General features: G+C 75.1%; 100 protein-coding genes, 1 pseudogene and 4 riboswitches (2 of these 105 only partly in view). Of the genes and pseudogenes, 64 read left to right on the top strand and 37 right to left on the bottom strand.

All coding sequences use genetic code 11. The annotated features are described in order from the left end of the window. The 5 genes from GWJ10_RS19990 to GWJ10_RS06555 all read right to left on the bottom strand — a co-directional run. Positions 1 to 684, bottom strand: the 5' portion of a protein-coding gene (locus tag GWJ10_RS19990; RefSeq protein WP_277394941.1) for a DUF4190 domain-containing protein. 153 nt of this gene lie to the left of the window's left edge; only the first 684 of its 837 coding nucleotides appear in the window; the start codon lies at positions 682 to 684; its stop codon lies beyond the left edge, outside the window. Further along, positions 681 to 1,331: a DUF4190 domain-containing protein gene (locus GWJ10_RS06570; protein WP_061267150.1), complete on the bottom strand. Its 651-nt coding sequence runs from the start codon at positions 1,329 to 1,331 to the stop codon at positions 681 to 683. Before GWJ10_RS06570 ends, GWJ10_RS19990 begins: the two co-directional genes overlap by 4 nt. Before the next feature lie 90 nt (positions 1,332 to 1,421). Continuing rightward, positions 1,422 to 2,207, bottom strand: a complete 786-nt coding sequence (locus GWJ10_RS06565) for an exodeoxyribonuclease III (protein ID WP_076403651.1) — start codon at positions 2,205 to 2,207, stop codon at positions 1,422 to 1,424. A gap of 59 nt (positions 2,208 to 2,266) precedes the next feature. Continuing rightward, positions 2,267 to 3,007 carry a response regulator gene (locus tag GWJ10_RS06560; RefSeq protein WP_240696636.1) on the bottom strand — a complete coding sequence of 247 codons (741 nt, stop codon included), beginning with the start codon at positions 3,005 to 3,007 and terminating at the stop codon, positions 2,267 to 2,269. Further along, complete coding sequence (locus GWJ10_RS06555) at positions 3,004 to 4,698, bottom strand: sensor histidine kinase (protein WP_241005689.1); 1,695 nt, start codon at positions 4,696 to 4,698, stop codon at positions 3,004 to 3,006. Before GWJ10_RS06555 ends, GWJ10_RS06560 begins: the two co-directional genes overlap by 4 nt. 183 nt (positions 4,699 to 4,881) lie before the next feature. Between GWJ10_RS06555 and GWJ10_RS06550 the strand changes: the two genes are divergently transcribed. The 7 genes from GWJ10_RS06550 to GWJ10_RS06520 all read left to right on the top strand — a co-directional run bounded on the left by GWJ10_RS06550 (position 4,882) and on the right by GWJ10_RS06520 (position 14,679). Continuing rightward, positions 4,882 to 5,952, top strand: a complete 1,071-nt coding sequence (locus GWJ10_RS06550) for a tripartite tricarboxylate transporter substrate-binding protein (RefSeq protein WP_163186258.1) — start codon at positions 4,882 to 4,884, stop codon at positions 5,950 to 5,952. Then, positions 5,949 to 6,662 (top strand): tripartite tricarboxylate transporter TctB family protein, encoded by a 714-nt coding sequence (locus GWJ10_RS19585; RefSeq protein ID WP_206158353.1) that lies wholly within the window; start codon positions 5,949 to 5,951, stop codon positions 6,660 to 6,662. Before GWJ10_RS06550 ends, GWJ10_RS19585 begins: the two co-directional genes overlap by 4 nt. Further along, positions 6,655 to 8,214, top strand: a complete 1,560-nt coding sequence (locus GWJ10_RS06540) for a tripartite tricarboxylate transporter permease (protein WP_043653871.1) — start codon at positions 6,655 to 6,657, stop codon at positions 8,212 to 8,214. Before GWJ10_RS19585 ends, GWJ10_RS06540 begins: the two co-directional genes overlap by 8 nt. After that, a complete protein-coding gene (locus GWJ10_RS06535; protein ID WP_061267146.1) occupies positions 8,214 to 8,612 on the top strand; it encodes a universal stress protein in 399 nt (132 codons plus the stop codon). Before GWJ10_RS06540 ends, GWJ10_RS06535 begins: the two co-directional genes overlap by 1 nt. A gap of 58 nt (positions 8,613 to 8,670) precedes the next feature. Continuing rightward, entirely contained in the window at positions 8,671 to 9,435 is a 765-nt protein-coding gene (locus GWJ10_RS06530; protein ID WP_061267145.1) for an SDR family NAD(P)-dependent oxidoreductase, read from the top strand. Positions 9,436 to 9,465: 30 nt separating this feature from the next. Beyond that, complete coding sequence (gene pyrE, locus GWJ10_RS06525; RefSeq protein ID WP_021483023.1) at positions 9,466 to 10,053, top strand: orotate phosphoribosyltransferase; 588 nt, start codon at positions 9,466 to 9,468, stop codon at positions 10,051 to 10,053. Between the two features lie 231 nt (positions 10,054 to 10,284). After that, positions 10,285 to 14,679, top strand: a complete 4,395-nt coding sequence (locus GWJ10_RS06520; protein WP_163186256.1) for an HtaA domain-containing protein — start codon at positions 10,285 to 10,287, stop codon at positions 14,677 to 14,679. A gap of 108 nt (positions 14,680 to 14,787) precedes the next feature. Here the strand turns inward: GWJ10_RS06520 and GWJ10_RS06515 are convergent, their stop codons facing one another. Then, on the bottom strand, positions 14,788 to 15,561 hold the full coding sequence (locus GWJ10_RS06515) for an HAD-IIA family hydrolase (RefSeq protein WP_021482670.1): 774 nt from the start codon (positions 15,559 to 15,561) through the stop codon (positions 14,788 to 14,790). Between the two features lies 1 nt (position 15,562). After that, positions 15,563 to 16,369: a VTT domain-containing protein gene (locus tag GWJ10_RS06510; RefSeq protein WP_306303290.1), complete on the bottom strand. Its 807-nt coding sequence runs from the start codon at positions 16,367 to 16,369 to the stop codon at positions 15,563 to 15,565. Positions 16,370 to 16,475: 106 nt separating this feature from the next. Here GWJ10_RS06510 and GWJ10_RS06505 point away from each other — a divergent pair, with 106 nt between their 5' ends. Together GWJ10_RS06505 and fbaA are read left to right on the top strand one after the other, a co-directional pair. After that, on the top strand, positions 16,476 to 17,183 hold the full coding sequence (locus tag GWJ10_RS06505) for an RNA methyltransferase (protein WP_128957622.1): 708 nt from the start codon (positions 16,476 to 16,478) through the stop codon (positions 17,181 to 17,183). Between the two features lie 109 nt (positions 17,184 to 17,292). Continuing rightward, entirely contained in the window at positions 17,293 to 18,315 is a 1,023-nt protein-coding gene (fbaA, locus tag GWJ10_RS06500; protein WP_021482032.1) for a class II fructose-bisphosphate aldolase, read from the top strand. A 128-nt stretch (positions 18,316 to 18,443) separates the two neighbouring features. Here the strand turns inward: fbaA and GWJ10_RS06495 are convergent, their stop codons facing one another. Beyond that, positions 18,444 to 18,788 (bottom strand): STAS domain-containing protein, encoded by a 345-nt coding sequence (locus GWJ10_RS06495; RefSeq protein ID WP_085951315.1) that lies wholly within the window; start codon positions 18,786 to 18,788, stop codon positions 18,444 to 18,446. A gap of 220 nt (positions 18,789 to 19,008) precedes the next feature. On the opposite strand from GWJ10_RS06495, the gene GWJ10_RS06490 reads away from it, so the two are divergent. Beyond that, the gene (locus tag GWJ10_RS06490; protein WP_061267141.1) at positions 19,009 to 21,228 is read left to right on the top strand and encodes a SpoIIE family protein phosphatase; all 2,220 of its coding nucleotides are present in this window, start codon (positions 19,009 to 19,011) and stop codon (positions 21,226 to 21,228) included. Positions 21,229 to 21,243: 15 nt separating this feature from the next. Here the strand turns inward: GWJ10_RS06490 and GWJ10_RS06485 are convergent, their stop codons facing one another. Both GWJ10_RS06485 and GWJ10_RS06480 read right to left on the bottom strand, forming a co-directional pair. Then, on the bottom strand, positions 21,244 to 21,606 hold the full coding sequence (locus tag GWJ10_RS06485) for an STAS domain-containing protein (RefSeq protein WP_043653881.1): 363 nt from the start codon (positions 21,604 to 21,606) through the stop codon (positions 21,244 to 21,246). Positions 21,607 to 21,678: 72 nt separating this feature from the next. After that, a complete protein-coding gene (locus GWJ10_RS06480) occupies positions 21,679 to 22,113 on the bottom strand; it encodes a DUF3151 domain-containing protein (RefSeq protein ID WP_043653884.1) in 435 nt (144 codons plus the stop codon). Positions 22,114 to 22,348: 235 nt separating this feature from the next. Here GWJ10_RS06480 and GWJ10_RS06475 point away from each other — a divergent pair, with 235 nt between their 5' ends. Together GWJ10_RS06475 and purD are read left to right on the top strand one after the other, a co-directional pair. Next, entirely contained in the window at positions 22,349 to 23,635 is a 1,287-nt protein-coding gene (locus GWJ10_RS06475) for an adenylosuccinate synthase (RefSeq protein WP_021482868.1), read from the top strand. Between the two features lie 73 nt (positions 23,636 to 23,708). Further along, positions 23,709 to 25,031, top strand: coding sequence for a phosphoribosylamine--glycine ligase (gene purD / locus GWJ10_RS06470; RefSeq protein WP_163186254.1), 1,323 nt, complete (start codon positions 23,709 to 23,711; stop codon positions 25,029 to 25,031). Between the two features lie 84 nt (positions 25,032 to 25,115). On the opposite strand, the gene GWJ10_RS06465 is transcribed toward purD, so the two are convergent. Then, entirely contained in the window at positions 25,116 to 26,723 is a 1,608-nt protein-coding gene (locus tag GWJ10_RS06465) for a ricin-type beta-trefoil lectin domain protein (protein ID WP_241005688.1), read from the bottom strand. Positions 26,724 to 27,017: 294 nt separating this feature from the next. Here GWJ10_RS06465 and GWJ10_RS06460 point away from each other — a divergent pair, with 294 nt between their 5' ends. After that, entirely contained in the window at positions 27,018 to 27,932 is a 915-nt protein-coding gene (locus GWJ10_RS06460) for a phosphoribosylaminoimidazolesuccinocarboxamide synthase (protein WP_240949215.1), read from the top strand. Between the two features lie 32 nt (positions 27,933 to 27,964). On the opposite strand, the gene GWJ10_RS06455 is transcribed toward GWJ10_RS06460, so the two are convergent. Beyond that, positions 27,965 to 28,330, bottom strand: a complete 366-nt coding sequence (locus GWJ10_RS06455; protein WP_163186252.1) for an HNH endonuclease signature motif containing protein — start codon at positions 28,328 to 28,330, stop codon at positions 27,965 to 27,967. Positions 28,331 to 28,505: 175 nt separating this feature from the next. On the opposite strand from GWJ10_RS06455, the gene GWJ10_RS06450 reads away from it, so the two are divergent. From GWJ10_RS06450 to GWJ10_RS06425, 6 genes are all read left to right on the top strand, one after another. Beyond that, complete coding sequence (locus tag GWJ10_RS06450; protein WP_241005687.1) at positions 28,506 to 28,877, top strand: PadR family transcriptional regulator; 372 nt, start codon at positions 28,506 to 28,508, stop codon at positions 28,875 to 28,877. Further along, positions 28,874 to 29,515 carry a hypothetical protein gene (locus GWJ10_RS06445; protein ID WP_163186248.1) on the top strand — a complete coding sequence of 214 codons (642 nt, stop codon included), beginning with the start codon at positions 28,874 to 28,876 and terminating at the stop codon, positions 29,513 to 29,515. The genes GWJ10_RS06450 and GWJ10_RS06445 overlap by 4 nt, the downstream gene beginning before the upstream one ends. A 177-nt stretch (positions 29,516 to 29,692) precedes the next feature. Continuing rightward, complete coding sequence (gene purS / locus GWJ10_RS06440; RefSeq protein WP_021483374.1) at positions 29,693 to 29,980, top strand: phosphoribosylformylglycinamidine synthase subunit PurS; 288 nt, start codon at positions 29,693 to 29,695, stop codon at positions 29,978 to 29,980. Then, positions 29,980 to 30,699: a phosphoribosylformylglycinamidine synthase subunit PurQ gene (gene purQ, locus GWJ10_RS06435; protein WP_163186239.1), complete on the top strand. Its 720-nt coding sequence runs from the start codon at positions 29,980 to 29,982 to the stop codon at positions 30,697 to 30,699. The genes purS and purQ overlap by 1 nt, the downstream gene beginning before the upstream one ends. Then, positions 30,696 to 31,853: a GNAT family N-acetyltransferase gene (locus GWJ10_RS06430; RefSeq protein WP_241005686.1), complete on the top strand. Its 1,158-nt coding sequence runs from the start codon at positions 30,696 to 30,698 to the stop codon at positions 31,851 to 31,853. The genes purQ and GWJ10_RS06430 overlap by 4 nt, the downstream gene beginning before the upstream one ends. Positions 31,854 to 31,911: 58 nt before the next feature. Further along, positions 31,912 to 32,226: a hypothetical protein gene (locus tag GWJ10_RS06425; protein ID WP_076403636.1), complete on the top strand. Its 315-nt coding sequence runs from the start codon at positions 31,912 to 31,914 to the stop codon at positions 32,224 to 32,226. Here GWJ10_RS06425 and GWJ10_RS06420 read toward each other — a convergent pair. From GWJ10_RS06420 to GWJ10_RS06405, 4 genes and pseudogenes are all read right to left on the bottom strand, one after another. Continuing rightward, positions 32,213 to 33,085 (bottom strand): LLM class flavin-dependent oxidoreductase, encoded by an 873-nt coding sequence (locus GWJ10_RS06420; protein ID WP_163186236.1) that lies wholly within the window; start codon positions 33,083 to 33,085, stop codon positions 32,213 to 32,215. The genes GWJ10_RS06425 and GWJ10_RS06420 overlap by 14 nt on opposite strands. A gap of 221 nt (positions 33,086 to 33,306) precedes the next feature. Further along, a pseudogene (locus GWJ10_RS06415) lies at positions 33,307 to 34,212 on the bottom strand (MBL fold metallo-hydrolase); the annotation flags it as partial. Position 34,213: 1 nt separating this feature from the next. After that, positions 34,214 to 34,702 carry a hypothetical protein gene (locus GWJ10_RS06410; RefSeq protein ID WP_076403633.1) on the bottom strand — a complete coding sequence of 163 codons (489 nt, stop codon included), beginning with the start codon at positions 34,700 to 34,702 and terminating at the stop codon, positions 34,214 to 34,216. A gap of 136 nt (positions 34,703 to 34,838) precedes the next feature. After that, entirely contained in the window at positions 34,839 to 35,891 is a 1,053-nt protein-coding gene (locus GWJ10_RS06405) for an LLM class flavin-dependent oxidoreductase (protein ID WP_061267132.1), read from the bottom strand. A 71-nt stretch (positions 35,892 to 35,962) separates the two neighbouring features. Between GWJ10_RS06405 and GWJ10_RS19985 the strand changes: the two genes are divergently transcribed. Continuing rightward, positions 35,963 to 36,085: a hypothetical protein gene (locus GWJ10_RS19985; protein ID WP_021483523.1), complete on the top strand. Its 123-nt coding sequence runs from the start codon at positions 35,963 to 35,965 to the stop codon at positions 36,083 to 36,085. Here the strand turns inward: GWJ10_RS19985 and recD are convergent. The 3 genes from recD to recC are packed head-to-tail and all read right to left on the bottom strand — an operon-like array spanning position 36,061 to position 45,124. After that, positions 36,061 to 38,124, bottom strand: a complete 2,064-nt coding sequence (recD, locus tag GWJ10_RS06400) for an exodeoxyribonuclease V subunit alpha (protein ID WP_082774313.1) — start codon at positions 38,122 to 38,124, stop codon at positions 36,061 to 36,063. The two genes, GWJ10_RS19985 and recD, sit on opposite strands and share 25 nt — an antisense overlap. Further along, the gene (locus tag GWJ10_RS06395; RefSeq protein ID WP_163186231.1) at positions 38,121 to 41,669 is read right to left on the bottom strand and encodes a UvrD-helicase domain-containing protein; all 3,549 of its coding nucleotides are present in this window, start codon (positions 41,667 to 41,669) and stop codon (positions 38,121 to 38,123) included. Before GWJ10_RS06395 ends, recD begins: the two co-directional genes overlap by 4 nt. Then, entirely contained in the window at positions 41,666 to 45,124 is a 3,459-nt protein-coding gene (gene recC, locus GWJ10_RS06390) for an exodeoxyribonuclease V subunit gamma (RefSeq protein ID WP_241005697.1), read from the bottom strand. The genes GWJ10_RS06395 and recC overlap by 4 nt, the downstream gene beginning before the upstream one ends. Positions 45,125 to 45,314: 190 nt before the next feature. On the opposite strand from recC, the gene GWJ10_RS06385 reads away from it, so the two are divergent. Further along, entirely contained in the window at positions 45,315 to 45,800 is a 486-nt protein-coding gene (locus tag GWJ10_RS06385) for a hypothetical protein (RefSeq protein ID WP_076403629.1), read from the top strand. Positions 45,801 to 45,821: 21 nt separating this feature from the next. On the opposite strand, the gene GWJ10_RS06380 is transcribed toward GWJ10_RS06385, so the two are convergent. The 3 genes from GWJ10_RS06380 to GWJ10_RS06370 all read right to left on the bottom strand — a co-directional run bounded on the left by GWJ10_RS06380 (position 45,822) and on the right by GWJ10_RS06370 (position 48,422). Then, entirely contained in the window at positions 45,822 to 46,544 is a 723-nt protein-coding gene (locus tag GWJ10_RS06380; RefSeq protein ID WP_163186227.1) for a class I SAM-dependent methyltransferase, read from the bottom strand. A 151-nt stretch (positions 46,545 to 46,695) separates the two neighbouring features. After that, the gene (locus GWJ10_RS06375; protein WP_163186224.1) at positions 46,696 to 47,934 is read right to left on the bottom strand and encodes an O-succinylhomoserine sulfhydrylase; all 1,239 of its coding nucleotides are present in this window, start codon (positions 47,932 to 47,934) and stop codon (positions 46,696 to 46,698) included. Continuing rightward, a complete protein-coding gene (locus GWJ10_RS06370) occupies positions 47,931 to 48,422 on the bottom strand; it encodes a rhodanese-like domain-containing protein (protein WP_163186221.1) in 492 nt (163 codons plus the stop codon). Before GWJ10_RS06370 ends, GWJ10_RS06375 begins: the two co-directional genes overlap by 4 nt. 251 nt (positions 48,423 to 48,673) lie before the next feature. Between GWJ10_RS06370 and GWJ10_RS06365 the strand changes: the two genes are divergently transcribed. The 3 genes from GWJ10_RS06365 (at position 48,674) to GWJ10_RS06355 (ending at position 51,673) form a co-directional block, all read left to right on the top strand. Then, positions 48,674 to 49,285 (top strand): hypothetical protein, encoded by a 612-nt coding sequence (locus GWJ10_RS06365; protein ID WP_163186219.1) that lies wholly within the window; start codon positions 48,674 to 48,676, stop codon positions 49,283 to 49,285. Positions 49,286 to 49,330: 45 nt separating this feature from the next. Then, positions 49,331 to 49,446, top strand: a riboswitch (SAM riboswitch). A gap of 33 nt (positions 49,447 to 49,479) precedes the next feature. After that, entirely contained in the window at positions 49,480 to 50,913 is a 1,434-nt protein-coding gene (locus tag GWJ10_RS06360; protein WP_163186216.1) for an aminotransferase class V-fold PLP-dependent enzyme, read from the top strand. A gap of 112 nt (positions 50,914 to 51,025) precedes the next feature. Continuing rightward, on the top strand, positions 51,026 to 51,673 hold the full coding sequence (locus tag GWJ10_RS06355) for a GNAT family protein (RefSeq protein WP_082774310.1): 648 nt from the start codon (positions 51,026 to 51,028) through the stop codon (positions 51,671 to 51,673). Between the two features lie 129 nt (positions 51,674 to 51,802). On the opposite strand, the gene GWJ10_RS06350 is transcribed toward GWJ10_RS06355, so the two are convergent. Beyond that, on the bottom strand, positions 51,803 to 51,976 hold the full coding sequence (locus GWJ10_RS06350; RefSeq protein ID WP_034652831.1) for a CsbD family protein: 174 nt from the start codon (positions 51,974 to 51,976) through the stop codon (positions 51,803 to 51,805). A gap of 91 nt (positions 51,977 to 52,067) precedes the next feature. On the opposite strand from GWJ10_RS06350, the gene GWJ10_RS06345 reads away from it, so the two are divergent. Continuing rightward, a complete protein-coding gene (locus GWJ10_RS06345; protein ID WP_163186213.1) occupies positions 52,068 to 52,667 on the top strand; it encodes a GNAT family protein in 600 nt (199 codons plus the stop codon). A gap of 100 nt (positions 52,668 to 52,767) precedes the next feature. Here the strand turns inward: GWJ10_RS06345 and GWJ10_RS06340 are convergent, their stop codons facing one another. From GWJ10_RS06340 to GWJ10_RS06330, 3 genes are read right to left on the bottom strand one after another with little or no spacing between them, the layout of a single operon-like run. Further along, entirely contained in the window at positions 52,768 to 53,835 is a 1,068-nt protein-coding gene (locus GWJ10_RS06340) for a MaoC/PaaZ C-terminal domain-containing protein (RefSeq protein ID WP_163186210.1), read from the bottom strand. After that, on the bottom strand, positions 53,832 to 55,208 hold the full coding sequence (locus GWJ10_RS06335; protein ID WP_076403616.1) for a 3-oxoacyl-ACP reductase: 1,377 nt from the start codon (positions 55,206 to 55,208) through the stop codon (positions 53,832 to 53,834). The genes GWJ10_RS06340 and GWJ10_RS06335 overlap by 4 nt, the downstream gene beginning before the upstream one ends. 25 nt (positions 55,209 to 55,233) lie before the next feature. Then, positions 55,234 to 56,616 carry an acetyl-CoA C-acetyltransferase gene (locus GWJ10_RS06330; RefSeq protein ID WP_163186207.1) on the bottom strand — a complete coding sequence of 461 codons (1,383 nt, stop codon included), beginning with the start codon at positions 56,614 to 56,616 and terminating at the stop codon, positions 55,234 to 55,236. Between the two features lie 285 nt (positions 56,617 to 56,901). On the opposite strand from GWJ10_RS06330, the gene GWJ10_RS06325 reads away from it, so the two are divergent. Together GWJ10_RS06325 and GWJ10_RS06320 are read left to right on the top strand one after the other, a co-directional pair. Next, positions 56,902 to 57,645 (top strand): TetR/AcrR family transcriptional regulator, encoded by a 744-nt coding sequence (locus GWJ10_RS06325; RefSeq protein WP_241005685.1) that lies wholly within the window; start codon positions 56,902 to 56,904, stop codon positions 57,643 to 57,645. Next, a complete protein-coding gene (locus tag GWJ10_RS06320; RefSeq protein WP_061267122.1) occupies positions 57,642 to 59,774 on the top strand; it encodes an acyl-CoA dehydrogenase in 2,133 nt (710 codons plus the stop codon). Before GWJ10_RS06325 ends, GWJ10_RS06320 begins: the two co-directional genes overlap by 4 nt. 287 nt (positions 59,775 to 60,061) lie before the next feature. Here the strand turns inward: GWJ10_RS06320 and GWJ10_RS19785 are convergent, their stop codons facing one another. After that, positions 60,062 to 61,144 carry a DUF2599 domain-containing protein gene (locus GWJ10_RS19785; RefSeq protein WP_241005684.1) on the bottom strand — a complete coding sequence of 361 codons (1,083 nt, stop codon included), beginning with the start codon at positions 61,142 to 61,144 and terminating at the stop codon, positions 60,062 to 60,064. Then, on the bottom strand, positions 61,141 to 61,581 hold the full coding sequence (locus GWJ10_RS06310; protein WP_061267120.1) for an NUDIX hydrolase: 441 nt from the start codon (positions 61,579 to 61,581) through the stop codon (positions 61,141 to 61,143). The genes GWJ10_RS19785 and GWJ10_RS06310 overlap by 4 nt, the downstream gene beginning before the upstream one ends. Before the next feature lie 246 nt (positions 61,582 to 61,827). Here GWJ10_RS06310 and GWJ10_RS06305 point away from each other — a divergent pair, with 246 nt between their 5' ends. The 3 genes from GWJ10_RS06305 to GWJ10_RS06295 are packed head-to-tail and all read left to right on the top strand — an operon-like array spanning position 61,828 to position 65,120. Beyond that, a complete protein-coding gene (locus GWJ10_RS06305) occupies positions 61,828 to 62,124 on the top strand; it encodes a hypothetical protein (RefSeq protein WP_128957619.1) in 297 nt (98 codons plus the stop codon). A gap of 27 nt (positions 62,125 to 62,151) precedes the next feature. Beyond that, the gene (locus GWJ10_RS06300) at positions 62,152 to 62,805 is read left to right on the top strand and encodes an ATP-binding cassette domain-containing protein (protein WP_163186204.1); all 654 of its coding nucleotides are present in this window, start codon (positions 62,152 to 62,154) and stop codon (positions 62,803 to 62,805) included. Further along, complete coding sequence (locus GWJ10_RS06295; RefSeq protein WP_163186202.1) at positions 62,802 to 65,120, top strand: FtsX-like permease family protein; 2,319 nt, start codon at positions 62,802 to 62,804, stop codon at positions 65,118 to 65,120. Before GWJ10_RS06300 ends, GWJ10_RS06295 begins: the two co-directional genes overlap by 4 nt. A gap of 69 nt (positions 65,121 to 65,189) precedes the next feature. Here GWJ10_RS06295 and GWJ10_RS06290 read toward each other — a convergent pair whose 3' ends face one another. Further along, positions 65,190 to 66,653, bottom strand: a complete 1,464-nt coding sequence (locus GWJ10_RS06290) for an APC family permease (RefSeq protein WP_061267117.1) — start codon at positions 66,651 to 66,653, stop codon at positions 65,190 to 65,192. A gap of 62 nt (positions 66,654 to 66,715) precedes the next feature. After that, positions 66,716 to 67,846, bottom strand: a complete 1,131-nt coding sequence (locus GWJ10_RS06285) for an EamA family transporter (RefSeq protein ID WP_163186199.1) — start codon at positions 67,844 to 67,846, stop codon at positions 66,716 to 66,718. A 91-nt stretch (positions 67,847 to 67,937) separates the two neighbouring features. Between GWJ10_RS06285 and GWJ10_RS06280 the strand changes: the two genes are divergently transcribed. From GWJ10_RS06280 to GWJ10_RS06270, 3 genes are all read left to right on the top strand, one after another. Then, a complete protein-coding gene (locus tag GWJ10_RS06280) occupies positions 67,938 to 68,891 on the top strand; it encodes a LysR family transcriptional regulator (protein ID WP_076403593.1) in 954 nt (317 codons plus the stop codon). After that, a complete protein-coding gene (locus tag GWJ10_RS06275) occupies positions 68,888 to 69,433 on the top strand; it encodes a hypothetical protein (RefSeq protein ID WP_163186196.1) in 546 nt (181 codons plus the stop codon). The genes GWJ10_RS06280 and GWJ10_RS06275 overlap by 4 nt, the downstream gene beginning before the upstream one ends. A 70-nt stretch (positions 69,434 to 69,503) precedes the next feature. After that, a complete protein-coding gene (locus GWJ10_RS06270) occupies positions 69,504 to 69,890 on the top strand; it encodes a DUF1304 domain-containing protein (protein WP_061267114.1) in 387 nt (128 codons plus the stop codon). A gap of 52 nt (positions 69,891 to 69,942) precedes the next feature. Here GWJ10_RS06270 and GWJ10_RS06265 read toward each other — a convergent pair whose 3' ends face one another. Then, positions 69,943 to 70,218 (bottom strand): hypothetical protein, encoded by a 276-nt coding sequence (locus GWJ10_RS06265; protein WP_021482313.1) that lies wholly within the window; start codon positions 70,216 to 70,218, stop codon positions 69,943 to 69,945. 163 nt (positions 70,219 to 70,381) lie between these two features. Between GWJ10_RS06265 and purL the strand changes: the two genes are divergently transcribed. Then, on the top strand, positions 70,382 to 72,754 hold the full coding sequence (purL, locus tag GWJ10_RS06260) for a phosphoribosylformylglycinamidine synthase subunit PurL (protein WP_061267112.1): 2,373 nt from the start codon (positions 70,382 to 70,384) through the stop codon (positions 72,752 to 72,754). Between the two features lie 231 nt (positions 72,755 to 72,985). Further along, positions 72,986 to 73,993 carry an endonuclease/exonuclease/phosphatase family protein gene (locus GWJ10_RS06255; RefSeq protein ID WP_163186193.1) on the top strand — a complete coding sequence of 336 codons (1,008 nt, stop codon included), beginning with the start codon at positions 72,986 to 72,988 and terminating at the stop codon, positions 73,991 to 73,993. Positions 73,994 to 74,077: 84 nt separating this feature from the next. On the opposite strand, the gene GWJ10_RS06250 is transcribed toward GWJ10_RS06255, so the two are convergent. Further along, positions 74,078 to 76,786 carry an MMPL family transporter gene (locus tag GWJ10_RS06250; RefSeq protein WP_163186190.1) on the bottom strand — a complete coding sequence of 903 codons (2,709 nt, stop codon included), beginning with the start codon at positions 76,784 to 76,786 and terminating at the stop codon, positions 74,078 to 74,080. Positions 76,787 to 76,903: 117 nt separating this feature from the next. Continuing rightward, positions 76,904 to 77,626: a TetR/AcrR family transcriptional regulator gene (locus tag GWJ10_RS06245; protein ID WP_241005683.1), complete on the bottom strand. Its 723-nt coding sequence runs from the start codon at positions 77,624 to 77,626 to the stop codon at positions 76,904 to 76,906. Positions 77,627 to 77,795: 169 nt separating this feature from the next. After that, a riboswitch (SAM riboswitch) is annotated at positions 77,796 to 77,903 on the top strand. Positions 77,904 to 78,248: 345 nt separating this feature from the next. Between GWJ10_RS06245 and GWJ10_RS06240 the strand changes: the two genes are divergently transcribed. The 17 genes from GWJ10_RS06240 (at position 78,249) to GWJ10_RS06160 (ending at position 97,571) form a co-directional block, all read left to right on the top strand. After that, on the top strand, positions 78,249 to 79,403 hold the full coding sequence (locus tag GWJ10_RS06240) for an LLM class flavin-dependent oxidoreductase (RefSeq protein ID WP_043657610.1): 1,155 nt from the start codon (positions 78,249 to 78,251) through the stop codon (positions 79,401 to 79,403). A gap of 17 nt (positions 79,404 to 79,420) precedes the next feature. Continuing rightward, positions 79,421 to 80,818: an NtaA/DmoA family FMN-dependent monooxygenase gene (locus GWJ10_RS06235; RefSeq protein WP_163186184.1), complete on the top strand. Its 1,398-nt coding sequence runs from the start codon at positions 79,421 to 79,423 to the stop codon at positions 80,816 to 80,818. Between the two features lie 59 nt (positions 80,819 to 80,877). Next, entirely contained in the window at positions 80,878 to 81,774 is an 897-nt protein-coding gene (locus GWJ10_RS06230; protein ID WP_163186181.1) for a DUF1684 domain-containing protein, read from the top strand. Between the two features lie 56 nt (positions 81,775 to 81,830). Continuing rightward, a complete protein-coding gene (locus GWJ10_RS06225) occupies positions 81,831 to 82,364 on the top strand; it encodes a GNAT family N-acetyltransferase (RefSeq protein WP_083711409.1) in 534 nt (177 codons plus the stop codon). Further along, complete coding sequence (locus GWJ10_RS06220) at positions 82,361 to 83,452, top strand: amino acid ABC transporter permease (protein ID WP_076403581.1); 1,092 nt, start codon at positions 82,361 to 82,363, stop codon at positions 83,450 to 83,452. The genes GWJ10_RS06225 and GWJ10_RS06220 overlap by 4 nt, the downstream gene beginning before the upstream one ends. Further along, positions 83,449 to 84,228 carry an amino acid ABC transporter ATP-binding protein gene (locus GWJ10_RS06215; RefSeq protein WP_021482208.1) on the top strand — a complete coding sequence of 260 codons (780 nt, stop codon included), beginning with the start codon at positions 83,449 to 83,451 and terminating at the stop codon, positions 84,226 to 84,228. The genes GWJ10_RS06220 and GWJ10_RS06215 overlap by 4 nt, the downstream gene beginning before the upstream one ends. A 114-nt stretch (positions 84,229 to 84,342) precedes the next feature. After that, positions 84,343 to 85,377 carry an ABC transporter substrate-binding protein gene (locus GWJ10_RS06210; protein WP_163186178.1) on the top strand — a complete coding sequence of 345 codons (1,035 nt, stop codon included), beginning with the start codon at positions 84,343 to 84,345 and terminating at the stop codon, positions 85,375 to 85,377. 7 nt (positions 85,378 to 85,384) lie between these two features. Then, on the top strand, positions 85,385 to 86,578 hold the full coding sequence (locus GWJ10_RS06205; protein WP_163186175.1) for an FAD-dependent oxidoreductase: 1,194 nt from the start codon (positions 85,385 to 85,387) through the stop codon (positions 86,576 to 86,578). Beyond that, positions 86,575 to 87,516, top strand: a complete 942-nt coding sequence (locus GWJ10_RS06200; protein WP_163186172.1) for an NADPH-dependent oxidoreductase — start codon at positions 86,575 to 86,577, stop codon at positions 87,514 to 87,516. The genes GWJ10_RS06205 and GWJ10_RS06200 overlap by 4 nt, the downstream gene beginning before the upstream one ends. Before the next feature lie 48 nt (positions 87,517 to 87,564). Further along, complete coding sequence (locus GWJ10_RS06195) at positions 87,565 to 88,812, top strand: LLM class flavin-dependent oxidoreductase (protein WP_163186169.1); 1,248 nt, start codon at positions 87,565 to 87,567, stop codon at positions 88,810 to 88,812. Between the two features lie 27 nt (positions 88,813 to 88,839). Continuing rightward, a complete protein-coding gene (locus tag GWJ10_RS06190; protein ID WP_163186166.1) occupies positions 88,840 to 89,262 on the top strand; it encodes a rhodanese-like domain-containing protein in 423 nt (140 codons plus the stop codon). 82 nt (positions 89,263 to 89,344) lie between these two features. After that, positions 89,345 to 90,460 (top strand): LLM class flavin-dependent oxidoreductase, encoded by a 1,116-nt coding sequence (locus tag GWJ10_RS06185; protein WP_163186163.1) that lies wholly within the window; start codon positions 89,345 to 89,347, stop codon positions 90,458 to 90,460. 131 nt (positions 90,461 to 90,591) lie between these two features. After that, entirely contained in the window at positions 90,592 to 91,689 is a 1,098-nt protein-coding gene (locus tag GWJ10_RS06180) for an LLM class flavin-dependent oxidoreductase (protein ID WP_163186161.1), read from the top strand. Positions 91,690 to 91,869: 180 nt separating this feature from the next. Further along, positions 91,870 to 91,983: riboswitch (SAM riboswitch) on the top strand. 105 nt (positions 91,984 to 92,088) lie between these two features. After that, positions 92,089 to 93,717: an ABC transporter substrate-binding protein gene (locus tag GWJ10_RS06175; RefSeq protein ID WP_163186158.1), complete on the top strand. Its 1,629-nt coding sequence runs from the start codon at positions 92,089 to 92,091 to the stop codon at positions 93,715 to 93,717. 70 nt (positions 93,718 to 93,787) lie between these two features. Beyond that, complete coding sequence (locus tag GWJ10_RS06170) at positions 93,788 to 94,741, top strand: ABC transporter permease (RefSeq protein WP_163186155.1); 954 nt, start codon at positions 93,788 to 93,790, stop codon at positions 94,739 to 94,741. Then, positions 94,738 to 95,784: an ABC transporter permease gene (locus tag GWJ10_RS06165; protein ID WP_163186152.1), complete on the top strand. Its 1,047-nt coding sequence runs from the start codon at positions 94,738 to 94,740 to the stop codon at positions 95,782 to 95,784. Before GWJ10_RS06170 ends, GWJ10_RS06165 begins: the two co-directional genes overlap by 4 nt. Continuing rightward, positions 95,781 to 97,571 carry an ABC transporter ATP-binding protein gene (locus GWJ10_RS06160; RefSeq protein ID WP_163186149.1) on the top strand — a complete coding sequence of 597 codons (1,791 nt, stop codon included), beginning with the start codon at positions 95,781 to 95,783 and terminating at the stop codon, positions 97,569 to 97,571. The genes GWJ10_RS06165 and GWJ10_RS06160 overlap by 4 nt, the downstream gene beginning before the upstream one ends. A 76-nt stretch (positions 97,572 to 97,647) precedes the next feature. Here GWJ10_RS06160 and GWJ10_RS06155 read toward each other — a convergent pair whose 3' ends face one another. Further along, entirely contained in the window at positions 97,648 to 98,133 is a 486-nt protein-coding gene (locus GWJ10_RS06155) for a DNA starvation/stationary phase protection protein (protein ID WP_051028364.1), read from the bottom strand. A 239-nt stretch (positions 98,134 to 98,372) separates the two neighbouring features. On the opposite strand from GWJ10_RS06155, the gene GWJ10_RS06150 reads away from it, so the two are divergent. Beyond that, positions 98,373 to 99,398 carry an aldo/keto reductase gene (locus GWJ10_RS06150; protein WP_163186147.1) on the top strand — a complete coding sequence of 342 codons (1,026 nt, stop codon included), beginning with the start codon at positions 98,373 to 98,375 and terminating at the stop codon, positions 99,396 to 99,398. A gap of 112 nt (positions 99,399 to 99,510) precedes the next feature. Continuing rightward, positions 99,511 to 99,903 (top strand): hypothetical protein, encoded by a 393-nt coding sequence (locus GWJ10_RS06145; protein ID WP_228086558.1) that lies wholly within the window; start codon positions 99,511 to 99,513, stop codon positions 99,901 to 99,903. Between the two features lie 86 nt (positions 99,904 to 99,989). Here the strand turns inward: GWJ10_RS06145 and GWJ10_RS06140 are convergent, their stop codons facing one another. Both GWJ10_RS06140 and GWJ10_RS06135 read right to left on the bottom strand, forming a co-directional pair. Beyond that, the gene (locus GWJ10_RS06140) at positions 99,990 to 100,553 is read right to left on the bottom strand and encodes a flavin reductase family protein (protein WP_163186144.1); all 564 of its coding nucleotides are present in this window, start codon (positions 100,551 to 100,553) and stop codon (positions 99,990 to 99,992) included. Further along, the gene (locus GWJ10_RS06135; RefSeq protein ID WP_163186141.1) at positions 100,550 to 101,149 is read right to left on the bottom strand and encodes an NAD(P)H-dependent oxidoreductase; all 600 of its coding nucleotides are present in this window, start codon (positions 101,147 to 101,149) and stop codon (positions 100,550 to 100,552) included. Before GWJ10_RS06135 ends, GWJ10_RS06140 begins: the two co-directional genes overlap by 4 nt. Positions 101,150 to 101,203: 54 nt before the next feature. Further along, positions 101,204 to 101,306: riboswitch (SAM riboswitch) on the bottom strand. Between the two features lie 226 nt (positions 101,307 to 101,532). Between GWJ10_RS06135 and gdhA the strand changes: the two genes are divergently transcribed. Together gdhA and GWJ10_RS06125 are read left to right on the top strand one after the other, a co-directional pair. Beyond that, the gene (gene gdhA, locus GWJ10_RS06130) at positions 101,533 to 102,870 is read left to right on the top strand and encodes an NADP-specific glutamate dehydrogenase (protein ID WP_163186138.1); all 1,338 of its coding nucleotides are present in this window, start codon (positions 101,533 to 101,535) and stop codon (positions 102,868 to 102,870) included. A 116-nt stretch (positions 102,871 to 102,986) separates the two neighbouring features. Next, entirely contained in the window at positions 102,987 to 103,421 is a 435-nt protein-coding gene (locus GWJ10_RS06125; protein ID WP_163186136.1) for a VOC family protein, read from the top strand. A 62-nt stretch (positions 103,422 to 103,483) separates the two neighbouring features. On the opposite strand, the gene GWJ10_RS06120 is transcribed toward GWJ10_RS06125, so the two are convergent. Further along, on the bottom strand, positions 103,484 to 103,915 hold the full coding sequence (locus GWJ10_RS06120; RefSeq protein ID WP_076403553.1) for an organic hydroperoxide resistance protein: 432 nt from the start codon (positions 103,913 to 103,915) through the stop codon (positions 103,484 to 103,486). A 107-nt stretch (positions 103,916 to 104,022) separates the two neighbouring features. On the opposite strand from GWJ10_RS06120, the gene GWJ10_RS06115 reads away from it, so the two are divergent. From GWJ10_RS06115 to GWJ10_RS06080, 8 genes are all read left to right on the top strand, one after another. Continuing rightward, positions 104,023 to 104,631 carry a TetR/AcrR family transcriptional regulator gene (locus tag GWJ10_RS06115; RefSeq protein ID WP_163186133.1) on the top strand — a complete coding sequence of 203 codons (609 nt, stop codon included), beginning with the start codon at positions 104,023 to 104,025 and terminating at the stop codon, positions 104,629 to 104,631. 106 nt (positions 104,632 to 104,737) lie between these two features. After that, positions 104,738 to 105,535: a copper homeostasis protein CutC gene (locus GWJ10_RS06110; protein ID WP_163186130.1), complete on the top strand. Its 798-nt coding sequence runs from the start codon at positions 104,738 to 104,740 to the stop codon at positions 105,533 to 105,535. 350 nt (positions 105,536 to 105,885) lie between these two features. After that, positions 105,886 to 107,565 (top strand): ABC transporter substrate-binding protein, encoded by a 1,680-nt coding sequence (locus tag GWJ10_RS06105; protein WP_076403549.1) that lies wholly within the window; start codon positions 105,886 to 105,888, stop codon positions 107,563 to 107,565. 46 nt (positions 107,566 to 107,611) lie between these two features. Beyond that, entirely contained in the window at positions 107,612 to 108,607 is a 996-nt protein-coding gene (locus GWJ10_RS06100; RefSeq protein ID WP_061268323.1) for an ABC transporter permease, read from the top strand. Then, a complete protein-coding gene (locus GWJ10_RS06095) occupies positions 108,600 to 109,763 on the top strand; it encodes an ABC transporter permease (RefSeq protein WP_076403547.1) in 1,164 nt (387 codons plus the stop codon). Before GWJ10_RS06100 ends, GWJ10_RS06095 begins: the two co-directional genes overlap by 8 nt. Beyond that, complete coding sequence (locus GWJ10_RS06090) at positions 109,760 to 110,677, top strand: ABC transporter ATP-binding protein (RefSeq protein ID WP_082774603.1); 918 nt, start codon at positions 109,760 to 109,762, stop codon at positions 110,675 to 110,677. The genes GWJ10_RS06095 and GWJ10_RS06090 overlap by 4 nt, the downstream gene beginning before the upstream one ends. Beyond that, positions 110,677 to 111,561, top strand: a complete 885-nt coding sequence (locus GWJ10_RS06085) for an ATP-binding cassette domain-containing protein (protein ID WP_061268322.1) — start codon at positions 110,677 to 110,679, stop codon at positions 111,559 to 111,561. The genes GWJ10_RS06090 and GWJ10_RS06085 overlap by 1 nt, the downstream gene beginning before the upstream one ends. 188 nt (positions 111,562 to 111,749) lie before the next feature. Continuing rightward, a protein-coding gene (locus GWJ10_RS06080) for an RNB domain-containing ribonuclease (protein ID WP_346773826.1) crosses the window boundary here: on the top strand, positions 111,750 to 112,485 show its 5' end (the start). 827 nt of this gene lie beyond the right edge of the window; 736 of the gene's 1,563 nt are visible here — the first part of the coding sequence; it begins with the start codon at positions 111,750 to 111,752; its stop codon lies beyond the right edge, outside the window.

Below are 112,485 nucleotides of genomic sequence, written 5' to 3'. Positions count from 1 at the left end.
GCGCGCCACGCGGCGGTCCACGGCGTCCTGGCCGGGCCAGACCTCGTCCGCGCCCAGGTCGGTGCGCCCGACGACCTGCGCACGGTGCTCGTCGGCGCACGGGACGGCGCGCACGCGCGACACCTCGCCGTCGGGCGGGAGCTCGTCGAGGCACGTCCCCAGCACGAGCTGCACCGCGCTCACCGTGCGGGGCGCGTCCACGTCGCCCGCGAGCGGCGTGCGCGCCTGCTCGCCCTGCCACCAGGCGATCCCGCCCACCACCCATCCGAGCGTCGCGACGGCGCCGAGCACCATCCCGGTCACGGCCAGGCCGCGTCCGCGGGTGCCGCGGGAGCGGACGCGCGACAGGGCCGCGGCGCCGAGGCCGACCCCGACCGGCCCGAGCACCACGCCCGCCGGCACGCTCGCGACGGCGAGCGGCTCGACGCCGGGCGCCGCGGGCTGCCACCCGGGCGCGTAGTACGTCTCCGGGGCGAAGCCGGGCCGGTCGCCGGGCCCGAGCGGCGGCACGGGTGCCGCCGCACCGGAGGGGCCGTGCGGCGTCGGGCCGGGCCGGGGCGCGCCGGCGTCCGCGGCGCGAGGCTCCGCGGCCCCGGGCGCTCCCGAGGGGGGCGGGACGGGCGGGCGTCCCGAGGGCCCGGACGCGGCGTCGCCGGGCGGGGCGAAGAGGTCGTCGTCGCTCACGGTGCCGAGTCCCCGAGCGTGCCGGCGAGGACCACGAGCATCGCGAACGCCGTGCCGACCGCGCCGACGACGATCCCGGTCACCGCGAAACCGCGCCCGCGCGTGCCGTCGCGCATGACCTGGTTGAGCGCCACGATGCCCAGCACGAGGCCGACGAGGCCGGGGAAGCCCGCGCAGAGCACGAGGCTCGCGATCGACACGATCATGGACGCGAGCGCGAGCCCGTTGGTCCGCGGCGGGGGCGCGTAGGGCGCGCCGTACGGCGGCGGGTAGCCCCCGTAGCCCGGCGTCGGGTACGCCGCGGGCCCGGGCGGCGCCGCGTACCCGGGCGTCCCGCCGTACGACGGCGTCGCCCCGGGGGCGTAGGGGGAGCCGGGGCCGTAGGGGGACCCGGCGGGCGCGGCCGGCGCGCCGTACGGGGCGCCGGCGCCCGACGTGCTCCCGTACCCGCTCCCGCCGCCCGGCGTGCTCCCGTACCCGCCCCCGGCGCCCGACGGCGCGACGAACCCGCCGTCGTCCGGCGCGGCGGGGGCGTCCTCGGTGGGCGGGTGGTACGGCGTGAGCGGCGGCTGGTGCGGACGCCGCGGGGCGTACGGGTCGGCGGGCTCGTCGGGGGACCCGTACGGAGGGACGGGTGGCGTCGTCATGGACACACCGTAGCGAGGGGACGCGCCCTGCCCGACCCGGACCCGCGGCGCCGACCCGCGGCCCGAGCCCGACGGCGGACGCCCCGGAGGTCAGCCCGCCAGGTCGACGACGACCGGCACGTGGTCCGACGCGCCCTTGCCCTTGCGCTCGTCGCGGTCGATCGTCACGCCCGTGACGCGCGCGCGGGCGGCTGGCGACAGGTACGCGAAGTCGATGCGCATGCCCTCGTTCCGCGGGAACCGCAGCCGCTGGTAGTCCCAGTAGGTGTAGGTGCGCTCGGCGGGGATCGCCTCGCGCGTGACCTCGGTGTACCCGGCGGCGCCGAACGCGGCGAAGGCGTCCCGCTCGGCGGGGGTGACGTGCGTCTTCCCGGCGAAGTACGCGACGTCCCACACGTCGGTGTCGAGCGGCGCGACGTTCCAGTCCCCGACGAGCGCGACCTGCGCCGCCGGGTCGGCGGCGAGCCAGCCCGCGGCCTGCGCGCGCAGCTCGTCGAGCCAGCGCAGCTTGTAGGCGTAGTGCGGGTCGCCGACCTCGCGCCCGTGCGGCACGTAGAGGCTCCACACGCGCACGCTCCCGCACGTCGCGCCGAGCGCGCGCGCCTCGACCTTGTCGCCGAACGCGGGCTGCCCGGGGAACGACGTCTCGACGTCGTCGAGGCCCACGCGCGAGACGACGGCGACGCCGTTCCACTGGTTCACGCCGACGTGCGCGACCTCGTACCCGGCCGCCTCGAACGGCGCGACGGGGAACTGCGCGTCCGTGCACTTGGTCTCCTGGAGCGCGAGGACGTCGGTCCCCGTCCGCTCGAGGAACGCGACCGCGCGGTCGACGCGGGCACGGACGGAGTTGATGTTCCAGGTCGCGAGGCGCACGGGCCCCACCGTACGGCGTCGCGGGCGCGACCCGCAGCGACCCGCAGCGGTCCCGCCGGTCAGGCGGGCCGGTAGCCGTTCTCCGGTCGCCCGGCCGCGCCGTACCGGGGCGCGACGTCGGCACGCCCCGTGGCGACGAGGTGCTCGAGGTAGCGGCGCGCGCTCACGCGCGACATCCCGGTCCGCGCGGCGACCTCGCCCGCCGACGCGTCGCCCGCGTCGGCGCACGCCGCCGCGAGCGCCTCGACGACGAGCCGCAGGCTGCGCTCGGACAGCCCCTTCGGCAGCGCCGCGGCCTCCGGCGTCCCGCGCCGCACGAGGCGGTCGACGGCGTCCTGGTCGAGCTCGTCGCCCGCGGTGCGCAGCGAGTCGCGCAGACGGGCGACCTCGTCGAGCCGGCCGCGCAGCGCCGCGGCCGTGAACGGCTTGACGAGGTAGTGCTGCACGCCGCCCGCCATGGCCTGGCGGACGCTCTCCAGCTCGCGCGCGGCGGTCGTCGCGACGACGTCGACGGGCGGGGACGGCCGGCGCCGGATCTGGCGCAGCACGTGCAGCCCGGTCGCGTCCGGCAGGTAGATGTCGAGCAGCACGACGTCCGGGTCGAGCACGGCGAACGCGCGCAGCGCCTCGGCCGCCGTGCGCGCCTCGCCCACGACGACGAAGCGCGGGTGCGACTCGACGAAGCCGCGGTGCAGGCGCGCGATCGTCGGGTCGTCCTCGACGACGAGGACGCGCAGCCGGTCGCCCGGCGGCGCCGTGGGCGCGCCGGTGGGGGCGGGGGAGCGGCCGGCGGGGATCACGACGCCGTCTCCGGCGTCCGGGCCCGGGCGCCCGCGGCGGCGTCGACGGGCTGCGCGGGGAGGGCCACCGCGACGCGCGCCCCGCCGAGCACGGAGGTGGTCACCTCCACCGTCCCGCCGCGGCGCGCGGCCACGCGCCGCACGAGGGCGAGGCCGATCCCGCGCCCGGGCGGGCCCGCCTTCGTGGTGTACCCGGCGGCGAAGACGTCGGCGCGCGAGCCCGCGGGGATGCCGGGCCCGTCGTCCTCGACGACGACGACCACCCGGTCGCCCGGCGTCGGGCCCGTGCCGTCGGGCGCGCGGTCGGTCACGAGCACGCGGACGCGGCCCCCGGGCCCGACGGCGTCGACCGCGTTGTCGACGAGGTTGCCGAGCACGGTGAGGGCGTCGCCGTGCAGGGCGGCGTCGTCGGGCCCCGCGGGCGCGGCGAGGTGCGCGGACGGCGACACCTCGAGGCGCGAGCCGCGCTCGCGCGTCGTCGTGGCCTTGACCAGGAGCAGCGCCGCGACCTCGGGGGAGTGGACGCCTGGCGCGACGCCCGACGCGGTGAGCAGCCCGCCGTGCCCGGCGCGCTCGATGAACGCGACGGCCTCGTCGGCCTGCCCGAGCTCCAGCAGGCCCGAGACGACGTGGAGCTTGTTGGCGAACTCGTGGGACTGCGCGCGCAGCGCGTCGGTGAGGCCGCGCGCGCCGTCCAGGTCGCGCAGGAGCGCGTGCAGCTCGGTGTGGTCGCGCAGGAGCAGCACGGTCCCGACGGCGCGCCCGTCGACGCGGGCCCGGTCGGCGCGCGCGAGCAGCACGCGCTCGCCCGCGAGGACGAGCGCGCCGCCCTCCTCGGGCCCGGCGGCGGGCGCGTCGGCGTCGTCGGCCGTCTCCGCGGTGTCGGGCACGAGCGCGAGGAGCTGCGGGTCGAGGACGTCGTGCGCGGGCCGCCCGACGGCGTCGGCCGCCGCGATCCCGAGGAGGCGCTGCGCCTCGTCGTTGACGAGCACGACCGCGCCGTCGCGGTCGAGCGCGACGACGCCCTCGGAGATGCCGTGGAGCATCGCGTCGCGCGTCTCGAGCAGCCGGCCGATCTCCTCGGGCTCGAGCCGGAAGATGCGGCGGCGCACGGCACGCGTCACGAACGCCGCGCACACCACGCCGAGCGCCGCCGCGACGCTGAGGGCCGCGAGCAGCCACCCGAGGTCGTCGGCGAGGTCGTCGGCCAGGTCGGACTCGAGGATGCCGACGCTCGCCGTCCCGACGACGTCGCCCTCGGGCCCGAACACCGGGACCTTGACGCGCCACGACTCGCCCAGCGTGCCGGTCTGCGTGCCCGTCCACACCTCGCCGGAGAGCGGGACCGACGGGTCCGTCGAGACCCTCTCGCCGATGCGGGTCGGGTCCGGGTGGGAGTACCGCACGCCCTCGTCGTCCGTGACGACGACGTACGTGACGTCGGAGGCCTCGCGGATGACCTCCGCGATCGGCTGGATCGTCGCGGCGGGGTCGTCGTCGTCGAACGCGTCGATGATCGCGGGCAGGCGCGCGACGGAGAACGCGACCGCGGTCATGCGGTCGAGGTAGGCGTCGCGGAGCTGGCGGTGCTGCAGGGTCGAGGCGACGGCCCCCGCCGACGCCACGACCAGGAGCACGATGGCGACCTGCAGCACGAGGAGCTGCACCCGGAGCGACACTGCTCGACCCACCGCACCAGTGTGCCCCAGGTCCGCCGCACCCGGGCCTCGGCCGTGACCACAACGACCGCAACCACCGGATCGACCACAACGTCCAGTACGACCACAGCCCTCGCCGTGCCGCCCCGCGCTCCTAGGCTCCCCGGATCAGGTCGTGAGGCCCGCGCCGTTGCGGGTCCCGCTCAAGGAGGAGACATGCGATCCGTCGTCCGCCCGCGCTCCGGGCACACCGTCAGCCCGCGGCACGCTCTCACCGCGACGCTCGCCGCAGGACTCGTCCTCGGTCTCGCCGCGTGCTCGGGCCTCGAGCCCGGCGCCCCCACGACGGGCGGCTCCGGCGACGCGTCCGGCGGGGCCGCCGCGTCGGTCGACGAGCTCGCGATCGTCGTCCCGGCCGACCCCGGCGGGGGCTGGGACCAGACCGGCCGCGCGATGCAGCAGGACCTCCAGGGTTCCGGGCTCGTGCGCACCGCGACCGTCACGAACGTCGGCGGCGCCGGCGGCACGGTCGGCCTCGCGTCGCTCGCCAACACCACCGACCCCCACACGCTGCTCGTCATGGGCCTCGTCATGGTCGGCGCGGTCGAGACCAACGAGTCGCAGGCCCGCATCGAGGACACCACCCCGATCGCGCGCCTCACCGAGGAGCCCCTCGTCGTCGTCGTGCCCGCGTCGTCGCCGTACCAGACGCTCGAGGACCTCGTCGACGACGTCGTGGCGAACGGCAAGTCCGTCTCCATCACCGGCGGCTCCGCCGGCGGGGCCGACCACATCCTCGCGGGGATGCTCCTCCAGGCGGCCGACGTGCCGTCGGCGGAGGTGGGCGGGCTCCTCAACTACGTCGCCTACTCGGGCGGCGGCGAGTCGCTCGCCGCGCTGCTCGGCAACAAGGTCAGCGCCGGGATCTCGGGCGTCGGCGAGTACGCGGAGCAGGTCAAGGCCGGGACCGTCCGGGCGCTCGCGGTCTCGGGCGCCGAGCGCACGGACCTGCTGCCCGACGTGCCGACCATGACCGAGGCCGGGTACGACGTCGAGCTCACGAACTGGCGCGGCGTCGTCGCGCCGGGCGACCTCTCCGAGGAGGACCGCCGCGCCCTCGAGCTGCTCGTCAGCGAGATGGTCGCGTCCGACGAGTGGCAGGCGACGCTCGAGGAGAAGGGCTGGGACGACGCGTTCCTCGTGGGCGAGGAGTTCGACGGCTTCCTCACGGGGAACATCGCCGACATCAAGATGACGCTCACCGACGTCGGCCTGGTCGCGCCGTGACCAGGCGTCGCGCCTCGCGCGACGCGCCACCCGACGCGTCGCGCGAGCCGGGGTCGTCGGAGGCTCCGTCCGCGGGGTCGTCCGCCGCGGCTCCCGAGCCAGGACCGTCCGACGCCGAGCCCCGCCCCGGGCCGGCGCCGGCGACGGCCGTCGGCGACCCCGCCGACGGCCAGGCCGCCGGGGACCCCGCAGGCGCCACCCCCGCCGCGGGTCCCCGGCGGCGACCTGGCGAGCTCGTCGTCGCCGGCATCACCGCCGCCCTCGGGGTGTTCGTGCTCCTCGACGCGGGGACGATCGTCGTGCCGGGCTCGTCGAACACGCTCGGTCCCCGCGCGTTCCCCTACCTCGTGGGCGCGCTGCTGCTCGCCACCGGCCTCGTGCTGCTCGTCGCCGTCTGGCGGGGGCACGGCGGCCAGGAGGAGGACAGCGAGGACGTCGACCCCGACGCCCGCACCGACTGGCTGACCGTCGGTCTCCTCGGCGCGGTGCTGTTCGTGCACGTCTACGCGATCAACCTCGTCGGGTGGCCGCTTGCCGCGACGCTCCTGTTCGCCGGGGCCGCGATCGTCCTCGGCGCCCGCCCGTGGTGGCGCGCCGCCGTGCTCGGCCTCGTCCTGGCCCTGGTGATCCAGGTCCTGTTCGGGGGCGTGCTCGGGCTGTCGCTCCCGCCCGGCCCGCTCCTGGAGGGGGTGACCTGGTTCCGTGGATAACCTCACCGCGCTGCTCGACGGGTTCGCGACCGTCGTCCAGCCCGTCTACCTGCTCTACGCGCTGTTCGGCGTGTTCGTCGGGACCGCGGTCGGGGTGCTCCCCGGCATCGGCCCCGCGATGACGATCGCGCTGCTCCTGCCGCTCACGTACTCGCTCGACGCGACGGCCGCCATCATCGTGTTCGCCGGCATCTACTACGGCGGCATGTACGGCGGGTCGACGACGTCGATCCTGCTCAACACGCCCGGCGAGTCGTCGTCGATCGTCACGGCGCTCGAGGGCAACAGGATGGCCCGCATGGGCCGCGGGGCGGCCGCGCTCGCGACCGCCGCGATCGGCTCGTTCGTCGCGGGCACCATCGCGACCGTCGCCCTGACGTTCGTCGCGCCGTACGTCGCGCGCTGGGCCGTGCAGCTCGGCGAGCCCGACTACTTCGCGCTCATGGTCGTCGCGTTCGTGACCGTCGGCGCGCTGCTCGGGTCGTCGGTGCCGCGCGGCATGGCGTCCCTGTCGCTCGGCCTGTTCCTCGGGCTGATGGGCACCGACACGCTCACCGGCCAGCAGCGGTTCACGTTCGGCGTCCCGACGCTCGCCGACGGGATCGACGTCGTCATCGTCGCCGTCGGCCTCTTCGCGGTGGGCGAGGCGCTGTACGTCGGGTCGCGCCTGCGGCACGGTCCCGTGCACGTCATCCCCGTCGAGAAGGGGTGGCGCTCCTGGATGAAGCGCGAGGACTGGCGGCGCTCGTGGAAGCCGTGGCTGCGCGGGACGGCTATCGGGTTCCCCGTCGGCACCATCCCGGCGGGCGGCGCCGACGTCGCGACCTTCCTGTCGTACGCCGCCGAGCGCAGGTCCGCCGGGAAGCACAAGGACGAGTTCGGCAAGGGCGCGATCGAGGGCGTCGCGGGCCCGGAGGCGGCGAACAACGCCGCGGCGTCCGGCGTCCTCGTGCCGCTCCTCACGCTCGGCCTCCCGACGACGGCGACCGCCGCGATCATCATCGTCGCGTTCCAGTCGTACGGCATCCAGCCGGGCCCGCTGCTCTTCGAGAGCCAGTCCGCGCTCGTGTGGGCGCTCGTCGCGAGCCTCTACGTGGGCAACCTCATGCTCATCGTGCTCAACCTGCCCCTCGTGGGCATGTGGGTGAAGGTGCTCCAGATCCCGCGGCACTACCTCTACGCGGGCATCCTGCTGTTCGGCGCGCTCGGCTCGTACGCGCTGAACTTCTCCCCGGTCGACGTGCTCATCCTGCTCGTCATCGGCGCGATCGGGTTCTTCATGCGGCGCTACGGCTACCCCGTCGCGCCCATGGTCGTCGGCATGATCCTCGGGCCCATGGCCGAGGACCGCCTGCGCCGCTCGCTCGCGATCAGCCAGGGCGACCTGACGACGCTCGTCACCAGCCCGTTCGCCGCGACGGCCTACGCCCTCGTCGCCGTCGTGGTCCTCGCGGGCCTCTGGCTGCGCCGGCGCGAGCGCCGCACCGGCGCCGAGCTCGCGGCGCTCGCGGAGGACGTCCGCGTCGAGGCCCAGGACCAGGAGGTGCGCTGATGACCGTCGTCCTCGCCTACGCGCCCGGCGAGCTCGGGACCGCCGCGACGCGGGCCGCGGCCCGGGCGGCCGTCCTGCTCGGCGCCGGCGTCGTCGTGGTCAACACGACGCGCGGCGACCGGCTCGTCGACCCGCGCTGGGCCGACCACGACCAGCTCGTCGAGGTCGGCACGATCCTCGAGGAGGCGGGCGTCGAGCACGAGGTGCGGCACCTGCAGTCCTCCGCGCTGCCCGCGGAGGTCGTGCTCGGTGTCGCGGCCGAGGTCGACGCCGACCTCGTCGTCGTGGGGGTGCGGCACCGCACGCCCGTGGGGAAGCTCGTGCTCGGCTCCACCGCCCAGCAGATCCTGCTGGGCGCCGCGTGCCCCGTGCTCGCCGTGAAGCCGCCGGCCCGGTGACACGACTCCACCCCGCCTGCGGGCGCCCGGGTCACCCGGGCGCCCGTAGGCTGTGACCATGGCGACAGCACTCATCACCGGCGCGAGCGCCGGCCTGGGTTTGGAGTTCGCGTGGCAGCTCGCCACGGCGCGGCACGACCTCGTCCTCGTGGCGCGCGACGAGGCGCGCCTCGAGGAGACCGCACGGCAGATCCGCGCCGCGGCCGGGGTGCGCGTCCAGGTGCTGCGCGCCGACCTCTCCGTGCCCGACGACGTCGCGCGCGTCGCGGAGCGCCTCGCCACGACCGGCGGCCCGGACGAGCGCCCGGTCGGCCTGCTCGTCAACAACGCGGGCTTCGCGACGCACCAGCACTTCGTCGGGGGCGACCTCGACGTCGAGCTCGAGGCGCTCGACGTCATGGTCCGCGCCGTCATGGTGCTGTCGCACGCGGCGGCGGGCCAGATGACGGAGCGCGGGCGCGGCGCGATCCTCAACGTCGCGTCGGTCGCGGCCCTCACCGCGGGCGGCACGTACGCGGCGGCGAAGGCGTGGGTGCGGTCGTTCACGGAGGGGCTCGCCGTCGAGCTGCACGGCACGGGCGTCACGGCGACCGTGCTGTGCCCCGGCTTCACGCACACCGAGTTCCACGACCGCGCGGGCATCGACAAGTCCGTGCTCCCCGACCTCGCGTGGCTCGACGCCGACCGGGTCGTCGCGGAGGCGCTCGCGGACGTGCGGCGGGGCGTCGTCATCTCCACGCCGTCGGTGCGGTACCGGGTCGCGTCGGCGGCCCTGCGCGCGATGCCGCGCTCCGCCGTCCGCGCGATCGGCAAGTACCGCTAGGCACCGGGCGGGCCCGATACCCTGGCGGTCGTGACTACCGACCCCGCCTCGACGCTCGCCTCGACCCCCCGCGAGCAGCTGCTCGGCCTCATCCGTGAGCTCGCCGTCGTGCACGGCCGCGTGACGCTCTCCTCGGGCAAGGAGGCGGACTACTACGTGGACCTGCGCCGCGTGACGCTGCACCACCGCGCGGCGCCGCTCATCGGCCACCAGCTCCTGGACCTCCTCGAGGAGCAGGGGCTCGGCACGGCGGAGATCGACGCCGTCGGCGGCCTGACGCTGGGTGCCGACCCCATCGCGACCGCCCTCCTGCACGCCGCCGCGTCCCGTGGTCAGGACCTCGACGCGTTCGTGGTGCGCAAGGCGGCGAAGGCGCACGGGATGCAGCGCCAGATCGAGGGTCCCGACGTCGCGGGCCGGCGCGTCGTCGTGGTCGAGGACACCACGACGACGGGCGGCTCGCCGATCACGGCGATCGAGGCCGTGCGCGCGGCCGGGGGCGAGGTCGCGGGCGTCGCGACGATCGTCGACCGTGCCACGGGTGCGGGCGCGAAGATCGAGGCGCTCGGCGTGCCGTACCACTACCTGTTCAGCCTGGAGGACCTCGGCCTCGCCTGAGCCCCTCCCGCTCCGTCTCCCGCCGCTCGACGCGGCGCACCGCCCCGCGGCCTCCTGGGCCGCGGGGCGTCGTCGTGGAGGGAGGAGGCGCGCGTCACATCTCGATAGGTCAGGCTTACCTTGCTTTGGTGAGGCGACCCTTATATGGTCCGTCTCGGCGGAGCGTGAGCACGCTCCCTTCTCGGTCCCGCTCCCCGCCGGGACCTCGCCCGGACCAGCACGGGAGACCTTGTGCGCACTTCATCGCCGAGACGCGTCCGACGCGCCCTCGCCTCGTTCCTCGCCGCGGCGCTCGCCGCCGGCCTCACCGTCGCCGGCACCGGCGCCCCGGCCCAGGCGGCCGCGGCCGACGTGACCGGCGGGTCGGCCACCTGGAACTTCGTCGACTCGTGGACGTCGTACGTCACGGGCGGCATCGCCCAGGGCACGATCACCCCGCCGCTCCACGGCGGCCAGGCGACCTACGGCCCCGCGTCCGGCAGCTACGACGCCGCGTCCGGGACGGGCACCGTCCGTCTCGGCGGATCGACCCGGTACGAGGGCCACCACGGCGCGCTCGACGTGACGATCTCCGACGTGCGGCTCGACCTCACCGGCCCGACGACGGGCGCGGTCTACGCGGACTTCGCGGGCACGGTGAACCCCGGCGCGGGGAACGACGTCAAGGTCGCCGACGTCACGGTGTCCGCGACGCGCACCGGCGACGAGGTCACGTTCGTGGCCGACGGGACCGTCGTCGGGACGCTCGGGAACGTCTCGCCGTACTTCTCGTCGTACGCGGGCAAGCCCCTGTCGACCTTGACCGCCCGCGTCGTGTCGCCCGAGCCCGTGGCGCCCGCGCAGGCGACGACGACCGCGCTCGCCGCAGCGCCCGCGGGCACGTCCGCGGCCGGGGCGAGCGTGACGCTCACCGCGACCGTCGCGCCCGCCGCCGCGGGCACGGTCGAGTTCCGTGACGGCGGCACCGCCCTCGGCACCGCTCCCGTGGCCGACGGCGTCGCGCGCCTCGAGACCGCGGCCCTCGCCGCGGGGAGCCACGAGCTGAGCGCCGCCTTCACGCCCGCGGACCCGGCCGCGTTCGTCGCCTCGGCCTCCGCGGCCGTCGCGCACACGGTGACCGCCCCGGAGCCCGAGCCCGAGCCGGAGCCCGAGCCGGAGCCCGCCGTCGACCCCGCGGTCACGGTGTCGCCGTCGGCGCCCGTCGACCCGGCGGTGGAGAACACGTTCACGATCCAGGGGACCGGGTTCGTCGGCGCGGGCGCCGCGAACGGCGCGTACGTGCTCCTCGGCGACGCCTCGATCTGGGACGGCAGCGGCCCCCTCGTCGCCAGCGGCTGGCTCGCCCAGGGCTGGGTCATGCCGCAGCAGGTGCGCGACGGCGCGTTCACGACGACGCTGACCGTCCCGGCCGGAAAGCTCGACCCGGCGAAGCAGTACGTGGTGGCGACGTCCGCCGCGCACGGCCTCTCGGCGACCGACCGCAGCCTCGACACGTTCACGCCCGTCGCGGTCCAGGGCGGCACGACGCCCGAGCCGGTCTGGGAGCCGCGGATCACCCTCTACGCCGCCGACGGCACGACGCCGCTCGGGGACGCGCCCGTCCGCCCGGACGACAGGATCGTCGTCAAGGGCTCGGGCTTCGACCCGGCCGCGAACGTCGCGCCGGCGGGCAACCGCCCGCCGATCTCCGGCGGCATCCCCGCCGGCACCTACGTGGTCTTCGGCAGCTTCGCGGCCGACTGGCGCCCGTCGGAGGGTGCCCCGTCGAGCGCGCGCACGGCCGGCTCGCAGCGGTGGGCACTCTCGTCCGCGGCGCTCGACCAGGTGGACCCGCGCTACCAGTCCGCGATCCGCGGGCAGTGGGCCGAGCTCGCGCCGGACGGCACGTTCACCGCCGAGCTCGTCGCGAGCGAGCTCGAGCGTGAGGGCGGCCGCTACGGCGTCTACACGTACGCCGCGGGCGGCACGGTCAACGCCGCGCAGGAGCTGTACGCGCCCGTCGCGTTCACGACGGAGCCCGAGGCGCCCGTGTGGGAGCCCGAGATCTCGGTGCTCGCCGCGGACGGCACGACGCCCCTCGGCGACACCCCGGTCGCGGTGGGCGACACGATCGTCGTCCGGGGCACCGGCTTCGACCCGGCGGCGAACGTCGGCGGGCGCGGCGTCCCGATCCCGGCGACGCTCCCGCAGGGCACCTACGTCGTGTTCGGGAGCTTCGCCGAGCAGTGGCGGCCGTCCGAGGGCGCCGCGGCGTCGACCCGCAAGGTCGGCTCGCAGGTGTGGGCCCTCGCCGAGCCCGTGCTCGACCAGGTCCCCGCGCAGTACCAGTCGGTGGTCCGGGCGCAGTGGGCGGACATCACGCCGGAAGGCACGTTCGAGGCGCGTCTCGTCGTGAAGAACCCCGCCGCGCTCGAGGGCGGTCGCTACGGCGTCGCCACCTACGGCGCGGGCGGCGTGAGCAACGCCGCGCAGGAGCTCTTCGTCCCCGTCGCGTACGACGCGCCGGGCACGCTCACCGTCACGCCCGCGTCCACCACGGTGGAGGCCGGCTCGACGGTCCGCCTCGCCGTGCGTGGCCTCGCTGCGGACGACGCGGTCAAGGCCGTGACGTTCGGCGGCGCCCCGGCGTCGTACTCCCGCGACGGCGCGACGCTCGTGCTCACGGTCCCCGCCGGCACCCCCGCCGGGCCCGTCCCCGTGGTCGTCACGTCGGAGCTCGGCCTGACCGGCAGCACCACGCTGACCGTGACCGCCCCGGTCCCCGGGGGCGAGGCGAAGTCGACCACGACGACGCTCGCGTCGTCGGCGACGTCGGTCGTCGAGGGCGCGGCGGTGACGCTCACCGCGACGGTCGCGCCGAAGGCGGCCGGCACGGTCCGGTTCGTCGAGGGCGGCACGACCCTGGGCACCGCGGCCGTCACGGACGGTGTCGCGACGTTCCGGACGGGCCCGCTCGCCGTCGGGTCGCACGCCCTGAGCGCGACGTTCGTCCCCACGGACGCCACCGCCTACCGCGGCTCGACGTCCGCGCCGGTGACCGTCGCGGTGACCGCCACGCCGGTGACCCCGGCGCCGACGACGGCCGGCAGCCTCACGTGGGGCGTCAAGGAGTCGTTCCGCAGCTACATCGTGGGCCCGGTCGCGAAGGGCGGCGCGACGGCGACGAGCGGCGCGAGCGTCGTCGACGGCGTCTTCCGCTTCGGCCAGGCCGACGGCGGCACGTGGACCGCGTCGAGCGGCCGGGGGACGGCCCGGTACGCCGGGACGGTCCGCTTCACCGGCCACGCGGGCGCGCTCGACCTCACCCTGTCGAACCCGGTGGTCGAGATCACCGGCCCGGGCACGGGTCGCCTGCTCGCGGACGCGCGCTCCACGGGGCTGGACGGCTCGACGTTCGACCGCACGGGCGTCGCCGTCGCGACCCTGGCGCTCGGTGCGCCGACGACGAGCGCGGACGGGGCCGTGACGTTCCGCGACGCGGCCGCGACGCTCACCGCGGACGGCTCGCTCGCGTTCGTCGGCTTCTACCCGGCCGGGACCGCGCTCGACCCCGTGACGTTCACGGTCGGCGCGAAGGCGACCGCGCCCGGGGGCGGCGGCACCATCGGCGCCCCGGGCGACGGCTCGACCGGCGGGTCCGTGGACCCGGCGAAGGCGACGCTCTCGGTGGCGCAGGCTCGCCCGGGCGACGAGGTGACGATCAGCGGCGTCGGGTTCGGCGCGCGCGAGTCCGGCATCCGCACGGAGCTCCGCTCCACGCCGCGCACGCTCGCGACGGGCACGACCGCGAACGCCGGTGGCGCCGCGAGCTCGACCGTGACGATCCCGAAGGACGTCGCCCCGGGCGAGCACACGCTCCTCCTCGTCGGTGCGGACCACACCGCGTCCGCGCCCATCACGATCGTGGGCGCCGGCACGACCGGCACCGGCTCCGGTTCCGGCAGCGCGACGGAGCAGTGCTTCGCGCAGGGCGTCAACGGCGCGACCCTCTCGTGGGGTGTGAGCGACCGGTTCCGGTCGTACGTCACCGGCCCGATCGCGAAGGGTTCGGTCTCGACGGACGGCGTGCGGGACGGCGGCTCGGCGTTCACGTGGAGCGGCGGCAAGGGCTCGTTCAACATGGACCTCGGCAAGGGCCGCGCGAGCTTCGGCGGGTCGGTGTCGTTCTCCGGGCACGAGGGCATCCTCGACCTGCGGATCAGCAACCCGCGGGTGGTCGTGGACGGGTCGTCGGGCACGCTCGTGGTCGACGTGCAGAGCAGCGACATGGAGGGCAACAAGTCCTCGTCGACCGGCGTCGCGTTCGCGAGCCTGGACCTGTCGGGGAAGAAGGCGACGTCGGGCTCCGCGATCACGTGGAGCGGCGTCCCCGCGACCCTCACGGCCGCCGGCGCGAAGGCGTTCGCCGGGTTCTACGAGGCCGGGACCGCGCTCTCGCCGGTGACGGTGAGCTTCCCGGTCGGCGGCGACGTCGAGTGCGACGCCTACTCGGGGGCGCTCGCCACCACCGGCTCCGACGCCGGGAGCCTCGCGCTCCTGGCCGGGACGCTGCTGCTCACCGGTGCGGCCCTCCTGGCGGTGCGCCGCCGTCGCGCGGGTCGCGTGGAGGTGGCCGCGGCCGGCTGACCCCGGTCCCCGGCACGACGACGCCCGGTCACCTCGCGGTGACCGGGCGTCGTCGTGCGTGCGGGGTTCCCCGGGGAGCTGGAACGGCCGGACCGGCCCGGCGTGCCCTCAGACGAGGTCGACGAGGTCCGCGACGGAGTCGACGACCTTGCTCGGCCGGAACGGGTAGCGGTCGACGTCGGACATCGTCGTGGAGCCCGTCATGACGAGGTAGGTGTACAGGCCCGCCTCGATGCCCGCGACGACGTCGGTGTCCATCCGGTCGCCGATCATCGCGGTCGTCTCGGAGTGGGCGTCGATGCGGTTGAGCGCGGAGCGGAACATCATCGGGTTGGGCTTGCCGACGAAGTACGGCTTGCGGCCCGTCGCCGAGGTGATCATCGCCGCGACGGCGCCCGTGGCGGGCAACGGTCCCTCCTGCGAGGGCCCGGTCGTGTCGGGGTTGGTGCAGATGAACCGCGACCCGCCCAGCACGAGGCGGATCGCCTTGGTGATCGCCTCGAACGAGTACGTCCGCGTCTCGCCCAGCACCACGTAGTCCGGGTCGGACTCGGTGAGCGTGTAGCCGGCCTCGTAGAGCGCCGTCGTCAGCCCGGCCTCGCCCACGGCGTACGCGCTGCCCTGGGGGATCTGGTCGGTGAGGAACTGCGCCGTCGCGAGCGCCGACGTCCAGATCGACTCCTCCGGCACGTCGATGCCTGACGTCGCGAGCCGCGCCCGCAGGTCGCGTGCCGTGAAGATCGAGTTGTTCGTGAGGATGAGGAACGGCCGGCCCTTGTCGCGCAGCGCGCGCACGAACTCCGGTGCGCCGGGGATCGCGTGGCCCTCGTGGACGAGCACGCCGTCCATGTCGGTGAGCCAGCTCGTGATCTCTCGGGTCATGTCAGGCGTCCTTCCCGTCCGTGTCGGCCTGGCCGACGGCGGTCGCGTCCTCCGCGACCCCGGTCCTCTGCTGGGCGTCGGCCGCGATCTGCGCCTCGAGCGCCGCCGCCCGCTTCTCCGCCCGCCGCCCGCGCCAGACCTCGACGACCATGGGCAGCACGGACAGGAAGACGATGAGGAGGACGAGCGCCTCGATGTTCTCCTTGACGAACGTGATGTTCCCCAGGAGGTAGCCGAGCCACGTGAGGCCGACGGCCCAGAGCAGCGCGCCGAGCGCGTTGAACCCGACGAAGTGCCGGTAGTGCATCTTGCCGACACCCGCGGCGACGGGGGCGTACGTGCGCACGATGGGCACGAACCGCGCGATGACGATCGTCCGGCCGCCGTACTTCTCGAAGTAGGCGTTCGTCTGGTCGATGTACTTGCGCTTGAAGAACCGGGAGTCGGGCCGGTCGAACACCTTGGGCCCGACGGTGCGTCCGATGAGGTACGCCGTCTGGTCGCCGAGGAACGCCGCGGCGAACAGCAGGACGAGCAGCACGGGCAGGCTGATCTGCAGCGACTCCTGCGCGACGAGCGCGCCCGCGGTGAACAGCAGCGAGTCGCCCGGCAGGATCGGGAAGAGCAGGCCCGTCTCGATGAAGATGACGACGACGATCCCGACGAGCGCGGCGTCGCCGAAGCGCTCGATGAGCGTCATCGGGTCCATCCAGTCTGGGCCCAGGGCGGCGACCGGTCCGGCGGCGCCGAGGCTCGCGGCGTGCGCGGCTCCCGGGAGGGCGGAGGCGAGCTCGGCGAGGGTGGTCACGGGTCACCAGCGTAGCCGGGCGCGGCCGCGTGGCCCGGCGGTCGGTGTGGACCCGCCGTGGAGGTCCGGCGACGACGGACCTGCGGGTCCCGGCAGAATGTGCGCCATGGCGAGCAGCGCGGGCGAGCGGGAGGCGGACGAGCGCGAGGTCGGCGTCGGCCCGTGGCCGGGCGGCCCGGAGGCGTGGCCCCGCGTCCCGGACCCCGCCGGACCGCCCGGAGCGACGCGGCTCGACCCTCGGTACGACCCCGAGCTGCTCGCGCACGGCGACCGCCGCAACGTCGTCGACGCCTACCGGTACTGGACGGTCGAGGCCGTCGTCGCCGACCTCGACGCGCGCCGCGACCCGGCCCGCCGGCTCCACGTCGCGATCGAGAACTGGGCGCACGACCTGAACATCGGCTCCGTCGTCCGCACCGCCAACGCGTTCAACGCGGCCGGGGTGCACGTCGTGGGGCGACGGCGGTGGAACCGCCGCGGCGCCATGGTCACCGACCGCTACCTGCACGTCCACCACCATGCGTCGGTGGCGGACCTCGCGGTCTGGGCGGCGGGGGAGGGGCTGCCGCTCCTCGGGGTCGACAACGTCCCGGGGTCGGTGCCGATCGAGGGCTACGCGCTGCCCGCGTCGTGCGTGCTGCTCCTCGGCCAGGAGTCGGCCGGGCTGACGCCCGAGGCGGTCGAGGCGTGCCGCGCGGTGCTCCACATCACGCAGCACGGGTCGACCCGGTCGATCAACGCCGGCGCCGCCGGCGCGATCGCCCTGCACGCGTGGGCGGCGCAGCACCTGGGGCCGACGGGGTCGCCGAGGTAGAGGCGTGGTCATCGGGGGACCACAGGTCGAACGGCCCTGACCTCGCGCTGTCATCCATGCCAGACTTTGACCTGACAGTCCACCCCGCACGACTCCACAGGAGCTCCGCATGCCCATCGCAACCCCCGAGGTCTACGCCGAGATGATCGACCGGGCGAAGGCAGGCTCGTTCGCCTACCCGGCCGTCAACATCACCTCGTCGCAGACCATCACCGCCGCGCTCCAGGGCTTTGCCGAGGCCGAGTCCGACGGCATCATCCAGGTCTCCGTGGGCGGCGCCGAGTACGGCTCGGGTTCGACGGTCAAGGACCGCATCGCCGGTTCGCTCGCGCTCGCGGCGTACGCGCGCGAGGTCGCGAAGAACTACCCGGTGCAGATCGCGATCCACACCGACCACTGCGTCAAGAAGAACCTCGACTCCTGGGTCCGCCCGCTCCTGGCCATCGAGGCCGAGCAGGTGAAGAACGGCGGCCTGCCGACGTTCCAGTCGCACATGTACGACGGCTCGGACGTCCCCCTGGACGAGAACCTCACCATCGCGGCCGAGCTGCTCGAGCTCTCGCAGGCGGCGCGCACGATCCTCGAGATCGAGGTCGGCGTCGTCGGCGGTGAGGAGGACGGCCACGAGGCCGAGATCAACGAGAAGCTCTACACGACGGTCGAGGACGGCCTCGCGACGATCGAGGCGCTCGGCACGGGCGAGAAGGGCCGCTACCTGACGGCCCTCACGTTCGGCAACGTGCACGGCGTGTACAAGCCGGGTGCGGTCAAGCTCCGCCCGGAGATCCTCAAGGAGATCCAGGAGGCCGTCGGCGCGAAGGTCGGCAAGGAGAACCCGTTCGACCTGGTCTTCCACGGCGGCTCCGGCTCCACGGCCGAGGAGATCTCGGCGGCGGTGGACTTCGGCGTCATCAAGATGAACATCGACACCGACACGCAGTACGCGTTCACGCGCCCCGTCGTCGGCCACATGTTCTCGAACTACGACGGCGTCCTGAAGATCGACGGCGAGGTCGGCAACAAGAAGGCCTACGACCCGCGCGCCTGGGGCAAGCTGGCCGAGGCCGGCATGGCCGCGCGCATCATCGAGGCGTCGCAGCAGCTGCGCTCCGCGGGCAACAAGATCCGCTGACGCCGCACGGCCCGGCGTCCGCTCCGGGCCCGCGTCGCACGAAGGCCCCCGGTCCGTGAGGACCGGGGGCCTTCGTCGTGCTGCGGCGGCGGGCGCGCCCGACGACGGGCGTCAGGCGGCCACGGGAATCAGTCGGTGGTGCCCGCGCCGTTGCCGGGAGGCTCGTCGAGGTCGAAGCCGGGGTCCACGTCGACGATGTCGAGCAGCTCGCCGATGCGGGTCACCTCGAGCAGGAACCGGACCGTGGGCGGGGCGCGGAGGACGCGCACGCGGTGCGGGCCGCGCGACGCGAGACGTGCGAGGAACGCCACACCGGACGAGTCCATGAAGGTCACGTGGTGGGCGTCGATCTCGACGGGCAGGCCGGAGTCCTCCGCCGCGGCGGTCGCCTCCTGGAGGTCGGCGCCGAGGTCGGCGTCGATCTCGCCCGAGAGCACGATGCGGGCTCGCGTCGTACCCACGATGACGTGCACGCTCGCGGGGTCGCCCGCTCCTGCGGGGTCGCCGGCGACGCCGACCGGGCGGTCTGCGGCCGGGGGTGTACCTTCGCGCACCGGCGCTCCTCTCTGGCGTGGTCCGGACCGGTTCCGGTCTCGGGAAGCACCAATCTACGGTTGAATGTCCAGTCGGGACAGTAACGCGACCGTGGCGTCCGTTTCCAGACGATCGACGCTCGGACCGTCGGAGGTGACGATGGGCAGCTCGCCGGGGCTCGGCACCGACCTGCCCGCGCACGTCCAGGAACTGTGCACACGCGCGATGGACGCCACCGGGGTCGCGATGTTCGTCACGGGCCCGCGGTCGGCGGAGATGCCGATCGTCTGGGTCAACCGCGCGTTCGAGCGGCAGACCGGGTTCACCGCCGCCGAGGTGCTCGGCCGCAGCCCCCAGGTCCTCGAGTCGCTCCTCGCGAACCCCGTCGACGCCCAGCAGCTCCGCGCCGCCGTGGCCGACGAGCGCGAGCTCACCTACACCGTGCGCACCTTCCGGCGCGACGGGGTCGCGGTGTGGACGCAGCTCTCGCTCGCGCCCCTCACCGGCCCGGACGGCACGGTGACCCACTGGGTCGGTGCGCAGGTCGACGTCTCCGAGCACCTCGACCGGTACGCGGCCCAGGTCGCGTCGCTCGCGCTCGAGCGGCGCGAGCGCGCGGTGCTCGACGTCGTCTCCCGAAGCTCCGACCTCCTCGCCGACCTCGACCAGCCGTACGCGTTGCGCGACATCACGGCGCTGCTCGCGGGGTACGTCGTCGACTGGGCGGGCTTCTACCTCAACGACGACGGGCTGCGGTACGCGGAGGGCGTCGACACGGCGGCGCCCCCGAGCGGGCGCGGCCAGCGGCACGGCCGCTACACGCCCGGCGTCCTGCCCCTGGCCCCGGGCGTGCACGCGACCGACGCGCTCGGCGACTCGGCCTCCGTCACCGGCTCGGTGCCGCGCGTCCGCGTGGACGTGCCCGACCGCGTCCAGGACGTGCTCGACGGGCGCATCGAGGGGCCGGTGACGCTCGACCTCTCCGCCACGTACCCGCAGTGGTCCGCCTCGGGCTGGCTCCAGCGCGACCTCCACCACCGGCTCTCCGGGCTGCCCCGGCGGCCGGGGTCCGTGACGGTGTCCGCCGTCCCGGGGCGCCGGCGCATCCTCGGCCTGCTCGTCACGGGAGACCTGCCCGACACGCCGCCGCAGGGGTTCGGCACCGACGCGGAGGCCCGCGAGGGCGTGCGCACGCTGCTGCAGGTCATCGCCCGCCGCGCCGGCACCGCGATCGACAACGTGCGCCTGTACGCGCGCGAGCACCGCCTCGCCGAGACGCTCCAGCGCGCGATGCTCCCCGAGCAGGCCGACGTCACGGGCCTCGACGTGTGGACGTACTACGCGCCGAACTCCGAGCACGCCCAGGTGGGCGGCGACTGGTACGACGTCCTGCAGATCGCGCCGGACGTCGTCGGCCTCGTCATCGGCGACGTCGTGGGGCACGACGTCGAGGCCGCGGCCGCGATGGGCCAGCTGCGCTCGGTGGTGCGCTCGTACGCGTACGAGCTCACGACGCCCGGCCCCGTGCTCGAGCGCGTCGACCAGCTCGTCCAGGGCATGCGCATCCCGCGCTCCGCGAGCCTCGTGTACGCGGCGCTCACGCAGCCGGACGCCGCGCAGCCCGAGGACACGTGGCGGATCGAGTACTCGCGCGCCGGCCACCTGCCGCCGCTCCTGCTGCGCGACGGCACCGTGACGCAGCTCGACGACGCCGGGGGAGCGCTCGTCGGCTTCGGCGGCCGCAGCCGCTCGACGGGCGTCGCGACGCTCCTGCCGGGCGACACGCTCGTCTTCTACACCGACGGCCTCATCGAGCGCCGCGACCGCGCCCTGCGGGTCGGGCTCGAGGCGCTCGTCGCGGCGTCCGAGGCGGTGACGGCCGTCGACGCCGCGGGCGTGGGCGAGGAGCTGCTGTCGCGCCTGGCCGACGCCCCCGAGGACGACGTCGCGCTCGTCGTCGTGCGCATCCCCGACCCGCAGCGGGACGCGTCCGCCGTCGTGCTCAGCCCGCGCAGCCGCCGCTGGCTCCTGCCGAGCGAGCCGGCGTCGATCGGGCGTGCGCGGCACGCCGTCGTGCGCACGTGCCAGGCGTGGGGCGTGCGGGAGAGCGCCAACGCGGAGCTCGTCGTCTCGGAGCTCGTCGCGAACGGCGTGCTGCACGGCTGGGGCCACCTCGCGCTGCGCCTGTTCGACACGGGCGACGGCATCCGCGTCGAGGTCGAGGACTCCAACCCGGCTCCCCCCGTCCCCACGGACGGGCACCCGAACCGCATGGGCGGCTTCGGCATGCAGATCGTCGAGCGGCTCGCCGACTGGGGGTGGCGCCCGACGGCGTCGGGCAAGCTCGTGTGGGCCACCCTGCGGCCCTCGGGGCGCTAGGACGCCCCGCGGGCGTCAGGCCGGGGGCTCGACCTTGGCGAAGCCGGACGGCGGCGTCGCGGGCTCGCAGCGGTGGTCGTTGTCGATGCGGAACAGCTCGAGCGCGCCGCACACCTCGAGCACGAACAGGTCCCGGTCGTCGCAGCCGCGCAGCACCGTCGCACCGCCGCGCTTGCGACCGGCGTCGGCGAGGGAGATGAGGAACGCCGCGCCGGTGGAGTCCATGAACGTCACGCGGCACATGTCGATGACGAGGAGCTGACGGCGCAGCCCGACGACGCGTGCAGCGATCTCCGGGAACTGGTCGCGCTCGGCGAGATCGAGGTCTCCGGCGATGACGAGGGTCGTCGTCGCGGGGGACGTGGCGATCTCGATCATGCCCACGACTCTAGACGCCGCCCGGGTGCGTCGCGCGCCCACCCGGTGGTCGCCGGGCGGACGCGCGGCCGGTCAGCGCAGCGCGCGCACCTCGTCGGCCGAGGTCCCGGAGTCGCGCAGGAACTGCTCGCAGCGCTCCGCCTCCTCGACCTCGCCGAGGTACGCGGCGCACTCGGCGAGGGCCAGGAGCGCGCGCAGGAAGCCCTGGTTCGGCACGTGGTCGGCCGGGATCGGTCCCTGGCCGCGCCAGCCGGCGCGCCGCAGGGAGTCCAGCCCGCGGTGGTAGCCGGTGCGCGCGAACGCGTAGGCCGTCACCGCACCGCGCGAGCCGTTCTCGTGGAGGAAGTCCTCGGCGAGGTAGGCCCACGCGAGCGAGCTCGCGGGCGAGCGGCCCGCGATCTCGTACGGGTCGCCGTCGGCCGCGATGGCGTCGCGGACGTGCGCGTAGTCGTCGGGCAGGCGGACGGGTGCGGGGCCGTCGAGGAGGTTCGGGTGGGTGTCGCTCATGAGGCCATTCTGCCCATCCCGGGCGTGACGCGGTCGATAGACGCCTCGAAGGTCAATTTCCGTCATCCGACCGGTAAACTCGGCGCCGGTCCCCGGGTCTCTGCCGCCCGGGTGACGCCTCGGGCCCGCGGGCCCGGCGCCGTCGGGCACGCCGTGCCCGCTCCGCTCCGGACGCCGGTGCGCGCCCACGACCATGACCGGCCCGAGGAACAGGCAGCGCGAAAGTGGGGATTCCATGCCAGGCGTGGTGCTCGTCGGTGCCCAGTGGGGCGATGAGGGCAAGGGCAAGGCGACCGACCTCCTCGGGTCCCGGGTCGACTACGTGGTCAAGTTCAACGGCGGCAACAACGCCGGCCACACGGTCGTCATCGGGGACGAGAAGTACGCGCTCCACCTGCTGCCGTCGGGCATCCTGTCCCCGGGGGTCACGCCGGTCATCGCGAACGGTGTCGTCGTCGACATCGAGGTGCTGTTCCAGGAGCTCGACGACCTGATCTCGCGCGGCGTCGACGTCTCGCGCCTGCTCGTCTCGGGCTCCGCGCACGTCATCGCCGGCTACCACCGCACGATCGACAAGGTGAGCGAGCGGTTCCTCGGCAAGCGTCGCATCGGCACGACGGGCCGCGGCATCGGGCCGGCGTACGCGGACAAGATCAACCGCGTCGGCATCCGCATCTGGGACCTCTTCGACGAGAAGATCCTCGCGGAGAAGATCGAGGGCTCGCTCGACCAGAAGAACCACCTGCTGGTGAAGGTCTACAACCGCCGCGCCATCACGGTGGACGAGACCGTGGCCGAGCTGCTGCAGTACGCCGACCGGCTCAAGCCGATGGTCGCGGACACGGCGCTCGAGCTGAACAAGGCGCTCGACGCGGGCAAGAACGTCCTCTTCGAGGGCGGGCAGGCCACGATGCTCGACGTCGACCACGGGACGTACCCGTTCGTCACGTCGTCCAACGCGACCGCGGGCGGCGCGCTCACGGGCTCGGGCGTCGGGCCGACGCGCATCAGCTCCGTGATCGGCGTCATCAAGGCGTACACGACGCGCGTGGGCGAGGGCCCGTTCCCGACCGAGCTGTTCGACGCGAACGGCGAGTACCTGCTCAAGCAGGGCGGCGAGTACGGCGTCACGACGGGTCGCGCGCGCCGCTGCGGCTGGTACGACTCGGTCATCGCTCGCTACGCGACCCGCGTCAACGGCATCACCGACATGGTGCTCACCAAGCTCGACATCCTCACCGGCTTCGAGAAGGTGCCGGTCTGCGTCGCGTACGACGTCGACGGCGTCCGGTACGACGAGATGCCGCTCGACCAGACGGCGTTCCACCACGCGAAGCCGATCTACGAGGAGCTCGACGGCTGGTGGGAGGACATCTCCGGCGCCCGCACGTTCGACGACCTGCCGGTCAACGCGCAGCGCTACGTGCACGCGCTGGAGGAGATGTCGGGCACGCGGATCTCCGCGATCGGCGTCGGCCCGAGCCGCGACGCGATCATCCCGCGCCACGACCTCATCCACTGAGCCGACGACGCCAGCCGACCACGGCCCGGACGCCCCGCGGGGCGTCCGGGCCGTCTCGGTAGACTCGGCGCCCGTGAAGATCCTCGTCGTCGGGACCGGTGCCCGCGAGCACGCCATCGTCCACGCCCTCGCGCACGAGGCCGACCGCCCGGGCGCGGAGCGCCACGAGCTGCACGCCGCCCCGGGGAACCCGGGCATCGGGGACCTCGCGACGCTGCACGCGGTGGACCAGAACGACGGCGCCGCGGTGGCCGCGCTCGCGACGGACCTGGGCGTCGAACTCGTCGTCGTCGGCCCGGAGGCGCCGCTCGTCGCCGGCGTCGGGGACGCGGTGCGCGAGGCCGGCGTCCCCGTGTTCGGGCCGAGCGCCGAGGCCGCGCGGCTCGAGGGGTCCAAGGCGTTCGCGAAGGACGTCATGGCCGCCGCGTCGGTCCCCACGGCGCTCGCGCACGTGTGCACCGACGTCGACGAGGTCGCGGCCGCCGTCGACGCGTTCGGCGCGCCCTACGTCATCAAGGACGACGGCCTGGCCGCGGGCAAGGGCGTCGTCGTCACGGAGGACCGCCAGGCCGCGCTCGAGCACGCCGCCGCGTGCTTCGCGACGCCCCGCCGCGCGGCGGACGGCACGCCCGAGGACCCGTGCGTCGTCGTCGAGGAGTACCTCGACGGTCCCGAGGTCTCCCTCTTCTGCGTGAGCGACGGCGCGACGGTGGTGCCGCTCGCGCCCGCCCAGGACTTCAAGCGCGCGTTCGACGCCGACGCGGGCCCGAACACGGGCGGCATGGGCGCCTACAGCCCGCTGCCGTGGGCGCCCGAGGGCCTGGTGGAGGAGGTCGTCACGCGCGTCGCGCAGCCGACGATCGACGAGATGGCGCGCCGCGGCACCCCGTTCGTCGGCGTGCTCTACGTGGGCCTCGCGCTGACGAGCCGCGGCACGCGCGTCGTCGAGTTCAACGCGCGCTTCGGCGACCCCGAGACGCAGTCCGTGCTCACGCGCCTCGCGACGCCGCTGTCCGCGGTCATGCTCGCGGCGGCCCAGGGGCGGCTCGCCGAGGTCGGCCCGCTGCGCTGGCACGACGACGCGTCGGTCACCGTCGTCGTCGCGGCGCACGGCTACCCGGGCGCCGTCCGCGGCGGCGACCCCATCACGGGGATCGACGCGGCGGAGGGCGTGGAGGGCGTGCACGTGCTGCACGCGGGCACGTCGCGCGCGGACGACGGCGGCCTGGTCGCCTCGGGCGGCCGCGTGCTGTCGGTCGTGGCGCGCGGCGCGGACCTGGCCGAGGCGCGCCGCCGTGCGTACGCGGCGGTCGACCGCATCGTGCTCCCCGGATCGCACCACCGCACCGACATCGCGGCGAGGGCCGCCGCGGGCGAGGTCATGCTCGCGCGCTGACACTCCGCCGTCGAGCACGGCACGGCGGTCGTTCTCCGCGGGGAGCGACCGCCGTGCCGTGCGCAGCACCTCAGGGGCGAGGCGTCAGGCGCGGCGCCACTTCTGGGCCGCGGTGCCGTTGCACGTCCAGATCTGCAGCTTGGTGCCGTCGGCGCTGTTGCTGCTCGGCACGTCGACGCACTTGTTCGCCAGCACCGACACGAGGTCGCCCGCGCCGCTGAGCACGAACTTCTGGGCCGCGTTGCCGCTGCAGTTCGCGAGCTGGAGCGCCGTGCCGTCGGCCGTGGCCGCCCACGCGACGTCCATGCACTTGCCGCCCGCGCGGACGGTGCCGTCGGCCTCGAACGTCCAGCGCTGCGCGCTCGACCCGTTGCACGTCCACAGCTGGAGGCGCTTGCCGTCGCTGAAGTCGGACCCGGGGACGTCGATGCACTTGCCCGCGAGCCCGACGAGCGCGCTGCCCGACCCGCCGCCCGTGGTCACGAGCGACAGTCCGTAGGCCGACAGGATGGGGTTGACGGGCTGGTAGATGAACTTGCCGCCGTTCGAGCAGTCGTTGATGCGGCCCGACGTGACGCCCTGCGCCTGGTTGCCGGAGATCACCGACCCGCCCGAGTCGCCGCCCTCCGCGCACGCGCTGCCGCGCACGAGGCCGGGAATGTCGCCGTTGCCGTAGTTGACGGTGATGTTCTTCTGCTCGATGACGCCGCAGCGCCAGCCGGTCGTGGCGCCCGAGCGGCACACCGACGCACCCACGGGCGCCTCGGCCGAGCCGGCGACGTCGACGGTGCCGCCCGCGTAGTTGTTCACCCGGGGGACGGGGGAGAACCCGGCGTCGACGCGCACCCACGCGTAGTCGTGGCCGGGGAACGACGCCGCCTGGACCGTACCCATGCGCGCCCAGCTCGCGGTGAGCACCTCCTTGCCCGCCGCGCCGCAGTGCCCCGCCGTGACGAAGCCGCCCTGCACGGCGAAGCCGATCGAGCAGGCCGAGCCCGACGACGCGCCCGGGTCCCGGGTGATGTAGCGGTCGCCGCCGCGCACGTCGGCCGTGAGCTCGTACGGCGCCGCGAGGACCTCGGTGCGCACCGCGGCGGCGTCGACCCCGGACGCGGCGACGAACGCCTGCGCTGCCGCGGGGTCGAGCGACTCGACGACCACCTCGTTCGTGGTGACGTCGACGTACCAGGCCTGCACGGCGTCGGGGGTGGTGGTCGCGTCGAGCCGGGCGGCGACGTCGTCGAGCTCGGCCAGGCCGTGCTCCACGACGACGGCCGTGGCCCCGGCCGCCTCGACGTCGGCGACGGCCGCCGGGTCGGTCACAGCGACGACGGGGGCGCCCGCCTCGGCGTCGACCCACGTGCCGGCGTACGCCGTCCCGAGACCGTCGCTCAGTGCGCGCTCGACGGTGGCCGTCGCGGCGTCGAGCGCGAGCCGGTCGGCGACGCCCGCGGCATCGAGCCCCAGGTCGCGCTCGAGAGCGCGGAGCTGCCCTTCCGACAGGTCGTCGGGGGCGGGGGCGGCGGGGCTCGCGGTCGTCGGTGACGGGCTCGGGCTCGGTGCGGACAGGGGCGCGCCCGCGGGACCGAGAGCGTCCGCGTGCGCGGTCGTCGTGAGGCCCACGCTCGCGACGACCACCCCCACCCCGGCCGCTAGCGCTGTCAGGCGATGGTGCATCGTGCGGTGGTGCATCGTTGCCTCCTCCGTGCGGATGGGGCCCGCCGCCGTCGGCAGGCCCGGACAGCAGCGCACGCGCCCCCGCAGGAGTCGCTCCGGTGCGGCCCCCTGACGGCGGGAGAGCGCTCCCACGGCCGTCCTGGGAGGCACAGTAGCGACTTTTCGTCCCTACGTCGCGCGCTCCTGGACCGGTGGGCGAACCTCGCCGGGGCCGGTGCGAGACTAGGGGCCGTGACGCACCCACCCCTGGACCCCGGCTCGGCTCTCTCGCTCGGAGAGGCCGACGCCCTCGACACGGCCGCGCTCGACCTGCCCGGCTGGACGCACGCGTACTCCGGCAAGGTGCGCGACCTGTACACGCCGGACCTGCCGGCCGTCGGGGGCGTGCACCCCCTGGGCGACGTCGTCCTCGTCGTCGCGAGCGACCGGGTGAGCGCCTACGACCACGTGCTGTCGCCCGGTATCCCGGACAAGGGCGTCGTGCTCACGCAGCTCAGCCTGTGGTGGTTCGAGCAGCTCGCCGACCTCGTGCCGAACCACGTCGTCTCGACCGCCGTCTCGGCGGTGCCGGGTGACGGCCTCGTGCCGGACGTCGTTGCCGGCCGCGCGATGATCTGCCGCCGCCTCGACATGTTCCCGGTCGAGTGCGTGGCCCGCGGGTACCTGACGGGCTCCGGCCTCGTGGAGTACCGCGCGGGCGGCGAGGTGTGCGGCGTGCCGCTGCCCGACGGCCTCGTCGACGGGTCGCGCCTGCCCGAGCCGATCTTCACGCCGGCGACGAAGGCTGCCGTGGGCGAGCACGACGAGAACGTCTCGTTCGACGTCGTGGCCGAGCAGATTGGCCTCGACGACGCCACGCGCCTGCGCGACCTCACGCTCGCCGTGTACGCGCGCGCCGAGGAGATCGCGCGCGATCGCGGCGTGATCCTCGCGGACACCAAGCTCGAGTTCGGCGTGGACCCGGCGACGGGGGAGACGGTGCTCGGCGACGAGGTGCTCACGCCCGACTCGTCGCGCTTCTGGCCCGCGGACCAGTGGGAGCCGGGCCGCGCGCAGCCGAGCTTTGACAAGCAGTTCGTGCGCGACTGGCTCACGTCGCCCGCGTCGGGCTGGGACCGCGCCGCGGACACCCCGCCGCCGTCGATCCCGGCCGACGTCGTCGCGCGTACCCGCGCGCGCTACCTCGAGGCGTACGAGCGCCTCACCGGCTCGACGCTCGCCTGACACCTCGCTCCTGACGCCTCTCTCCGGACGCCTCACGCCGTCCGCAGGGTGCCGGGTCGGAGGTAGGTGTGCCCGCTCGGCGCGGTCCACCGGACCGACCCGTCGGCGAGCAGCGCCGGGCGCCAGCGGTCGCGTGCGCGGACGACCCGGTGGTGGCGGCACAGGGCGACGAGGTTGTCGGCCCCGTGCGCGGGCTCCGCGTCGTCGTCCGTGCCCGTGCCTGTGCTTGTGACCGGCCGCGGGGCGACGACGTGGTCGAGGTCGCAGCGGAACGCCGGTACGCGGCAGCCCGGGAAGACGCCCGTCCCGTCGCGCGCGAGGACGCGGGCCACGGTGGCCGGCGCGGGTCGTGAACGGCCGCGGTCGATCATCGGGACGGGCGCTGCCGGTGCGTCCATGGTGAGCCTCCGTGCGTCGTCGGGCGAGGTGTCGTGCGAGGGCGGGGAAGGGGCAGGACCCCGCCCTCGCACCGTGCCCGAGCGTGCGTCTCGAACACGTGTTCGAGCGTAGCCCTACCCTCCGACACACTCCGAGCGCTTGCGCACATAGGTCGCCGGGCGATATATATCGACCATGGCCACCTCAGCCCCGTTCCGCATGACGGAGCAGGCGTACCTCGTGCTCCTCGCGCTCAGCGGGGAGCCGCTCCACGGCTACGCCGTCATCCGGTCGGTGCGCGACCTCTCCGACGGCCGCACCCGCCTCGGCGCGGGCACCCTCTACGGGAACCTCGACCGCCTCGTCGCGGCCGGTCTCGTCGAGCCGACGGGCGAGGAGGTCGTCGACGGCCGGCTGCGTCGCTACTACCGCGCGACCGACGACGGGCGCCGCGCCGCCCGCGCCGAGACCCTCCGCCTCGCCGAGCTCGCGGAGCGCGCGCGCCGGTCGCTCACCCGCGGTGCCGGTCGGGGTGCCGCCGACGGTCTCGCCGGGAGCGGCGCGTGACCGGGCGACGGGCCGCCGCCGACGGCGCGCAGCCCGGCCGCCCTGCCCGCGGGGCGCGCGGCACAGACCGGTACGAGCGGTCCGCGCGGTTCTGGCTGCGCGCCTACCCCCGGCGCTGGCGCGAGCTGCACGGGGACGAGGCGCTCGCCGTCCTGCTCGACCTGGCGCCCGAGCCGGACGACGGCGCCGCTCCCCGCGGCATCGGCGCCCGGGAGGCGTGGGGGCTCGTGCGCGCAGGGTGGGCGCTGCGATGGCGCGAGCACCCGCCGCTCGGGCGCTGGCTGCTCTACCGGTCGCTCGACCTGCGGCTCCCCGCGCGGTACTGGTGGTGGGTCGCCGACGACATCCACGGGGCGCTCTACCCGTGGCGCAGGGCTGTCGCGGCCGCATCGCTCGTCACGGGGACCCAGCTGGTCGTCTCGGCCACGATGGCGTTCCTCGGGGTGGTCTCGTCAGGGGCTGAGTACGTGTGGCGGCTCCCCTTCACCTGGTGGTACTGGCCGCTGGTCCTGGTGTGCGCGATCGGGTCCGCCATGCTCTTCGCGCGGTCGAACGTCGACCGGGCCTGGCGCAAGCACGTGCTCGACGGCAACATCCCGGTCGACACCCCGGACCAGCGCCGCACCGCGGGCGGCTGAGCACGCCCGCTCACCGTGCGGACGCCCGACCGGGCGGGTGCGCGCGCCCGCTAGACTGAGCGCGGAATCCCGCCGTCGGCTCCCGCTCGTCCCGTCCTCCCGGGCGTCCTCGACGCCCGTGACGTGGCCGGGATCCCGGAGCCCCGGCCCTCCCAACACTCTCGCCAAGGAGCCCCCGTGGGACGCGTCGTCGTCGAGGTCATGCCCAAGCCCGAGATCCTGGACCCGCAGGGCAAGGCCGTCGTCGGGGCGCTGCCGCGCCTCGGCTTCACCCAGTTCACCTCCGTCCGCCAGGGCAAGCGGTTCGAGCTCGAGGTCGAGGGCCCGGTGACGCCGGAGGTCCTTGCCGCCGCCGAGGAGGCCGCGGTGAAGCTCCTGTCGAACCCCGTCATCGAGGACGTCGTGCGCGTCGCCGACATCGAGACGGACGCCGCCGCGACGATCACGTCGCAGGGTCTCGCCTGATGACCGCCTCGGCTCTCGCGACGGCCACGGTCGGCGTCGTCACCTTCCCCGGCACGCTCGACGACCGCGACGCCGCGCGCGCGGTGCGTCTCGCGGGCGGCGAGGCGGTGTCGCTCTGGCACGCCGACGCCGACCTCCACGGCGTGGACGCGGTCGTCCTGCCCGGCGGCTTCTCCTACGGCGACTACCTGCGCGCGGGCGCGATCAGCCGCTTCGCGCCGGTCATGGAGTCGATCGTGGACGCCGCGAAGGGCGGCATGCCCGTGCTCGGCATCTGCAACGGCTTCCAGATCCTCACCGAGGCCCACCTGCTCCCGGGGTCGATGGTCAAGAACGACCACCTGCACTTCGTGTGCCGCGAGCAGGTCCTCCTGGTCGAGAACGCCGACACCGCCTGGACGCGCGACTACACGGCCGGCCAGCGCATCACGATCCCGCTGAAGAACCAGGACGGGCAGTTCGTCGCCGACGAGCGGACGCTCGACGAGCTCGAGGCCGAGGGGCGCGTCGTCTTCCGCTACGACGGGTGGAACCCGAACGGGTCGCGCCGCGGCATCGCGGGCATCTCGAACGCGGCAGGCAACGTCGTCGGCCTCATGCCCCACCCGGAGCACGCCGTCGAGCCCGGCTTCGGCCCGGCGGCCGAGGCCGGCCCGCGCGCCGGCACCGACGGTCTCGGGTTCTTCACGTCCGTCCTGGGCGCGCTCGTCCGCGCGTGACGCTCCCGCGCGTCCTGCCCGACGCCGTCGGGCGCCCCGGGACCGGGGTCGTCACCGTGGCGACGGTCCCGGCGGACGACGCCGCGGCCGAGCGGCTGCGGTCGCGGCAGCAGGCGGAGCTCGCGGTGCGCTACGGCGAGCCCGACGCCGGCACGTTCGCCCCCGAGGCGGCGCTCGCGAACGTCGTGGTCCGGGAGGACGGCGAGGCCGTCGCGTTCGTCGCGCTGCGCGACGTCTCCGGCACGCCGGACGGACGTGGCGGTACGCACCCCGCGCGGACCGGCGAGGTGAAGCGCCTGTACGTCGAGCCCGCCCACCGGGGTCGCGGGCACGCACGCACCGCGATGCGCGCGCTGCACGAGCGCGCGGTCGCCGCGGGCCTCGACCGGCTCGTGCTCGAGACGGGCACGCTCCAGCCGGAGTCCATCGACCTCTACCTCGCGCTCGGGTACGTGCCGATCGAGTCGTACGGCCACTACGCCGGCCAGCCGCTCTCGCGCTGCTTCGCGCTCGACCTGCGCGTGTCGCCCGCCGCTGCGTCGGATGCCGCCGGAGCGCGGACCGCCGCGCCGGATGCCACCGGACCACGGGGCGCTGCGCTGGACGGCACGAGGTCGGGGCCCGGCGCCGCGGCGGGCGGCCTGGTCGTCGGGGGTGCGGCGGTCGAGCTCCGAGCCGTCCCGTGGGACGACCCCGACGCGGCAGCGCTGCGCCGCGAGATGCACGAGACGTCGTCGGCCGTCCTGTACCCCGAACTCTTCAGCGGCCTCGACTCCGCCGGGGGCTTCGAGGCCGTGGACGCGCGCCTGGGAGCGGACGTCGTGGTCACCCTCGTCGCGTACCGGGACGGCGAGGCGCTCGGGTGCGCGTCGCTGCGACGGCCCGAGCCCGGCGCGCCGCAGGACGCGCTCGAGGTGAAGAAGGTGTTCGTGCGCGAGAGCGCGCGCCGCACGGGGACCGCGCGCCGGCTCCTCGACAGGCTGGAGACGGCGGCGCGTGAGCGCGGGGTCTCCACGCTCCTGCTCGAGACGGGCATCCGCCAGCCCGGCGCCATCGCGCTCTACCGCTCGCTCGGCTTCCGTGCCGTCGCGCACTTCCCGCCCTACGACGGCGACAACCATGTCGCGCTGTGCTTCGCCAAGCCGCTGACCTGAGGCGATACCCCGCCGTGCCGCATATGACCGCGCTGTCCGGTTCCGCTAGGGTGGACCGGTGATCCCCCTCGCGTCCGGCGCCCACTCCGTGGCCTCCGTCGTCCTCGAGCTGCTCGGGTGGGTCTCCGCAGCCGTGACGCGGGTGCCCGGACGGATCGGTGCGCTCGCGGCGGAAGTGCGCGAGACCGCGGCGGGCTGGGGCCTCCCGGTCGGCGAGGTGACCGACCTCTATGCCGACTTCCCCGTCCGCCTCGCGCTCGCCGTCGGCGCCGTCGCGCTGGTGTGCGCGGTGGTCGCCCTCGTCCACGGCCTGCGGCAGCGGCCCGGCGCCGCGGGCACCGAGGGCGACACCGGGCGCGTCACCGGGAGCTGAGCAGCGGCGCGACCTCTCGCCCGAGGAAGCGCACGAAAGCCTCGACGTCGGGCTCGTCCGCGGTCGGCTGGACCGCCACGGCCGTCGCGCCCGCCTCCGCGAGAGCCAGGACGCCCGCCGCGACCGCCTGCGCGTCGCCCGCGGCGCCGATGCCCCGACCGGGCTCCGCGCCCCAAACCGGCAGCTCGCGGTCGACCCGCGCCTGCGCGTCCGGCCCCGTCGCGGCGATGAGCGTCGCGTGGACGTCGAACCCGAGGCCCGCGCCGCCCTCGCGCGCGACGGCCGTCGCGCCCCGCACGTCCTCGGGAGTCAGCGCGTTCGTGAGGATGAGACCGTCGCCGAGCTCGCCGGCCAACGCGAGCGTCCGGGGCCCGGACCCGCCCAGCCACAGCGGGACGGGATCCGTGGGCGGCCAGTCGAGCCGGACGGCGTCGAGCGTGACGTACCGGCCGTCCGTCGTGACCTCCTCGCCCGCGAGCAGGCTCCGCAGCGCCGTCGCGTGCTCGCGCAGGAGCGTCAGCGGCGACGCGACGCGCACCCCCGCCTGCCCCATCCACTCCTGGACGCCGTGCCCGACCCCCGCGACGAGGCGACCGGGGAACATCCGCGCGAGCGTCGCCACCTCCATCGCCGTGATCGCCGTGCTGCGCAGCGGGGCGGGCATGAGCCCGATGCCGACGCGCACGCGCTCGGTCCACGCCAGGGCAGCGGCCGCCGAGGCGAGGCCGGACTGCTTGAAGCAGTCCTCCCACACCCAGAGGTCGTCGAGGCCGGCGTCCTCCGCCGTCGTCGCGAGCCGCCGCAGGCTCTCGGGTGCGTGGGTGGGCACGAACGCGATACCGAGCCGTGGTGTCGTCATCCCGTCATCGTGCACCGTGGCACCGACAGTCAGCCGTCGCGGCTCGGGGCGCCGGGGGTGTCGTCGGCCGCGTCAGCTCCGATGTCGGCGATCGTTCTGGTTCTGGTTCTGGTGCTGGTGCTGGTGCTGGTGCTGGTGCTGGTGCTGGTGCTGGTGCTGGTGCTGGTGCTGGTGCTGGTGCTGGTGCCGGTGCCGGTGCCCGCGTCGGTGTCTGGGCCGGCGAGGAACGCGAGCTGCGCGGCGACGGACTGCCGGGCGGCTCCTCGCACCGCGGGGTCGACGTCGGCGTAGACCCGCGCGACCACCTCGTCGACCGCGCCCGGTGCGTCCGGGGCTAGGCCGAGCGTGGTCAGCGCGGCCCGCACCTGGGCGAGACGGTCGTGACGGTGCTCCCGGTACGCGCGAACGCGTGCCGCGAGGTCGTCGACGACCGGTCCGTGGCCCGGGAGGCCGGCCACCGGTCCCGGGCCGCCCGAGACGGCCTCGATCGCGTCGAGGCTCGCGAGGTAGGCGCCGAGGGACCCGTCGGGCGCCGCGATCACCGTCGTCCCCGCCCCGAGCACCGTGTCGCCCGTGAGGATCGTCGTGCCCGACGGCGCCCGCGCGCCCTCGTCCGCCGCGGTCCCGGAGCCCGCGGCGACGGGGCCCGCGGTGCCGGAGCCCGCCGGGCCCGGGTCCGCCGTGCGGCGGGCGCGGTCGTCGGTCGAGGCGACGGGGCCGTCGTCGGGCAGGACGAGGCAGACCGAGTCGGCGGTGTGGCCGGGCGTGGCGAGGACCGCGACCCGCAGGCCTGCGGCCTCGATCACCTCGCCGTCGCGCAGCGGCGCGCCGCCGTGGCAGTGGTCCGGGTCGGCGGCCCGCACGGGGGCGCCGGTGCGCGCGCGCAGGCCGGGGGACCCGGCCGTGTGGTCGGCGTGGCGGTGGGTCACGAGCACGAGCTCGACCGGCCCGGCGGCGGCGAGCGCGTCGAGGTGGGTCGCGTCGTCGGGCCCCGGGTCCACGACGACGCACGACGACGAGCCCGGCGCGCGCAGCACGTACGAGCGCGTGCCGTCGAGCGTCATGGGGCCGGGGTTGTCGGCGCGCAGGACGGCGGCGAGGCGCGTGACGGGCGTCGGGGCGCTCATGTCACGCGCGGTGCCGCAGGACCGCCGGGCGGCCCTCGTCGTCCCACTGGGCGAACCGCGCGTCGATCAGCGGCGCGACGAGCTCGTACGTCTCCCACGTGTCCGGGACGCGGTACACGTCCTCGGGCTCCCCGTCGCCGGGGCTCACGGCGTCCACGTAGTCTTCGAGGTAGAGGCCGGCGTCGCCCTCGTCCTCGTCGTCGCCCGCGTAGTAGGCGCTCGCGAACGCGGTGCCGATGTCGTCGAGGTCGTGGTCGACGAGCTTGCCGTCGCACGAGTCGTGCACGAACGCGCCCGGCGTGACGGTGCGCTCGCGCAGCGCCGCGAGCTCGTCCGCGGAGTCCTCCTCGAGCTCCGGGGACGTGTGCCCCGCGAGCACCGCCCACGCGAGGAACATGCCGATGTGCGTCGCCCCCGCCTCGGGACCGGCCTCGGGCGGGTAGCCCTCGCCGCCGGAGTGCCAGGACGCGTCGTCGTACTTCGTGCTCATGCGCGCGACGCTACCGCCTCCCACCGACGCCGCCGCGCCCCCGCCGCCGACCACGACGCCGCTCCGCGTCGAGCACGACCTTGCTGTCGTGACGGGCGCTATCGCGACAGCAACGTCGTGCTCGGCGGGGAGGGGGTCAGACGGCGAGCTCTCCCGCGAGGAGCTCGAGCGTGCGCGCGCGGCCCGGCGTCGCGTCGAGCGCCTCGTCCGCACGGGACGCGGCGACGGGCACGACCATGACCTCGTCCACGCCGTGGCGCTCGGCGAGCCGACGGACCTCGGCCGCCGCAGCGTCGGGCGTCCCGACGGCCCAGCGGCGCAGGCTGTCCTCGACCATCTGCCCGGCCGCGCCGTCGAGCGGCGCGGCCTGCGCCTCCTCGACGGTCTCGAGCGCGGTGAGCGCCTGCCCGGTGCGCAGGCGCGCCATCATGCGGGCCTGGGGGAGGGCCCGGGCGCGCGCCTCGTCGTCGGTCTCCGCGACGACGGCGTTGAGGGTGAGGAACGTGCGGGGCTCGGGGAACGCCTCGCTCGGGCGGTAGCCCTCGCGGTACAGGGCGAGGATCTCGTCGATGCCCTGGCCCGAGAAGTGGTTCGCGAACACGTACGGCAGGCCGAGCTCGGCCGCGAGGCGCGCGGAGTAGTCGCTCGACCCGAGCAGCCAGACCGTCGGGGTGCCGTCCGCGGCGGGCGTCGCGTGCACGTCGTAGACCTGCCCGCTCGTGAGGCGCAGCGTCGCGCCCTGCGGGCTCATGAGCGCGAGGATGTCCGTGACGTGCTGGGGGAAGCGGTCGACGTCGGCCGTCGGGCCGGTGATGCGCAGGAGCTGCGTGACGACCGGGTCCGAGCCGGGCGCGCGGCCGAGGCCCAGGTCGACCCGCCCCGGCGCGATCGCCTCGAGCGCCGCGAACTGCTCGGCCACGACGAGCGGCGCGTGGTTGGGCAGCATGACGCCGCCCGAGCCGACGCGGATCCGGTCCGTCACCGACGCGGCTGCGGCGATCATCACGGGCGGGGTCGAGGCCGCGACCGCGGGCATGTTGTGGTGCTCGGCGAACCAGTAGCGCTCGAAGCCGAGCCGGTCGGCGAGGCGGACCAGGTCGAGCGACGCTCGCACCGCCTGGGTGCTGGACTGGCCCGAGCGGACGGGCACGAGGTCGAGGACGGACAGGCGGGGGGTCTGGGTGCTCACCCTGGTGCCAACCGGCCACCCCCGTGCCTCATTCCCCGGGGCGACCGCGCACGCCTGCCAGGATGGTCGCCATGGACGTCCCCTCGATGATCATGGGCGCCGCCGTCGCGTCCGTCGCCTGGATCGTGCTCGTGCCCTGGGGCCGCCTCAAGGAGCTGCGCGAGCGCGATCAGGCGGAGCGCACCGAGGACTGACCGCCGGGCAGCGGAGTCCGCAGCCCGCTCGCCCGGTGGACCGGGCTCGTCACCGCGGTGCGCACGGCGTCCTCGGAGCCGACGACGCGCACGAACGACTGCGCGCGCGTCACCGCCGTGTACAGCAGCTCGCGCGTGAGCAGCGGCGAGGTCGCGGGCGGCAGGACGAGCGTGACCCGGTCGAACTGGCTGCCCTGCGCCCGGTGGACCGTCATGGCGTGCACGGTCTCCACGGGTGGCAGCCGGTGCGTGCGCACGCGCAGCGGCGCGCGCGGGTCCCCGAACACGGCGACGACCCCGCCCGAGGGCTCCGCGACGAGCACGCCGGTGTCGCCGTTGTAGAGGCCGACCTCGGCGTCGTTCGTCGTGACGAGCAGGGGCCGCCCGGCGACCCACGGGGAGTCGGTCGTGTGGTGGCCGGTCGCCTCCTCGACCCACGCCTCGACCTGCGCCGCCCACCGGCCGCGCCCCGCGGGCCCGCGCCGGTGCGCCACCATGACGCGGTGCCGCGCGAGCGCGTCGAGCGCGGCGGCGGCGTCCCCGGCGCGCGCGGCCTCGACGAGCAGGGTCCCCGCCGCGACGGCGTCCGCGCGGACCGCAGCCAGCACCGCGTCGTCCGGCTCGTCGTCGGGCGTCTCGAGGAACTCCACGGACCCGTGCCCCGCGCGCAGCAGGGCGAGCGTCGCCTCTGCGTCCTCGGCCCGGATCGCGGCAGCGAGCGGCAGGATCTCCGAGTCGCGGTCCTGACGGTGGACGGTGCGCAGCCGGACGACGCCGTTGCCGAGCACCGCCCGGTCGTCGACCTCGCCGTCGGCGGGCGGCGGCGCGTCGGCCAGCGCGGTCTCGGCCGCCGCGAGCACGACCGGTGCGGTGGCCGGGGGCGTGACGGGCTCGCGGTGCACGAGGTCGCCGAGCACGGCACCGGCCTCCACCGAGGCGAGCTGGTCCGGGTCCCCGACGAGCACGAGCCGCGCGTCGGGCCGCAGCGCCTCGAGCAGCCGCGCCATGAGCGGCAGCGCGACCATCGACGTCTCGTCGACGACGACGACGTCGTGCGGCAGGTGGTGGTGCGCGTCGTGGCGGAACCGCGTGCTGCTGCCCGGCCGGTACCCGAGCAGGCGGTGCAGCGTCGTCGCGACGGGCGTCCCGACGCGCGCGCGGTCGGCGGCGTCGCCGAACCCGGCGACGACCTCGCGCACCGCCTCCTGGAGCCGTGCGGCCGCCTTCCCGGTCGGGGCGGCGAGCGCGACGCGCAGCGCCGTGCCCTGGTCGGCCGGGACGTTCGCCCCCGCGCGCGACGGAGCGGGCGCCGCCGCGGTCGCGGGGCGGGCAGCGTCGTGCGGGACGGCGTCGTGCAGGACGGCGAGCAGCCGCGCGACCGTCGTCGTCTTGCCCGTGCCGGGGCCACCCGTGAGGACGGTGAGCCGGCGCGTGGCGGCGTGCGCGGCGGCGAGCCGCTGCCGCGTGTCCTCCGCCGCGGGGAAGAGGCGGGCCAGCGCGACGTCGAGGCGGTCGGCGTCGACCGGCAGGTCGGGCGCCGCGAGCCGACCGTCGACGTCGTGCCGGACCGCGAGCTCGTCGCGCCAGTAGCGGTCGAGGTACAGCGCGCCCCCGACCCAGCGCGCGGGCCTGTCGGGCGCGCCGTCGACCCCGACGGCGACCAGCGGGCTGCGCGCGACCGCGCCGGCCCACGCGGCGCGGTCCGGCCACGGCAGGTCCGCGGCGTCGGTCCGGGCGGCCTCCTCGTCCTCGGGCAGCGCCAGGGAGCCGAGGTCGTCGAGGCGCACGCACACGGAGCCGCTGCGCACGGCACGGACGGCGAGCGCGACGGCGAGCAGCACCTGGTCGTCGTGCTCGCCCGTGAGCCGGCCGAGCCGCAGCGCGACGCGCACGTCGGCGGCCGAGACCACGCGCGCGACGTTGAACGGCGCCAGGCCCGCCGGCACGCCGACGGCGAGCCGCGGGTCGCCCTCGTCGACCACGTCGCCCGCAGGAGGAGCGGTGGGCCGGAGCGCCGACCCGGGAGTGGTCGTGGTCATGCGCGACCTCCGTCGAGCAGGGCGGACAGGGCGACGACGAGCCCGGGCGGCGGGCTCCAGGCGACGACGCCGTACGGGGTGCCGTCGGGGTCGCGGGGCGTGTCCGGCCCGGCCATGCCGCGCACGAAGAGGTACGCCCCGCCGGCGAGGTCGCGGTCGGGTTCGTAGTCGCGCACGCGCCACCGCAGGTAGCGGTGGAGCGCGACGAGGTAGAGCACGAGCTGCAGCGGGTAGTGCGAGGCGAGCATCGCGTCGCGCATGGCGTCGGGGTGGTAGTCGCCCACGGCGAGCGGGACCCCGGGCGGCCCGACGCGGTTCGTCTTGTAGTCGACGACCAGGTACCGGTGGCGGCCGCCCGGATCCCCGTCCGGAGCGCCGTCGGGACCCGGGGCGGGCACGCGCAGCACGGCGTCGATCGAGCCCGTGAGGTAGCCGCGCAGCGGGACGCCGCCGGTGCTCGTGCCCGTCTCGGACTCGTCGGCCAGCGCCGCCAGGAGGTCGGGGTATCGGGCGAACGCGTCGTCGGCGGGCAGGTGCGCCCGCAGGACGTCCGCGAGGTCGCGCAGCGTCGCGGGACGCACGCCCTCCGTCTCGTCGCCCCCGGCGAGCGGGAGCTCGAACTCGAGCTCGGGCAGCCGGTCCCGCGGGTCGACGTCGGCGAGCGTGAGCCCGCCCGCGATCGGGCCGAGCGGCGTGCGCAGCGACAGGCCGAGCGCCGTCGCGAGCGCGACGGGCTCGACGCCCGGCACGCGGACCGTCGCCGCCTGCGCGCAGCGGGCGCGCACCTCGGCGTCGAGGTCGTCGGCCGCGGTGTCGACGTACTCGAGGATCTCGTGCACGAGCGTGCCGAACGCGGTGCCGCCCGGCTGCCCCTCGTACGGGGACGGCACGTCCGCGCCGGGGCGTGGGGTCGAGGCCGGGGCCGAGGGCGCGGCGGTGTCGTCGTCGGTGGTCTCCTCCGGCTCGTCCTGCACGCCCGGGTCCTCGGGCTCGCTCTCGATCCCGCCGACCGGGCCGTGGTGCGCGGCCGCGGTCAGGGCCGAGTACGACGCCCGCCGCCAGTCGCGGTCCGGGAGGTGGACCGCGGTCGCGAGCGCGAGGTCCGTGCCCGACCGGGTGCCGGGCGACCAGGGCTCGCCCTTCGGCCGGGCGTCGACCTGCTCGACGACGACCGTCCCGCCCGACCGCGCCGCGACCGCCTCGAACGCGGACCGGACGGCGTCGTCGCGCATCGCGTCGGGCCGTGCGTGGCGCCCGGGCTCGCCGCCGAGCATCCGGTCGGCGAGCAGGAGGCGGGTGAGCGGTCCCGATCCCGTGCTGCGCTTCGTGGGGGTCCAGTGCACGACGACCTGGTGCCGAGCCCGGGTGAGCGCCACGTACAGCAGGCGCAGGTCCTCGCCGAGCTCTTCGTCTCGCCAGCGCGCCTTGGCGTCCACGAACCCGGGGGAGCCGACCCCGCCGAGGTGCAGCACGCGCTGCCCGTGGTCGTCGTGGAACGCGAACAGCTCCTGGTCGTCGGGCTCGAACCGCTCCCACCCGAACGGGACGTAGACGACGCCGAACTCGAGGCCCTTCGCGGCGTGCACGGTGACGACCTGCACGGCGGCGGCGTCGGTCTCGAGACGGCGGGTGCGCTCGTCGGTGAAGACCGTCCCGACCTCGGCGATCCGGGTCCGGAGCCAGGCCGTGAGCGCGGCCGTGCCGAGCCCCTCGGTCGTCGCGGCCTCGTGCAGCGCCTGCGTGACGTGGCGCAGGTCGGTGAGGTAGCGCTCGCCGTCGGCGCGCACCATGACACGGGCCGTCGCCCCGCGCCGTGCGGCCACCTCCGCGACCGCGGCCACGCCCCGGTCAGCGAGGAGGCGCGCCCAGGCCCGGACCGTGTCGCCGAGCTCGTCGTGGTCCGCGTCGCCTGCGGTCGCGAGACGCTGTGCGTCCCAGCCGACGAACGGCGTGAGGGCGAGCGCCGTCGCGCGCCGGTGGAGGCCCGGCTGCTCCAGCGCCGCGAGGAGCGTGAGCCAGTCCTGCGCCGCGGCCGACCCGAACACGCTCGACGGTCCCGACACGACCGCCGGCACGCCCAGCGCGACGAGCGCCGAGCGCACCGCCTCGGCCTGGGCGTTCGTGCGGGTCAGCACGGCGACGTCGCGCGGCTCGAGCGGGCGCCAGCGCGCCGCGTCGACCGCCGCGCCGCCGACGTCGTCGCGCACGCGGTCGCCCCCGCCGGACGCGGTGCCGAGACGGCTCGCGACGTCGGCCGCGACGTCCTTCGCGAGCAGGCCGCGCGCGTCCGGGGCCGACGGCGCCGACGAGGCGCCCAGCCGGTAGGCGCGGCGCGTCACCTGCCGCAGCCGCACCGGCGCGCCGCCGGAGAACCGCGCCTCGGGGTGCGCCGCGTCGACCGGGCGCACGACGATGCGCGGGTCGCCGAGCGCCGTCTCGCCGAGCAGCGCGTGCAGGCCTGCGAGGAGCGGGCCGTCGCTGCGCCAGCTCGTGCTGAGCGTCGCGGTGTCCGTCGCGTCCTCGACGGCCTGCAGGTACGTCACGACGTCCGCGCCGCGGAACGCGTAGATCGCCTGCTTGGGGTCCCCGATGAGGACGAGCGCGCTGCTCTCGTCGGGCCGCCCGTGGAACGCGGTGCGCAGGATCGCCCACTGCTCGGGGTCCGTGTCCTGGAACTCGTCCACCATGACGACGCGGAACCTCGACCGGACGCGCTGCGTCGCCGTCGCACCGTGCTCCGGGTCGGTGAGGGCGCGTCGCAGCAGGACGAGGAGGTCGTCGTAGTCGAGCAGGTGCATCGCCCGCTTGCGCGCCTCCACCTCGCGGCGGGCGGCGACGGCGACCTCGTACCGCGCCGCGGCCACCGAGCCCTCGGCCGCGTCCGACGGCGCGACCACCGCCCCGTGGTCGCTCACCGCCGCGCGGGCGACCGCGCGCACGTCGCGCGGCGAGAGGATCGGCTCGCTCTGGTCGGCGAACCGCCGCACGTACAGGTCGTCCGTGACCTCCTCGACGAGGTCGGCCACGTCGGGCAGGAAGCTCGTCGCGAGGTCGACGTCGGCCGCCGTCCCCAGCGCGGTGAGCATCTGCTGGCAGAACCCGTGCGTCGTCGTGATCGTCGCGGCGTCGAGCTGGGACAGCGCGACGCGCAGGCGCTCGCGACGGCGGGCGAGCTCGTCGGCGTCGACCGCGGCGAGGAACGTGACGAGCTCGTCGGCGCTGTGCGCCGGGTCGTGGCCGCGCAGCGCGCGCTCGGTCGCGACGAGGCGCTCGCGCACGCGGTCGCGCAGCTCCGACGTCGCGGCCCGGCCGAACGTCACGAGCATGATCTCGGGCAGCGCCGCCACGCCCTCGGCGACGTAGCGCGTGGTGAGGGTCGCGATGGTGTGCGTCTTGCCCGTGCCGGCGCTCGCCTCGAGCACGACCGTCCCGCGCGGCAGGTCGCCGAACGGGTCGAAGCGCCGCGGGCTCCCCGCGACGGGTCCGGGCACCGCGGGTCCGGACGCCGCGGCGGGCGTGGCGGGTGCGGACGTCGGGCCGCTCATCGCGCACCTCGCAGCTCGTGCTCCAGCAGGGGGTCCCACACGCGGCGCGCGAGCGCGCCGAGGCGGGTCGGGTCGTCGGGGAAGCGGCCCAGGTCGGCGGTCGTCGCGTGGCCCGCGAGGTCGGGGAGCGCCGGGTCCTGGCCCCACGCGAGCACGACGTACGGGTCCTTGCGCTCGAAGCCCTTGTTCCACGCCCACCCGGCGCGCATCAGGGCGTCGCGCGCGTCGGTGGTGCGCCGCTCCTCGGCGTAGCGGAGCGCGACCTCGGGCAGCAGCGGCAGGGGCTCGCGGGCGGCCTCGTCGCGCAGGGCCACGAGGTCGGCCAGCACGGCGGCCGCCGTGTCGCGGTCGGGCGGCGTGAGCGTCGACCACGCGACCCCCGGGCCGCGGGGGGACCGGCCGATCGCGACGGCGTCCCACGGGCGGTCCGGGGCGCTCACGCGCAGCGCGAGCGCCTGCACCCAGGCGCGCAGCCGGTGCTTCGGCCCGAGCCGCGAGTACTCCGTGCGCACCACGCGCGCGCCGTGCACGCCCGGCACGCTGCCGACGAGCGTGCCGCCGTCCGGGAGGGTCGCTCGCACGTCGACCGTCTCGGCAGAGCTCAGCACGTCCTGGCTCACGGGACGACCAGCCGCGACGTCGGCCTCGCGCGCGGCCTCGACGGCCGCGACCCGGAGCGGCCCCACGGCCCGGACGACCTCCTGGAGCGCCGACCGGCCGAGCTCGCGCGGCGGGACCTGGCCGCGGCGCCACTCGGCCTGCATCGCGCGGTTCGGGTCGACGCCCGCGAGCGCGGCCCGCAGCACGCGGTCGCCCACGCCCCAGCCCGCCAGCCCCGTGAGGGAGAGGGGCAGCCGGTCCTCGACGTCCTCCTCCTCCAGCACGAGACCCACGTCGAGCGTGTGCTGCGCGAACCAGCGGGGTGCGTTCTCGAGCAGGCGAACCAGGTCGTCGAGCTCGACGTCCGCGCGGCCCCCGGTCGCCGTGGGCGACCCCGGTCCTTCCACGGAGCCGACGGCGGCACCGGTCGGCAGCGAGAGCGGTGCGCCGACGAGGGCCCCGACCGGCTCACGCTTCTGGCGCGCCTGGCGGGCCCCGGCGAACGCGGCGTCGTCGTGGCTGAACGGTCCGGGGACGCCGAGCGCGCCCGGCGTGAAGTTCCGCTCGTCGACCGTCTGGAGCGGGTGCTGCACGACGACGTGCTCGCGCGCGGCGCGCCCGTCGGCCGTGATGGCCACCCGGTCCAGCGCGTCGAGCAGCTCCGCCACGGGCACCGCGGGCGGGCGCGGCGCCCCGGTGCGCTCGTCGGCACCCGTGTGCACGACGACGAGGTGGTCGCCCGCCGCGGCGACGGCGTCGAGGAAGATCTGCCGGTCCTCGCTGCGCGCGTCGCGCTCGCCGATCTCGGGGTGCCGGGCGAGCAGGTCGTCGCCCGCGGGCGCGGCGGTGCGGGGGAACACGCCGTCGTCGAGCCCGAGGAGGCAGACCACCCGGTGCGGCACGGAGCGCATCGGCTCGAGCGAGCAGACGGTGAGCGCGCCCGTGCGGAACCCGGCGCGCGTCGGGCGCCCGGCCAGGCGGTCGTCGAGCAGCGCCCGCACGTCCGCGAGCCGCAGCGCGACGCCGCCGTGCGCGGCACCCGCCGCCCGCACGTCGCCCAGCACGCGGCGTGCGGAGCCGATCTGCCACGCCTCCGTCGGCGGCGCCTCCGCCAGGAGCGTGAGCGCGCGGTCGAGGGTGTCGAGCCAGTGCGCGAGCGGGTGCACGCCGTCGAGGCCGCGCAGGATCTCCGTGAGCCGCGCGACGAGCTCCGCGAGCCGGCCCGCGAGGTCCACGTCCGTCGAGCCGACGTCGTCCAGCGGGAGCGCAGGCCCGACGAACCGGGCGTCCTCGTCGGCCATCGCGGCGCCGAGCAGGATGCGGTCGAGCGCCGCGTCCCACGTGCCCTGCCGCACGTGCCCGTCGATCCCGAAGCGGGCGCGACGCTCGCCGTCCTCGCCCCAGTGGACCCCCGCCTCGACGGCCCACTGCCGCAGCCGGTCGACGTCGTCGTCGGAGAAGCGGAACCGGCGGCGGACCGGGCCGCTCGCCGCGAGGTCGAGCACCTCGGACGCCGTGACGCGGCCGTCCGCGAGGCGCAGCAGCGTGGCGAGCAGCGCGAGCACGGGGTTGGTGGTCCCGGCGCCGCGGTCCGCGAGGCTGACCCGCAGCCGCTGGCCGGGGTGCGCGTCGTCGCCCAGCTCAGGGACGGCGCCGAAGGTCGCGGTGACGAGCGGCGCGAACGTCTCGACGTCGGGGCACAGCACGATGACGTCGCGCGCCTGGAGCGTCGGGTCGGCGGAGAACAGGCCGACGAGCGTCTCGCGCAGCACCTCGACCTGCCGGGCGCGGCCGTGGCACGCGAGCACCTGCACGGAGCGGTCCGTCGGGTCCAGCACGTGCGCGCCGTCCGGATCGTCGGCCCGCAGCGCGGACTGCAGCGCGCCGAGCAGGGTCGGTGGCGGGGGCGCCGCCTCGTGGTGGGTCTCACGCGCCTCGCCCGCGGCCAGCCGGAGCTGCAGCTCGACCGTGTCCCGGCCGGTGGACGCGAGGAACGGGTGGCGCGCGAACGTCGGCAGGTCCGCGCGACGCCAGACGGGCGCGCCCGCGTGGTCTGCGCTCGCGCTCGCGCCGCCCGTGAAGGGTTCGCCGGCGGACGTGGCGACTGTCGCCCACAGCGCCGGCGAGGGGTGCACGAGCCACAGGTGGACGTCGCGGTGCTCGGCGAGCGCGCGCAGGACCCGGAGCTCGTCCTCGGGGAGCCGCGTGGGCCCGAACACGGACAGCCGCGGCGGCAGGTCGACGGCCGCCGGGTCCGCGTGCAGCGCCGCGACCGCCTCCGTCACGCGCCGCGCCGGGTCCGTCGCCGGGACGCGCTCCACCAGGCGGCGCCACAGCTCGGGCTGCCACGCGAGGTCGTCCGGCGCGACGGCGGTCCCCGTGACCGGGGCCGACCACGCGAGCACGACCTCGGGCCGCTGGCGGGCGTAGTCGACCAGGAGGTCCGCGAGCCGTCGCGCGAGCGTGAGCCGCCGGCCCCGCCGCACCTCGTCGCTCGGGTCGCCGACGTAGCGCGCGAGCGGCGCCGCCCAGGGCTCGGCGAGGTGCGCGTCGAGCACCTCGAGCACCGACCACGCGAGCCGCTCGGGCCGCCACGGGTCGTCGTCGGGGTCGAGGTCCGTGAGGTCGGCCACGACCTGCTCGACGAGCCGCCGCGGGCCCCGGAAATCCACGTTCGCGCAGATCCCCGCCGTCTCGCCCGCGCCCAGGTGGTGCGAGAGCCGCTGCGCGAGCCACCGCTCCACCCCGCGCGTCGGGACCGCCACGACGTCCGGCGTGAACGGGTCCGCCGGGACCTCCGCGAGCACGGCGGCGAGCGGCGCCACGAGCGCCTCGGCACGCTCGGAGCGGTGCACGTGCAGCAAGAGGACCCCTGTCGATGGTGGTGGCGTGATCATGTGCCCGGCCCGTGGCCGTGCGCTATGAGGAATCTACGAGGTGCGACCCACACCGTCGAACCGCCGTCCACAGGCGGCCCGGGGACTACGGTGTCCGCACCGCACGCGCGCGGAGGCCGCGGCGGAATCAGCACCCGAGGGAGGACCGATGCGGCAGCGGAGGACGACGGCCGTGCTGTGCACGATCGCCGACGGCGCCTCGCCGGGCACCGTCGCGGCCGCGTGTCGCGGCGCGCTCCTGGCGCTGCGCGACCGGGTGGCACGGCTCCAGGTCGACGTGTACTCCGACGAGCCGTGGCCACCGGACGCGACCGATGCGGTGCACGCCTTGGAGGAGCTGTGCCGCGCACGACGCGGACGCCTCGCCCGGCGCTTCGGGTGGGAGCCCCCGATCTCGCTCGAGCTCGACCCGCGCGACGACCGCGAGCTCGACCTCGCCCTCGCCGTCGCCCCCTTCACGATCTGCGGCTCGGGCTTCGACGAGCACTGGACGCTGCTCTGGGACGTGAACGACACCGGGACGTCGGTGAGCTTCCTCCTGCTGCCGCACGAGCTGGACGCGGTCCGGTCGCACGTCGCACGGTCGGGCGGCCGCCCGGAGGACGTCGTCGTGCTGGGCGACCGTCGCGGCTGACACGATCGCGCTTCGCGCGGCTCAGCCGCGCCGTGCCACGAAGACCCACTCGCGACCCGGGCGGTCGGGCGCGTCCCGGACGTCCACGACCTCGAACCCGCACGCCACGAGCGACGTCTCGACCTCCCCGCGCTCCCGGAAGCGCAGCGTCGAGTCGGAGTGGAGCGTGGTGCCGTCGGGCAGCACGGTCGTGTCGTGGAAGGACACGAAGGGGAGCGACACGTCGGTGAGGTCGGTCCACGACTCGACCGGGCCGACGTCGGGCACCTCCACGCGCGTGACCGTCGCCTCGCGGACCCACCCCTCCCAGGCCCGACGGGCGGGGACACGGGTCTCGAGCACCAGCCACCCGCCCGGCACGAGCGCGTCGTGGACGCCCCGCAGCGTCGCGGCCCACGCGTCGTCGGTGAGGAACACCTGGGCGACGTTCGCCGTCATCGTCGCGAGGTCGACCTGGAGCGGGGGGAGGGTCGTCGCGTCGCCGTGCAGCCAGCGCACGCGCTCGGCGCCCGGCTTCGTGCGGGCGATGTCGAGCGACGCACCCGCCGGGTCGAGGCCGACCACCTCGACGCCGCGCTGCGCGAGCAGGCACGCGAACGTCCCGGTGCCGCACCCGACGTCGAGCACTCGGCGCGCGCCCAGCTCGTCGACGATCGCGACGTAGGCGTCGAGGTCGGACCGGTCCGGGTCGAGCGGGTCGTAGAGGGCGGCGAGGCGGGGGTCGTCGAAGAGGGCGTCGGGCACCCGACGACGCTACGAAAGCTCACGCGACCGGTCCACCCGATCCTGGGAAGCCCCCGGTGCCGACCAGGCCCCTCCTGCCCGCCGAGCAGGTGGTCGTGGCCCGTCCCGGCGCCGGGACGAACCGATACCGCCTGCTCGGCGGGAGGCGGGGTCAGGAGTTCAGGGCTTGCTCGACGTCCTCGATGATGTCTTGCGGGTCTTCCAGGCCCACCGACAGGCGCACGGTCGTCTCCGCGATCCCGACGGCGGCGCGGCCCTCGGGGCCGAGCTTGCGGTGGGTCGTGGTGGCCGGGTGCGTGACGAGGGACTTCGCGTCGCCGAGGTTGTTCGAGATGTCGACGACCTGGAGCGCGTCGAGGAACGTGAACGCGCGCTTCTTCGCCGTCTCGGGGTCGGTGCCCTCGGGCACGGCGAGGTCGAACGTCACGACGGTCCCGCCGCCGCTCTGCTGCGACCGCGCGAGCTCGCGCTGCGGGTGCGACGCGAGGAACGGGTAGCGCACGCGGCCGATCCCGGGGAGCTGCTCCAGCGCCTCCGCGACCTGCGCCGCCGCGGCGTTCTGAGCGGCGACGCGCACGGGCAGCGTCTCGAGGCCCTTGAGCAGCACCCACGCGTTGAACGCCGAGAGCGACGGCCCGGTGTTGCGGATGAAGGTCTGCACCGGGCCGGTGACGTACTCCTCCGTCCCGAGGATCGCGCCGCCGAGCACGCGGCCCTGCCCGTCGATGTGCTTGGTCGCCGAGTAGACGACGACGTCGGCCCCGAGCTCGAGCGGCCGCTGCAGCAACGGCGTCGCGAACACGTTGTCGAGCACGACGACCGCGCCGGCGGCGCGCGCGAGCTCGCTCACGCGCCGCGCGTCGACGATGTCCTGCATGGGGTTGGACGGCGTCTCGAAGAACACGACGTCCGCGGGGGTGGACAGCGCCTCCTCCCACTGCGACAGCACGTGGCCGTCGACGTAGTCCGTCCGCACGCCCCACTTCGCGAAGATCTCGTCGAAGATGACGAGGCTCGACCCGAACAGCGCGCGCGCCGCGACGATGCGCGACCCGGACCGCACCAGCGCGGCGAGCGCCGTGAACACGGCGGACATGCCGGACGCCGTCGCGTAGCACGCCTCCGCACCCTCCAGGAGGCGCAGGCGCTCCTCGAACGTGTGCACGGTCGGGTTGCCGTAGCGTGAGTAGACGAACCGGTCGAGCTCTCCCTTGAACGCCGCCTCGGCGTCCGCCGCACGGTCGTACGTGTAGCCCTGCGTGAGGAACAGCGCCTCGGACGTCTCCTGGAACTCGGTGCGCGCGTGGCCGCCGCGCACGGCGAGCGTCGCGGGACGGGCGCTCGCGGGCAGGGGCTTGCGGCCGGAGCCGCCGGGCACGACCGCGCTCATCGGGCGGCCTCGTCGAACGTCGTGGTGGGCAGCCCGCGGACCTTCCAGCCCTCGACGTCCCGCAGGCCCGAGAACCCCTGGGCGCCCTCGAAGCCCTCGAGCACGTTGTACGACGGCCCGAGCCCGGCAGCCGTGGCCGCGCGCGCCGCGCCGATCGACCGCTGGCCCGAGCGGCGCAGGAACACGACGGGGCGCTCGTCGCCAGGCGTCAGACCCGCCTCGACGAGCCGGTCGAGGAACCGCGGGTTGGGCCCCGCCGGGGTCACCCACTCGTCGAACAGGACGTCGCGGCCGAGCTGCGTGGCGTCGGGCACGCCGATGGTGCGCCACTCGCCCTCGGTGCGGACGTCCACGAGCACGGCGCGCTCGTCGTGCGCGAGCAGGTCCCATGCCTGCTGCGGGGTGAGGTCGCCGGCGTAGCCGACGGCGGGACGCGCCTCGGGGGGTGCCGGCCGGGGTGCCGACGCCTGCTGGGACTGGTCGCTCATGAGAGTCCTCCTCCATCGATCGTGGCAGTAGCACCCTGCGCCCGGCCGCCGAGGCGGTCCGGGGGGTTGCTGCGGCGTCGACGTGCCACGTCACTCGGCCGCTCCGGATGGTTGGCTCGGATCGTACGCCACGCGTCCGACGTGCGGAACGCCCGTCTCGGGGAGCGGCCCGTGAGGGGTGCCCGACGCCGCGCGGCTCCGCTAGCGTGGCCGCGCAGCCGGGCGGGGGTCCCGGCGGGCGGGGGGAGTCGATGCAGACGGGACGAGCACGCGCTGCGGGCGCGGGCGTGGCGGCGGTCGTCGTCGCGGCGGGCGCTTGGTGGTGGGCCGCGTCCGGCGGGGAGGAGCCCCCGCAGGGTGTCGTGAGCGTGGGGCCCGTCGGGGACGATGCCGCGCGGACGCCCGGGGAGCGGCCGTCCGTCCACCCGGTTCGCCCCGAGGGCGAGCGACCCGACGACGAGCGGCCCGACGGCGAGCGGCTCGACCCGCCCCCGCCGTCGTCGGACGGGGCCGCGGCGCACCGGGGCGAGCCGGTCGACCTGGCCGATCACACGGTCGGCGGGTACGAGGGCTGGTGGAGCTCGGACGGGAACGGTGCGGCGTGCGACGCCTACGCCGACGCGCACCCGGAGGTCGTGCTCGCGAGCACCCGCACGGGCGCGGTGATCGAGGCCCACACGCGCGGTGTGCGCCTCCAGCGCCCGCCGGCGACACCGCCGGGCGACCCGGCGCGGTGGCCGGCCGACTCGGTCGTCGTGCTCGACGCCGGCACGGGGGAGGTGCTCGAGTCGTTCGCGGTCGACGAGTCGGGGTGGCGCCTCGAGACGCCGGTGGACTGCGTCCCGCCATCCGAGACGCCGTGACCACCGGTTGACACGCTGCGGTGCTCACGGACATCCTGGTCGACAGGTCATGAGTGCCAGCGCGAAACCCCGGTTTGCTGGCCGGCAACCCTCCTCTCGCGGCGGGGTGCCCCGGGTGACGACCAGGCCGCACGCCGACCGGCGGGTGGCAAGCGCGGGGAGGTTCTCCCCGGACGACCCTGGAGGACTGTGCCATGACTGCTCTCGCGGACGTCTCGTGTCCCACCGACGCCCCGGCCCCTGACCTCGCGGCGCTCGCCGACGCGCCCGCGCTCCTGCCCGTCGTCGGCGGGGACACGCTCGTCCCGCTCGTCGACGGCCGCAGCGTCCCGTACGCGAACCTCGACGTCGCGGCGTCGGCCCCGGCGCTGCGCTCGGTGGCCGACCGCGTGACCGAGGTGCTGCCGCTCTACGCGAGCGTGCACCGCGGCGCGGGCTACCTGTCGCAGGTCTCCACGGCGCTCTACGAGGCGTCGCGGCGCACGATCGGCGCGTTCGTCGGCGCGCGCGAGGACGACGTCACGGTCGTCACGCGCAACACGACCGACTCGCTCAACCTGCTCGCGGGCTGCGTCCCGGCGACCGCGGACGGCACGCCCGGGCGCGTGCTCGTCCTCGACGTCGAGCACCACGCGAACCTGCTGCCGTGGCAGCGCACGGGCGGCGCGACGGTCCTCGCGGGCGGCGCGTCCGTCGCGGAGACGCTCTCGGGCCTGCGCACCGAGCTCGCGCGCTTCCCGTACGCGCTCGTCGCCGTGACCGGCGCGTCCAACGTCACAGGCGAGTCCCTGCCGATCACCGAGGTCGTCCGCGCCGCGCACGACGCCGGCGCGCGCGTCGTGCTCGACGGCGCCCAGCTCGTCCCGCACCGCGGGTTCTCGCTCGCCGCGTCGGGCGCCGACTACGTCGCGTTCTCGGGGCACAAGACCTACGCGCCGTTCGGCGCGGGCGCGCTCGTCGGGCGTCGTGACTGGCTCGACGCGGGCACGCCCTACCTCGCGGGCGGCGGCGCCGTGCGTCACGTCGCGGTGACCGGGACCCAGTGGCAGACGGCGCCCGCGCGCCACGAGGCCGGCTCCCCGAACGTGGTGGGCGCCGCGGCGCTCGCGGCGGCGTGCGACGCGCTCGCCGCGCTCGACCCGGCCGACCTGCACGCGCACGAGGCGGCGCTCCGCGCGGCCCTCGTCGCGGGCCTGGAGGCCGTCCCGGGTGTCCGGGTCGTGCGCGTGTGGGACGACGCCGTCGACCCGGTCGGCGTCGTGACGTTCGCCGTCGAGGGCCACGACCCGGGCCTCGTCGCCGCCTACCTCTCGGCCGAGCACGGCATCGGCGTGCGCGACGGCCGGTTCTGCGCGCACCCGCTGCTCGCGCGCCTCGGCTACGACGCGGGCGCGATCCGTGCCTCGGTGGGCGTCGGGACGACCGGTGCGGACGTCGTGCGCCTCGTCGAGGCCGTGCGCGCGTACGTCGAGCAGGGCCCGGCCACCCGGTACGAGGTCGTCGACGGCTGCTGGGCCGTCGTGGACGACCCCCGCCCGGTCCCCGTGGGGTCCGGCCTGGAGGGGCTCTTCGCGACCGCGGCGGCGGGCTTCCTCGCCGACGCGGCGGGCTGCGGGCCGGCCGTCTGACCGGCGTCGACGGCCGACGGCGGAGCCCGTTCACCGGACCGTCGCCGAGCGTTGTCCACCGCGTCGCCGGACCCTCTTGGCGCGGTGTTCCGCGTGTGCTCTGATATGCGCTGTGCTGCACGACGTCGTCCTCTCGGGGCACGGTTTCCGGCTGGAACCGCTGGCCCTGGAGCACGCTGAGACGCTGGCCGGCCTCGTCGACGAGGCGATGTGGTCAGGGATGAGCATCCCCCTGCCCTACGGGGTCGCGGGGATGGCCGATCTCGTGGCCGCGACCCGCGCGGCCCCGGACCTCACGGGCTTCGTCGTGCGCGCCGTCGGCCCCGACGGCGCGCCCGGCGCCGTGCTCGGCAGCACCGCGTTCCGCGATCTGTCGCTCGTCGACCGCCGCGTCGAGGTGGGCCGCACGTTCTACGCGCGCTCCACGTGGGGGAGCCTCGTCAACCCTGTGGCGAAGTGGCTGCTGCTGCGCCACGCGTTCGAGACGTGGGACGTGCACCGGGTCGGCTTCCGCGTCGACACGCGCAACGCGCGCTCGCTCGGGGCCATGCGCCGTCTCGGCGCCCACGAGGAGGGCGTCATGCGCGGCCACCGCACCGCGCCCGACGGGACGCGCGCCGACTCCGTGCTGTTCTCGATCCTCGCGCCCGAGTGGCCCGGGGTCGAGGTGGGTCTCCTCGCGCGGATCACGGCCCCGCGCGTCGTGCCGGTGCTCGCCCCGGCGCCGTCGGCCGACGTCCGGCCGCTCGCCGCATCCTGACCGTCGCGGCTCCCGGTCGTCGTGTCCTGGTCGTCGCATCCCGGTCGTCGCGTCCCGGTCGAACGGTCCCGGAGACGCCACGAGGGCCCCGCCGGAGCGGAGCCCTCGTGAGCAGAACGGTGGAGCACGTCAGCGGTCGAACGCGTCCTTGACGTCGTCGCCCGCCTGCTTGACGTTGGCCTTGGCCTGGTCGCCCTGGCCCTCGGCCTCGAGCCGCTCGTTGTCCGTGAGCTTGCCCGCGCCTTCCTTGAGCTTGCCACCCGCCTCTTCGGCGGCGTGCTTGGCCTTGTCTCCGAGTCCCATGGGAGCTCCTCTCGTCGGTACCTCTCGACCGTAACCACGGTCGGCCGGCTTCGCACGCGGTCGAGCCACCGGGGTGTGGTGGGATGTGCGGGTGCAGCACGAGACCGTCCTCGAAGGCTTCGGCGTCCGCCTCGAACCGCTCGCCGCGACCCACGCGCCGGCGCTCGGCGCCCTCGTCGACGACGGCATCTGGGCGGGCATGTCCAGCGCCGTCCCGCGCGGCACGGAGGCGATGGAGGGCTACGTGCGCGACGCGGTCGCCGCGCCGGGCCGGCTCGCGTTCGCGGTCCTGGGCGCCTCCAGCGCTCCCGGTGCGGACGGCGCGACCGCCGACGCCGTGGTCCGCGGCTCGACGTCGCTCTACGAGTGGGTGCCGCCGCAGGGCCGGGTCGAGCTCGGGTCCACGTTCTACGCGCGCGAGTGGTGGGGTGGGACGACGAACCCGGCCTGCAAGTACCTCCTGCTGCGGCACGCGTTCGAGGACCTCGGGGTCGCGCGCGTCGCGCTCCGCGCCGACGCCCGCAACAGCCGGTCCATCGGGGCGATCCGGCGCCTGGGCGCGGTGCCGGAGGGCGTCCTGCGCAGCCACCGCGTGGCGCCCGACGGCTCCCGCCAGGACACCGCCTACTTCTCGGTCCTCCGCGACGAGTGGCCGACCGTCCGCGACGGCCTGCTCGCCCGCCTGCCCTGACGGACCGGCACGCCGAGCACGAGCCTGCGTGGCGTCGAGCACGGGGTAGGTGTCGTCATGCGCTCCAGAACGACATCGACCCCGTGCTCGGCGGCGGGGGTCAGGGACGCGGGGTGACGCGGCCCGCGAGGTGGAGGCGGCCCTTGCCGTCCCACGCCTGGTAGGTGACGCCCGTGCCCGGGTCGCCCGCGCCGTCGGGCACGGCCGCCGCGACCTGCCCGAAGGCGTCCCGCACCTCGGCGCGCACGTCGCCCGCCGGGCGCAGCGCGACGTCGACCGTGCCGGGCAGCAGCACCGGCTTGGCGAACGTGACGGTCCAGTCGTAGGCGTCGCCGCGACCGGGGCCCGCCTCGGCGAGCGCCCGCGCCGCGGTGTACATGCCGTGCGCGATGGCCCGCGGGAACCCGAACGCCTTGGCGCCCAGCGCCGAGGTGTGGATCGGGTTGCGGTCGCCCGACACCGCCGCGTACGCGCGGCCCGTCCCCGCCCCGAGCGCCCACCGTGCGGTGGGCAGGGGCGGGACGAACGCGGGCGGGCCGTCGGCGTCGGCCGGGGCGGGGCCGCCCGGGAGGGAGGCGCCCTTCGCGAGGTACGTCGAGACGCCCCGGTAGGCGAGCGTCGTCGCGGCCAGCCCGCTCCCCGCGGCGCGCTCGTCGTCCGTGCGCAGCACCGAGACCTCCGTGACGAGGTCCACCTGGACCCCGCGACGGTGCGGGCGCAGGTCCTGCGCCCACGCGCGGACCTCGAGCGCGTCCCCGAGCCGCACGGGGCGCAGCACGGACACCGAGTTCGCGAGGTGCACCATGCCGAGCAGCGGGAGCGGGAAGTCGGCCCGCACCATGACGGCCGTCGCGAGCGGGAACCCCAGCACGTGCAGGTACCCCGCGGGCAGGACGTCCGACGGCGCCTCGCCCACGAGCCGCACGTACCGCGCGAGGTGCGCGGCGCTGCCGACGTGGCCCGACGCCGCGTCGTCGCCCGTCGGGGCGGCCGCGACCCGGTAGGTGACGTCCGGGAGCGTGAGCTCCGTCCGGTCGCCCCGGACGGGCAGCCGGTGCGCCGCCGCGATCCGGCCCGACGCCGCGAGCCCGCGCACGTACAGGCCGCCCAGACCCGGGACGGCGGGCAGCGTCTCGACGCGCGCCGGGGCGCCCGCGGGCGCCGTCACCGGCCCACCACGTTCTGCCCGCACACGCGCAGCACCTGCCCGTTGACGCCCCCGGCCGCGGGCGACGCGAGGAACGCGATCGCCTCGGCCACGTCCACGGGCTGGCCGCCCTGCTGCAGCGACGCGACGCGGCGCGCGACCTCGCGCTGCACGAAGGGGATCGACGCCGTCATGTCCGTCTCGATGAAGCCCGGCGCGACGGCGTTCGCCGTCCCGCCCGGACCGCCCGGCGCCGCGAGCAGGCGGGCGAACGCGCGCGTGTGCCCGATGACGCCCGCCTTCGAGAACGCGTAGTTCGCCTGGCCCCGGTTGCCCGCGATCCCGCTCGTCGAGGCGAGCGACACGACGCGCGGCGCGGAGGAGAACCCGTTCGCGCCGAGCAGGTACTCCGTGATCCGCAGCTGCGCGGCGAGGTTCACCGCGACCACCGCGTCCCACTTGTCGGGCGACATGTTGGCGAGCAGCTTGTCGCGCAGGATGCCGGCGTTGTGGACGAGGACGTCGAGCCCGCCGTGCCGTGCGCGCGCGTGCTCGAGGATCCGGGCGCCCGCGTCGTCGGCGGTCACGTCGAGCTGCAGCGCCGTGCCCTTGATCTCGTTCGCGACCCGGGCGAGCGCCTCGCCCGCCGCGGGCACGTCGACCACGACGACCTTCGCGCCGTCGCGCGCGAGCGTCCGGGCGACCTGCGCCCCGATGCCGCGGGCCGCGCCCGTGACGACGGCGACCTTGCCGGCGAGCGGCTGGTCGAGGTCGGCGGAGGTGCTGCCCGCCGCGCCGTCGGTCGCGCTCGGGCCCACCCGGAGGAGCTGGCCGTCGACGAACGCGGACTTGGCGGACAGGAAGAAGCGGAGGGTCGCGAGGACGCTCGGGCTGTCGACAGGGGCGTCGTCGGTCACCTGGATGCCGTTGGCGGTCGCGCCGTAGCGCAGCTCCTTGGCGACGGACCGCAGGAACCCGTCGACGCCCTCGCGGGCGGCGGCGAGCTCGGGGGAGTCGGTGTCGGCGGGGGCCCGGGAGATCGTCACGACGCGGCCGTTCGGCGCGAGACGTCGGAGCGTCGCCGAGAGCGCCATGACGGGCGCGGACGCGTCCTGCGGCCGCTCGATCCCGCTGAGCACGACGACGACCGCGCCCCAGCGGGTCGTGTCGTCCGGGGTCTGGCGGACGTCGAGGTCCCAGCCGAGCAGGGCCTCGGCGACGAGGTCGGCGTCGTCGCGCACGCCGGGCGTGCCGCCGAGCACGAGCACGGGCCCGACGGTGAGCGGGTCGCCCGCGCGGAAGCGGCGCAGGACCGCGGGGCGCGGGAGGCCGAGCTTCTTGGCGAGCGTCTTCGTGAAGCCGGAGTTGACGGCCTGGACGTAGGAGTCGGTCACGGTGTTCCTCTCGGTCGTCGGGGCGTCAGGCGGCGTCGGTCGCGGGGACGGACTCGAGGATCGCGGCGACGCCGAGGCCCCCCGCGGCGCACACGGAGATCAGCGCACGCGCGGGCGCCCCGGTCTCGGCGGTGCGCTGCGCGAGGAGCTTGGCCGCCGTCGCGACGATGCGCCCGCCGGTCGCGGCGAACGGGTGGCCCGCGGCGAGCGAGGAGCCGTTGACGTTGAGCCGCGAGCGGTCGATCGAGCCGAGCGCGCCGTCGAGCCCGAGCTCGGTGCGGCAGTACTCGTCGTCCTCCCAGGCCTTGAGCGTCGTGAGCACGGTCGACGCGAACGCCTCGTGGATCTCGTAGAGGTCGAAGTCGCCGAGCGTGAGCCCGTTGCGGACGAGCAGGCGGGGGACCGCGTGCGCGGGGGCCATGAGCAGGCCCTCGTGGCCGTGCACGAAGTCGACGGCGGCGGTCTCCGCGTCGACGACGCGCGCGAGGAGCGGCAGGTCGCGCTCGCGCGCCCACTCGGCCGAGGCGAGGAGGACGGTCGACGCGCCGTCGGTGAGCGGGGTCGAGTTGCCCGCCGTCATGGTCGGGGTGACGCCTTCCAGGCGCTTGCCGTACACCGGCTTGAGCGCGGCGAGCTTCTCGAGCGACGAGTCGGCGCGCAGGTTGTCGTCGCGCACGAGCCCGCGGAACGGGGTGACGAGGTCGTCGAAGAACCCGGCGTCCCACGCGGCCGCGAGGCGCTCGTGGCTCGCGAGCGCGAGCTCGTCCTGCGCCTCGCGCGAGATGTCCCAGCGGGCCGTCGTGATCGCCTGGTGCTCGCCCATCGACAGGCCGGTGCGCGGCTCGTCGGTCGCGGGCGTGAGGGGCGCGAGGTCGGCGGGGCGGACCTTCGCGAACGCCTTGACGCGCTGGCCGAACGTCTTGGCGTGGCTCGCCTCGAGCAGCGCCCGACGCAGGCCCTCGCTCACGGCGATGGGGGCGTCGGACACGGTGTCGGAGCCGCCCGCGACGCCCGACTCGACCTGGCCGAGACGGATCTTGTTCGCGACGGCGATGGTCGCCTCCAGGCCGGTCGCGCACGCCTGCTGGAGGTCGTAGGCCGGGGTCTGCGGGGAGAGCGACGACCCGAGCACCGACTCGCGCACGAGGTTGAAGTCGCGGGAGTGCTTGAGCACGGCGCCGCCGACGACCTCCCCGAGCCGCTCGCCCTGGAGGCCGAAGCGCGCGACGAGCCCCTCGAGCGCGGCGGTGAACATCTCCTGGTTGCTCGCGGACGCGTACTTCTTGCCGGCGCGGGCGAACGGGATGCGGTTCCCGCCCACGACCCACGCGTCGCGGGGAGCGCCCGCAGGGGCGTCTTCCCGGGGGGACTGCTCGGGGGTCGGGCGGGGGCTGGTGCTGGTGGCCACTGTGCCTCACTTCCTGTCCGTGCTCGCTGCGCTGCGTTCGGTGCCGGCCCGGGAGAGCGCCTCGGCACGGCGTGCGCGAGGCGGGGGAGAGGACCGGTTGGTGTCCAATACCAAGAGTACCTGATACTCTCGGTTTCGTGAGTCGGGTCACAGGGCTGTGCCCTGCCCCGGCACGGCACCCGTGACGAGGTGCCGACGACATCGAGGTCGGGCGCAACGGAGGACGACGTGAACGCAGGTGCCGACGCGCGACCGGTCACCCGAGGGCGGGTGCAGCCGGCCGCGGTGGTCGACGGTCGGTCGACCCGCTGGGACGAGCACCGGGCGGCGCGCCGCGCGGAGCTCATCCGGGCGGCGAGCAAGGCGGTGCACCGGGGAGGCCCTGGGGTCTCCATGGACGAGATCGCGGCGGCGTCGGGCACGTCGAAGTCGATCATCTACCGCTACTTCGACGACAAGACCGGGCTCCAGGTCGCCCTGGGCTCCGCCGTCGTGGGGCAGATGCACGACGCCCTGACCCAGGCGGCCGAGGCCGCCGAGACGCCCAAGCGCGCGCTGCGCGCGATGGTCGGCGTGTACCTCGAGATGATCGAGAGCTCGCCCAACGTGTACTACTTCGTCACCCGGACGAGCGCCGTCGCGGGGACGGAGGAGCCCGCCGCCCAGCTCGCGGCGAGCGGCCTCACCCAGGGCGCGGGCGGCGCCGACCGCGCCCCGCTCGCCGCCTTCCTCGACTCGGTGATCGAGCTCGTCGCCGAGCCGTTCGCCCGGGTCACCGACGTCTCCCCGGCCGACGCCGCGGCGTGGGCCGCGGGCGCCGTCGGCTTCGTCCGGGGCGCCGGCGAGTGGTGGCTCGCCCACCGCGAGCGCGCCGACGTCCCCGACCGCGAGCAGCTCACCGAGCGCGTCGCCGCGTGGCTGTGGGCCGGCCCCGTCGGCGTCCTCTCCCACAACCCGGGCACGACCCGCCCGGACGCCGTCCGCCCTCCGCACCCGGCGACCGCCTCAGACCCCAAGGAGAAGCCATGACCGCCACGTCCGACCGTCCCGCGCTCGCACCGCGCACGACGAGCGCCGGCGACGCGGGCCCGACGTCGCAGGGCGACGCCCGCGTCGACGTCGCCGCGCTCGAGAAGATCCTGCTCGGCCGCTGGGCCGACCTGCGCGCGACGGCGCGCGCGACCGCGGGCGAGGAGGCGTTCCAGCGCATCGAGGGCCTGAGCCTGCGTGAGCACCGCGAGCGCGTGCTGGAGCAGATGCACCTGCTCGTGGGCAAGGGCCAGGTGTGGCGCGGGTACCCGGAGCGCCTCGGCGGCGCGGACGACGCGGGCGGCAACCTCGCCGGGTTCGAGGAGCTCGTCGCGGCCGACCCGTCGCTGCAGATCAAGGCGGGCGTGCAGTGGGGGCTGTTCGGCTCGGCCATCCTGCACCTGGGCACGCCCGAGCAGCAGGACCGCCTCCTGCCGGGCGCCATGGACCTCTCGGTGCCGGGTGCGTTCGCGATGACGGAGATCGGCCACGGGTCCGACGTCGCGAGCATCGCCACCACGGCGACGTACGACCCGGAGACCGAGGAGTTCGTCATCCACACCCCGTTCCGCGGGGCGTGGAAGGACTACCTCGGCAACGCGGGCGTGCACGGCGTGGCCGCCGTCGTGTTCGCGCAGCTGATCACGAAGAACGTCAACCACGGCGTGCACGCGTTCTACGTGCCCATCCGCGACACCGCGGGCGAGCGCGACGAGCTCGGTCGGCTGCCCTTCCTGCCCGGCGTGGGCGGCGAGGACGACGGCCAGAAGGGCGGGCTCAACGGCATCGACAACGGGCGCCTGCACTTCGACCACGTGCGGGTCCCGCGCACCGACCTGCTCGCCCGCTACGGCTCGGTGGACGCCGACGGCACGTACTCCAGCCCCATCGACAGCCCCGGGCGCCGCTTCTTCACGATGCTCGGCTCGCTCGTCCAGGGTCGCGTGTCGCTCGACGGCGCCGCGGTGACCGCGGCGAAGCTCGGCCTCGCGATCGCGGTGCGGTACGCGAACGAGCGCCGCCAGTTCACGGGGGCGACGCCGACGGAGGAGGTCGTGCTCCTCGACTACGGCACGCACAAGCGTCGCCTCATCGTCCCCATCGCGGAGACCTACGCGGCGCACTTCGCGCACGACCGCCTGCTCGACCTGTTCCACTCGGTGTTCTCCGGCGAGGAGGACACCCCGGAGCAGCGCGAGGACCTCGAGACGACGGCGGCCGCGCTCAAGGCCACGAGCACGCGGTTCGCGCTCGACGTGCTCCAGGAGACGCGCGAGGCGTGCGGCGGGGCCGGGTTCCTCACGACCAACCGCATCACGAGCCTGCGCGCCGACCTCGACGTGTACGCGACGTTCGAGGGCGACAACACCGTGCTGCTCCAGCTCGTCGCGAAGCGCCTGCTCGCGGACTACGGCAAGCAGTTCAAGGGCATCACCCCGGGCCAGATGGCGCGCGTCGTCGTCGAGCGCGCGGGCGACATGGCGCTGCACCGCACGCCGCTCAAGCGGGCCGCCCAGGCGCTCGCGGACGTCGGCGACCCGCGCCGCGCGGCCGGCCACCTGCGCGACCCCGAGACGCAGCGCGCGCTGCTCACCGACCGGGTCGAGACGATGGTCGCGGACGTCGCGCAGGCGCTGCGCCCCGCGCAGAAGGCCGACCCGGAGACGGCGACGAACCTGTTCAACGCCCACCAGGTCGAGCTCGTCGAGGCGGCCCGCGCCCACGCGGAGCTGCTGCGCTGGGAGGCGTTCACGCAGGCGCTCGACACGATCGAGGACGCGGGCACGCGCGAGGTCCTCACCACGGTGCGCGACCTGTTCGGCCTGAGCCTCGTCGAGCGGCACCTCGCCTGGTACCTGCTCAACGGGCGCCTCTCGACGCAGCGCGCGCGCACGGTGACGAGCTACCTGGACCGCCTCATCGACCGGCTGCGTCCGCACGCGCAGGACCTCGTGGACGCCTGGGGCTACGGCCCCGAGCACCTGCGCGCGACGATCGCGACCGGCATCGAGAAGGAGCGCCAGGACGAGGCGCGCGACTACTACCGGCGCCTGCGCGCGAGCGGCGACGAGCCGCGGAGCGAGAAGTCGCTGCGCAAGGCCGCGAAGGGCGGCCCGCAGGCCCGCTGACCACCCCGGCGTCGTCCTCGGCGCCACCCCGGAACGTCCTCGGCGTCGCAGGCGGAGCGGTACCGCTGCCGAGGGTCAGGCCCGGGCGGCACGACGTCCACCAGCCGTCGTGCCGCCCGGGCCGTTGCCGTCTCGGTCTCGTTCTCCGTCTCGGTCGCCGAGCACGAGGTTCCTCTCGTTCCGAGGCACATGCCGACAGGAACCTCGTGCTCGACGGGGAGGGACGTCGTGCTCGGCGGCCGAGCCGGTGTTCGGCCGAGCGGGGGGTGCGGGTCGACGGCGGGCGGTCAGGCGGGGTTGCAGCGCGCGGACATCGTGGCGAGGAGCCCGACGTCGGGCCGCCAGGGCTCGAGGTTCCACGTCGCCTTGTCCGGGGCGCCGACGGCGTGGCACACGAGCTGGTCGTGCATCGTCGGGGTGTCGGCCTCCGGCTCGGCGGCGACGACCTGCGCCCACACGAGCTCCTGGCCCGCCTGCCCCGCGGCGCGGGCCCACGCGGTCGGGTCGACGGCGAGCGACCGGCCGCCCTCGCGCTCGCCCCAGTCGGTGCTCCGCACCGCGCGCGTGCCGAGCGGGACGACGACCTCCCACGCCCCGGCGTCGTCGGTCGTCGCGGTCCCGTCCGGGTCCCCGTCGGGAGCGCCCGCCGCGTCGTCGCCGCCCGACGCCGTCCCCGCCGTACCCGCCGTCCCCACGAGGGTCACCTCCGCGCGGTGGGTGTCGACGAGCGCGACCCGGACGCGCGGGGTCCCGGGTGCGGGGGTGTCCGCCGCGGGGCCGGCGTCCGTGCCGTCGGCCGTCCCGCCCTCTGCCCCGCTCGCCCCGTTCGCACCGTCGGCGCCGTCCGCGCCGGGCGTGCCCGGCGCGCCGTGCCGGCCCACGACGCGCGGGGCGCCGAGCCCGCCGACGGGCGTGCCGCCGTCGTCCAGGACGGTGAGCGTGCCGTCCGGGTGGCGCACGAGCGAGCCGTCCTCCACCGAGACCACGGCTGGGGCACCCGCAAGGGCGAGCGTGACGTCGGACGCGCCCTCGGCGTCGGCCGTGACCCGAGGGGGTGCCGCCCCGCCCGACGCCGGCGGGGGCACGGCGATCTCGACCGTCGCCGTCCCGACGGGGACCCGCAGGGACGCGAGCTCGGCGTCGCCGCTCCGGTCGCCGTCCGGGTCGTCCGCGGCGCGGCCGTCCTCCGTGGTGGCGCCAGGGCCGGGGGACGGGAACCGCGCCGGTGCGGACGTCACCACGTCCGGGTCCGGCGGCGGGGTGCCGGGCGTGCACGCGGCGAGCGCGACCGGGACCAGGACGCCGACGGCGAGCGCGCCCAGCACCGTCGTCCCGGGCCGCCCGTCGGCGACCCGGCGCGGGCGGGTCACGACGGCACGGGGAGCAGGCCGGCCCAGCGGCGGGCCACGTCGACCAGGCCGACGCGGTCCAGCGCGTCGACCTCGTCGGGCGTGAACCAGCCGACGTCGTCGGTCGACTCGTCCTCCTCGACGCGCAGCTCGCCGCCTACCACGTGGGCCCGGTAGACGATGCGGATCGCGTGCAGCGACCGGTCGCGGTCCTCGGGCCGGATCCGGTCGGCGGCGTCGATCACGAGGCTGTCGACGCCGAGCAGGCCGTCGAGCTCGACGTCGTAGCCGGTCTCCTCGCGCACCTCGCGGACGGCCGCGGCGGCGGGGTCCTCGCCCGGGTCGATCCCGCCGCCGGGCAGCGTCCAGCCGCCGCGGTCCCCCTCGCTCCAGTGGGGGAGGAGCATCCGGCCGTCCTCGCGGACGACCACGGCGTAGGCGGCGACGCGGATCTGCATGGACCCATCATGCGCGACGGGCTCCCTCCGTCCGGCGCGGTGCGTCGGTCCCTCGGCTCCCCGGAGGCCAGCTCGGGGCGCTGGTCGGTGACGGAGCCCGCCGCCCGCCCCGGGAGGCGACGTCGTCGACGGACGTCCGTGTCAGCATGTGGAAGGTCCCCCCGAGCACGCGGGCGGGAGAGGACGATCCTCCCGTTCGTCCCAGGGGGGCGTCAGGAAGGGGACATCGCGATGAGGCGAAAGATCATGGCTACCGTGACCGCGGCGGCACTGGCCCTCGGAGGGGCCGTGCTCGTCCAGGGGTCGGCGGAGGCCGCGCTGTGGGCGAACTGCTCGGGGCAGATCCTGAGGAACGGCGCCGGTCAGAGCGCACCGCGGATCTCGTGCACGACCGTCGGTCCTCGGACCGAGGCGCGCGGGAAGCTGGACTGCACGGCTGCGCCCGACACGGCCACCGCCTGGGTTCGCGCGTACCAGAGCTCGACCGGGGGCTTCTGCCTGTTCGGCGCCCGCGGCTACTCCTACGAGGTCCGCGGGTACTAGCGACCACGGCGTCGTAGGGAGCAGAGCATGACCACGGTCGAGTTCCGGGATGCGACGCTCGTGGTGGGGAGGGGGCGCGTGGCGCGCCCCCTCTTCCGCGGGTTCTCACGGGTGTTCCGCGCAGGGTGCGTGACGGCCGTCGTCGGCCCGTCGGGGAGCGGCAAGACCAGTCTCCTGCGGGCCGTCCTCGGAGAGGTGCCGCTGTCGGCCGGGTCGGTGCACGTGGCCGGGCGAGACGTCGGTCGGCTCCGGGACAAGTCTGCGCTTCGACGGACCTCGGTCACGACGATCGCGCAGGACCTCAACCTCGTCGACACCCTCACGGCCGAGGAGAACGTCCTGTTCGGGCTCAGGGTGGCAGGGGTCCGCGGTGCCGAGGCCCAGGTCGAGGGCTGGTTCGAGCGGCTCGGCATCACCGACGTCCGTACCATGCTGCCGACGACGCTCTCGGGCGGCGAGCGGCAGCGGGTCGCGATCGCGCGTTCCCTGGCGTCACCACATCCCGTCGTGCTCGCCGACGAGCCGACGGGAGCGCTCGACGAGGAGAACACCCGCATCGTCGTCGAACAGCTCAAGTACTTCTCGTCCGAGGGAAAGTGCTGCATCGTCGTCACGCACGACCCCGTCGTGGCCGCGGGTGCCGACGAGGTCGTGGCGTTCCACGAGGGCTTCGTGGGATGAGAGCCGTCACCCCCGCGGGCCTGGGCGTGCGCAACCTGCGGGGGCTGTGGCGGCACTCCGCGTTGCTGGCGGTCGTCGTCGCGGTCGTCGTCGCGGGGACGTTCGCGGTGTTCTCGGTGCGCGGCAGCGCCCAGTACTCCGGTGAGGAGCTCGCGCGCATCGCCATGGGCGAGGCGGACCTCCAGGCACGCTTCGCGGGGGGCGACGTCGCGTCCGTGCCCGAGGTCGAGCCCGGGCCCGGGACCGGCATCGCTCGCGTGCTCACCGACACCGACCTGCGCACGACGCTCGTCGCGGGCACCGCGTCGCAGATGCTCGACGGGCGGGTCGTCGCCTACGAGGACCCGATGACGACGGGGATCGTCACCTTCGCCCGCGACGTCTCCGGCTCTCCGGAGCTCGCGCTGTCCCCGGCAGCGGCCGACCGCCTCGGGGTCGTCCTCGGAGACACGGTCGGCGTCCGGACTGCCGGGTCGACCGTCGCGCTGACCTTCACCGACGAGGTGCGGTACGCCGGCGCCACCGACGCCGCGTTCTTCCTGATCTCCCCGGCCGGGGCCGACGCAGCGCAGCTCGAGCAGATCGTGGACGGCGCGTCGAGCTCCTTGACTCCCCGATGGCTGGTCGAGAGCACGGACCCGCTCGTGACAGGCCAGCGTCTGCGCGACCTGGGGCTCACGGTGGCGACACGAGGCGGCTTCACGGCTCAGCCTCCGACGGACCTGGTCGACGTCGATCTCGTGCTGGGCGGTGTCGGGCTGGTGGCCGCCGGCGTCCTCGGCGCCACGACGGCCTCGCTGGCGCAGGCGCGCGGGCGCCAGGACGCGATCCTGCGCGCGCTGGGTGCGACGAGGCGCGAGCGGCGGACGGTGTGGTCGGTCCACGCGGGCGCGGCAGCGGGAGGTGGTGCGGCGGTCGGCCTCGTGCTCGGGGCAGTCGTGACGCACGTGGGCGTCGCGCTGCTCTCGGGCGTCGTCCACCAGGACTGGGGCGGCATCGACTACGCGTGGCTCCCGGGGATCCTCGCCGCTGCGCTCGCGAGCGCTGCCGTGCTCGTGGTCGTCGTCGGCGGTGTCCGTGAGCCTGCCGCGGCAGGGGAGCCGGCTCGTGGGAGGGGACCCGCGTGGACGCGCCGCGGTGGCTACACGGTGCGCGTGGCCGCACGCCTCGCGACCCGATCCCGGGGACTTCGGAGGGTCGGGGTGGTCGTCGTCGGCTCGGCGGTCGCCGTGAGCTGCGCGGGTCTGGCGACGGTGGAGGCCGCCCGGGAGAGGGCGGTCACGGCCTACGTCGCGGCGGTGCCCGTCGGCGATGCGGAGCTCCGGACGGGCCGAGCGCTGACCGACGCCGAGCGGTCGGCGATCGAGGTGAGCGGCAACCTCCGGGTGATCGACGACGCACGGGCGTCGTTCACGGTCGACTCGGCGGGCACGGACGTCCCGGTCGTCCTCGAGAGCGACTTCACCCGGTGCGCGCGCGCCGGGGCCGTCGACGACTGCCTCGACCGAGCAACCCTGCAGGACGACCGGTCGGTGCTCCTGGTGGACGGCGCCGACGAGGCTGCGGCGCTCCTCGGTCGAGACGTCACGGCCGAGGAGAGGAGCGCCCTCGACGAGGGGGACGGGCTCCTCCTGGTCGAGCCGGACGACGACGTGGTGCTCGTGCCGCCACCCGGCTACAGCGAGTCCGAGACGGACTTCCGCCGGGCGCTCGATCCGGTCGCCGTCGACGGGTACGCGACGTTCGGCAGGCTTCCGGCCCTGATCGTCTCCGCGGAGCGCGGGGTGGAGCTGGGGCTCTTCGAGGAGAGGAGCGGGCTGGGGTTCTCCTTCCTCGTCCCTCAGACCGGGGCGATCGACGAGAGCGTCGTCCGGACCGCGCTGCCGGCAGACGTCTCCGGCACCGCCGAGCTCGTCGTCGAGGCCGGGCCGCCTCTCGTCGGGGTCCTCGACACGATCGCCCGCACCACGCTCCTCGTCGGCAGCGGGCTCGTCGTCCTCGTCGTCCTCCTCCTGGTCGCGGCCTGGGCAGAGGACAGCGCGCCTCAGCTGCGCGCCCTGGCCGCCGTGGGAGCACGTCCGCGGATGCTGCGCGGGGTCCTCGTGCTGCGCAGCCTGGTGTCGGTCCTCCCCGCGGTGCTGCTGGGCCTCGGGACCGCCGCGGTCCTCGCGGGCGCGTTCGCGCTGGTCGCCGGAGCCCGTCCCTCCGGGGCGGGAGACGCGTGGTGGCTACCGGTGCTCGTCGCGGTGCTGGGGTCGGGCGCCGCCGCGTGGCTCCTGGCTCCCGTGCCGCGGCAGTCTCTCGCGCGGCGCTGAGGCGGGTGGCGCGGCCGATCGTCGGTCCCGCGGTGCCCACGCGCCTCCCGCCGAACGGCGGGTCGTCGGTCACTCGTCGTCGATGCCGTCCTCCAGGCGGGACACGTCGGAGAACGCGATCCGGCGGTGGCGCACCGAGCGGTTGTAGAGCCACGTGACGAACGAGAGCACGACCCCGAGGGCCACGAGCGCGCCCGCGATGACGTACTGCTCCTGCTGCTCGGCGCTGCGGGCCCACGGCCCGGCGAGGTACGCGCACGTGAGGGCGCCGAGCACCGCGAGCCAGGTGCGGGTGCGGAAGTGCTCGTGGTCGACGCGGTCGCGGCGCAGCACGAGGAGCGCGATGTTGACGATCGTGAAGACGACGAGCAGGAGCAGCGACGTCGTCCCGCCCAGCAGGGCGACCGCGTTGGTGCCCTCCGCGGTCCCGGACTGCCGCACGACGTACACGATGAGCGCGAACGCGATGGCCGTCGTCACGAGGATCGCGACCCACGGCGTGCGGCGGAACGGGTGCACCTGGCCGAACGCACGCGGCAGCACGCCCTGGTTCGCCATCCCGTAGAGCAGGCGGGACGCCATGAGCATGTTGATGAGCGCCGAGTTCGCGACGGCGAACATCCCGATGAACGGGAAGATCGTGTCGAAGGGCAGGTTCGGCGCGCCCGCCGCGACGACCTGCGTGAGCGCCGACCCCTTGGCGTCGTCGGTGAGGTCGCCCACGGGGACGAGCGCGACGGCGGTGATCGCGACGAGCACGTAGATCGCGCCCGTGATCGAGAGCCCCGTGAGCATCATGCGCGGGAAGTCCCGCACGGGGTTCTTGCACTCCTCCGCCATGTTCACGGAGTCCTCGAACCCGACCATGGCGAAGAACGCGAGCGTCGTCGCGGCGGTGACGGCGAGGAACACGCTCTTGTCGTCGGCGCTCTCGAACACGACGACGCGCGAGAAGTCGGCGCGGCCCTGCGTCGTCGCCCACAGCCCCACGAAGACGACGAGCAGGAGGCCGGACAGCTCGACGAGCGACAGCACGACGTTCGCCTTGACGCTCTCACCGACCCCGCGCAGGTTGACGAGCGCGACGAGGGCCATGAAGGCGAGGGCGATGAGCAGGCGGCCGTCGCCGCCCGTCGGCAGCCCGAGCCCGAACCCGTCGGAGACGAACCCCGCGAACGCGTTGGACGCCGTGGAGGCCGAGGTGATCCCGGAGCTCATGACCATGAACGCGACGACGAACGTCAGCAGGTGGATGCCGAACGCCTTGTGCGTGTAGAGCGCGGCGCCGGCGGCGCTCGGGTACTTCGTGACGAGCTCGAGGTAGGAGAACGCGGTGATCGTCGCGACGACGAACGCGAGCAGGAACGGCAGCCACGCCGCCCCGCCGACCTCGCCCGCGACCTGGCCGGTGAGCGCGTACACGCCCGTGCCCAGGATGTCCCCGACGATGAACAGCAGGAGCAGCTTGGGCCCCATGACGCGCTTGAGCTCCGGTTGCTGCCGTTCCTGCGTGCGGCCCGCGGTCTCGCTCATGAGAGGCTCCTTCGCGTCTCGGACGTCCCGGACTCCCATGGAACCCCCGCGCGGGCGTCCTGTCAGCGCGAACGCGCGCGTGTCGCGGTCGGACCGTCGGTCGCGGTCGCGTCGGGGCGCCCGGGAGCGGGCGCAGAGGGCGGGCCTGCCGCGAGGGAGGACGACACCGCGACGGAGGGCGCCCCCGCGTCGGGCACGACCGCCGTGCCGGGCGGGCGCCGCCGCCGCAGGGCGCCCGTCGTCGTCGCGACGCCCAGCAGGAGCACGGCACCGCCCACCACCTCGGCCGCGTTCGGCACCTCGTCGAGCACGAGCCACGCGGCGAGCATCCCGACCGGCGGCACGAGCATCGTGAACGGCACGACCGCCGACGCCGGGTACCGCGCGAGGAGCGTGTTCCAGATCCCGTAGCCCACGAGGCTCGCGAGCCAGGCGGTGTAGAGGGTCGACAGGACCGGCGCGAGCGTGAGGTGGGTGAGCGCGTGCCCGACGGCGTCCGGCCCGTCGAGCGCGAGCGACAGCCCGAGCATGGGGACCGGCACCACGAGCGCCGACCACACCGTCATCGACAGCCCCTCCAGCCCCGGCCGCGGGGAAGAGCCCCGCCCCGCCGAGGCAGACCCCTGGTCGCGGGAGGTAGAGCCCAGGTCACGCGAGGGAGAGCCCTGGCTGCGCGAGGTAGAGCCGTGGTCACGGCGGCTCCCGGCGCGTCGGGTGACGACGTTCCCGACCGCCCACGACGCCGCGGCGGCGAGCGTCACGACGAACGCGAGGGCCGGCGTCGAGGCGCTGCGGCCCACGCCGACGACGACCAGCCCGGCGGCGCCGACCAGCACGCCCACGAGCTGCGCGCGCGTCGGGACCTCGCGCAGCGCCGCGGCGGCGAACAGCACGGTGAGCCCGACCTGGGCCTGCAGCACGAGCGACGCCAGCCCGGCGGGCATGCCGAGCGCGAGCGCGGTGTACAGCAGGCCGAACTGGCCGAGGCTCATGAACGCGCCGACGAGCAGCACGTCCCGCCACCGCGCGCGGGGCCGCGGCACGAGGAACACCGCCGGGACCAGGACGACGAGGAAGCGCAGGGCGACGAACAGCGTCGGCGGCATGTCGCCGAGCCCGAGGTCGATGACGACGAAGTTCACACCCCAGACGACGGCGACGAGGACGGCGAGGAGGGACGGGCGCAGCGGCATGGCATCGAGGGTGCGCCCGCGGCATCGTGCACGTCCAGCGCACAGTCGTGCACAGTTCCCGGTAGCCAGGCTTCCGCATAGCATCGGCTGCATGATCGACCTCGCCGCCGTGGACGCCCTGCTCGCCGTCGAGCGCACCGGCACCGTGCACGCCGCGGCACGCGACCTCGGGTACACGCCGTCCGCCGTCTCGCAGCAGGTGAAGCGCCTGGAGCGCGACCTCGGCGCGCGCCTGCTCGACCGCGAGGGGCGGGGCGTCGTCCTCACGGCCGCAGGGCGGCGCGTCGTCGAGGAGGGCCGCGCGCTGCGCGAGCAGGTCGAGTCGCTGCGGGCCCGCCTGCACGACGCCGGGGCGCGCCCCACGGGGACCGTGCGCCTCGGGTCGTTCTCGACGGCGGTGCGCGGCGTCGTCGCCCCGCTCCTCGCGCGGGTGCGCGACGACGTGCCGGACCTGCGCCTCGTCGTCGAGGAGACCGAGCCGTGGGACGCCGTCGCGGCCGTCGCGGCGGGCACGCTGGACCTCGCGCTCGTGCACCACTGGGAGGGCGTCGGCCTCGCGCTCCCGCCGAGCCTGCGCGCCGAGGAGCTGTTCCGCGACGAGGCCGACGTGCTCGTGCACGCGTCGAGCCCGCTCGCGGGGCGGGCCGCGCTCACGCCGTCGGACCTGCTCGACGAGACCTGGGTCTGCACGCCCGACGGCACCATCTGCTACGAGTGGTTCTGCCACATGTTCGCGCGCGAGCCGCGCGTCCCGCGCATCGACTTCCGGTGCCTCGAGTTCGCGTCGCAGGTCGAGGTCGTGGCCCAGCGCCTCGCCGTCGCGCTCGTGCCGCGCCTCGGGCGCGGCCCGCTGCCGACCGACGTCGTCGCGGTGCCCGTGCACGAGCCCGTCCCGACCCGCCCGGTCACGGTCGTGTGGCGCGCGACCATGACCGACGCCCCCGCGGTGCGCTACCTGCGCGAACGCCTGCGCGTCGCAGGAACCCGGCACGGCCGCGAGCCGTTAGGCCCCGTGAGCACACCTGCCGACGAAGGGGCACGATGACCGAGCACGCGCCGACCCGACGGGCCGCCGACCCGCGCACCGTGGCGATCGCGGGGCTGTCCACCGTGGCGTGGTACGCCGTGCCCGACGTCGTCCGCCCGCGCTGGGCGCGCGCGCTCCTCAAGACCGCGGTCGCGACGGCCGCCGTCGTGCTGACGTTCACCTCGACGACCGAGGGGACCGAGGCGCGCGAGGGCCTGCGCTCCCTGCGCGACGCGGCCCGCGAGGCGGACGCGGACGAGACCGACGCGGAACCCGAGATCGCGACGGCCGACGGCGCCCCGCGCGAGGACAACACCTGGGCGACCGACGACGACGCCACGCCGGTGCCGGCGGGCGTCGCCGTCGCGGGCGCGGCGGCCGGGCTCGCGCTCGCGACGACCCTCGTCGTCGTGGGCGAGAAGTGGGTCTACCGGCGCGGGGAGCGGCTGCGCGAGCGCGGCGTGCGGCTGCCGCACACGCGCGTCGGGCTCGTGGTCGGCGCGCTGGCCGTGGCGCTCGCGGCGGCCGAGCCGCTCCTGTGGAACGCTGAGGAGCGCTGAGGCAGCGACACCCGGTCGGTACGCCGGGGTCTGCGCACCGTGCGGCCTCGCGGACCGGGAGGGACCGACGATGATCGGGTTCGGGCTGGCGCTCGCGGGGGTCGCCGCGGCGATCCACGTGTACATCTTCGTCATGGAGTCGCTCACGTGGACGAGCGACCGCACGCGCGCCACGTTCGGCACGTCGCCGCAGGAGGCGGCGGCCACGCGCGAGATGGCCTTCAACCAGGGGTTCTACAACCTGTTCCTCGCGGTGCTCGTCGTGCTCGGCATCGTCCTGTACGCGGCGGACCGGCAGGACGTCGGCCTGACGCTCGTGGTCGCGGGGGCCGGTTCCATGGTCGCGGCGGGGCTCGTGCTCCTCGTCTCGTCGCCGTCGAAGGCGCGGGCGGCGCTCGTCCAGCTCGTCCCGCCCGCGCTCGGCGTACTGGGGGTCGTGCTGGGGCTGACGCTCTGAGCCGTCCCGCGTACCGCGGTGGCCGCGCTCGGAGTCGCGGCCGGGAGCCTGGTCAGCAGGACGCGGCGACGCGCATGGCGCTGAGCATCTCGAGGCGCGACAGGATGCGCTCGCGCTCGGCCTCGAGCTCGTCCCGGTAGCGGCCCTCCGCCGGTTCGACGGTCTCGACGGCCCCGTGGCCCACGTAGGAGCCCGTGCGCCGGGAGTAGCCGTTGAGCTGGCGCTCGACGAGCGTGAGCTCGTGGCCGAGCCGCTCCAGGTGCGGGTCGAGGAGGTCGCTGGTTCTGCTGCGGTCGGTGCCGGACGTCGGTTCGAGAAGGGTGGTCACCCCTCCATCGGAACCCGGAAACCGGGTTTCCGCACGGCGAGACGCTCGTCTCACTTCTCGGCCGCCCGCGACGCGAGACGCGAGGACGGCCTCTCCGCGGGCGCCGGTAGACTGGCCGCGCGCCGTCGTGCGCTCCCCGCTCAGCGCCCACCCGAGGGAAACGATGACCGCCCCCGCACCCCAGGCTTCCGCACGCTCCGAGGCTCGTCCCGCCGCGTCGACGCTCGACACCGTCGAGCACGCCGCCGCCACGCCCGACGAGGTCCAGCCGTTCGCCGAGCTCGGCCTCAAGCCGGACGAGTACCAGCGCATCCGCGACATCCTGGGGCGCCGCCCCACGGCCGCGGAGCTCGCGATGTACTCCGTCATGTGGTCCGAGCACTGCTCGTACAAGTCCTCCAAGGTCCACCTGTCGAAGTTCGGCGCCGCCACCACGGACGAGATGAAGAAGCACCTGCTCGTCGGCATCGGCGAGAACGCGGGCGTCGTCGACATCGGTGACGGCTGGGCCGTGACGTTCAAGGTCGAGTCGCACAACCACCCGTCGTTCGTCGAGCCCTACCAGGGCGCCGCGACGGGTGTCGGCGGCATCGTGCGCGACATCATCTCCATGGGCGCGCGCCCCGTCGCCGTCATGGACCAGCTCCGCTTCGGCGCCGTCGACCACCCGGACACGGCGCGCGTCGTGCACGGCGTCGTGAGCGGCGTCGGCGGGTACGGCAACAGCCTCGGCCTGCCGAACATCGGCGGCGAGCTCGTCTTCGACTCGTCGTACCAGGGCAACCCGCTCGTCAACGCGCTGTGCCTCGGCGTGCTGCGCCACGAGGACATCCACCTCGCCAACGCCTCGGGCGTCGGCAACAAGGTCGTGCTGTTCGGCGCCCGCACGGGCGGCGACGGCATCGGCGGCGCCTCGATCCTCGCGTCGGAGACGTTCGAGGACGGCGTGCCCGCCAAGCGTCCGAGCGTCCAGGTGGGCGACCCCTTCATGGAGAAGGTCCTCATCGAGTGCTGCCTCGAGCTCTACGCGGCGCAGGTCGTGGAGGGCATCCAGGACCTCGGTGCCGCCGGCATCTCGTGCGCGACGTCGGAGCTCGCCTCCAACGGCGACGGCGGCATGCACGTGTGGCTCGACGACGTCCTGCTGCGCGACCCGACGCTCAACGCGGGCGAGATCCTCATGTCGGAGTCGCAGGAGCGCATGATGGCGGTCGTCGCGCCGGAGAAGCTCGACGAGTTCCTCGCCATCACCGCCAAGTGGGACGTCGAGACCGCCGTCATCGGCGAGGTCAACGACTCCGGCCGCCTGACGATCGACCACCACGGCGAGCGCATCGTCGACGTCGACCCGCGGACCGTCGCGCACGAGGGCCCGGTGTACCACCGCCCGTACGCGCGCCCGTCGTGGCAGGACGGGCTCAACGCCCGCACCGTGGCCGCCGACGCTCTCGCCCGACCCGAGAGCGGCGACGAGCTCCGCGCGACGGCGCTGCGCCTCCTCGCGTCGCCGAACCTCGCGTCCAAGGAGTGGGTGACGAACCAGTACGACCGGTTCGTCCAGGGCAACACCGCGCTCGCGCAGCCCGACGACTCGGGCGTGGTCCGCGTCGACGAGAGCACGGGTCTCGGCGTCGCGCTCGCGACGGACGCGAACGGCCGCTACGGCAAGCTCGACCCGCGCACGGGCGCCCGCCTCGCGCTCGCCGAGGCGTACCGCAACGTCGCGACGACGGGCGCCCGCCCGCTCGCCGTGACCGACTGCCTCAACTTCGGCTCGCCCGAGGACCCCGACTCGATGTGGCAGCTCGTCGAGGCGATCGAGGGCCTCGCGGACGCGTGCCGCGAGCTCGGCGTCCCCGTGACGGGCGGCAACGTGTCGCTCTACAACGGGACCGGCGAGCCGGGGCAGATCGACTCGTCGATCCACCCGACCCCGGTCGTGGGCGTGCTCGGCGTGCTCGACGACGTCGCGCACGCCACGCCGTCGGGCTGGCGCGAGACGGGGGAGAGCATCTACCTCCTCGGCACCACGCGTGCGGAGCTCGACGGCTCGGCGTGGGCCGACGTCGAGCACGGCCACCTGGGCGGCGTGCCCCCGCGGGTCGACCTCGCGGCCGAGAAGGCGCTCGCCGGCGTCCTCGTCAACGCGAGCCGCGACGACCTCGTGTCGGCCGCGCACGACCTCTCCGAGGGCGGGCTCGCGCAGGCGCTCCTCGAGGCGTCGCTGCGCTTCGGCGTCGGGGCCACCGTGTCGCTCGACGCGCTGACCGAGCGCGACGGCGTCACGCCGTTCGAGGCGCTGTTCTCCGAGTCGACGGCCCGCGCGCTCGTCGCGGTGCCCCGCGGCGAGGAGTCCAAGCTCGTCGACGCGTGCGTCGCGCGCGGCGTCCCCGTCCTGAAGATCGGCGAGACGGGCACCGAGCCCGGCGCCGTCGCCGAGTCGGGCGAGGCGCTCGAGGTCGCGGGCCTGTTCACCGTCCCGCTCAGCGAGGCGGACGCGGCCTTCCGCGGCACGCTGCCGGCCATCTTCGGCTGACACCCGCTCCACCGACGCCCCGGTCACCACGTGGTGACCGGGGCGTCGTCGTCCGGTCCCGGTCCAGCCCTCGGTCGAGCACGAGGTTGGCGTCGGGACGGACCCCGGAACGACGGCAACCTCGTGCTCGGTGGACGGAGGGGACGGGCGGGTGGGCGGGTTCGGTGGAGATCACCGGGCGGGCCGGTGGGGCGGGTCGCGGCGGCGGGGCGGCGCTGCGAGAGTCCGGGCATGACCTCGGCCACCACGCGCCTCCCGCCCGCGCGCGTCACGACGCGGCGCCGACCGGGCGGCCGACCCCTCACGGTCGTCCTCGCCACGGGCGTCGTCGCGGTGCTCCTCCTCACGCTCGTGCGCATGCTGCCCGACGACGCGTGGACGCCCGTCGCGCAGCTCGTCGGGTTCACGCCGTTCGTCGCCCTGGGCGCCGCCGTCGGGCTCGTGCTCACGCTGCTCGCGCGCCGGTGGCTGCTCGCGGCGCTGCTCGCCGTCTGCGTCACCGTGCAGGCGGTGTGGCTCGTGCCCGCGTTCGTGCCCGGCCCCGCGCCGCCCGACGACGCGGTGACGCTGCGCGTCATGGGTGCCAACACCTGGTACGGCGCGGCGGACGCGGAGGCGCTCGTCGACCTCGTCCGCACCGAGGACGTGCAGGTGCTCGCCGTGCTGGAGCTCACGACGGACCTGCGCGAGCGGCTCGTCGCGGCCGGGATCGAGGACGTGCTGCCGTACAGCGCCGACGGCAAGGTCGGGCGCGGCGCCATGGGCAGCGGGCTGTGGAGCGCGCTGCCGCTCCGCGACGTGGACGTCGAGCCGTTCTCGAACGACGCGATGCCGTCGGCGACGGTGGAGGTCGACGGCGTCCCGGTACGAGTCACCGCGGTGCACCCGATCCCGCCGATCACGGAGTACGTGGACATCTGGCACGAGGAGACGGACGCGCTCGCCGAGCGCGCGCACGGCGACCCGCTGCCCCAGGTGCTCGTCGGCGACTTCAACTCCACCCACGACCACGCGACGTTCCGCCGGCTGCTGGGCGACCGGTTCCACGACGCGTCGCGCGCCTCGGGCGGCGGGCTCGACCTGTCGTGGTCGCCGCGCCCCGGCGTCGTGCCGCCGGTGCTCAACCTCGACCACGTGGTGACCGACCGCGAGAACGTCGTGACCGACGTCGGCTCTCTGCACGTCGTGGGCAGCGACCACCGCGCGATCGTCGCGACGGTGCACGTGCCCCGCCCCTGACGACGACGGACCCGGCGCCACCGGCCGACGAGCGGGCTCGCTCGTCGACGGGTGGCACCGGGTCCGGTGCGGGGCTCCGCGGCCTCAGCCGCGCGCGGTCTCCGGCTCGGTCGCGTCCGGGCCGGTGGTGCCCGGCTCGGTGCCGGCGTCGGGCGCGCCGCCCTGGGCCGCCGGGCCGGTCGACCCGTCGAGGTGGTGCGGGTGCCGGCGCTCGAGCGCGGCGCCCTCCACGTCGACGTCGGGCAGGATGCGGTCGAGCCAGCGGGGGAGCCACCACGCCTTGTCGCCCACGAGGTGCATGAGCGCCGGGACGAGCAGCATCCGCACGACGAACGCGTCGACCAGCACGCCGAACGCGAGCGCGAACCCGATGGGCCGGATCATCGCGCTGTGCGAGAAGACGAACCCGCCGAAGACGGAGATCATGATGATCGCCGCGGCCGTCACCACGGCCCGGCCCGCGCGGACGCCCTGCACGATCGCGACGCGCGCGGGGGCGCCGTGCGCGTACGCCTCGCGCATCCCCGAGCCGAGGAAGAGCTGGTAGTCCATCGCGAGGCCGAACAGGATGCCGACGAGGATCGTGGGCAGGAAGTTGAGGATCGGGCCCGGCGTCTCGACGCCGAACACCCCCGCGAGCCAGCCCCACTGGTAGATCGCGACGACCCCGCCGAGCGCGGCGAAGTACGACAGGATGAACCCGAGCGTCGCGACGACCGGCACGAAGATCGACCGGAACACGAGCACGAGGATGACGAGCGACAGCCCGACGACGACCGCGAGGTAGATCGGCAGGGCCTGCGCGAGCTTCTCCGAGATGTCGATGTTGCCGCTGGCCGAGCCCGCGACGCCGAGCGTGACCTCGCCGTCGAGCGGCTCGAGGGCGCGCAACGCGTGCACGAGCTCCTCGGTGGACTCGCTCGTCGGGCCCTCGGCCGGGATCACCTGGAACGCCGCGACCGTGCGGTCCTCGGACGTCCCGATCGGGGCGACCGCCACGACGTCGTCCTGCGCGAACAGCTCCTCGGCCACGCCCACCTGGTACTCGAGCGCCTCGGCCTCGGTCGGCTCGCCCGGCAGGTCGGCGACGACGAGCAGCGGCCCGTTCGTGCCCTCGCCGAACTCCTCGGCGACGGTCGAGTACGCGCGGTACTGCGTGGAGTCGTGCGCCTCGGACGAGCCGTCGGGCAGGTTGGTCCGCAGGTCGAGCGCGGGCAGGGCGATCACGCCGAGCGCGACGACGGAGAGCAGGGCCGTCCCCACCGCGCGGACGGTCGACATGGGGCGCACGGGCTCCGCGGCGGGCAGGCCGCCCGCGGCGCCCGGCTCCGATGACGCGGTCCCGGCCGACGCGCCCGTCGAGGCGCCCGTCGTCGCGGCGGTCCCGGCGAGCGCGGCGCGCTCGCGGCGGCTGAGGATCCGCGGGCCGATCATGCCGAGGAGGGCCGGCGTGAGCGTGACGGCGATGAGCACGGCGATCGCGACGCACAGCGCACCGACCGTGCCCATGAGGCCGAGGAACGGGATGCCGGTGACGTTGAGCGCGAGCAGCGCGATGAGCACCGTCGCCCCGGCGAACACGACCGCGTTGCCCGACGTGCCGTTCGCGAGCGCGATCGACTCGTGCAGCTCGTCGCCCTGCTTGAGCTGGCGCCGGTGCCGGTTGACGATGAACAGCGAGTAGTCGATCCCGACGGCGAGCCCCAGCATGAGGCCGAGCACCGGCGTCACCGACGACATCTCCACGACCCCGGACAGCGACATCGCGGCGAGGGCGCCGATCCCGACCCCGATGAGGGCCGTGAGGATCGGCAGGCCGGCGCCCACAAGCGTCCCGAGCATGACGACGAGCACGATCGCCGCGACGACGAGGCCGACGGCCTCGCCCACGCCGAACACCTGCGGCACGCCCTGGGCGATGTCGGACGAGAAGTCGGTCTGGACGCCGTCGACCGGGTCGTCGGCGAAGACGGCCACGAGGTCGTCCTTCGTCTGCTGGTCGATGCTCATGTTCGGCTCGGTGAACGTCACGTTCGCGACCGCCGCGCTCCCGTCCGTGGACACGAGGCGGATGTCGGACGCCATGTCGAGCAGGGGAGCGGAGAGCTCGAGCTGCGCGGACTGCTCCTCGAGCGTCGCGCTCTGGTCCTCCAGCGCGGTGACCTGCTGGTCGAGCGTCGTGGCCTGCGACTCGAGCGTGGCGCGGCCCGCGTCGATCTCGGCCTGCTGCGCGTCGAGCTGCGGCGCCGCCTGCTCCAGCGCGCCCGCGGCCTCCGCCTGGGCACGTGCGGCGTCGAGCTCGGCCTGGTCCGCGTCGAGCTGGGCGCGCGCGGCGTCGACCTGCTCCTGCGCGGCGGCGAGCTGCGCGCGGCCGTCCTCGATCTGCTCGCGTCCCGCGGCGATCTGGGTGCGGCCGTCGTCGATCTGCTTCCGCTGGTCGGCGAGCTCCTCCTGCGTCGCGAACGGGTCGACGACCGACGCGACGCCGTCGACCTCCTCCGCCGCGGCGAAGCGGTCCGCGATCGCCGCCTCCTGCTCGGGCGTGAACGGCGCGCCGTCCTCCGTCGCGAGGACGATCGTGCCGCTCCCGCCCGACGCCTCGGGCAGCGCGGTCTGGAGCCGCTCGGTGACGTCCGCGGTGGGGGTGCCGGGGATCGAGAAGCTGCTGGCGAGCGTGCCGCCGAACGCGACGAACGCCGCCCCGGCGAGCACGAGCACCGCGAGCCACGCGGCGAGGACGGTCCGCGCGCGGCGCGCGCACGCGCGGCCGAGGCGGTAGAGGAGTTCAGCCATGAGGATCCTTCGGTGGGAGTCCGGTCCGGGTCCGGCGGGTGTGCCCGGGGTGGCGGGTGCGGTGCTGCGGGAGAGGTGGTCGCGAGGCGGGACAGGGCGGGGAGGGTGCGGGTCGTGTCAGACGGGGTCCGCCCAGCCGGCGCGGATCCGTTCGACGAGGCGGTCGAGCAGGCCGGACCACACCGCGCGCGACGCGTCGTCGTCGGCGGCGCCGGTCTCGGCCCACCAGCGCCGCTGGATGACGAGGACCCCGGCCATGAGTGCGCCCACGAGCATCTCGATCTCGAGCGGGTCGACGTCCGGGTGCCGGCGCGTGGTCGCCGCGACGAGGCGCTCGGCGAGGTGGGTGAAGGTGCGCACGACCATCGTCGTGACGCGCGGCGTGGGCTCGGTCGCGGTACCGCCGAGGGCGCGCGTGAGGTAGGCCATGGGGCCGACGAGGTCCGTGCCGCGCAGCGCCGCGGTGACGTCGTCGAGGGGCGTGGGGCGGTCGGTGCCCGGCTCGGCCGCGCTCGCCCCGAGCGTCTCGACGACGGTGCCCAGCACGTCCTCGCAGACCTCGACGACGACGTCGTCGAGCGACGCGAAGTGGTTGAAGATCGTGCGGCGCGCGACGTCGGCCCGGGCCGCGAGCTCGTCGACGGTGAAGCGCGCGCCGCCCTTCTCCTCCATGAGCGTCGCGGCGGCGGCGACGATCGCACGGCGGTGGCGTGCGCGCAGGGCCGCGCGACGGTCCGGAGCCGCGGCGTCCGGGCCGGGGACGTCCGCGCTCGGCGCGTCCGGGGTCATGGCGTCCGTCGCGGGCGCGGTCGGGCGCTCGGGTCCGGGGAGGAGAGGCACCTCTTGACACTAGGTGCATCGATGCACTCGGTGCAAACGAGGGCCTCGGCTGCTCAAAGTTGACCGATCGAGTCCAGTATGTGGGAAGGTCCCGGCGGTGCGTTGACACCCTCTCCGACCGCTCGTAGGTTCCCGGCAACCGAGGTCCACGGACCCCGGCACAGGACATGGTCATGAGCTCCGACGCGAAGCCCCGGCTCGTCGGACGGCAACCCTCCCGCGCGGCGGGGTGCCCCGGGTGAGGACCAGGTCCCGCGTCGCGCGACCTGCGCGGTGCGGGGCAACACGCGGCGCCCGGAGACGGGCACGAAGGAGACGGACGATGGACCGGCGAGAGTCGAGCACCGCGGTGAGCACCCCGCACGCGCCGACGTGCCCCTGTCCGGTCTGCGCTGCGGCCGTCGTCTCCTGTCCGGTCGGCGCCCCCGCGCGCGTCACCTGTTGTCGCTGACGACGCCCCGCTCCTGACGCCGCGCGCTCCCGCGCGCACGCCCTGACGGGCCTCCCTCCGGCCTCCCCGGCCCCGCCCTGCCGTCCCGTGGCGGGACGACCCTGCCCACCCCCGGCACCCCGCCGCGCCCTGAGCGCGCCGCCGGCGCCTGTCCCAGAACGGATTCTCGCGATGCCCGACCCCCGCCCCGCCCGCACCGTCCACCTGGGCGTCGACCTCACCGACGCCGGTGCGCACCCCGCCGCCTGGCGGACCGTGGGCTCCCAGGCCCAGCGCCTGTTCGACGCCAAGCGCCTCGTCGAGCTCGTGGCCACCGCCCAGCGCGGCCTGCTCGACCTCGTCACGCTCGACGACGCGTTCACCCTCCAGCCGGGTCGCAACGGGTCCGTGCGCGGCCGGCTCGACGCCGCGCTCGTCGCGTCCCGGCTCGCGCCGCGCAGCGCGGGCATCGGCCTCGTCCCGACCGTCACCACCACGCACACCGAGCCGTTCCACGTCTCCAAGGCGGTCGCGACGATCGACCACGTGAGCTCCGGCCGCGCGGGATGGCAGGTCGGATGGTCCACGACCCCGGCCGAGGCCGCGGCCTTCGGGCGCAAGGGCGCCCAGGACGAGCCCGACGCCGTCGCCGAGGCCGACGAGGCGGTCGAGGTCGTCACGCGGCTCTGGGACTCGTGGGAGGACGACGCCGAGATCCGCGACGTCGCGACGGGCCGGTTCGTGGACCGCGAAAAGCTGCACTACGTCGACCACGAGGGCATCCGGTTCGCGGTCAAGGGGCCGTCGATCACGCCGCGCCCGCCGCAGGGCCAGCCGCCCGTCGTCGTGCGGGCGAGCACGCCGGCGTCGCTCGACCTCGCGGCCCGGCGGGCCGACGTCGTGCGGGTCCGCGCGGCGACGCGGGACGAGGCGGTCGCGCTGCGGGCGCAGGTGCGCGACGCCGCCGCGGACGCCGGGCGCGACCCCGACGGGCTGCGGGTCCTCGTGGACGCGTACGTCGTCGTCGGGGACACGCGCGCGAGCGCGCAGGCCCGCCTCGACCTGCTCGAGGACCTCGAGGGCGTCTCGTGGGACACCGACTCGCTGACGCACGTCGGCACGGCGCGCGACCTCGCGGCGACGGTCGAGGAGTGGGCGCACGCCGGTGCCGCCGACGGCTTCCTGCTGCGGCCGTCGTCGCTGAGCACGGACCTCGACGCGATCGTCGACGGGGTCGTGCCGCTGCTCCAGGGCGTGGGCCTGTTCCGCACCGCGTACCCGGGCACGACGCTGCGCGACACGCTCGGCCTCCCGCACCCCGCGAACCGCTACGCGGCGATCGCCTGAGCCCGGACGGACGCGACATGAGCACCCGACCCCGCAAGCAGATCCACCTCGGCGCCCACTTCCCGGGCGTTAACAACACCACCGTGTGGAGCGACCCCCGCTCGCGCAGCCAGATCGACTTCGCGTCGTTCGAGCACCTCGCGCGCCGCGCCGAGGAGGCGAGGCTCGACTTCTTCTTCCTCGCCGAGGGCCTGCGCCTGCGCGAGCACAAGGGCCGCATCCACGACCTCGACGTCGTCGGCCGCCCCGACACGCTGCCCGTCCTCGCCGCGCTCGCCGCCGTCACCGAGCGGCTCGGCCTCGCGGGCACGATCAACACGACGTTCAACGAGCCGTGGGAGCTCGCGAAGCAGTTCGCGACGCTCGACCTGCTCTCCGAGGGCCGCGCGGCGTGGAACCTCGTGACGAGCCCCGACGCCTTCACGGGCGCCAACTTCCGCCGCGGCGGGTACCTGCCCTACCCCGAGCGGTACGCGCGGGCGGCCGAGGTCGTCGAGGTCGCGCGCGCCCTGTGGGACTCGTGGGACGACGACGCCGTGCTGGCCGACCGGATCGCGGGCGAGTTCCTGCGGCCCGGGGCGGTGCGGCCGGTCGCGCACCACGGGACGTACGCGGACGTCGTCGGGCTGTTCGAGACGCCGCGCGGCCCGCAGGGCCACCCCGTCCTGTTCCAGGCGGGCGACTCGGCCGACGGGCGCGACTTCGCCGCCGCGACCGCCGACGTCGTGTTCTCCGCGCACTCGACGTTCGACGCCGGGCGCGCGTTCTACGAGGACGTCAAGGGGCGGCTCGCGGCGCACGGGCGCGAGCGCGACTCCCTGAAGATCCTGCCCGCGACCGTCGTCGTGCTGGGCGACACGCCCGCCGAGGCGGAGGAGCGCGCCCGGGAGATCCGGCTCCAGCAGGTCTCGGGCCCGACGGCGATCGCGTTCCTCGAGCAGGTCTGGGGCCGCGACCTCGAGGCGTACGACCCCGAGGGCCCGCTGCCCGACGTCGACCCCGACACCGAGAACCTGTCGATCACGCGCGGCCGGGTGCGGCACGCGAAGGACCCGGCGGCGGTCGCCGCGGCGTGGCGCGAGCAGGCCGAGGCGAACGGCTGGTCGATCCGCGAGCTCGTCATCCAGGTGACGTCGCGCGGCGGGTTCGTCGGCACGCCGCAGCAGGTCGCGGACGACATCGACCGCCACGTGCAGGAGGACGCCTCCGACGGCTTCATCCTCGTGCCCCACCTCACGCCGGGCGGGCTCGACGACGTCTTCGACCAGGTCGTCCCGCTGCTCCAGGAGCGCGGCTCGTTCCGCACGGAGTACGCGGGCACGACCCTGCGCGAGCACCTCGGCCTCGCCCGCCCCGGCGCGACGCGCGGCGACGGCGAGCCCACGACGGCGCACCCCGCCGAGCTCGTCGGCTGACCGCCGCCGGCACCGCGGCGACCACCGCACCGACCACCCGCACCGACCTCGGAGGACCCATGAGCACGAGCACGCCGACCGCCACGGGCGCCGTGGCCACCGCACCCGCCGACCCCGTCGCGTCCGCGTCGCCCGACGCCGCCGCGTGGGCCGCCTGGCACGCCGACCGCGAGGACGGGCTGCGCCCGCCGCACGGCTGGCTGAGCCTCGTCGCGTACCACGCGCTCCCGGCCGAGCCCGCCGCCCTCCCGGGTGTCCCGGGGCTCTGGTGGGCCGACGCCGACGGCGCGCACCACCGCGCGGACGAGGGCGGCGCCGTCCGGACGACGGGCAGCGCCGTCGGGACCGTCGTCGTCGCGGAGGGCGGGTCGACGCTCGCGGGCACGTTCCTCCCGGACGGCCGGGACGCGGGCGACCCGTCCGACGGCGGCGAGACGCGCGAGGTCGCGGTGGAGGTCGTGCGCCGCACGGGCCGCTACGCCGTCCGCGTGCGCGACCCGCTCGCCCCGGCCCGGACGGCGTTCGACGGCGTCCCGACGTTCGCCTACGACCCCGCCTGGGTCGTCGACGCGCCGGTGCGCTGGTACGACGCGCCGCGGCCCGTCGTCGTCGGCGCCGCCCGGCCCGGCCTCGTGCACCACGTGCGCACGGTCGGCGAGGTCGACCTCGTCGTCGAGCGCGACGGCACCCGGCGCGGCGCGACGCTCGCCCTCACCGGCGCGCCGGGCGGTGCGGTGACGCTGCTCTTCAGCGACGAGGCGGACGGCGTCGCCCCCTGGCGGGTCCTGCGCGTGGACGCCGACGCGGTGCCCGGCACCGCGGGCAGCGTGCGCCTCGACCTCAACCGGGCCGTCAACCTGCCGTACGCGTTCAGCGACTTCGGCACGTGCCCGGCGCCGGTCGAGGGCAACCACGTGCCGTTCGCCGTCACCGTCGGCGAGAGGGCACCCCGGTGACCGCCGTCGCCGCGCGCCCCGCCGGGCAGGGGACGCGCGAGGTCCGGTCCGTCGCGATGCACGACCCGCTCGTGCGGCCGCTGCTCGACGAGCTCTCCCACGAGTACTGGACGCGGTACCAGCGCGTGCTCAGCGCCGAGGAGCTCCGCGCCGAGATGGAGCACTACCCCGCGCAGGACTTCGCCGCGCCGCACGGCGAGCTCGTGCTGGTGCTGGAGGACGGCGAGCCCGTCGCGGGCGGCGCGTTCCGCCGTCGGGCCGAGCCGGAGCTCGGCGACCCGGCGCGCCTCGCCCGGCCGGCCGCGCGCCGCGCCGACGGGACGCCCGCCGTGCGCACCGCCGAGCTCAAGCGGATCTGGACGCACTCGGCGCACCGGCGCCGCGGGCTGGCGCGCCTCGTGCTCGCCGAGCTCGAGCGCCGGGCCGTCGAGCGCGGCTACCGGCGCGTGTACCTCACGACGGGCCCGCGCCAGCCCGAGGCCGCCGGTCTGTACCTCGCGACCGGCTACACGCCCCTGTTCGACACCGGGACCGATCCCGAGGAGATCGGCCCGCTCGCCTTCGAGAAGTGGTTGGAGGTCGCGCCATGAGCACCGTGTCGCTCCCGCAGGACGAGTCCCGGCAGCTCGCGCCGCCGTCGGGCCGGCACCCCGCCGACCCGCGCGGCGGTGTGGAGGACGCGCTGCCGCTCGAGAGCCTGCGCATCGTCCCCGCCCGGCACCCGGGCCGCTGGGTCGCGACGGCCGGCGTGGCCGTGCTCCTCGCCATGGTCGTCAGCTCGCTCGTGACGAACGACCGCTGGGAGTGGGGCGTCGTCGCGCAGTACCTCACCTGGCCCTCGATCCTCGAGGGCGCGTGGGCGACGATCCGGCTCACGCTCGTCGCGTCGGTCGTCGGGTTCGCGCTCGGCACCGTGCTCGCGCTCATGCGGCTGTCGCGCTCGCCGCTCCTGCAGTCGGTCTCGTGGACGTACACGTGGGTGTTCCGGTCCGTGCCGCTGCTGCTGCAGCTCCTGCTCTGGTACAACCTCGCCTACCTGTACCCGTACCTGAGCGTCGGCATCCCCTTCGGGCCGGAGTTCCTCTACTTCGACACGCTGTCCGTGATCGACAAGTTCTGGGCCGCGATCCTCGGGCTCGGGCTCTCGCAGGCCGCGTACTCGGCCGAGATCGTGCGGGCCGGGATCCTCTCGGTCGACCAGGGGCAGCAGGAGGCCGCCGCGTCGCTCGGCATCCCCAAGCGCCGCCAGGTGAGCCGCATCATCCTGCCGCAGGCGATGCGCTCCATCATCCCGACGGCCGTCAACGAGGTGATCGGGCTGCTCAAGGGCACGTCGATCGTCTACGTGCTGGCGTACGGCGAGCTGTTCTACATCGTCAGCGTCATCTACGGCCGCAACGGCCGCGTCGTGCCGCTGCTCATCGTCGCGTCGATCTGGTACCTCGTGCTCACGACGCTCATCACCGTCGTGCAGTACTACGTCGAACGGCACTACGCGAAGGGCGCGGTGCGCACGCTGCCCCCGACCCCGCTGCAGAAGGCGCGGTGGACCGTGCTCGTCTGGGCGTCGCGGCTCTCCGGCCGCCCCGTGCCCGACGCCGTCCCGCCCGCGTACGCGGCCCGCGCCCGGGTGGGCGTGCTGACCCGCACCGCGCGCACGTCGGGAGGTGCGGCATGAGCGCCGACGTCGCGACCGCCGGGCTCGTCGAGATCCACGGCGTCCACAAGAGCTTCGGCACCCTCGAGGTGCTGCGCGACGTGTCGCTCACCGTCCCGCCCGGGTCCGTGACGGTCGTGCTCGGCCCGTCCGGCTCGGGGAAGTCGACGCTGCTGCGCGCGATCAACCACTTGGAGAAGGTCGACAAGGGGTTCATCTCGCTCGACGGCGAGCTCATCGGGTACCGCCGCAAGGGCAGCACCCTGCGCGAGCTCAAGGAGCGCGAGATCCTCGGCCAGCGCACCCAGATCGGGTTCGTCTTCCAGAGCTTCAACCTCTTCCCGCACCTCACCGCGCTCGAGAACGTCGTCGAGGCGCCGGTCTCCGCGCAGCGCCGGCGCCGCGAGGACGTCGAGCCCGAGGCCCGCGCGCTGCTGGAACGCGTCGGGCTCGCGGACAAGGCCGACGCCCGGCCGCGCCAGCTCTCCGGCGGGCAGCAGCAGCGCGTCGCCATCGCCCGTGCGCTCGCGCTGCGGCCCAAGGTGCTCCTGTTCGACGAGCCCACCTCGGCGCTCGACCCCGAGCTCGTCGGGGAGGTGCTCGAGGTCATCAAGGACGTCGCGAGCACCGGCACGACGCTCGTCGTCGTCACGCACGAGATCGGCTTCGCCCGCGAGGTCGCCGACACCGTCGTGTTCATGGACGACGGCGTCGTCGTGGAGCAGGGCACGCCCGCCGAGGTGCTCGACCACCCGCGCCACGACCGCACCCGGGCCTTCCTCCAGAAGGTCCTCTGAACCACCGACCTCCACCGACGCCCACCGTCGTGACCCGCGACCGGCCGCCCGGCCGTCCCGCACACCCGCACACCCTGCGTCACCCCGACGCACCACCCGAGAGGTAGGACACCCGTGACCGCAACGACCACCCGCGCCCGCGCCCCCCGCGCGCTCGCCGCCCTCGCCGTCGTGCCCCTGCTGGCGCTCGCGGCCTGCTCCGGGGTGAGCACCGAGGCCCCGGCCGCGGCGGACGAGGGCGCGGCGTCCTCCGACGGCACGACGGAGAGCACGACGTCCGTCTCGGACGCCCTCGACGTGAGCACGAGCCCCGACCAGGACCGCATCCGCACCACCGAGTCGGCCGAGGCCGTCGCGCTCCTCCCGGACGCCTGGAAGGACAAGGACGAGCTCGTCGTCGCGATCTCCGCGGGCGCCGCACCGCCGCTCGGCTTCCTCGCCGACGACGACGAGACCCCCATCGGCAACGAGACCGACATCGCGCAGCTCGTCGCCGACGCGCTCGGCAAGGACCTGCGCCTCGAGGTCAAGGCCTGGGCCGACTGGCCGCTCGCGCTCGGCTCGGGCGACGTCGACGCCGTGATCTCCAACGTCACGGTGACCGAGGAGCGCAAGGAGACGATCGACTTCTCCACGTACCGCAACGACGAGCTCGGCTGGCTCGTGGGCGCCGACTCCGACATCACGTCGATCGCGAAGCGCGAGGACATCGCGGGCAAGGTCGTCGCCGTCGGCTCCGGGACGAACCAGGAGAAGATCGTGCTCGAGTGGGACCGCCTCAACCAGGAGGACGGCCTCGAGCCCATCCAGGGCCCCGAGTACTACGAGCAGTTCTCCGACGTCCTGCTCGCGCTCCAGTCCGGGCGCATCGAGACGTACGTCGGCCCCAACGCGTCGCTCGCGTACCAGGCGGCGATCTCCCCGCAGGACTTCAAGGTCGTCGGCACGCTCAACGGCGGCTGGCCCGACACGGCGCAGATCGCCGTCGCCACGAAGAAGGGCAACGAGGCGGCCCCGGCCATCACCGCCGCGATCAACCACGCCATCGAGGACGGCACGTACCTCGAGGTGCTCCAGCGGTGGGGCCTGGAGTCCGAGGCCGTCGAGGAGTCGCAGACCAACCCGCCCGGCCTGCCGAAGACGGAGTGACCCGCGCATGACCACCAGCACCCAGCACGTCGACCACCTCGTGGTCGGGGGCGGCGTCATGGGCTCGGCCGCGGCGTGGCAGCTCGCCCGGCGTGGGCGCGACGTCGTGCTGCTCGAGCGCTTCGCGCCCGGGCACGCGCACGGCGCCTCGCACGGGACGTCGCGCATCTACCGCACGACGTACGCCGAGCCCGAGTACCTCGACCTCGCGCAGGAGGCGCTGCGCCTGTGGCGCGAGGTCGAGGACGAGACCGGGACCGAGCTCCTCGACGTAACGGGCGGCGTGAGCCACGGGCGTCGCGACGGCGCGGCCGAGCGCCGCGTCGACGCGATCGGCGCCGCGTTCGCGGCCCGCGGGATCGAGCACGAGTGGCTCGACCCCGCGGCCGCGGCCGAGCGCTGGCCGGGGCTGCGGTTCGAGGGCCGGGTGCTGCACGAGGTCGCGACGGCCGGCCGGCTCCACGCCGACCGGGCCGTCGCGGCCCTCCAGGGGGCCGCGGCCGCGCGGGGCGCCGACGTGCGGCACGAGGTCGCCGTCCGGCACGTCGAGCGCGTCCCCGAGGGCGTGCGCGTCGTCACCGACGGCGCCGACGTCGTCGCGCGGGTCGTCGTCGTGACCGTCGGGGCGTGGAGCGCGGGTCTGCTGGGTTCCCCGGCGGGCGGCCTGCTCGGGCAGGAGCTCCCGCTCGTCGTCACGCAGGAGCAGCCCGCCCACTTCGCGCTCGCCCCCGGCACGTCGCCCGCGGGGTGGCCCGCGTTCACACACGACGTCGGTCCCGGCACCGCGTGGCCGAGCGGCGTCTACGGGCTCGCTACCCCGGGCGAGGGCGTCAAGGTCGGCTTCCACGGCGTCGGCCCCGTCGTCGACCCCGACCGGCGCTCCTACCGGCCGGAGCCGGGCCAGCTCGCCGCGCTGCGCGACTACGTGCGCACCTGGCTGCCCGGCCTCGACCCCGACGCGTACGTCCCCGTGAGCTGCACGTACACCACGACGCCGGACCACGACTTCGTGCTCGACCGGCGCGGCCCGGTCGTCGTGGGCGCCGGGTTCTCCGGCCACGGTTTCAAGTTCGCCCCGGCCGTCGGGCGCGTGCTCGCCGACCTCGCGACCGCCCCCGGCGCCCTGCCCGACGGCGGCACCGCCGCCGAGCGGTTCGCGCTCGCCCGCCTCGCCGCACTCCCCGAGAGGACCGCCTCATGACGATCGCTCCCGCACCCACCGCCGGGGACGCCCCGGCCCCGGCCGCGGACCCCGGGACGCTCCCCGCGCCGCCCCACGACACCGACGGTGCCCGCGCCGCGCTCGCCGCGCGGTACGGCGTCGACCTCGCCGCGGTCGAGGACGTCGCGCCCGGCGCGGCCGCGGGCCTGGCACCCGCCGCGGACCGTCCCGGCACCGTCCTCGCGACGCAGCTGGGCCACCGGACGGTGCGCCGCTACCGCACCGACCCGCTGGCCCACCACGTCGTGCCGACGCTCGTCGCCGCCGCGCAGTCCGCCCCGACGTCGTCGAACCTCCAGCTCTGGAGCGTCGTCGCCGTCACCGACCCCGTGCGCAAGGCGCGGCTCGCGGCGCTCGCGGGCGACCAGGAGCACGTGCGCACCGCGCCGCTGCTGCTCGTCTGGCTCGCCGACGTCGCGCGGGCCCGCGCTCTCGGCGAGCGCGAGGGCGTCCGGCTCGAGGCGACCGACTACCTCGAGACGACGGTCGTCGCGTTCCTCGACGCCGCGCTCGCCGCGCAGAACGCCGTCGTGGCGGCGGAGTCGCTCGGTCTGGGCACCGTGTACATCGGCGCGCTGCGCAACCACCCCGCCCAGGTCGCGGCCGAGCTCGGCCTGCCCGAGGGCGTCGTCGCGGTCGTGGGGCTCGTCGTCGGGCACCCCGACCCCGCGGGCGGCGAACGGGTCAAGCCGCGGCTGCCGCAGGCCGCCGTCCTGCACGCCGAGCGCTACCGCGCCGCCGGCCAGGAGGAGCACGTCGCGGCGTACGAGGAGCGCATCGCGCCCTTCTACCGCGAGGAAGGGCTCGACGGCGGCTGGCGCGACCGCGTCGTCGACCGCCTGCGCGTCCCCGGCGCCCTGCGCGGGCGCGCCCACCTGCGCACCACGCTCGCCGCGCTCGGGTTCCCGTCCAAGTAGCCCGGCGACCGCGTCGCCCCGAGCCACCGCACCCCACCAGAGGAAGCCATGTCCCACCAGCACCCGCACCCGACCGCCACCCCCGGCGGGCCGCGACCGGCGTCCGGCCGCGTCCCGCTGTCCGTGCTCGACCTCGCGATCGTCCCCGAGGGGGCGACGGGCCAGGATGCGGTGCGCCGCGCCGTCGGGCTCGCGCGCGACCTCGACCGGATCGGCTACCACCGCGTCTGGTACGCCGAGCACCACCTGTCGCCCGGCGTCGGCTCCGCGTCGCCCGCCGTGCTCGCCGCCGCCGTCGCGGCCCGGACCGAGCGCATCCGCGTCGGCAGCGGTGCCGTGCTGCTCAGCACGACGAGCCCGCTCGTCGCCGCCGAGCAGTTCGGGACGATCGCCGCGCTCCACCCGGGCCGCGTCGACCTCGGGCTCGGCCGCGCGTTCACGCCGCCGACGGGGGAGAAGGGGGCCGGGGCGCCGCGGCGGGCCCGGCCGGCCACCGGGCCGCGGGTCGTCGACGGGCTGTACGTGCCCGGCGCGCCGCCGGCGGACGTGAACGACTCCGTGCTGCGCGAGCGCATCCTCGCGCAGAAGCGGATCGTCGGGGCGTCGCGCACCCCGGCGAGCTTCCGCGACGAGCTCGAGCTCGTGCTCGGGCTGCGCGCGGGGACCTACCGCGACGAGCGCGGGACGCCGTACGTGAGCCCGCCCGTCGAGGGCGCTGACTGGGACCTGTGGGTCCTCGCGTCGAGCGCGGGCGAGAGCGCGCGCGTCGCGGGCGAGCTCGGGCTGCCGCTCGCCGCGAACTACCACGTGGCGCCGTCGGCGACGCTCGACACCGTCGCCGCGTACCGCGAGGCGTTCCGGCCGGGCGTGCTCGACGAGCCCTACGTCGTCGTGTCCGCCGACGTGCTCGTCGCCGACACCGTCGAGCGGGCCCGCGAGCTCGCGACGCCGTTCGCGGACTGGGTGCTCTCCATCCGCAGCGGCGCCGACGGCGCGATCGCCTACCCGGAGCCGGGCACGTCGCCCGCGTGGGAGGAGCGCCCGGAGGCGGAGCGCGCGCTCGTCGCCGACCGCGTCGACACGCGCATCGTCGGCGACCCCGAGACCGTCGTGCGGCGGCTCGAGACCCTGCGCCGCGCGACCGGCGCGGACGAGCTCCTCGTCACCACCGCGACCCACGACGCCGACGACGCCCGACGCTCGTTCGCGCTGCTCGCCGAGCACTGGTTCGCGGACGCCGACGCCGACGCTGCCGCACGCGCCGCCGTCGCACCCGCGCTCGCCGCCACCCGCTGACGCCACCACCCCGCGAAGGAGACACCCATGACCACGACCCCGCCCCTGCGGGCCGCGACCGACGCCGCCGCCCAGGTCGCCGACGGCGCGCTGCTGATCGACGTGCGCTCGGCCGGCGGCCGCGCCGCGCACGGCGAGATCCCCGGCGCCACGCTCGCCGACCGCGACGACCTGGACACGCTGTTCGGACCCGCCGACGCCCCGGTGATCTCGCTCGACACGCCCGTCGTCGTCGTGTGCGGGTCGCCGAACGGCTCCGGGCCGGTGGCCGAGGCGCTCGCACGCCGCGGGTACACGCACGTGTCCCACGTCGACGGCGGCTTCCCCGCGTGGAAGGAGGCCGGCCTCCCGGCGTCCGACCCGGTCGACGGGCCCGCTCCGTCCTCCGAGCCGACGTCGTCCGCGGATCCGTCGGTGCCCTCGAAGCAGACGGCGCCCGCCGCCCCCTGAGCCGACACCCGTGCGCCGTCGCGCACGTCCGGTCCGCGAACCCGCACCCCGAACCACCCGCACCGACACCACGGAGACCTTCATGCCCGTCGAGTTCCTCGGCATCGCCACGACCAACGACGCGTCGGAGACCGCCGACCGCACGACCGCCGCGTTCGACCCCGCCTACCTCGAGCGTCTCGTGCGCGCGCACGAGGACAACGGCTGGACGCGCGTCCTCTTCGCGTACGGCTCCTCCGGCCCCGAGCCCGCCGCGCTCGCCGCCTACACCGCCGCGCGCCTGCAGTCGATCGAGCTGCTGCTCGCGCACCGGCCCAACGTGTCCTACCCGACGTACGCCGCCAAGACGTTCGCGACGCTCGACCAGCTCTCCGGCGGGCGGCTCTCCGTGCACTTCATCACCGGCGGCAACGACCACGAGCAGGGCCGCGAGGGCGACACGCTGACCAAGGACGAGCGGTACGCGCGCACCCACGAGTACATCCAGATCGTCAAGCAGGCCTGGTCGAGCGCCGAGCCGTTCGACCACCACGGGCCGTTCTACGACTTCGACGACTTCGTGCTCGACGCCAAGCCCTTCGAGGGCCGCACCCCGACCATCTCGTTCGGCGGGTCGTCGGACGCCGCGTTCCGCGTCGGCGCGGCCGAGGCCGACATCTACGCCGTCTGGGGCGAGCCGCTCGACCGCACCGCCGAGCAGATCGCGCGCGTGCACGCCGAGGCCGCCGCCGCGGGCCGCGCGACGCCGCCGCGCATCCACGCCGCGTTCCGGCCGATCGTCGCGCCGACCGAGGAGCTCGCCTGGGAGAAGGCGCACCGCATCCTCGACCGGATCGAGGCGCGCAAGGCCGCCGCCGGGGGGCAGCTCAGCCGTCGGCACCCGATCGACAAGCCCGAGAACGCAGGTTCGCAGCGCCTGCTCGAGATCGCCGCCCAGGGCGAGCGCTTCGACACCGCGCTGTGGACCGCGACCGCGAAGGCCACCGGCGGCGCCGGCAACTCCAACGCGCTCGTCGGCACGCCTGAGCAGGTCGCCGAGGCGCTCCTCGCCTACTACGACCTCGGCGTCCGCGTCATCTCCGCGCGCGGCTACGACCTGCTCGACGACGCGGTCGACTTCGGTCGCTACGTCATCCCGCTCGTCCGCGAGGAGGTGGCGAAGCGCGACGCCGCCGCCGCCGAGGCCACCGCGGCCTGACAGATCGGCAACCCCGCCCCGGGTCGGCAGCTCCGGTCGGGTTCGGCACCTGCGCGTGCCGAACTCGACCGGAGCTGCCGACCCGGGGCGGTACCGGCCCCCGGACGACGACGAACAACAAGGAGAAGGACGTGCGGTTCCAGGTACTCGACATCGTGTTCAACCCGCCCCACCCCGTGACCGGGGAGGCGGTCGCGCCGTCCGACCGGTTGAACCGGGTCGTCGAGACGGCGGTGCTGGCGGAGGAGCTCGGGTTCGACTCGTTCGCGGTGGGGGAGCGGCACGCGGGAGAGGTGCTGTCGTCGGCACCGACGGTGATCCTCGGCGCGGTCGCGGCGCGGACGTCGCGCATCCTGCTGAGCACGGGCGTCACCGTGCTGTCGCTGCTCGACCCGATCCGTGTCGCCGAGGACCTCGCGACGGTCGACCAGCTGAGCCGCGGGCGGCTGGAGATCGTCATCGGCAAGGGCAACGAGGTGCTGCAGTACCCGCTGCTCGGGCTGGACCTCGACAAGCAGTACGAGTACCTCCAGGAGAACTACGAGCTGCTGCGGCTGCTGCTGTCCGAGGAGGACGTGAGCTGGACCGGGCGGCACCGGCACGCGCTGGAGCACGCGACGACGCTGCCACGGCCGTTCGCCGGGCCGTTCCGGATCTGGCACGGGTCGGCGACGTCGCGCTTCGCGGTCGACCTCGCGGCCCGGTACGGGGACCCGATCGTCAGCGCCAACGCGTTGCAGCCGCGCGAGAACTACCAGGTGCTCATCGACCGCTACCGCGAGCAGTACGCGGCGCACGGGCACGACCCGGCGTACGGGTTCGTCGGGTCGGGCTCGGGCGGGCTGTTCCTCGCCGACACGACGGAGGAGGCGATCGAGCAGTACCGCCCGATCTACGAGGGCCAGGTCGCGGCGGCGGCGCGCCGGGGGTACGGGCCCGACGCCGTCGGGAAGGCACCGAGCTTCCGGACGGTCGAGGACGCCGTCGAGCGGGGGCCCGCGCTCGTGGGGTCGCCGGAGCGCGTGGCCGAGAAGATCCTCGACTACCACGCCTCGTACCGGCACGACCTGCAGTCCGTCTCGGTGAACCACCTGATCCCCGCGGCGCAGCAGGAGGACGTGCTGCGCCGGTTCGCGGAGGAGGTCGTGCCCGTCGTGCAGGCCGAGGTGAAGACGGACCTGTGGAGCCCGGCCGACGCCCGCCGCGCGGCGGGCTTCACCGCGGCCTGAGGTAGCCCGCCGGACCGGAGGGGAGGGGCCCGTCTCGCCTGGCGAGGCGAACCCTCGCCGTGCTCGTGGCGGCCCCGCCGGCGGGTCGCGGCGTCGCGGAGCAGGAAACAACCGTCCGTCTGGCGGGACGGCCGTCTCGATACTTGACTCACCTGGTCGAGATTGTCTTTCCTGCTCCCAGGTGACGAGCGTCAGCACGCAGGCCCGGCTCGCTGACCAGCAACCCTTCGACGTGACGGGGTGCTCCGGGAACGACCTGACCGCGCGGCTCCCGCGGCGCGGTAAGCACGGCACCCCGGTGGGTTTCCCCCGCCGCGCCGGCCCTGGGCCCGGCGCGGACGACCACCGGCGCCGGACGACCGCCGGTCCTCAGCCGGCACACGAGGAGAGCAGCACGACATGATCCCCACACCTCACCGACGCCGGTCCCTGACCGTCGCCGCGGCGGCCGCCGCGACGGGCCTCCTGCTCAGCGCGTGCGCGGGCGGCGGCTCCGGCGCGTCCGACGGCGACGGGTCGCCCAGCCCGTCCGGCGAGCCCGTGGCGGGCGGCGACCTGACGTTCGCGCTCACGGTCGACTCGCACTGCATCGACCCGCAGCAGGTCGGCAACAACGACGCCATCGCGGCGGCCCGCCAGACGGTCGCGTCGCTCACGGCACAGGACCCGGACTCGGGCGAGATCCTGCCGTGGCTCGCGGAGAGCTGGGAGGTGAACGACGACGCGTCGAGCTACACGTTCCACCTGCGCGACGACGCGACGTACGCCGACGGCACGCCGATCGACGCCGAGTCGGTGAAGACGAACTTCGACGCGATCGTCGCGCTGGGCGCGACGGCGTCGCTCGGGTCGCAGTACCTCGTCGGCTACGAGGGCACGACCGTCACCGACCCGCAGACCCTCACGGTGGACTTCGCGGAGCCGAGCGCGCAGTTCCTCCAGGCGACGTCGACGTTCTCGCTCGGCCTGCTCGCCCCGTCCTCGGCCGACCTGAGCGTCGAGGACCGCTGCGCCGGGAAGTTCGTCGGCTCCGGCCCGTTCTCCGTGCAGTCGTACACGCAGGACCAGGAGATCGTGCTCGAGAAGGTCGCGGGCTACGCGTGGGGCTCGGAGGCGAGCGACCACCAGGGCGAGGCCTACCTCGACACGGTGACGTTCAAGGTCATCCCCGAGGCGAGCGTGCGCAGCGGCAGCCTGCAGTCGGGGCAGATCGACGCCACGGCCGCGATCTCGACCGTCGACCTGCCGCAGTTCGACGGGAACGGGTTCTGGCTCGAGTACCGCGCCAACCCGGGCGTCGTGTTCAACCTCTTCCCCAACGAGTCGAGCCCGCTCGCGGGCGACGAGGCCGTGCGGACGGCGATCCTCCAGGGCATCGACCGCGAGCAGATCGCGGACACCGTGCTCAGCACGCAGGACGAGCCGGCCACGAGCGTCCTGTCGCACTCGACGCCGCTCTACGAGAGCGTCGCGGACGAGCTCGCCTACGACCCCGAGGGCGCGAAGAAGATCCTCGACGACGCGGGCTGGGTCGAGGGCGCCGACGGCGTGCGCGAGAAGGACGGCCAGAAGCTCTCCACGACCGTGACGTTCTGGCAGGTGCCGGAGCCGCTCGAGCTGGTCCAGCAGCAGCTCGCGCAGATCGGCGTGGACCTCCAGCTCCAGCACGTGACCGTCGCCGAGTCGCAGGCGATCAAGGAGAGCGGCGACTTCGACTTCGACTACTACAACCTCACGCGCTCCGACCCGGACGTGCTGCGGACGATCTTCTCGGCGAACGCGCGCAACATCAACCAGCGCGACGCGGAGGAGGTCGACGACCTGCTCGACGCGTCGGCCGCGGCGACCGACCCGGCCGAGCGCCAGAGGCTCGTCACGGAGGCGTCGCGCCTGCTCGTGCAGAAGGGGCACGCGATCCCGGTCTACGAGCTCTCGACGACCATCGCGGCCGCCGACACGGTCCACGGCCTGACGTTCGAGGCGTCGTCGCGCCTCGACTTCTACGACGCCTGGGTCACCCAGGGCTGACCCGCCGGGCCCGCCTGCCCGACGCCGCGGCGTCGGGCAGGCGGGCATCCCCCACGGAAGGAGGCCGACCATGGGCCGGTACGTCCTGCGTCGCGCCGGGCAGGGCCTGTTCGTGCTCTGGGCGGCGTTCACCATCTCGTTCTTCGTCCTCTACCTGCTGCCCAGCGACCCGGCCGCGCTCATGGCGAGCGGCGGTGGCGAGGCGGACCAGGTGGACCCCGCGCTGCTCGACGCCCTGCGCGCCCAGTACGGCCTCGACCGGCCCGTGCTCGTGCAGTACGCCGACGCGCTGTGGCACGCGCTGCGGCTCGACTTCGGGACGTCGTACGCGTCCGGGGCGCCCGCGACGCAGCTCGTGCTCCAGGCGCTCCCGGAGACGCTCCGGCTCACGGCCGCGGCGCTCGTCCTCGCCGTCGTGGCGGGCGCCGGCATCGCGATCGCGAGCACGTTCCCGCGCGCGGCCTGGCTGCGCCACGCGCTCGCGTCGCTCCCTCCGCTCGGCGTCGCCCTGCCGCCGTTCTGGCTGGGCCTCCTCCTGCTGCAGTGGTTCTCCTTCCAGCTCCCGCTGTTCCCCGCGATCGGCAACCAGGGCGCGATCAGCCTCGTGCTGCCGGCGTTCACGCTCGCCGTGCCGGCGAGCGCCGCGCTCGCCCAGGTGCTCGCGCGGAGCCTGCGCGGGACGCTCGGCGAGCCGTACGTGGAGACGGCGCGCGCCAAGGGCGCGAGCCGCGCGCGCGTGCACTTCGGCCACGCGCTGCGCAACGCCGCGATCCCCGCGCTGACCGTGCTGGGGGTCGTCGTGGGCGGGCTGCTCGGCGGCACGGTCGTCACCGAGACGGTGTTCTCGCGCGCGGGCCTGGGACGGCTCACGGTGACGTCGGTGGACGCGCAGGACATCCCCGTGGTGCAGGCGGTCGTCGTCCTCTCGGCGCTCGTGTTCGTGGTCGTCACCCTCGCGGTCGACCTGCTCTACCCCCTGCTCGACCCCCGGATCGACGCACGACAGAAGGCGGTGGCCGCATGAGCACCAGGCCGGGAGTGCGCATCGTGCTCCGGGACGAGGCCCGGGTCGCGGACCGTGCCGCGGTGGCGGACGTGCCGCCGTCGGGCGCGCTCGCCCCCGACGCCCCGCCCGTCGACGCGCCCGAGGGACGCACGCCCGCGGAGATCGAGGTCGAGGACCGTGAGGACGCGCGCGCGATCCTCCGGCACGGCCGCGTGCGGACCCGGGGCACGGCGGGCCGGTGGCGGCGCGGGGCGCGGTACGCCGTCCGGCGTCCCGGGCTGGTCGTCGCCGTGCTCGTCGTCCTGCTCGTCACGGCGTGGGCGGTCGTCCCGCAGGTCTTCACGGCGTACGACCCGCTGACGGGCGTGCCCGCGGACCGGCTGCAGCCGCCGTCGGGCGCGCACCTGTTCGGCACCGACCACCTGGGGCGGGACGTGTACGCGCGCGTCGTCCACGGCGCGTCGGCCTCGCTCGGCGCGACCGTCGTCGCGGTCGCGGTCGGGCTCGTCGCCGGGTCGCTGCTCGGCCTGCTCGCGGGGTTCGTGCGCGGGTGGGTGGACGACGTCGTCGGCCGGTTCGTCGACGTGCTGCTCGCGATCCCCAGCATCCTGCTCTCGCTCGCGATCATCACGGCGCTCGGGTTCGGGACGGTCAAGGTCGCGATCGCCGTCGGCATCACGAGCGTCGCGACGTTCGCGCGCGTCATGCGGGCCGAGGTCCTGCGCACCTCGACGTCGGTGTACGTCGAGGCGGCCCGCGCGTCGGGGGTGCGCTGGTACGGCGTGCTGGGGCGCCACGTGCTGCCCAACTCGACGGGACCGGTGCTCGCGCTCGGCGCGCTCGAGCTCGGCACGGCCGTGCTCGCCATCTCGGCCCTGAGCTTCCTCGGCTACGGGACGCCGCCGCCCGCGCCGGAGTGGGGGTCGCTCGTCTCGGGCGGGCGCGACTACCTGGCCACCGCGTGGTGGCTCACGACCATGCCGGGCCTCGTGATCGTCGCCGTCGTGCTGTCGGCGAACCGCATCGCGCGGGCCCTGGAACGGACCGGAGGGGACGCATGACCGCCACGACGCCGACCACCCAGGAGCGTCCCGGCCCGACGTCGGGCGAGGCGCCCGCGCTCGAGATCCGCGGTCTGGAGGTCGCCTACCGCACGCGCGACGGCGGCTCGTACGCGGCCGTGCGCGGCGTCGACCTCACGGTCGGGGCGGGCGAGGTCGTCGCGCTCGTGGGCGAGTCCGGGTCGGGCAAGAGCACGACGGCGCACGCGGCCCTGCACCTGCTCGCGCGCGGGGGCGAGGTGACGGCAGGGACCATCCGCCTCGGCGGCCGCGACGTCGGACGGCTCTCCGAGAAGGAGTGGCAGCAGGTGCGGGGCCGCGACGTCGGGCTCGTGCCGCAGGACCCGACGGTCTCGCTCAACCCCGTCACGCGCGTGGGCGACCAGGTCGCGGAGGTGCTCGTCATCCACGGGCTCGCGCGGCGCAAGGAGGCGCGCGAGCGTGCGGTCGAGCTGCTGCGCCAGGCCGGGATCGACGACCCGGAGGCCCGCGCGCGGCAGTTCCCGTCGCAGCTCTCCGGCGGGATGCGCCAGCGCGTGCTCATCGCGATCGCCGTCGCGGCCCGGCCGCGCCTCGTCGTCGCGGACGAGCCCACGAGCGCGCTCGACGTGACGGTCCAGCGCCGCATCCTCGACCACCTCGACGGACTCGTGCGCGACCTCGGCACCGCCGTCCTGCTCATCACGCACGACCTCGGCGTCGCGGCGGACCGCGCCGACCGGATCGTCGTTCTCGAGCACGGGGTCGTCGTCGAGGAGGGCACCGCCGAGCAGGTGCTGCACGACCCACGCCACCCGTACACCCAGCAGCTCATCGCGGCGGCGCCGAGCCTCGCGAGCTCGCGCCTCGTCGCAGGCGGCACCCCGGAGACGGCGCCGAACGACGGCGTCGTCCCGCGCGCCGACGCGAGCCGCGCCGCGGTCGCGAGCCGCGCCGTCGGTCAGGGGATCGCGGTGCCCGACGCCGCCGGCCCGGACACCGCGGGTACGCCCGTCCTCGCGGTGCGGGACCTGCGCAAGGAGTTCACGCTGCCGCGCGGGTCGGCGCACCGGACGCTCGTCGCGGTGGACGGCGTGAGCCTCGCGGTCGGGCGCGGCGAGACGTACGCGCTCGTGGGGGAGTCGGGGTCGGGCAAGAGCACGACGGCGCGCCTCGCCCTCCGGCTCGAGCGGCCCACCGCGGGCACGGTGGAGTTCGCCGGCGAGGACATCACGACGGCGCGCGGCGAGCGGCTGCGGTCGCTGCGCCGCGGCTTCCAGGTGGTCTACCAGTCCCCGTACGCGTCGCTCGACCCGCGGTTCACCGTCGAGCAGATCGTCACCGAGCCGCTCCGGGCGTACCGGGTCGGGTCGCCGTCCGAGCGCGCCGACCGGGCGCGTGCGCTCGTCGAGGACGTCGCGCTCCCGCCCGACGTGCTCCGCCGGGGGCCGCGCGAGCTCTCGGGCGGGCAGCGCCAGCGCGTCGCCATCGCGCGGGCGCTCGCCCTGAACCCGGCGCTCGTCGTGCTCGACGAGCCCGTCTCGGCGCTCGACGTGTCCGTGCAGGCGCAGATCCTCGAGCTGCTCGTGCGGCTCCAGGCGGAGCACGGGCTCGCGTACCTGTTCATCTCGCACGACCTGGCGGTCGTGCGGCAGGTGTCCGACCACGTCGGCGTCATGCACCGCGGGCGCGTCGTCGAGCAGGGGGCGGCCGAGCAGATCCTGCTCGACCCGCAGGAGGAGTACACGCGTGAGCTCGTCGCGGCCATCCCCGGCCGCCGCGCGCTCCAGGGGCGCACGGCGAGGTAGAACGGCCCGTCGCGAGGTAGCACACGGCGTGCTCTACCTCGCGACGGGCCGTTCTACCTCGCGGGGGCCGGACGGGTCAGGCCTCGCGGTTCTCCGAGGAGAGGAACCAGGCCTGCTTCTCCAGGTCCGCGATGATCTCGTGCAGGATGTCGGCGCTCGTCGGGTCCTCGGCGTCGACGTCGTCGTGCACGGCACGGACGACCTCGACCGTCTGCGCGATGCGCTCGACGACCGCGTCGACCGTGTCGCCGACCGACACGAGGCCCGCCGGGTACGGCGAGAGGTCCGTCGTCGTCGCGACGGTCTCGGTGCGGCCGTCGGGCACGACCTGGAGCGCGCGCATGCGCTCGGCGACGGTGTCGCTGTGCTCGCGCGCGGCGTCCACGACGTCGTCGAGCTGGAGGTGCAGGTCGCGGAACCCGCGGCCCGTGACGTTCCAGTGGGCCTGCTTGCCCTGGACGTGCAGGTCGACGAGCGCGACGAGCACGCGCTGCAGGTGGGCGCGGAGCTTCTCCGACGCCTCGAAGCGGGCCGTCGTGCGGTGGATGGTGGGTGCGGACATGGTGCTCCTCGCTCTCTCGGGGGTCGCCCGGAATCGTGCGGCGGTCACCCGGCTTCCGTCGGTGCCGTTCACTTGAACGATTCCAGACTAGGTGGCATTCCGCGCGTCCGCCAGCAAGGAGAGGCGTGCCTGACCTGCGGCGGGACGCGTCGCGCCGCCTGGTGCGTCACGTCCTCTCGCCAGGTGAGAGGACGGCGTCCGCCCTTGCCCCGGGCGCCGCGCGGTGGTCCGCTGGGCCCATGACCGACACCTCCCGGACCCCCGCCCCCGGCACCCTCCCGTCGCGCACGCTCGGCACCGGCGAGGCGGCGCTCGCCGTCTCCGCCGTCGGGTTCGGCGGCATGTCCGTCACCGACGCCTACGGCCCCGCGGACGCCGCGGAGGCGGAGGCCGTGCTGCGCCGCGCGCTCGAGCTCGGCGTGACCCTCTTCGACACGGCCGACGTCTACGGCCACGGTCGCAACGAGGAGCTGTTCGGCCGGGTCCTCGGGCCGCACCGGGACGAGATCGTCCTCGCGTCGAAGTTCGGGCTCCCGCCCGCGGGCGGCCACCCCGACGGGCGTCCGGTCGACGGCCGCCCCGAGTACGTCCGTGCCGCGGTCGACGCGAGCCTGCGCCGCCTCGGCACCGACCGCCTCGACCTGTACTACCTGCACCGGGTCGACCCCCAGGTGCCGATCGAGGACACGGTCGGCGCGCTCGCCGGTCTCGTGGAGGCCGGGAAGGTGCGCGGCATCGGTCTCTCGGAGCCGTCCGCCGCGACCGTGCGCCGCGCGCACGCCGTGCACCCCGTGACGGCCGTGCAGAGCGAGTACTCGCTGTGGACGCGCGACCCGGAGGACGAGGTGCTGCCGACGCTGCGCGAGCTCGGGGTCGGCTTCGTGCCCTTCTCGCCGCTCGGCCGGGGCATCCTCACCGGGACGGTGAACGCCACCGACGGCTTCGCTGAGGACGACGTGCGCCGCGCCCACGCCCGGTACGCCGGCGAGGCGTTCGAGCACAACCGCGGCCTCGTGCGCTCCCTGGAGCAGCTCGCCGCGGAGCACGGCGTCACGACGGCGCAGCTCGCGCTCGCGTGGCTCCTCGCGCAGGGCGACGACGTCGTCCCGATCCCGGGGACGAAGCGCGTCGCGTACCTGGAGCAGAACGTCGCGGCAGCCACGGTCGCGCTCACGCCGGACGACGTCGCGACGATCGGCGCGGCGATCCCGCGCGCGGCCGTCCAGGGGGTGCGGCACCCGCAGCCGGACCTCCTCGACGGCTGACCGCCGCGGGGGCCGGGCGGCGAGGACGTGGGCCGTCCACCCTGCCCAGCGGGGCCGGGGAGACCTAGACTGGAGAGGTCCTGTGGGTCTCCCCGCGCAGAGGTCGGCTCCGATGTCGTGGCTGCTCATGATCTGGTGCGCGACGGCGTGCACGGCCGCCGCCGCGTGGTGGGTGCTGCGCCGGGCCGGGCGGCCTCCGAGCCACCGGACGGGCGGGCGCCGTCGTGCCGCCGCGGCCCCGGACCCGCTCACGACGCTCGCGCTCCAGGTGCGGCTCACCGCGCTCGCCGCGGAGCTCCGGCGCATCGAGGCCGACCCGGACGTCTACGCGCGCGCCCACCACTACCTCGCGGTCCAGGGCGCCTACGACGCGCTGCTGCGCGAGGCCTGTCGGCTCACGGGGCTCCCGGTCGCGGACGCGCCCCTGCGCGCGGGCTTCCGCACCGGCGACGACGAGCGGTTCCGCGAGGAGCTCGAGCTCAGCGCGCGCGGCTGGAGCTGGTGACGGACCACCCGTGAGGGGCGGCACGGGACGGGCGAGGGGCCCGACGGCGGGACCTCCGCCGTCGGGCCCCTCGCCCGTCCGTGTGCTCAGAGCGCGGAGTGGTCGCCGATCCGGTGGTAGGTGCGGTCGTGGTAGACGAGCGGCGACGCCGCCGCCTCCCGCGACGCCCTGGGCGCGGCGCCGACGCTCGACGCGAGCGCGCGCAGCGAGACGAGGTAGGAGTCGCCCACCGGGGTGCGCTGGACGACCCGCCCGCGCACCCACGACAGCGCGCCGTCGATCACGGGCTCGCCCGTCGGCAGGCGCGACCAGCCGCCGTCCGCGAACCGGTCGATGCCGCTCGTCGCGAACCGGGCCGAGACGTCGTCCTGGTGGTCCGCGAGGAAGCTCACGGTCAGCGTGCGCGCCGTCGAGACCGCGGGCCACGACGACGACGTGGACGCGAGCGAGAACGCGAGCAGCGGGGGCGCGGCCGAGACGGAGATGACCGACGTCGCGGTGAAGCCGACGAGGCGGTCGCCGTGCTCGAGCGCGACGACGGCGACGCCCGCGGGGTGGCCGCGGAACACGGCCTTGTACTCGTCGGGGGAGAGCTGGGGCTCGTCCTGCTCGGCCAGGAGGGCCTCCAGGTGGGTGAGCTCGGCGGTCATCGGGCCACCCCCGCGAACGCGTCGGCGACGGCTGCGTCGGTGCGGGCCGACGGGCGGTCCTCCGCCGGGGGGAGCTGCGCCGTGGCGCGGCGCAGGGCGTCGCCCGCGCGCGCGAGCCACGCGTCCACGACCGGTCCCAGGTCCGCGAGCTGCGGCTCGGTGACCGTGAGCGACCGGGTCGGGACGACGGCGCCGAGCTCGACGAGCACGGGTCGCAGGTGCACCTCCCCGACGAGCGCGTGCGCCGGGTTCCCGGACACGACGAGCGGAACCACGACGACGCCCGCGAGCCCGTCGGGGCCGTAGAGGTCGAGGAAGGCCTTGAGCAGCCCGGTGTACGACGCCTTGTAGACCGGCGTCGCCACGACGGCGACGGTCGCCCGGGCGAGCTGCTCACGGGCGGCGTCGGCCGCCGGATGGTCGGCGGCGAGCACCTCGCCGGCGAGCGACGCCAGGTCGACCGTGGCGACGTCGTCCGCGCCGAGAAGGTCGGCGACGCGGCGCGCGACCGTCTCGGCGGCGCCGAGCGTGCGCGAGCCGGGCCGCGGGTTGCCCGAGACGGCGAGCACCGTCGGGTGGGTGGGGTGGTGGGTCATGTGCACCTCGCAGTAGTCGTCGATCACGCTTGCCGTGCGGGCCGTCCTCGCCGGTGGCGGGGCAGGCCGGGCCCGGCCTGGTCATCTCCCGGAGCACCCCGCCGTGACAGGGGGTTGCCGGCCAGCGAGCCGGGGCTTGGCGCTGGCGCTCGTGACCTGGGGACGGGTATAGCAACCGCCCCGAGAAACTGCACCGGATCGGTAGGGTTTCTCAGTGGGTGGACGGATGTGTCGTCGTCGGCGACTCCTGTGCCGCCCCGTGCGGTCGCTCCTGCCCTGCGGCCGCCCGTCCCGGTGCGCGCGGAGTGAGACGGTGTGACGGGAGCTTCTGGCACAGGCGTACCGTCAGCAGGAGTTCCGCCCGCGTCAGACGAGGAGTACCCATGGACAGCCGACTGCAGTCCGTCTACGACGAGGTCCTGCGTCGCAACCCCGGCGAGGCCGAGTTCCACCAGGCCGTGCGCGAGGTCTTCGACTCGCTCGGCCCCGTGCTGCGCAAGCACCCGCGCTACGTCGAGGCCGCCGTCCTCGAGCGCGTGTGCGAGCCGGAGCGCCAGATCATCTTCCGGGTCCCGTGGGTGGACGACACCGGGCGCGTGCAGATCAACCGCGGCTTCCGCGTCGAGTTCAACTCCGCGCTCGGCCCGTACAAGGGCGGCCTGCGGTTCCACCCGTCGGTCTACCTGGGCATCGTGAAGTTCCTCGGCTTCGAGCAGATCTTCAAGAACTCGCTCACGGGCATGCCCATCGGCGGCGGCAAGGGCGGCTCCGACTTCGACCCGCGCGGGCGGTCTGACGGCGAGGTCATGCGGTTCTGCCAGTCGTTCATGACGGAGCTCTACCGGCACATCGGCGAGAACACGGACGTCCCCGCGGGCGACATCGGCGTGGGCGGCCGCGAGATCGGCTACCTCTTCGGGCAGTACAAGCGCATCACCAACCGGTACGAGTCCGGCGTCCTCACGGGCAAGGGCATCTCGTGGGGCGGCTCGCTCGTCCGCACGGAGGCCACGGGCTACGGCACGGTCCTCTTCGCGCAGAACATGCTGGAGACGCGCGGGCAGGGGCTCGACGGGCGCCGCGTCGTCGTCTCGGGCTCGGGCAACGTCGCGATCTACGCGACGGCCAAGGCGCAGCAGCTCGGCGCGAACGTGGTCGCGTTCTCCGACTCGTCGGGGTACGTCGTCGACGAGGCCGGGGTCGACCTCGAGCTCCTGCGCCAGATCAAGGAGGTCGAGCGCGGGCGCGTCGCCGACTACGCCGCGCGCCGCCCCGGGGCCCGCGTCGTCACCGACGGGTCCATCTGGGACGTGCCGTGCGACGTCGCGCTCCCGTGCGCGACGCAGAACGAGCTCGACGAGGCGGCGGCCAAGCAGCTCGTCGCGAACGGCGTCGTCGCGGTCGCGGAGGGCGCCAACATGCCCACGACGCCGAGCGCCGTCGCGCTGCTCCAGGAGGCGGGCGTGCTCTTCGCGCCGGGCAAGGCCGCGAACGCGGGCGGCGTCGCGACGTCGGCCCTCGAGATGCAGCAGAACGCGTCGCGCGACGCGTGGTCCTTCGAGTACACGGAGGACCGTCTCGCGCAGATCATGGCGGGCATCCACGACCGCTGCGTCGAGACGGCCGACGAGTACGGCACGCCCGGCAACTACGTGCTCGGCGCCAACATCGCGGGCTTCACCAAGGTCGCCGACGCGATCCTCGCGCTCGGCGTCATCTGACCCGAGCCGCACGACGACGGCCGTCGGTGCCCCGCGCGGAGCGGTGGCATCGGCGGCCGTCGTGCGCCCGTGAAAAACCCTCCGGCCGAGAAGGGTCGGGCGCCTAGGGTGGCCGGATGGCGACGGTCAGGCAGGTCCAGGTCACGTTCGACTGCGCGCAGCCACGGGGCGTCGCCCGGTTCTGGTGCGAGGTGCTGGGCTACGTCCCGGCGCCGCCCCCGGAGGGCTTCAGCACCTGGGACGACGCCGAGGCCTCCCTCCCGGCCACAGAGCGGGACGCGTGGTCCGCGTGCAGCGACCCCACCGGGGCCGGTCCGCGCCTGTACTTCCAGCGTGTCCCCGAGGGCAAGGTCGTCAAGAACCGCGTGCACCTCGACGTGCGTGCCGGCACCGGGCTCGTGGGTGCCGAGCGTCTCGCCGCGCTCGAGGCCGAGCGCGACCGGCTCGTCGCGCTCGGCGCGACGTGCGTGCGTGTGATGGTCGCCGACGAGGAGAACGAGTCCTGCATCGTCATGCAGGACGTCGAGGGCAACGAGTTCTGCCTGGACTGACCGCCGGGCCGACCCGCGGACCGCTCCGCCAGCCGGCCCCGGCGGTCGTGCCGAGGGGTGCCCTACGCGACCGTCGTGCGGACGGTGACCGGGATGTTGCCCCGGGTCGCGAGCGAGTACGGGCAGACGGCGTGCGCGGCCTCCGCGAGCTCCTCGGCGACGTCCTGGGTGACGCCGCCCCCGAGCTCGACGTGCAGCGTCGCGCCGAGCGAGAAGCCGCCGTCGCCGGTCGGGACGAGGTCGACCTCGGCGACGACGGCCGAGTCGGCCACGGGGACCTTGCGCTGCGCCGCGACCATCTTCAGCGCCGAGTGGAAGCATGACGACCACCCGGCTGCGAACAGCTGCTCCGGGTTCGTCCCGCCACCGGGGCCGCCCATCTGGCGCGGGACGGCGAGCGTGACGTCGAGCTGGCCGTCGTCGGACACGGCGCGGCCTCCGGCGCGACCGTCGCCGGTCGCGGTGGCCACGGCGGTGTAGAGGGTGTCAGCCATGAGGTGCCTCTCGAGAGTCGGGATCGAAGTAGAGTTACTAGTACGTCTACATCGGAGAACCTAGACTGGCGGCCGACCGCGCGCAAGGGCGGAGACAAGGAGGGGGCATGGTCGACGACTCGCCGACGCCCGGGGCGACGGGCCGCGGCACCGCGGCCGACACGCGCCGCCGCATCCTCGAGGCAGCCTCGGCGCTCTTCTACGCCCAGGGCATCCGAGCGACGAGCGCCGACCGCGTCATCGAGCAGGTCGGCATCACCAAGGTGACGTTCTACCGCCACTTCCGCACGAAGTCCGACCTCGTCGTCGCCTACCTCGAGGCGCAGGCCGCACGCGACCGCGCCGTCGTCGACGAGTCGCTCCGCGACGCCGAGCCGCTCGACGCCCTGAGCGCCCTCGCGGGCGCCATCGGCGCCGTGAGCTGCGTGCCGGGCTTCCGCGGCTGCCCGTTCATCAACGCCGCGGCGGAGACACCCGACCCGCAGGACCCGGTGCGCGTCGTCGTGGACCGCCACCGGCGCTGGACGCGGGACGTGTTCGCCCGCCTCGCCGCCGCGGTCGGCGTCACGGACGCCGACGCGACCGCGGCGCAGCTCATGATGCTGCGCGACGGCGCCATGGTCGCGGGCTACCTCGGCGACCCCGACGAGGTGGCCGCGACCCTGCGGTCCGCCTGCCTCACCGCCGTCGCCACGGGACGGCCGACGCCGGCCTGAGCTCCCGCGCCCGGCCCGCGCCCGGAGTCGTCTACCCTGGCCGACGGCCGCCGTCGTGCGGGTCGCGCGACGCGACGGCCGCCGGACCGGACGACGGGAGAGCGCCATGACGACCACCCACCCCGAGGGGGGCGCGGCGCCCGCGGCCCGCGACGTGGCCCTCGAGCTCGCGGTCCAGGACCCCGACGGCGTCCGCGTGGCCGCGGCCGTGCGTGCGCACCGGGTCGAGCTGTGCGTCGGGCTCGGCGCGACGGGCGGGCTCACGCCCAGCGCCGGGCTCGTCGAGGCCGCGGTCGCCGCCGCAGCGGAGGCCGACGGTCCGGGGCCGCGCGTCGAGGTGCACGTGCTCGTGCGCCCGCGCCCGGGCGGCTTCGTCCTCACGCCCACCGACCTCGACGTCCAGGTGCGCGACGTCCGGGCCGCGGTGGCGGCCGGGGCGCGCGGCGTCGTCGTGGGTGCGCTCACCCCGGACGGCCTGGTCGACGTCGGCGCCGTCCGCGCCCTCGTGGACGCCGCCGACGGGCACGAGGTCACGTTCCACCGCGCCGTCGACGTCGTCGCCGACCCGCTCGCCGCGCTCGACGCGCTCTCCGGGGCCGGGGTCGTGCGCGTGCTCACGTCGGGCGGTGCGTCGCGCAGCATCGACGGCACCGACCGGCTGCGCGCCATGGCGGCGCACGCGCGCGACGCGCTCGGCGGGCGTGTGCAGGTCATGGCCGGCGGGGGAGTGCGGCCGCAGGACGTCGGGGCCCTGGTGGCCGCGGGCGTCGACGCCGTGCACCTCTCGGCCAAGCGCGTCGTCGCGGACGACGCGGGGCCGGGGGGCGGCGGCGACGCCGGCTACGAGGTCACCGACCCCGAGGTCGCGCGGGCCGCGCGTGCCGCGCTGGACGCCGCTCGCTGACCCCGCTCCCGGCTCGCCGCCGTCCCGCCGCCGACCCCGTCCCCGACCGCTCCCGCCAGCGCGGTCTGCTGCGCCCGTGCGACGCGCTGCGCCCCGCACGACCCGCTGCGCCGGGACCGGCCACGGGCCGCCCCACCCCCTCCTGACCGTCCTCGGCACCTCGGCCGGACCCCGTTCCACGGGGTCCGGCCGAGCCCGTCGCGCGCGATCCTGGTATCGATGTCTCAGTTAGGTAACTTTCCTGTCGTATTCGTAGGAGGGCCGGTGGCTATTAGTTAGTGTTCCTGCCACACGCCTGCGGGCGCCGAAGCACGACGTGAGGACGCGTCGTCCATGCGAAAGGACCGAAGATGATTCGAAGCACGGCGCGCAAGCGTCTGCTCACGGCCGCGGCACTCGTGACGGGCGTCTCGCTGCTCGCGAGCGCCTGCACCGGCGGGGGCGATGGCGAGGGTGAGGGCAACGGCGGTGAGGCCCGTGTCCTCAACGTCTGGGCCGGCACCCAGACGCCCATGGTCGCGAACTTCAACCCGTACGCGCCCAACCCGCTGCACGTGACGAACGGTGGCATCTACGAGCCGCTGTTCTTCTACAACCGCGCCGAGGCCGGCGACCCGACGCCCCGCCTGGGCGAGTCCTACGAGTGGAGCGAGGACGGCACCGAGCTGACCGTCAAGATCCGCGAGGGCGTGAAGTGGTCCGACGGCGAGGACTTCACGGTCGAGGACGTCATCTTCTCGTACACCAACGACGCGGCGAAGCGCGACTACCTGAACACGATCGAGAAGGTCGACGAGTCGACCGTCAAGTTCACGTTCAACGGCGCGCAGTTCACGAGCGCCGTGCAGATCCTCGGCACCACGCTCATGGTCCCCGAGCATCTCTTCAAGGAGGTGTCGGACCTCATCACGTTCACGAACGACGAGCCGGTGGGCACCGGGCCGTTCACGCTCGACACCATCACGAACGCGACCTACACCGTCGTCCCGAACGAGGACTACTGGGGCGGCGAGCCGAGCCTCGGGAAGGTCCGCTTCCTCGCGCTCGACAAGAACCAGAGCGCCCAGGACCTCCTCGCCACCGGCAAGATCGACTGGACCACGATGTTCATCGCGGACCCGGAGACGGTCACCGGCGGCGGCCAGGTCTCGCTGCTCAACACCCCGCAGGACCCGACCACGATCATGTCGTGCTCGAACGCGGCGCTCGGCTGCGCGGGCCCGCAGACGGACCTCGCCGTCCGCCAGGCGGTCAACCTGCTCGTCGACCGCGGCGAGATCAACGAGAAGGCGTTCTCGGGCCACGCGGCCGTCGCGTCGCCGTCGCTCGCGCTCGTCGGTCGTGACGACCGCTGGATCTCCTCCGAGATCGAGAAGGAGAGCCCGCAGGAGGGCGACCCGGCCGAGGCGGCCAAGGTCCTCGAGGCGGCGGGCTACACCAAGGGTGCTGACGGCATCTTCGAGAAGGACGGCCAGAAGCTCTCGGTCGACCTCATCTCGGTCGACGGCTGGAGCGACCACAACGCGGCGGGTGACCTCATCGCGCAGCAGGCGCTCGAGGCGGGCGTGCAGATCAACCACGTGAAGATCACGCAGCAGGAGATGTCCGACGCCCGGACCAGCGGCAACTACCAGATGATGATCAGCGGCATCACGGGCACGTCGCTCGACGACCCGTTCGCCATCTACCGCCAGTGGCTCACGACCGAGTACACGACGCCGGTGGGCGAGACCATCGAGGCCGGCCGCTTCAACTTCCCGCGCTACTCGAACCCGCTCGTCGACGAGGCCGTGGCCACCGCCGCCGGCACCAACGACGAGGACACGAAGAAGGCCGCGTACGCCACGGTGCAGAAGGAGATCGCCCGCGACCTCCCCTACATCGCCCTCGTCGTGAACCCGACCATGTCGTTCGTCAACACGAAGGACTACACCGGCTGGCCGTCGGAGGACGACATGTACGCCTTCCCGCCGTCGTGGGCCACGATCAGCAACGGCGTGATCCTCTCCCAGCTCAAGCCCGCGAGCTGATGTCGCACTGCCGAAGAGGAGCTCGGGTGAACGAGGAGTCGGTTCAATGAGGTACTACGCACGGCGGATCGCGTTCTACGTGGTCACCTTCTGGGCCGCCGTCTCGCTCAACTTCCTTCTCCCGCGGGCCATCCCCGGTGATCCCAAGCAGATCTACCTCGACACCCTGCTCCGGAAGAACGGTGAGCTGACTCCGGGCCTCATCCAGAGTGTCGACATCCTCTTCGGCAGTGACGACGCCTCGCTGTGGGAGCAGTACCTCACGTACTGGAAGAACATCTTCACAGGTGATCTCGGTACGTCGGTCCTGTACTTCCCGGCACCCGTCAGCCAGCTGCTCGGCGAGGCCCTCCCCTGGACGGTGGGCCTCGTCGGGCTGGCGACGATCATCGCGTTCCTCCTCGGCGTCGGCCTCGGCGCATGGGTCGGGTGGAAGCGCGGTACGTGGGTCGACCACATCATCCCCGCGTCGACCTTCCTCCAGGCGGTGCCGTACTTCTGGCTCGCCCTGGTCCTCATCTCGATCTTCTCGGTGTCGCTCGGCTGGTTCCCCATCGTGGGCGCGTACGACATCTTCGAGTTCGACAGCGGTCCCGAGTGGTCGTGGGACTTCGTGGGCAGCGTGATCTACCACGGCACCCTCCCGGCCGTGACGATCATCCTGTCGGCGATGGGCGGCTGGCTCCTCGGGATGCGCAACATGATGGTCTCGACGATCGCCGAGGACTACGTCACGACGGCCGAGGCCAAGGGCCTGCGCCCCTTCCGGGTCGCGCTGACGTACGCGACGCGGAACGCGGTCCTGCCGTCGGTCACGGGCTTCGGCATCGCGCTCGGCTTCGTCGTCGCCGGGTCGGTGGTCATGGAGCAGGCCTTCAGCTACCCCGGCATCGGCAAGCTGCTCTTCACCGCGGTCCAGGCGAAGGACTACGCGCTCATGCAGGGCGCCTTCCTCGTGATCACCGTCGTGGTGCTCGCGGCGAACTTCCTCATGGACCTGATCAACGGCATCATCGACCCGAGGACGCGGAACAATGGCTGACCCCACCCGTGACGCCGAGACCGTGACTCCCGCGGCCGACGCCGCTCCTGCCGCCTCCGTGGTGGTGGACGGCCTGCCGCCCGAGAACCGGACCGCCGGCATCGTGCCGGACGTGCCCATCGCCCCGCCCGAGGCCGTCGTCGCGGGCGAGCCCGTCCCACAGAGCACCGCGCCGAAGCGCGGCATCCGGGCGATGCTCCCGCGCCGTTCTGGCAAGCTCGTCGTCGGCCTCGTGCTGACGCTCGGGATCGTGCTCTTCTCCGTCGTGGCGCCGCTGTTCAGCCAGAGCCCGCGGGCGACGTCGAACCCGGCGTACCTGCCGCCGAGCACCGAGCACCTGCTCGGCACGAACAACATCGGCGTCGACATCTTCGCCCAGGTCGCGCACGGCGGCCTCGGCTCCCTCACGGTGGGACTGCTCGCGGGCGTGATCGCGATGGTCCTCTCGCTCCTGTTCGGCATCATCGCCGGCTACGTCGGGGGCTGGACCAACGAGATCCTGTCCTTCGTCACGAACATCATGCTCGTGATCCCCGGGCTCCCCCTGATCATCGTGATCTCCGCCTACCTCGAGTCCCGCTCGCTCTTCCTCGTCGCCCTGATCCTCGGCATCACCGGGTGGGCGGGGGCGGCGATCGTGCTACGGGCACAGGCCCGGTCCCTGCGCAGCCGCGACTACGTCTACGCGGCCAAGGTCGCGGGCGAGAAGGCGCCGCGCATCGTCCTCGTCGAGATCCTGCCGAACCTCCTGCCGCTGCTCACCGCGAACTTCCTGGGCGCCGTGCTCCTCGCGATCCTCAGCGAGGCCGGCCTCTCGTACCTCGGCCTCGGGCCGTCCGGGTCGGTGACGTGGGGCACCATCCTCAACGAGGCCAGCACGCAGAACGCGATGGCGTACGGGCGCTGGTGGTGGTTCGTCCCGCCGGGCCTCCTCATCGCGCTGTTCGGCTGCGGGCTCGCCCTCATCAACTTCAGCATCGACGAGATCATCAACCCCAAGCTGCGGACGGCCCCTGCCGCGGTCAAGAACGTCCGCCTCGCGCGCAAGCAGCGTGCGAAGCTCCAGGCGGCGACCGCGCCGAGCACCGCCAAGGCCGGCACGGCGGGCACCGCGGCCGACACCCCCGCCCGCGACGACGAGAAGGTCCAGTCATGAGCGCACCGACCCTCACCGCGAAGCCTGCGGGCGACTTCGGGGCCCCGCCCGGTGCGGTCCCCGTGCTCACGGCGCGGAACGTCTCGATCGAGTACCAGGTGAACCCGGTCGTGCAGGCCGTGAAGGACGTGTCCCTGACCCTGCACCGAGGCGAGATCCTCGGCCTCGCGGGCGAGTCCGGCTGCGGCAAGACGACCCTCGCGTACGGGCTCAACCAGCTCCTCAAGCCGCCGGCGCTGCGCACGAGCGGGGAGATCGTCCTCCACGACAAGGACGGCGACGACATCGACGTCGCCGCCCTGTCCGGGGACTCGCTGCGGGCGTTCCGCTGGGACAAGGTCTCGATGGTCTTCCAGGGGGCGATGAACTCCCTCAATCCCGTGATCAGCATCAAGGCCCAGCTGTTCGACGTCTTCGCGACGCACCGCCCGGGGATGTCCGCGAAGGCCAAGCTCGAGCGCAGCCGTGAGCTGCTGGAGCTCGTCGGGGTCGACCCGAACCGGCTCGACAGCTACGCGCACGAGCTCTCCGGCGGCATGCGCCAGCGCGTCATGATCGCGATGGCCCTCGCGCTCCAGCCGCAGGTCATGATCATGGACGAGCCGACGACGGCGCTCGACGTCGTCGTCCAGCGCGGCATCCTGCGCGAGATCATGCGGCTCCGCGAGCAGTTCGACTTCGCCGTCGTCTTCATCACGCACGACCTGCCGCTGCTGCTGGAGATCAGCGACCGGATCGCGGTCATGCTCCGCGGCGAGATCGTCGAGCTCAACACGGCCGAGGAGATCTACAACGCGCCCGCGCACGAGTACACGCGCCGCCTGCTCGGGTCGTTCCCGAGCCTGACGGGCGACCGTGGCGGGTTCGTCCGGTCCGGCGAGGACACCGCCGACAGCACGGGAGGGGTGGCCTGATGGGCACGCTCGAGATCCGGAACCTCACCAAGGACTTCGTCATCCGCAACGGGTGGAAGCGGTCGCGGCTGCGTGCGGTGAACGACGTGTCGTTCACGCTCGAGCCGGGCAAGACGATCGCCATCGTCGGTGAGTCGGGTTCCGGGAAGTCGACCGTCGCGCGGATGATCGCGAAGCTCGAGACGCCGACGTCCGGCGACATCCTGCTCGACGGCGTCCCGTCCGCCCGGCGTGGCCGTGGCCTGGCCGAGTACCGGCACGACGTCCAGATGGTGTTCCAGGACCCGTTCGCGTCGCTCAACCCGTTCCACTCGATCCGTCACCACCTGGAGCGGCCGCTGCGGATCCACGGGCGCGCGAAGACGGCCGCCGAGCTCGACGCAGCCGTCGACGAGCTCCTCACGCGCGTGAACCTCACGCCCCCGGGGACGTTCGCGGAGAAGCGTCCGCACGAGATGTCCGGAGGCCAGCGCCAGCGCGTCGCGATCGCCCGCGCGCTCGCCCCCGGCTCCCGGTTCCTCGTCGCGGACGAGCCCGTGTCGATGCTCGACGTGTCGATCCGGCTCGGGGTGCTCAACCTGCTGGCACGCCTGCAGCGCGAGGAGAACCTCGGCGTCCTCTACATCACGCACGACCTCGCGACGGCGCGGCACTTCAGCGACGAGATCCTTGTGATGTTCCGCGGGAACGTCGTCGAGCGCGGGCCGTCGGACCAGGTCATCCTCGACCCGCAGCACGAGTACACGAAGCTGCTCCTCGGGGCGGCGCCGGAGCCGCAGAACCACGGCCGCCTCCGCGAGGAGGTGCGGCGCGAGCTCGCCGCGGCCGCGGCGGGCGAGGGCGACGCCGTCGCCCGCGACCGCTTCGGCACGCGCGGCATGTGAGACGGGCGTCGCCCGTCCCCTCTTCGTCCGGGCAGCGGGGGTTGCCCGGCGGCACGCGTCGGTGGTGACGCGTGCGCGTCGCGCGGGCCAGGTCAGTCGGACGCCCTGGCCCGCGCGCTCGCCCCGTCCGTCGTCGTTCGTCCTGCCACGCAGGACGTCCCCGGCGACGGGTGGGTAGGGTCGGGCTCGTGCCCGCCCGTCACCTGCGCCTCGCGCGACCCGAGCCCTCCGCCCCGAGCACCGCCGCGCTGGTCACCGACGCGCTCGCGGCGCTGCGCCGCGAGATGGAGGTACCGGAGAGCTTCCCGGACGGGGTGCTCGCCGAGGCCGAGGAGGTCGTGCGCGAGGACCGCGCGGTGCCCGGTCCGGGGCGCGTCGACCTGCGCGACGTCCCGTTCGTCACGATCGACCCGCCGGGCTCGATGGACCTCGACCAGGCGCTGCACCTCGAGCGGGCCGGGGGAGCGCCGGGCGACCCGGCGGGCGCCGCGTTCGTCGTGCGCTACGCGATCGCCGACGTCGGCGCGTTCGTCGTGCCGGGCGGCGCGATCGACGCCGAGGTCCACGAGCGCGGCACGACCCTCTACGCGCCCGACGGCCGCACCCCGCTGCACCCGGCCGTGCTGTCCGAGGGCGCGGCGAGCCTCCTGCCGGGCGAGGACCGCCCGGCCGCGGCCTGGCGCGTCGTGCTCGACGCCCGCGGCGAGATCCTCGACGCGAGGGTGCGGCGCGCCGTCGTGCGCTCGACGCAGCGCCTCACCTACGACGAGGCGCAGGCCCGGATCGACGCTCGTCCCGCCGGGGACGACACCGGCGACCCCCTCCTGCTGCTCCGCGAGGTGGGCGAGCTGCGGCTCGCGCGCGAGCGCGAGCGCGGCGGCGTGTCGCTCGAGGTCCCGGAGCAGGAGATCGTCACGCGCGACG

Origin of the sequence: Cellulosimicrobium sp. SL-1 (assembly GCF_011033075.1) — a bacterium.
Lineage (GTDB): Bacteria > Actinomycetota > Actinomycetes > Actinomycetales > Cellulomonadaceae > Cellulosimicrobium > Cellulosimicrobium funkei.
Note: the sequence above shows the minus strand (reverse complement) of the source record. Positions and strands in the feature narration are given on the sequence as shown.

Excerpts from the sequence above, each read along its gene's own strand:
- GWJ10_RS06570 (WP_061267150.1), bottom strand. The coding sequence starts at position 1,331 with ATGACGACGCCACCCGTCCCTCCGTACGGGTCCCCCGACGAGCCCGCC.
- GWJ10_RS06550 (WP_163186258.1), top strand. The coding sequence starts at position 4,882 with ATGCGATCCGTCGTCCGCCCGCGCTCCGGGCACACCGTCAGCCCGCGG.
- GWJ10_RS06535 (WP_061267146.1), top strand. The coding sequence starts at position 8,214 with ATGACCGTCGTCCTCGCCTACGCGCCCGGCGAGCTCGGGACCGCCGCG.
- GWJ10_RS06530 (WP_061267145.1), top strand. The coding sequence starts at position 8,671 with ATGGCGACAGCACTCATCACCGGCGCGAGCGCCGGCCTGGGTTTGGAG.
- GWJ10_RS06515 (WP_021482670.1), bottom strand. The coding sequence starts at position 15,561 with ATGACCCGAGAGATCACGAGCTGGCTCACCGACATGGACGGCGTGCTC.
- GWJ10_RS06505 (WP_128957622.1), top strand. The coding sequence starts at position 16,476 with ATGGCGAGCAGCGCGGGCGAGCGGGAGGCGGACGAGCGCGAGGTCGGC.
- fbaA (WP_021482032.1), top strand. The coding sequence starts at position 17,293 with ATGCCCATCGCAACCCCCGAGGTCTACGCCGAGATGATCGACCGGGCG.
- GWJ10_RS06490 (WP_061267141.1), top strand. The coding sequence starts at position 19,009 with ATGGGCAGCTCGCCGGGGCTCGGCACCGACCTGCCCGCGCACGTCCAG.
- GWJ10_RS06485 (WP_043653881.1), bottom strand. The coding sequence starts at position 21,606 with ATGATCGAGATCGCCACGTCCCCCGCGACGACGACCCTCGTCATCGCC.
- GWJ10_RS06480 (WP_043653884.1), bottom strand. The coding sequence starts at position 22,113 with ATGAGCGACACCCACCCGAACCTCCTCGACGGCCCCGCACCCGTCCGC.
- GWJ10_RS06475 (WP_021482868.1), top strand. The coding sequence starts at position 22,349 with ATGCCAGGCGTGGTGCTCGTCGGTGCCCAGTGGGGCGATGAGGGCAAG.
- GWJ10_RS06465 (WP_241005688.1), bottom strand. The coding sequence starts at position 26,723 with ATGCACCACCGCACGATGCACCATCGCCTGACAGCGCTAGCGGCCGGG.
- GWJ10_RS06455 (WP_163186252.1), bottom strand. The coding sequence starts at position 28,330 with ATGGACGCACCGGCAGCGCCCGTCCCGATGATCGACCGCGGCCGTTCA.
- GWJ10_RS06450 (WP_241005687.1), top strand. The coding sequence starts at position 28,506 with ATGGCCACCTCAGCCCCGTTCCGCATGACGGAGCAGGCGTACCTCGTG.
- purQ (WP_163186239.1), top strand. The coding sequence starts at position 29,980 with ATGACCGCCTCGGCTCTCGCGACGGCCACGGTCGGCGTCGTCACCTTC.
- GWJ10_RS06420 (WP_163186236.1), bottom strand. The coding sequence starts at position 33,085 with ATGACGACACCACGGCTCGGTATCGCGTTCGTGCCCACCCACGCACCC.
- GWJ10_RS06410 (WP_076403633.1), bottom strand. The coding sequence starts at position 34,702 with ATGAGCACGAAGTACGACGACGCGTCCTGGCACTCCGGCGGCGAGGGC.
- GWJ10_RS19985 (WP_021483523.1), top strand. The coding sequence starts at position 35,963 with ATGGACGTCCCCTCGATGATCATGGGCGCCGCCGTCGCGTCCGTCGCC.
- recD (WP_082774313.1), bottom strand. The coding sequence starts at position 38,124 with ATGACCACGACCACTCCCGGGTCGGCGCTCCGGCCCACCGCTCCTCCT.
- GWJ10_RS06395 (WP_163186231.1), bottom strand. The coding sequence starts at position 41,669 with ATGAGCGGCCCGACGTCCGCACCCGCCACGCCCGCCGCGGCGTCCGGA.
- GWJ10_RS06385 (WP_076403629.1), top strand. The coding sequence starts at position 45,315 with ATGCGGCAGCGGAGGACGACGGCCGTGCTGTGCACGATCGCCGACGGC.
- GWJ10_RS06375 (WP_163186224.1), bottom strand. The coding sequence starts at position 47,934 with ATGAGCGCGGTCGTGCCCGGCGGCTCCGGCCGCAAGCCCCTGCCCGCG.
- GWJ10_RS06370 (WP_163186221.1), bottom strand. The coding sequence starts at position 48,422 with ATGAGCGACCAGTCCCAGCAGGCGTCGGCACCCCGGCCGGCACCCCCC.
- GWJ10_RS06365 (WP_163186219.1), top strand. The coding sequence starts at position 48,674 with ATGCAGACGGGACGAGCACGCGCTGCGGGCGCGGGCGTGGCGGCGGTC.
- GWJ10_RS06360 (WP_163186216.1), top strand. The coding sequence starts at position 49,480 with ATGACTGCTCTCGCGGACGTCTCGTGTCCCACCGACGCCCCGGCCCCT.
- GWJ10_RS06350 (WP_034652831.1), bottom strand. The coding sequence starts at position 51,976 with ATGGGACTCGGAGACAAGGCCAAGCACGCCGCCGAAGAGGCGGGTGGC.
- GWJ10_RS06320 (WP_061267122.1), top strand. The coding sequence starts at position 57,642 with ATGACCGCCACGTCCGACCGTCCCGCGCTCGCACCGCGCACGACGAGC.
- GWJ10_RS06310 (WP_061267120.1), bottom strand. The coding sequence starts at position 61,581 with ATGCAGATCCGCGTCGCCGCCTACGCCGTGGTCGTCCGCGAGGACGGC.
- GWJ10_RS06305 (WP_128957619.1), top strand. The coding sequence starts at position 61,828 with ATGGCTACCGTGACCGCGGCGGCACTGGCCCTCGGAGGGGCCGTGCTC.
- GWJ10_RS06300 (WP_163186204.1), top strand. The coding sequence starts at position 62,152 with ATGACCACGGTCGAGTTCCGGGATGCGACGCTCGTGGTGGGGAGGGGG.
- GWJ10_RS06295 (WP_163186202.1), top strand. The coding sequence starts at position 62,802 with ATGAGAGCCGTCACCCCCGCGGGCCTGGGCGTGCGCAACCTGCGGGGG.
- GWJ10_RS06290 (WP_061267117.1), bottom strand. The coding sequence starts at position 66,653 with ATGAGCGAGACCGCGGGCCGCACGCAGGAACGGCAGCAACCGGAGCTC.
- GWJ10_RS06285 (WP_163186199.1), bottom strand. The coding sequence starts at position 67,846 with ATGCCGCTGCGCCCGTCCCTCCTCGCCGTCCTCGTCGCCGTCGTCTGG.
- GWJ10_RS06280 (WP_076403593.1), top strand. The coding sequence starts at position 67,938 with ATGATCGACCTCGCCGCCGTGGACGCCCTGCTCGCCGTCGAGCGCACC.
- GWJ10_RS06275 (WP_163186196.1), top strand. The coding sequence starts at position 68,888 with ATGACCGAGCACGCGCCGACCCGACGGGCCGCCGACCCGCGCACCGTG.
- GWJ10_RS06270 (WP_061267114.1), top strand. The coding sequence starts at position 69,504 with ATGATCGGGTTCGGGCTGGCGCTCGCGGGGGTCGCCGCGGCGATCCAC.
- purL (WP_061267112.1), top strand. The coding sequence starts at position 70,382 with ATGACCGCCCCCGCACCCCAGGCTTCCGCACGCTCCGAGGCTCGTCCC.
- GWJ10_RS06255 (WP_163186193.1), top strand. The coding sequence starts at position 72,986 with ATGACCTCGGCCACCACGCGCCTCCCGCCCGCGCGCGTCACGACGCGG.
- GWJ10_RS06250 (WP_163186190.1), bottom strand. The coding sequence starts at position 76,786 with ATGGCTGAACTCCTCTACCGCCTCGGCCGCGCGTGCGCGCGCCGCGCG.
- GWJ10_RS06240 (WP_043657610.1), top strand. The coding sequence starts at position 78,249 with ATGCCCGACCCCCGCCCCGCCCGCACCGTCCACCTGGGCGTCGACCTC.
- GWJ10_RS06235 (WP_163186184.1), top strand. The coding sequence starts at position 79,421 with ATGAGCACCCGACCCCGCAAGCAGATCCACCTCGGCGCCCACTTCCCG.
- GWJ10_RS06230 (WP_163186181.1), top strand. The coding sequence starts at position 80,878 with ATGAGCACGAGCACGCCGACCGCCACGGGCGCCGTGGCCACCGCACCC.
- GWJ10_RS06225 (WP_083711409.1), top strand. The coding sequence starts at position 81,831 with ATGCACGACCCGCTCGTGCGGCCGCTGCTCGACGAGCTCTCCCACGAG.
- GWJ10_RS06220 (WP_076403581.1), top strand. The coding sequence starts at position 82,361 with ATGAGCACCGTGTCGCTCCCGCAGGACGAGTCCCGGCAGCTCGCGCCG.
- GWJ10_RS06215 (WP_021482208.1), top strand. The coding sequence starts at position 83,449 with ATGAGCGCCGACGTCGCGACCGCCGGGCTCGTCGAGATCCACGGCGTC.
- GWJ10_RS06205 (WP_163186175.1), top strand. The coding sequence starts at position 85,385 with ATGACCACCAGCACCCAGCACGTCGACCACCTCGTGGTCGGGGGCGGC.
- GWJ10_RS06200 (WP_163186172.1), top strand. The coding sequence starts at position 86,575 with ATGACGATCGCTCCCGCACCCACCGCCGGGGACGCCCCGGCCCCGGCC.
- GWJ10_RS06195 (WP_163186169.1), top strand. The coding sequence starts at position 87,565 with ATGTCCCACCAGCACCCGCACCCGACCGCCACCCCCGGCGGGCCGCGA.
- GWJ10_RS06190 (WP_163186166.1), top strand. The coding sequence starts at position 88,840 with ATGACCACGACCCCGCCCCTGCGGGCCGCGACCGACGCCGCCGCCCAG.
- GWJ10_RS06185 (WP_163186163.1), top strand. The coding sequence starts at position 89,345 with ATGCCCGTCGAGTTCCTCGGCATCGCCACGACCAACGACGCGTCGGAG.
- GWJ10_RS06175 (WP_163186158.1), top strand. The coding sequence starts at position 92,089 with ATGATCCCCACACCTCACCGACGCCGGTCCCTGACCGTCGCCGCGGCG.
- GWJ10_RS06170 (WP_163186155.1), top strand. The coding sequence starts at position 93,788 with ATGGGCCGGTACGTCCTGCGTCGCGCCGGGCAGGGCCTGTTCGTGCTC.
- GWJ10_RS06165 (WP_163186152.1), top strand. The coding sequence starts at position 94,738 with ATGAGCACCAGGCCGGGAGTGCGCATCGTGCTCCGGGACGAGGCCCGG.
- GWJ10_RS06160 (WP_163186149.1), top strand. The coding sequence starts at position 95,781 with ATGACCGCCACGACGCCGACCACCCAGGAGCGTCCCGGCCCGACGTCG.
- GWJ10_RS06155 (WP_051028364.1), bottom strand. The coding sequence starts at position 98,133 with ATGTCCGCACCCACCATCCACCGCACGACGGCCCGCTTCGAGGCGTCG.
- GWJ10_RS06150 (WP_163186147.1), top strand. The coding sequence starts at position 98,373 with ATGACCGACACCTCCCGGACCCCCGCCCCCGGCACCCTCCCGTCGCGC.
- GWJ10_RS06145 (WP_228086558.1), top strand. The coding sequence starts at position 99,511 with ATGTCGTGGCTGCTCATGATCTGGTGCGCGACGGCGTGCACGGCCGCC.
- GWJ10_RS06140 (WP_163186144.1), bottom strand. The coding sequence starts at position 100,553 with ATGACCGCCGAGCTCACCCACCTGGAGGCCCTCCTGGCCGAGCAGGAC.
- GWJ10_RS06135 (WP_163186141.1), bottom strand. The coding sequence starts at position 101,149 with ATGACCCACCACCCCACCCACCCGACGGTGCTCGCCGTCTCGGGCAAC.
- gdhA (WP_163186138.1), top strand. The coding sequence starts at position 101,533 with ATGGACAGCCGACTGCAGTCCGTCTACGACGAGGTCCTGCGTCGCAAC.
- GWJ10_RS06125 (WP_163186136.1), top strand. The coding sequence starts at position 102,987 with ATGGCGACGGTCAGGCAGGTCCAGGTCACGTTCGACTGCGCGCAGCCA.
- GWJ10_RS06120 (WP_076403553.1), bottom strand. The coding sequence starts at position 103,915 with ATGGCTGACACCCTCTACACCGCCGTGGCCACCGCGACCGGCGACGGT.
- GWJ10_RS06115 (WP_163186133.1), top strand. The coding sequence starts at position 104,023 with ATGGTCGACGACTCGCCGACGCCCGGGGCGACGGGCCGCGGCACCGCG.
- GWJ10_RS06110 (WP_163186130.1), top strand. The coding sequence starts at position 104,738 with ATGACGACCACCCACCCCGAGGGGGGCGCGGCGCCCGCGGCCCGCGAC.
- GWJ10_RS06105 (WP_076403549.1), top strand. The coding sequence starts at position 105,886 with ATGATTCGAAGCACGGCGCGCAAGCGTCTGCTCACGGCCGCGGCACTC.
- GWJ10_RS06100 (WP_061268323.1), top strand. The coding sequence starts at position 107,612 with ATGAGGTACTACGCACGGCGGATCGCGTTCTACGTGGTCACCTTCTGG.
- GWJ10_RS06095 (WP_076403547.1), top strand. The coding sequence starts at position 108,600 with ATGGCTGACCCCACCCGTGACGCCGAGACCGTGACTCCCGCGGCCGAC.
- GWJ10_RS06090 (WP_082774603.1), top strand. The coding sequence starts at position 109,760 with ATGAGCGCACCGACCCTCACCGCGAAGCCTGCGGGCGACTTCGGGGCC.
- GWJ10_RS06085 (WP_061268322.1), top strand. The coding sequence starts at position 110,677 with ATGGGCACGCTCGAGATCCGGAACCTCACCAAGGACTTCGTCATCCGC.